This window comes from Chryseobacterium sp. CCNWLW53, from assembly GCF_037083525.1.
In the GTDB taxonomy this organism is placed as follows: Bacteria; Bacteroidota; Bacteroidia; order Flavobacteriales; family Weeksellaceae; genus Chryseobacterium; species Chryseobacterium lathyri.
The window spans coordinates 57,672-173,014 of record NZ_JBAOJR010000005.1; the positions used below are offsets into that span (position 1 = coordinate 57,672).

At 37.6% G+C, this 115,343-nt stretch carries 91 protein-coding genes and 1 pseudogene (2 of these 92 cut by a window edge); 27 read left to right on the forward strand and 65 right to left on the reverse strand.

Going from position 1 to position 115,343, the window contains the following annotated elements; all coding sequences use genetic code 11:
• From V6R96_RS16355 to V6R96_RS16405, 11 genes are all read right to left on the reverse strand, one after another.
• Nucleotides 1–66: the 5' end (the start) of an alpha/beta hydrolase gene (locus tag V6R96_RS16355; protein WP_336379577.1), read on the reverse strand. 864 nt of this gene lie to the left of the window's left edge; only the first 66 of its 930 coding nucleotides appear in the window; it begins with the start codon at nt 64–66; its stop codon lies beyond the left edge, outside the window.
• Nucleotides 67–157: 91 nt separating this feature from the next.
• Nucleotides 158–544, reverse strand: a complete 387-nt coding sequence (locus V6R96_RS16360) for a helix-turn-helix domain-containing protein (RefSeq protein ID WP_336379578.1) — start codon at nt 542–544, stop codon at nt 158–160.
• 62 nt (nt 545–606) lie between these two features.
• Nucleotides 607–1,044 carry a hypothetical protein gene (locus V6R96_RS16365; protein ID WP_336379579.1) on the reverse strand — a complete coding sequence of 146 codons (438 nt, stop codon included), beginning with the start codon at nt 1,042–1,044 and terminating at the stop codon, nt 607–609.
• A gap of 151 nt (nt 1,045–1,195) precedes the next feature.
• Entirely contained in the window at nt 1,196–1,558 is a 363-nt protein-coding gene (locus V6R96_RS16370; RefSeq protein WP_336379580.1) for a helix-turn-helix domain-containing protein, read from the reverse strand.
• 80 nt (nt 1,559–1,638) lie between these two features.
• Nucleotides 1,639–2,085: a transposase gene (locus tag V6R96_RS16375; RefSeq protein ID WP_336379581.1), complete on the reverse strand. Its 447-nt coding sequence runs from the start codon at nt 2,083–2,085 to the stop codon at nt 1,639–1,641.
• Nucleotides 2,086–2,096: 11 nt separating this feature from the next.
• Nucleotides 2,097–2,330 carry a hypothetical protein gene (locus V6R96_RS16380; RefSeq protein ID WP_336379582.1) on the reverse strand — a complete coding sequence of 78 codons (234 nt, stop codon included), beginning with the start codon at nt 2,328–2,330 and terminating at the stop codon, nt 2,097–2,099.
• A gap of 152 nt (nt 2,331–2,482) precedes the next feature.
• Nucleotides 2,483–3,001 carry a hypothetical protein gene (locus V6R96_RS16385; protein WP_336379583.1) on the reverse strand — a complete coding sequence of 173 codons (519 nt, stop codon included), beginning with the start codon at nt 2,999–3,001 and terminating at the stop codon, nt 2,483–2,485.
• 41 nt (nt 3,002–3,042) lie between these two features.
• The gene (locus tag V6R96_RS16390) at nt 3,043–3,540 is read right to left on the reverse strand and encodes a hypothetical protein (RefSeq protein ID WP_336379584.1); all 498 of its coding nucleotides are present in this window, start codon (nt 3,538–3,540) and stop codon (nt 3,043–3,045) included.
• A 77-nt stretch (nt 3,541–3,617) separates the two neighbouring features.
• Nucleotides 3,618–10,280 (reverse strand): GEVED domain-containing protein, encoded by a 6,663-nt coding sequence (locus V6R96_RS16395; RefSeq protein WP_336379585.1) that lies wholly within the window; start codon nt 10,278–10,280, stop codon nt 3,618–3,620.
• A 195-nt stretch (nt 10,281–10,475) separates the two neighbouring features.
• Nucleotides 10,476–11,858: a hypothetical protein gene (locus V6R96_RS16400; RefSeq protein ID WP_336379586.1), complete on the reverse strand. Its 1,383-nt coding sequence runs from the start codon at nt 11,856–11,858 to the stop codon at nt 10,476–10,478.
• Between the two features lie 272 nt (nt 11,859–12,130).
• Nucleotides 12,131–12,733 carry a hypothetical protein gene (locus V6R96_RS16405; RefSeq protein WP_336379587.1) on the reverse strand — a complete coding sequence of 201 codons (603 nt, stop codon included), beginning with the start codon at nt 12,731–12,733 and terminating at the stop codon, nt 12,131–12,133.
• A gap of 473 nt (nt 12,734–13,206) precedes the next feature.
• Between V6R96_RS16405 and V6R96_RS16410 the strand changes: the two genes are divergently transcribed.
• Both V6R96_RS16410 and V6R96_RS16415 read left to right on the forward strand, forming a co-directional pair.
• The gene (locus V6R96_RS16410; protein ID WP_336379588.1) at nt 13,207–14,430 is read left to right on the forward strand and encodes a tyrosine-type recombinase/integrase; all 1,224 of its coding nucleotides are present in this window, start codon (nt 13,207–13,209) and stop codon (nt 14,428–14,430) included.
• Nucleotides 14,431–14,559: 129 nt separating this feature from the next.
• Nucleotides 14,560–14,868 (forward strand): hypothetical protein, encoded by a 309-nt coding sequence (locus tag V6R96_RS16415; RefSeq protein ID WP_336379589.1) that lies wholly within the window; start codon nt 14,560–14,562, stop codon nt 14,866–14,868.
• A gap of 271 nt (nt 14,869–15,139) precedes the next feature.
• Here the strand turns inward: V6R96_RS16415 and V6R96_RS16420 are convergent, their stop codons facing one another.
• Both V6R96_RS16420 and V6R96_RS16425 read right to left on the reverse strand, forming a co-directional pair.
• The gene (locus V6R96_RS16420) at nt 15,140–15,964 is read right to left on the reverse strand and encodes a tyrosine-protein phosphatase (RefSeq protein WP_336379590.1); all 825 of its coding nucleotides are present in this window, start codon (nt 15,962–15,964) and stop codon (nt 15,140–15,142) included.
• 11 nt (nt 15,965–15,975) lie between these two features.
• Nucleotides 15,976–18,867 carry a TonB-dependent receptor gene (locus V6R96_RS16425; protein WP_336379591.1) on the reverse strand — a complete coding sequence of 964 codons (2,892 nt, stop codon included), beginning with the start codon at nt 18,865–18,867 and terminating at the stop codon, nt 15,976–15,978.
• Nucleotides 18,868–19,126: 259 nt separating this feature from the next.
• Between V6R96_RS16425 and V6R96_RS16430 the strand changes: the two genes are divergently transcribed.
• A complete protein-coding gene (locus V6R96_RS16430; RefSeq protein ID WP_336379592.1) occupies nt 19,127–20,248 on the forward strand; it encodes an AraC family transcriptional regulator in 1,122 nt (373 codons plus the stop codon).
• 132 nt (nt 20,249–20,380) lie between these two features.
• On the opposite strand, the gene V6R96_RS16435 is transcribed toward V6R96_RS16430, so the two are convergent.
• The gene (locus V6R96_RS16435; RefSeq protein WP_336379593.1) at nt 20,381–21,292 is read right to left on the reverse strand and encodes a helix-turn-helix domain-containing protein; all 912 of its coding nucleotides are present in this window, start codon (nt 21,290–21,292) and stop codon (nt 20,381–20,383) included.
• A 120-nt stretch (nt 21,293–21,412) separates the two neighbouring features.
• On the opposite strand from V6R96_RS16435, the gene V6R96_RS16440 reads away from it, so the two are divergent.
• The 5 genes and pseudogenes from V6R96_RS16440 to V6R96_RS16460 all read left to right on the forward strand — a co-directional run bounded on the left by V6R96_RS16440 (nt 21,413) and on the right by V6R96_RS16460 (nt 28,784).
• Nucleotides 21,413–22,459, forward strand: coding sequence for an efflux RND transporter periplasmic adaptor subunit (locus V6R96_RS16440; RefSeq protein ID WP_336379594.1), 1,047 nt, complete (start codon nt 21,413–21,415; stop codon nt 22,457–22,459).
• A 6-nt stretch (nt 22,460–22,465) separates the two neighbouring features.
• Entirely contained in the window at nt 22,466–25,576 is a 3,111-nt protein-coding gene (locus V6R96_RS16445) for an efflux RND transporter permease subunit (RefSeq protein ID WP_336379595.1), read from the forward strand.
• Nucleotides 25,577–25,608: 32 nt separating this feature from the next.
• On the forward strand, nt 25,609–26,949 hold the full coding sequence (locus V6R96_RS16450; protein ID WP_336379596.1) for a TolC family protein: 1,341 nt from the start codon (nt 25,609–25,611) through the stop codon (nt 26,947–26,949).
• Between the two features lie 104 nt (nt 26,950–27,053).
• A pseudogene (locus tag V6R96_RS16455) lies at nt 27,054–27,238 on the forward strand (hypothetical protein); the annotation flags it as partial.
• Nucleotides 27,239–27,485: 247 nt separating this feature from the next.
• Entirely contained in the window at nt 27,486–28,784 is a 1,299-nt protein-coding gene (locus tag V6R96_RS16460) for a T9SS type A sorting domain-containing protein (RefSeq protein ID WP_336379598.1), read from the forward strand.
• Nucleotides 28,785–28,930: 146 nt separating this feature from the next.
• On the opposite strand, the gene V6R96_RS16465 is transcribed toward V6R96_RS16460, so the two are convergent.
• The 15 genes from V6R96_RS16465 to V6R96_RS16535 all read right to left on the reverse strand — a co-directional run bounded on the left by V6R96_RS16465 (nt 28,931) and on the right by V6R96_RS16535 (nt 47,540).
• Nucleotides 28,931–29,458, reverse strand: coding sequence for a hypothetical protein (locus tag V6R96_RS16465; RefSeq protein WP_336379599.1), 528 nt, complete (start codon nt 29,456–29,458; stop codon nt 28,931–28,933).
• 74 nt (nt 29,459–29,532) lie between these two features.
• On the reverse strand, nt 29,533–33,357 hold the full coding sequence (locus V6R96_RS16470) for a hypothetical protein (protein WP_336379600.1): 3,825 nt from the start codon (nt 33,355–33,357) through the stop codon (nt 29,533–29,535).
• Nucleotides 33,358–33,844: 487 nt separating this feature from the next.
• Nucleotides 33,845–34,582: a hypothetical protein gene (locus tag V6R96_RS16475; protein WP_336379601.1), complete on the reverse strand. Its 738-nt coding sequence runs from the start codon at nt 34,580–34,582 to the stop codon at nt 33,845–33,847.
• A 19-nt stretch (nt 34,583–34,601) separates the two neighbouring features.
• On the reverse strand, nt 34,602–35,552 hold the full coding sequence (locus tag V6R96_RS16480; protein ID WP_336379602.1) for a bestrophin family ion channel: 951 nt from the start codon (nt 35,550–35,552) through the stop codon (nt 34,602–34,604).
• A gap of 72 nt (nt 35,553–35,624) precedes the next feature.
• A complete protein-coding gene (locus tag V6R96_RS16485; RefSeq protein WP_336379603.1) occupies nt 35,625–36,299 on the reverse strand; it encodes a potassium channel family protein in 675 nt (224 codons plus the stop codon).
• 65 nt (nt 36,300–36,364) lie between these two features.
• Complete coding sequence (locus V6R96_RS16490) at nt 36,365–36,685, reverse strand: hypothetical protein (protein ID WP_336379604.1); 321 nt, start codon at nt 36,683–36,685, stop codon at nt 36,365–36,367.
• 122 nt (nt 36,686–36,807) lie between these two features.
• Entirely contained in the window at nt 36,808–37,164 is a 357-nt protein-coding gene (locus V6R96_RS16495) for a DoxX family protein (RefSeq protein ID WP_336379605.1), read from the reverse strand.
• 10 nt (nt 37,165–37,174) lie between these two features.
• The gene (locus V6R96_RS16500) at nt 37,175–37,702 is read right to left on the reverse strand and encodes a class I SAM-dependent methyltransferase (RefSeq protein ID WP_336379606.1); all 528 of its coding nucleotides are present in this window, start codon (nt 37,700–37,702) and stop codon (nt 37,175–37,177) included.
• A gap of 2 nt (nt 37,703–37,704) precedes the next feature.
• Nucleotides 37,705–39,078: an aldehyde dehydrogenase family protein gene (locus V6R96_RS16505; protein ID WP_336379607.1), complete on the reverse strand. Its 1,374-nt coding sequence runs from the start codon at nt 39,076–39,078 to the stop codon at nt 37,705–37,707.
• Nucleotides 39,079–39,946: 868 nt separating this feature from the next.
• Entirely contained in the window at nt 39,947–40,243 is a 297-nt protein-coding gene (locus tag V6R96_RS16510) for a hypothetical protein (RefSeq protein WP_336379608.1), read from the reverse strand.
• A gap of 1,024 nt (nt 40,244–41,267) precedes the next feature.
• Complete coding sequence (locus tag V6R96_RS16515) at nt 41,268–41,996, reverse strand: hypothetical protein (RefSeq protein ID WP_336379609.1); 729 nt, start codon at nt 41,994–41,996, stop codon at nt 41,268–41,270.
• 15 nt (nt 41,997–42,011) lie between these two features.
• The gene (locus tag V6R96_RS16520) at nt 42,012–42,743 is read right to left on the reverse strand and encodes a hypothetical protein (RefSeq protein ID WP_336379610.1); all 732 of its coding nucleotides are present in this window, start codon (nt 42,741–42,743) and stop codon (nt 42,012–42,014) included.
• A gap of 19 nt (nt 42,744–42,762) precedes the next feature.
• Nucleotides 42,763–43,518, reverse strand: a complete 756-nt coding sequence (locus V6R96_RS16525) for a hypothetical protein (RefSeq protein ID WP_336379611.1) — start codon at nt 43,516–43,518, stop codon at nt 42,763–42,765.
• 415 nt (nt 43,519–43,933) lie between these two features.
• Nucleotides 43,934–44,548, reverse strand: coding sequence for a response regulator transcription factor (locus V6R96_RS16530; RefSeq protein ID WP_336379612.1), 615 nt, complete (start codon nt 44,546–44,548; stop codon nt 43,934–43,936).
• Nucleotides 44,523–47,540, reverse strand: a complete 3,018-nt coding sequence (locus V6R96_RS16535) for an ATP-binding protein (RefSeq protein ID WP_336379613.1) — start codon at nt 47,538–47,540, stop codon at nt 44,523–44,525. The genes V6R96_RS16530 and V6R96_RS16535 overlap by 26 nt, the downstream gene beginning before the upstream one ends.
• A 268-nt stretch (nt 47,541–47,808) precedes the next feature.
• Between V6R96_RS16535 and V6R96_RS16540 the strand changes: the two genes are divergently transcribed.
• Together V6R96_RS16540 and V6R96_RS16545 are read left to right on the forward strand one after the other, a co-directional pair.
• Entirely contained in the window at nt 47,809–48,246 is a 438-nt protein-coding gene (locus V6R96_RS16540; RefSeq protein WP_111956229.1) for a transposase, read from the forward strand.
• Nucleotides 48,247–48,252: 6 nt separating this feature from the next.
• Nucleotides 48,253–48,567, forward strand: a complete 315-nt coding sequence (locus V6R96_RS16545) for a helix-turn-helix domain-containing protein (protein ID WP_336379614.1) — start codon at nt 48,253–48,255, stop codon at nt 48,565–48,567.
• A gap of 112 nt (nt 48,568–48,679) precedes the next feature.
• On the opposite strand, the gene V6R96_RS16550 is transcribed toward V6R96_RS16545, so the two are convergent.
• Both V6R96_RS16550 and V6R96_RS16555 read right to left on the reverse strand, forming a co-directional pair.
• Nucleotides 48,680–49,747, reverse strand: a complete 1,068-nt coding sequence (locus tag V6R96_RS16550; RefSeq protein WP_336379615.1) for a hypothetical protein — start codon at nt 49,745–49,747, stop codon at nt 48,680–48,682.
• A 652-nt stretch (nt 49,748–50,399) separates the two neighbouring features.
• On the reverse strand, nt 50,400–51,242 hold the full coding sequence (locus tag V6R96_RS16555) for a helix-turn-helix domain-containing protein (RefSeq protein WP_336379616.1): 843 nt from the start codon (nt 51,240–51,242) through the stop codon (nt 50,400–50,402).
• A 155-nt stretch (nt 51,243–51,397) separates the two neighbouring features.
• Between V6R96_RS16555 and moaA the strand changes: the two genes are divergently transcribed.
• From moaA to V6R96_RS16580, 5 genes are read left to right on the forward strand one after another with little or no spacing between them, the layout of a single operon-like run.
• Complete coding sequence (gene moaA, locus V6R96_RS16560) at nt 51,398–52,384, forward strand: GTP 3',8-cyclase MoaA (protein ID WP_336379617.1); 987 nt, start codon at nt 51,398–51,400, stop codon at nt 52,382–52,384.
• A gap of 2 nt (nt 52,385–52,386) precedes the next feature.
• Nucleotides 52,387–53,586, forward strand: coding sequence for a molybdopterin molybdotransferase MoeA (locus tag V6R96_RS16565; RefSeq protein ID WP_336379618.1), 1,200 nt, complete (start codon nt 52,387–52,389; stop codon nt 53,584–53,586).
• A gap of 7 nt (nt 53,587–53,593) precedes the next feature.
• Nucleotides 53,594–54,070, forward strand: a complete 477-nt coding sequence (gene moaC / locus V6R96_RS16570) for a cyclic pyranopterin monophosphate synthase MoaC (RefSeq protein ID WP_223558550.1) — start codon at nt 53,594–53,596, stop codon at nt 54,068–54,070.
• Entirely contained in the window at nt 54,051–54,653 is a 603-nt protein-coding gene (locus tag V6R96_RS16575) for an NTP transferase domain-containing protein (protein WP_336379619.1), read from the forward strand. The genes moaC and V6R96_RS16575 overlap by 20 nt, the downstream gene beginning before the upstream one ends.
• Nucleotides 54,654–54,676: 23 nt before the next feature.
• Entirely contained in the window at nt 54,677–55,711 is a 1,035-nt protein-coding gene (locus V6R96_RS16580; protein WP_336379620.1) for a HesA/MoeB/ThiF family protein, read from the forward strand.
• 57 nt (nt 55,712–55,768) lie between these two features.
• Here V6R96_RS16580 and V6R96_RS16585 read toward each other — a convergent pair whose 3' ends face one another.
• The 7 genes from V6R96_RS16585 to V6R96_RS16615 form a co-directional block, all read right to left on the reverse strand.
• Nucleotides 55,769–56,686: a bestrophin family ion channel gene (locus V6R96_RS16585; RefSeq protein ID WP_336379621.1), complete on the reverse strand. Its 918-nt coding sequence runs from the start codon at nt 56,684–56,686 to the stop codon at nt 55,769–55,771.
• A 32-nt stretch (nt 56,687–56,718) separates the two neighbouring features.
• Entirely contained in the window at nt 56,719–59,121 is a 2,403-nt protein-coding gene (locus tag V6R96_RS16590) for an FdhF/YdeP family oxidoreductase (RefSeq protein WP_336379622.1), read from the reverse strand.
• A 28-nt stretch (nt 59,122–59,149) separates the two neighbouring features.
• Nucleotides 59,150–59,500 carry a DUF7009 family protein gene (locus V6R96_RS16595; protein ID WP_111955893.1) on the reverse strand — a complete coding sequence of 117 codons (351 nt, stop codon included), beginning with the start codon at nt 59,498–59,500 and terminating at the stop codon, nt 59,150–59,152.
• Complete coding sequence (gene fdhD / locus V6R96_RS16600; protein WP_336379623.1) at nt 59,497–60,342, reverse strand: formate dehydrogenase accessory sulfurtransferase FdhD; 846 nt, start codon at nt 60,340–60,342, stop codon at nt 59,497–59,499. The genes V6R96_RS16595 and fdhD overlap by 4 nt, the downstream gene beginning before the upstream one ends.
• A 76-nt stretch (nt 60,343–60,418) precedes the next feature.
• The gene (locus tag V6R96_RS16605; RefSeq protein WP_336379624.1) at nt 60,419–60,835 is read right to left on the reverse strand and encodes a molybdenum cofactor biosynthesis protein MoaE; all 417 of its coding nucleotides are present in this window, start codon (nt 60,833–60,835) and stop codon (nt 60,419–60,421) included.
• A gap of 5 nt (nt 60,836–60,840) precedes the next feature.
• Nucleotides 60,841–61,083, reverse strand: a complete 243-nt coding sequence (locus tag V6R96_RS16610) for a MoaD/ThiS family protein (RefSeq protein ID WP_336379625.1) — start codon at nt 61,081–61,083, stop codon at nt 60,841–60,843.
• Between the two features lie 16 nt (nt 61,084–61,099).
• On the reverse strand, nt 61,100–61,849 hold the full coding sequence (locus V6R96_RS16615; RefSeq protein WP_336379626.1) for a sulfite exporter TauE/SafE family protein: 750 nt from the start codon (nt 61,847–61,849) through the stop codon (nt 61,100–61,102).
• Nucleotides 61,850–62,034: 185 nt separating this feature from the next.
• Here V6R96_RS16615 and V6R96_RS16620 point away from each other — a divergent pair, with 185 nt between their 5' ends.
• Nucleotides 62,035–62,985, forward strand: a complete 951-nt coding sequence (locus V6R96_RS16620) for a Dyp-type peroxidase (protein WP_336379627.1) — start codon at nt 62,035–62,037, stop codon at nt 62,983–62,985.
• A 175-nt stretch (nt 62,986–63,160) separates the two neighbouring features.
• On the opposite strand, the gene V6R96_RS16625 is transcribed toward V6R96_RS16620, so the two are convergent.
• The 9 genes from V6R96_RS16625 to V6R96_RS16665 all read right to left on the reverse strand — a co-directional run bounded on the left by V6R96_RS16625 (nt 63,161) and on the right by V6R96_RS16665 (nt 77,939).
• The gene (locus V6R96_RS16625) at nt 63,161–64,249 is read right to left on the reverse strand and encodes an acyl-CoA desaturase (protein WP_116012115.1); all 1,089 of its coding nucleotides are present in this window, start codon (nt 64,247–64,249) and stop codon (nt 63,161–63,163) included.
• Nucleotides 64,250–64,629: 380 nt separating this feature from the next.
• On the reverse strand, nt 64,630–65,490 hold the full coding sequence (locus V6R96_RS16630) for an SH3 domain-containing protein (RefSeq protein WP_336379628.1): 861 nt from the start codon (nt 65,488–65,490) through the stop codon (nt 64,630–64,632).
• Nucleotides 65,490–66,317 (reverse strand): 50S ribosomal protein L11 methyltransferase, encoded by an 828-nt coding sequence (gene prmA / locus V6R96_RS16635; RefSeq protein ID WP_223558538.1) that lies wholly within the window; start codon nt 66,315–66,317, stop codon nt 65,490–65,492. Before prmA ends, V6R96_RS16630 begins: the two co-directional genes overlap by 1 nt.
• A gap of 256 nt (nt 66,318–66,573) precedes the next feature.
• Nucleotides 66,574–67,287 carry a 3-ketoacyl-ACP reductase gene (locus V6R96_RS16640; RefSeq protein ID WP_111955875.1) on the reverse strand — a complete coding sequence of 238 codons (714 nt, stop codon included), beginning with the start codon at nt 67,285–67,287 and terminating at the stop codon, nt 66,574–66,576.
• 369 nt (nt 67,288–67,656) lie between these two features.
• Nucleotides 67,657–69,222: a calcineurin-like phosphoesterase C-terminal domain-containing protein gene (locus tag V6R96_RS16645; RefSeq protein ID WP_336379847.1), complete on the reverse strand. Its 1,566-nt coding sequence runs from the start codon at nt 69,220–69,222 to the stop codon at nt 67,657–67,659.
• A 63-nt stretch (nt 69,223–69,285) separates the two neighbouring features.
• Nucleotides 69,286–70,731: a SusD/RagB family nutrient-binding outer membrane lipoprotein gene (locus tag V6R96_RS16650; protein ID WP_336379629.1), complete on the reverse strand. Its 1,446-nt coding sequence runs from the start codon at nt 70,729–70,731 to the stop codon at nt 69,286–69,288.
• A gap of 11 nt (nt 70,732–70,742) precedes the next feature.
• Nucleotides 70,743–73,715, reverse strand: coding sequence for a SusC/RagA family TonB-linked outer membrane protein (locus V6R96_RS16655; protein ID WP_111955869.1), 2,973 nt, complete (start codon nt 73,713–73,715; stop codon nt 70,743–70,745).
• 330 nt (nt 73,716–74,045) lie between these two features.
• Nucleotides 74,046–74,792, reverse strand: a complete 747-nt coding sequence (locus V6R96_RS16660; RefSeq protein ID WP_223558535.1) for a glycerophosphodiester phosphodiesterase family protein — start codon at nt 74,790–74,792, stop codon at nt 74,046–74,048.
• A gap of 60 nt (nt 74,793–74,852) precedes the next feature.
• The gene (locus V6R96_RS16665) at nt 74,853–77,939 is read right to left on the reverse strand and encodes a carboxypeptidase regulatory-like domain-containing protein (RefSeq protein WP_336379630.1); all 3,087 of its coding nucleotides are present in this window, start codon (nt 77,937–77,939) and stop codon (nt 74,853–74,855) included.
• Nucleotides 77,940–78,177: 238 nt separating this feature from the next.
• Between V6R96_RS16665 and ligA the strand changes: the two genes are divergently transcribed.
• On the forward strand, nt 78,178–80,184 hold the full coding sequence (gene ligA / locus V6R96_RS16670) for an NAD-dependent DNA ligase LigA (protein WP_336379631.1): 2,007 nt from the start codon (nt 78,178–78,180) through the stop codon (nt 80,182–80,184).
• A gap of 452 nt (nt 80,185–80,636) precedes the next feature.
• Nucleotides 80,637–83,102 (forward strand): T9SS type A sorting domain-containing protein, encoded by a 2,466-nt coding sequence (locus V6R96_RS16675; protein ID WP_336379632.1) that lies wholly within the window; start codon nt 80,637–80,639, stop codon nt 83,100–83,102.
• Nucleotides 83,103–83,202: 100 nt separating this feature from the next.
• On the opposite strand, the gene V6R96_RS16680 is transcribed toward V6R96_RS16675, so the two are convergent.
• The 10 genes from V6R96_RS16680 to V6R96_RS16725 all read right to left on the reverse strand — a co-directional run bounded on the left by V6R96_RS16680 (nt 83,203) and on the right by V6R96_RS16725 (nt 96,201).
• The gene (locus V6R96_RS16680) at nt 83,203–83,667 is read right to left on the reverse strand and encodes a hypothetical protein (protein ID WP_336379633.1); all 465 of its coding nucleotides are present in this window, start codon (nt 83,665–83,667) and stop codon (nt 83,203–83,205) included.
• Nucleotides 83,668–84,234: 567 nt separating this feature from the next.
• Complete coding sequence (locus V6R96_RS16685) at nt 84,235–84,714, reverse strand: STM3941 family protein (RefSeq protein ID WP_336379634.1); 480 nt, start codon at nt 84,712–84,714, stop codon at nt 84,235–84,237.
• A 58-nt stretch (nt 84,715–84,772) separates the two neighbouring features.
• Nucleotides 84,773–86,488, reverse strand: coding sequence for an ATP-binding protein (locus tag V6R96_RS16690; RefSeq protein WP_336379635.1), 1,716 nt, complete (start codon nt 86,486–86,488; stop codon nt 84,773–84,775).
• A gap of 5 nt (nt 86,489–86,493) precedes the next feature.
• Nucleotides 86,494–87,603 (reverse strand): sensor protein KdpD, encoded by a 1,110-nt coding sequence (locus V6R96_RS16695; protein ID WP_336379636.1) that lies wholly within the window; start codon nt 87,601–87,603, stop codon nt 86,494–86,496.
• A 346-nt stretch (nt 87,604–87,949) separates the two neighbouring features.
• Complete coding sequence (locus tag V6R96_RS16700) at nt 87,950–89,038, reverse strand: porin (protein WP_336379637.1); 1,089 nt, start codon at nt 89,036–89,038, stop codon at nt 87,950–87,952.
• 13 nt (nt 89,039–89,051) lie between these two features.
• Nucleotides 89,052–89,609: a K(+)-transporting ATPase subunit C gene (locus V6R96_RS16705; protein ID WP_336379638.1), complete on the reverse strand. Its 558-nt coding sequence runs from the start codon at nt 89,607–89,609 to the stop codon at nt 89,052–89,054.
• 11 nt (nt 89,610–89,620) lie between these two features.
• Nucleotides 89,621–91,660, reverse strand: a complete 2,040-nt coding sequence (gene kdpB, locus V6R96_RS16710; protein WP_336379639.1) for a potassium-transporting ATPase subunit KdpB — start codon at nt 91,658–91,660, stop codon at nt 89,621–89,623.
• A 170-nt stretch (nt 91,661–91,830) separates the two neighbouring features.
• Nucleotides 91,831–93,525, reverse strand: coding sequence for a potassium-transporting ATPase subunit KdpA (gene kdpA, locus V6R96_RS16715; RefSeq protein ID WP_336379640.1), 1,695 nt, complete (start codon nt 93,523–93,525; stop codon nt 91,831–91,833).
• 775 nt (nt 93,526–94,300) lie between these two features.
• On the reverse strand, nt 94,301–95,626 hold the full coding sequence (locus V6R96_RS16720) for a sigma-54 dependent transcriptional regulator (protein WP_336379641.1): 1,326 nt from the start codon (nt 95,624–95,626) through the stop codon (nt 94,301–94,303).
• A 92-nt stretch (nt 95,627–95,718) separates the two neighbouring features.
• On the reverse strand, nt 95,719–96,201 hold the full coding sequence (locus tag V6R96_RS16725) for a GNAT family N-acetyltransferase (RefSeq protein WP_336379642.1): 483 nt from the start codon (nt 96,199–96,201) through the stop codon (nt 95,719–95,721).
• 183 nt (nt 96,202–96,384) lie between these two features.
• Between V6R96_RS16725 and V6R96_RS16730 the strand changes: the two genes are divergently transcribed.
• Entirely contained in the window at nt 96,385–99,252 is a 2,868-nt protein-coding gene (locus V6R96_RS16730; RefSeq protein WP_336379643.1) for an insulinase family protein, read from the forward strand.
• 117 nt (nt 99,253–99,369) lie between these two features.
• On the opposite strand, the gene V6R96_RS16735 is transcribed toward V6R96_RS16730, so the two are convergent.
• The 3 genes from V6R96_RS16735 to V6R96_RS16745 all read right to left on the reverse strand — a co-directional run bounded on the left by V6R96_RS16735 (nt 99,370) and on the right by V6R96_RS16745 (nt 103,655).
• On the reverse strand, nt 99,370–100,452 hold the full coding sequence (locus V6R96_RS16735) for a GNAT family N-acetyltransferase (RefSeq protein ID WP_336379644.1): 1,083 nt from the start codon (nt 100,450–100,452) through the stop codon (nt 99,370–99,372).
• On the reverse strand, nt 100,449–101,447 hold the full coding sequence (locus V6R96_RS16740; RefSeq protein WP_336379645.1) for a polysaccharide deacetylase family protein: 999 nt from the start codon (nt 101,445–101,447) through the stop codon (nt 100,449–100,451). The genes V6R96_RS16735 and V6R96_RS16740 overlap by 4 nt, the downstream gene beginning before the upstream one ends.
• 69 nt (nt 101,448–101,516) lie before the next feature.
• Nucleotides 101,517–103,655: a S46 family peptidase gene (locus tag V6R96_RS16745; RefSeq protein ID WP_336379646.1), complete on the reverse strand. Its 2,139-nt coding sequence runs from the start codon at nt 103,653–103,655 to the stop codon at nt 101,517–101,519.
• 416 nt (nt 103,656–104,071) lie between these two features.
• Here V6R96_RS16745 and V6R96_RS16750 point away from each other — a divergent pair, with 416 nt between their 5' ends.
• Nucleotides 104,072–104,560: a copper resistance protein NlpE gene (locus tag V6R96_RS16750; protein WP_336379647.1), complete on the forward strand. Its 489-nt coding sequence runs from the start codon at nt 104,072–104,074 to the stop codon at nt 104,558–104,560.
• Nucleotides 104,561–104,590: 30 nt separating this feature from the next.
• Here the strand turns inward: V6R96_RS16750 and V6R96_RS16755 are convergent, their stop codons facing one another.
• A complete protein-coding gene (locus V6R96_RS16755; RefSeq protein ID WP_336379648.1) occupies nt 104,591–105,238 on the reverse strand; it encodes an MgtC/SapB family protein in 648 nt (215 codons plus the stop codon).
• A gap of 130 nt (nt 105,239–105,368) precedes the next feature.
• Between V6R96_RS16755 and V6R96_RS16760 the strand changes: the two genes are divergently transcribed.
• From V6R96_RS16760 to V6R96_RS16790, 7 genes are all read left to right on the forward strand, one after another.
• Nucleotides 105,369–105,926, forward strand: coding sequence for a YdeI/OmpD-associated family protein (locus V6R96_RS16760; RefSeq protein WP_336379649.1), 558 nt, complete (start codon nt 105,369–105,371; stop codon nt 105,924–105,926).
• 27 nt (nt 105,927–105,953) lie between these two features.
• Nucleotides 105,954–106,352 carry an immunity 22 family protein gene (locus tag V6R96_RS16765; RefSeq protein ID WP_336379650.1) on the forward strand — a complete coding sequence of 133 codons (399 nt, stop codon included), beginning with the start codon at nt 105,954–105,956 and terminating at the stop codon, nt 106,350–106,352.
• Nucleotides 106,353–106,562: 210 nt separating this feature from the next.
• A complete protein-coding gene (locus V6R96_RS16770; RefSeq protein ID WP_223558514.1) occupies nt 106,563–107,015 on the forward strand; it encodes a hypothetical protein in 453 nt (150 codons plus the stop codon).
• A gap of 101 nt (nt 107,016–107,116) precedes the next feature.
• Nucleotides 107,117–107,470 (forward strand): hypothetical protein, encoded by a 354-nt coding sequence (locus V6R96_RS16775; protein ID WP_336379651.1) that lies wholly within the window; start codon nt 107,117–107,119, stop codon nt 107,468–107,470.
• A 57-nt stretch (nt 107,471–107,527) separates the two neighbouring features.
• Entirely contained in the window at nt 107,528–108,262 is a 735-nt protein-coding gene (locus tag V6R96_RS16780; protein ID WP_336379652.1) for a hypothetical protein, read from the forward strand.
• A gap of 99 nt (nt 108,263–108,361) precedes the next feature.
• Nucleotides 108,362–108,940 (forward strand): hypothetical protein, encoded by a 579-nt coding sequence (locus tag V6R96_RS16785; protein ID WP_111955821.1) that lies wholly within the window; start codon nt 108,362–108,364, stop codon nt 108,938–108,940.
• Nucleotides 108,941–109,266: 326 nt separating this feature from the next.
• Nucleotides 109,267–109,860 (forward strand): zinc-ribbon domain-containing protein, encoded by a 594-nt coding sequence (locus tag V6R96_RS16790; protein WP_336379653.1) that lies wholly within the window; start codon nt 109,267–109,269, stop codon nt 109,858–109,860.
• Nucleotides 109,861–109,921: 61 nt separating this feature from the next.
• On the opposite strand, the gene polA is transcribed toward V6R96_RS16790, so the two are convergent.
• The 4 genes from polA to V6R96_RS16810 form a co-directional block, all read right to left on the reverse strand.
• Entirely contained in the window at nt 109,922–112,756 is a 2,835-nt protein-coding gene (gene polA / locus V6R96_RS16795) for a DNA polymerase I (RefSeq protein ID WP_336379654.1), read from the reverse strand.
• Between the two features lie 183 nt (nt 112,757–112,939).
• Nucleotides 112,940–113,350, reverse strand: coding sequence for a type VI secretion system tube protein TssD (gene tssD / locus V6R96_RS16800; RefSeq protein ID WP_174772298.1), 411 nt, complete (start codon nt 113,348–113,350; stop codon nt 112,940–112,942).
• 308 nt (nt 113,351–113,658) lie between these two features.
• Nucleotides 113,659–114,573, reverse strand: a complete 915-nt coding sequence (locus tag V6R96_RS16805) for an ankyrin repeat domain-containing protein (protein ID WP_336379655.1) — start codon at nt 114,571–114,573, stop codon at nt 113,659–113,661.
• Nucleotide 114,574: 1 nt separating this feature from the next.
• Nucleotides 114,575–115,343 carry the 3' portion of a PAAR-like protein gene (locus V6R96_RS16810; protein WP_111955810.1) on the reverse strand. Its footprint extends 494 nt past the window's final position, so 769 of the gene's 1,263 nt are visible here — the last part of the coding sequence; its start codon lies beyond the right edge, outside the window; its stop codon occupies nt 114,575–114,577.

The following is a 115,343-nucleotide window of genomic DNA, read 5'->3' on the forward strand; positions in this document are numbered from 1 at the left end:
GTCTTTTGGGAACTGTAAAATACCAGCTACCTCCCAATTCCTGTTTTTGAATTTTACTGCTTTCATTCTCTTATCTTTAAAAGTTATTTAAACTATACAAAGATATTTTGAACTGTAGCCTTGATCCTTAAAATAATTACGGGAAGACTTTAACTATTTACTGATTTCGGAAAACACTGGGAGAAATACCCGTTTCCTTTTTGAAAAACGTAGCGAAATAGGACGGATATTCGAATCCCAAACTATAAGCGATCTCGCTGATACTTAATGAGGTTGTTCTTAATTTATTCTTTGCTATCTGAATGAGTAGTTGATGGATATGCTCCTGAGGGGAACGTCCCGTATAATGCTTAATAAGATCGCCAAAATAATTGGGTGATAGATTTGCCATATCCGAGAAATAAGAGACAGACGGCATCTTTAGGGAGTTCTGTTCATCATCATAATACACTTCAAGGTTTTTGTAAAAATCAGCTACGGTAGTATTATACAGATCTTGTCTTGTATCAAACTGCCTGCTGTAAAATTTTTGGATGTATGACAAGATAAGCGAAGCATATGAAAGAACAATATCTTGGGAAAAATTATCGTTGCCATCAAACTCCTTTAATGCCTTTTGAAAAAGGTCAGTAATGATTTTCTCTTCCTCTTTGGTAATAAAAAGAGCCTCGTGATTACCGTAATAAGTAAACTGTATTCTTTGGCTATTTTTCTGAAAATTCCTGCATCAATCAGAATTTGATACCCTGAAATTTGGTGTTCTACGTCCCATTGTAGCAAATCTCCTGGCTGATCGAGATAGACAAAGGCATCCGACTGGTCAAATATGGTCTGACCATAATCCTGTGTCTTGTCAAAATTCTGCTTTATAGCCAAAAGATAAAAATCAAGCTCAATAGGAGCAGATTTTCTACGCATATCATTTTGCCTACCATATTCTACCATATGAATATGGCTATTCTTAAAGCCGCTTATATTCGTGTATTCAAGAAATTCCTTTATGCTGTATTTTTTTTTCAATGCTTTATCTCCTGTAGTGCACAAATTTAAAAATTAATGGTTTTGCTTGCTTTAAGTTTTTACTGGAATACGTTTGATTTTTACGTTTTTTATATTCGTGTTATTAACTACCGGTTGTAGAAATGATCTGTATGAATCACACATATTAGAAATTCTACTTTCAAACGTGTTACAGCTAAAACCGTTTATTTTTTTCAGCATTATGATTAGGTGTAACCCAAAATAATCTCCTCCATTTGGCTATAGTATTCCTGCTCAGTTTAAAATGTTGGGCAAGCTGTAGATTATTCAACCTGTTTTTTTCCTGATAATCCAAAATCTCAAGTATAGAAGATTTATTGTAAGATCGGTGGTTTTGGTTAAATACTTCTGTCGGTTGATCAGATTTACCGAAGATCTTACGGTTAAGCTCTATGATATCTAATACTGATAGTTTTTGTTTATTTAACAAAACTTTACATTCTTCTTTTCTGTCAGGATATTTCTTATTTATTATATCGTTATAGATGCGGTGATAATCCGGAGTTGATTTTTCCATAATGTTTTTTTTAGAATGAATGTTTTTTAGAATCGGGGCTTTCCCAATATGAATTCAATTATTTCCGTAGAACTTGCTATTTATATCTTATTTCTTAAAGCATATTTGCTTATCCATTTGTATAGAGTTGTTTTGGGAATTTTATATTCATCAATAATCTGCTGCCTCGTTTTTTCCTCACTTTCCACTAATTCCAAAATAAAATCTATTACTTCTTTGGTATATATATTTTTCCTGAACTGCGGAAGCTTAGATCCTTTTTCGTTTGACGAACTATTGTGATTAGTACTTCTTTGTGGAGCATATAATATCAGGTGCTGAGAATAGACCCTGAAAAAATCATATTCAAGCAATTTGCTCCATTTTAACAGAATGCCGGTGGTTAGTTCCTTTTGTAAAAACATTTCTTCTATTTCTTTATTGTTACATTTGAAAAAATTACAAATACGTGATGTTTCAACTTCAAGTTCCAGGACTCTTTGTCTGACTAATGAGCCTATGTGGATATTTTTAAAATGGCTACTCATTTTTCAACTTTTTATTCTCGTTTACCTACATTGATGCTTCCAAATACATTTTTGGTATATTTAGAACTTACTATATTGTTTTCAAATTCAAGAAACATAATGGTTTTCAGTCCCCACCATGTTTTATTCAGCTCATATTGCCAAATATCATCAGGATAGAAGTTAAAACTGTCTCCCAATTCTTTCAGCACTTCTTTTTTGGTCATCCCAAGAAAAGACTGGCCGTATGCAACTTTCTTTATCATATAAATAGCGGGTATTCTGTTTTAGACTAAAACTCCTTAATCAGAAGAACTAAATAAATCTTCAACCATAGTAAACTATTACAACTAGAACTTATGAAAAACTAGTAAACTGGTTACCTGGTTGAAGATATTATCATTTCAAATAGTAAAATCTATGGCTTCCAGAAAGACCATACAGTACCATTGTATACAGCCAGCTGACGTGCTGTAGTGTCATACACCATCATCCCTGCACTTGGACTAATGATATTGAGGTGCGGACTGGCAACTTTAGGCAGAATCATTGCTTTATCAGGATCTGTTAATACAAGAATACCTTGTGTAGTATCCGTAGCAGCGCTGGCTCCTATTGCGGTTTTGGCAGTAAGCTTCTCTGTCTTGTCAGCCCCCTGAATAGAAAGATCCGCGTTACCAGTAGTATCTACACTTAAATCAAACCAGCTTCCACTTTTAAGATATTTTACTTTATTATCTACCGTATCGAATATAATAGATCCATTTTGGGAAATCCCGCTTTTGTTTTCCACATAAGGCAGAACCAATCCTTTATTTTCGGTATCCGAAAATTCTAGAGAGACAGAAGTATTAGTGATATTCTCTTTTCCTATTGCCACTTGAGATTTTATGCCAATGACAGAAAAAATTATTATTGCTGTTATTATTTTTTTCATTGCTCTTTTATTTTCATTGTTATAAATAGAATAAACAAGAATTAATTTTGCAGTAAACGAATGGTGAGAATATTGGTTCCTGTACTCTTCTTTAGCTGCTCGTTATTCATAGTAGTTCCGATACTCAGCACATCACCTTTTTTTAGCTCTTTCTCGAATGAGAAAATACCAGTGGGTGACCCGTCTACTTCATAACCTCTGAGTGATTCAGTCCCATTTATATAAATGACATATTCTTCTTTTTGCTCAAATTGATCATTTTCATGAATATTACCGGAAATATTTACTTGATATAATCCATTTTTACCAATCGTAATCTCATTGTCCTTAAGGGAACTTTCATTGTGTGTACTTTTTGACAAGGAATTTGAAAAGTTCATTAACTTTTTTGTTCCCGCATTAAAACCATTTCCTTCAAAATTTAAAACAAGATCTTTAGAGGTCCCTATTTGAGAATTGGTCTGCCCAAATGTCTGGGATATAAAACCTGTTAAAAACATAGCTGCTAAAAGCACTGGATATTTGTATGTGTTTTTCATTTCTTATTTTTTGTTATTTAAAATCCATTCCTGAAGGCTGTTTAATGAAAAACAGCCTTGGAATGAATAATTATAGTTTAATCGGGACAAGTTTGTGTACTCATGCATTGCCAGCTAAAATTGATTCCGCCATCAATTGAAGTATAAACTTTCAGGCAATTATTTGTTGTGTCATATACCATCATTCCTTCTACAAAATCTGCCGGAGCAATTCCTACAGGATTTCCTGAACCGTCAAATGGTACTCTGTTTATTACAAACCCTTTAGTTTTAGATTCCAAAACCAACCATGCTCCTTTACGAACCATCGGCCAGTTGTCAGGATCATTTGCCCCAGCTCTGCTTAGAGATGTAATTCCCGCCTTGCTGTCCAGAGCTGCACCGGAAGTAATTCCAGGTTTATAACAATATGATGTACTACAGTCGTTAACAACAACGCTGACAGGAGGAGATGTTCTGCTTCCGTTACTGTCTGTTACAATCACATAATAATAATTGGTTACCGGAACAGAAGATGCCGGCGGCGTATAACTTTCAGATGTGGCTCCAGCAATCATTGTCCCTCCAACATTACTGTTAGTTGCATTACTGTACCATTGGTAAGTAAGTGTACCTGTACCTGTTGCTGAAACTGCAATGGCTGCAGGTGCTGCATTTGTACATACCGTTTGGCTATCAGGAGTGAGATATTTAATAACAGGCGGCTGAGGAGTAATACTTGCCGTACACATCGCTATTAAGGTACCGTTATATCCACCCGCTCCATTTATAGTTAAGGTCGTAAAAGCGTTCGGTGCACTTATTTTAAAGATTCCTCCACCGCCTCCTGCTTCAACAGGAGCCGCAGACCCAGAGTTTATTGTATTACCCGTAATAGTAGAATAACAAGAGTTATCAGAAAAAACCGATACCGCTCCGCCATTGGAATTGAAAATAAAGTTTTCATTCCCCAGTCCACCTGTAGCAGATAATACCAAAATCAAATCATTAACAGGTTTATTAAAAGTAAAGGTTACAGACCATGCCGAAGCTGCTGTAGCAGCACCATATGAGCCGCTACCAACCCATAAAGATCCGGCATTAACATTGATGGCTCCATAACAGCTGCTATAACTAGGGCCATAGGTTGTTACTGAACCAGAAGATACTGTAGTTACCTGCACTCCGTTTACAGTTATCACTCCATTAGGAGGTATATTGGCAGTACCTGAACATGTAATTGGAAAAGTAACATGAAGCCTGTAATCTTCAATCTCACCACGATATGCATTTACTGCATAGGCACCTGTAGTCAGGCCGTCTCCAACAGCTCTTTCATCATAAGCAGTGGTAACTGTATTGTCAGCAAGAATACCATCTGATAACCTCAGGCGTAAATATACATCTGAAGCTGCTATATTAGCAGTATTAGTTCCTGCCCATGTAAGGATAGCAGTTCCATTTACAGTATTAGTAGGAACTGAAACAGATGCAACTTCCTTGCTTTCAAACACACCATTATTATTGATATCGATCCAGCCATATAATACTTTTGCTGTTCCTATAACGTTCGTTACTTTTACTGGTAAAGAAAATGCTGTTCCTCTTATTACTTCATGTGCACTAGGATCTATTCCATCTTCGTCCAGTCCGTCACCGTTAGTTGTGTTGTTATCAGTATCTGCCGTTACACTTTGTGCAGAAGGTTCTATGTCCGGAGTTGTTCCTATCTGCAGTGCTATACTTGAAATTTGTCTTGCAGGGATCAAAACCGCACCCGGTTTTTCATAACTCACAGGAACATCCCCATAATCCAAATCGGTAGTTACCGAAATGGTATAGTCCTCAATCTCACCATTATATATCACAGGACTGGCTGCATATTCTCCTGTAATAAGGCCATCAGCAAGTGCTCTTTCATCTACCAATAGACCGGGAGCACCTGTAACAAAATCGGTAAGAGTTCCTTCTGATATACGTAAACGCATATATAATTGGCTTGGATTTCCAACAATATTAGTAGCTGTTGTTACCCAGTTCAAAACTACACTTCCCTGATTGGTTCCAGCAGGAACAGATACTGTAGCAGCTTCTGAGGCTTCAAAGCTTCCATTGTTGTTAAAATCTATCCAGCCAAATAAAGTTTTTGCAGCGCTTGTACTGTTTGTTGCTGCAATATTTAAACTATAACCGCCACCAGATACTATAGGTCCCGGTACAGTTCCGTCTTCATCGTCCTGTCCATTGGTGTCATCTCCCAAAGCATTACCTGCCTGTATTTCTTTTACAGACTCATAATCTGCAGGATTATTACCAAGATACAGTCCCTGGCTGGAAGCCTGTCTTGCAGGAGCCACAACACTGGTTCGGCTTGTTTCATAAGAAACCGGAGCAGCATCTCCATAATCTAAATCAGTAATTACTGGTAAAAGATAATCTTCCACCTCACCACCATAGGCTATACCATAAAGGCCTGTACTTAAGCCATCTCCTATAGAACGTTCATCTACCAATGCACCTGGTACCCCTGTAATGAAATCACTCATAGAAAGATTTTCAGATACACGCAGACGCATATATACCTTAGTAACTCCCACAGGAATAGTATTGGTATTAGTTCCTGTCCATAAAAGTGTTGCTGTTTGTTGAGACGCAGAAGTTGGCATTGAAACTGAAGCTAACTCAGAAGATTCAAATCTTCCATTATTATTAATATCAATCCATCCATATAGCGTTTTGGCAGCACCTGTATTATTCAGTATACTCACTTTGGAATAGTAGTTAATTCCCTTATAAACAGGCATTACTGAAGCAATACCATCTTCATCCGTACCGTCACCGTTGGTTCCGTTATTATCAGCATAAGCTGCTACAGAGTTTGGAACAGATTCAATATCTACTGTATTACCCAATCTTAAGGTAGAAGACGAAGCCTGACGTGCGGGCTGGTATACAGGTACTGCATCCCTTGTATATTCGTACAAACTAGCAGGTACATCACCATAATCATATAAGTTACTCACCAGAAACTGATAATCTTCAATTTCTCCTTCATCAACACCCTGTCCAAAACTTCGTGTATCTATCAATACAGCATTAGCACTGTTACTATTTGTAAGAGCAGTACCCGAAAGACGTAATCTTACATAAGTTTTTCCTGCTGATACTACAGAAGCAGATGCATTAGTGGAATTCCAGGTCAGAGTAAAGTTACTTGTTGTACCCGCTGTTACAGATGCAGAAACTGTTGCTGCTTCATTTCCGTTAAATATACCGTCTCCGTTAATGTCAATCCATGCATATAGGTTCTTCGTACCAGTAACTGTGGTATTGATAGGTACGGTTAATGTAAAAGGAGCACCGCTTGTAATAGTTTGAGGGGTAACTATCCCATCTTCATCTGCACCGTCTCCATTAGTCCCGTTATTATCAGCTCCCGGAGCTACTGCATTATTAGTAAGCTCATAGTCAATTGTCGAACCAATAGTAAGCTCAGGTATTATGCTGTTGGTGTGAGATGCAGGAATTCCATTTTCATAACTTCCCGGTACATCACCATAATCTCTTGTTATTGTCAATTGATAATCTTCTGTTTCTCCTAAAGATGCAGAAGCATATACCCCTGTGCTCAATCCGTCTGCAATAGCTCTTTCATCCACTACAGCTGCATTAGTGCCTGTGGTAAGATCTGAAATCGTTACTTCTGCATTTGGTTGTATCAATCTCAATCTCATATACACTTTTCCAGTCGAAGCCGCAATGGTGTTAACTTGAGCCGCCGTAAAGCTTATATTCGCTGATACAGCATTATTGGCAACTGATGCTGTAGCAAACTCACTTCCTTCAAATCTCTCATTGTTATTGAAATCAATCCAGGCGTATAAAGTAGCTGCAGCACCTGTTGTATTATTTACTCCTACGGTGTATGTATTTACAGCATTTGTGCGGATACGCAACTGATCCTGAGAAAGGCCATCGTCAGAAGCTCCATCACCATTTGGGGCATTGTTATCTGTTCCAGAAGCTACAGAAGCTGGGCCTTGTTCCAGCGTGTAAAACATTCCTAAAAACAATGCATCTGTTGCAGAATTTCTTGCAGGTTTAAAATTAGCAGGATTTCCCAACCCATCTTTATCCATTTCATAGCTTTCCTGAGCGTCTCCAAAATCCAAATCTCTAATTACCGCAAAACGATAGTCTTCTACTTCTCCATTGGCTGGAGTAGTATAAATACCTGTATTAGCAGCGTCAGCAATTGAACGTTCATCTACAGCTGTTGTAGCAGTATTATCTGTACCTGCAGTCTGCGTCAGCCTGATCCTTACATACAGATTATTGATCCCGTTCGGAACTGTATTCGTCTGTGTTCCTCTAAACCAAAATGTTTTTATAGAAGTACCTACAGCGACAGACTGATAACCTGTAACCGTACCTGTTGCCAGTGTATAAGCAACTTCATTGGCTTCAAATTTTCCGTTGTTGTTAAAATCGATCCATGCAATAACAGACGAAGCAGTCTGAGCTGTAACCGGTACTGAAAAACTAAATGGAGCCGCCTTTGTAATGACAGGAAGGGCTCCGGAAAGGCCATCTTCATCAATGCCATCTCCATTGGTTCCATTATTATCATTACCAGCTGTAACACTCTGCGCAGTCTGCTCGTTATCTATAACAGAACCAATCGTATATTGAGAGGTAGTAATCTGTCTTGCAGGATATGCCACCCCCGCATTATTGATCTCATAAGAAGCCGGAGCATCTCCAAAATCATACAGATCTACCGGGAGTTGATAATCTTCAACCTCTCCAAATGCTATTAATGAGGAATTAGTAGATACAGTAGCTGATGTTGCTCCATTCCCAACACTTCTTTCATCAATCAATGCCCCTCCACTTGCAGCTGTAGTAAAATCTAATAAATTTAAATTAGAAAGCCTCAACCTTAAATAGATCTTCGTAGCTCCTGATGCAGCGGCTGCAGTTTGAGCAGCGCTCCATGTAAGGGTTACATTAGTTGCACTTACTGCTGTTATGCTTGTCGGAGTTGCAGATGCAATCTCATTTAACTGGAAATGTCCGTCTCCGTTAAGATCCAGCCAGCCATATAAATATTTAGTCCCTGTTAAGGTAGAAGGAATGCTTACGGGTACTGTAATACTGTATGCCACCCCACGGCTTACACTTGTTAAAGTTGTAATACCATCTTCATCTGTACCATCTCCATTTGTTCCGTTGTTGTCTGCTCCTGCAGCAATGCTGTTCGGAGCATTTTCTATATCCCAAATTGTTCCTATGCTAAATCCTGAAAGTGGAGCATGCATTGCTGGCAAAGGATTTCCGTCTTTGTCATTTTCATAAGTGGATGGCGCATCTCCGTAATCAAAAGTGTCAACTACTTCAATCTGATAATCTTCAACTTCGCCATTTGCTACGGTAGGATAATCAGCTGCATTCACTGTGCTTGCAGCCCCATTTCCGATACTTCTTTCATCAACGAGCGCTCCTCCAGAAGCTGCTGTAGTAAAATCAGCCAGCGAGCGGTCTGAAAGTCTCAGTCTCATATACAGCTTTGTTACGCCGGTTACCAAGGTTGCTGTTTTAGCAGCAGACCATGTAAGTGTTTGTGTCGTAGAGCCTGTAGCCGTGAATGTTATAAATGCATCAGATAATTCACCTGCCTGAAAAAGACCATCATTATTGAAATCGATCCAGCCATATAAATATTTTGTTCCGGACGGATTGGTTACCGGAACACTTAAAGTATATGGTACTCCCTTTCTGATTTGGTTTGCTGAAACAGTAATTGCATCTTCATCAGAACCGTCTCCATTGCTTCCGTTGTTATCGGCTCCCGAAGAAACACTGCTGGGAGCAAGTTCCAGATCAGGAACAATACTTCCCAGGGCTAAACCCGATAATAGTGTGTGTGTAGCAGGTACATATACCCCATCTTTTGTATTGTCATAACTTATCGGTACATCCCCATAGTCATAGATTGCTGAAGCAAGGCCCGACCAGCTTGTGGCAACCGTAATTCCATCAATATCTAAAGCAGGTGCATTGGCCGCAATACCCTGATAAAGCTGCACTGCTGAGAATGAAGCGGTATCTGCCAGGGTTCCGGTATGCAAAATATCTGCACTTCCCGGTTCTGAAGCTGTAGATGGGTTTACATACAGTTTAACAATATCGTTGGTAGTTCCTGTTACCTGTTCGTATTTCAGAACAATTCTGATATTGGTATTGAAAGGTCTTTCAGTAGATTCATATTCTACGGTCCCAGTTCCTGCGGAAGTAGTTCTCAATACTCCAAAGCTAAATCCGGCCCCGTTGCTACGGATATAAAGTCTTGCTATAGAAGTCGTAGTATTTCCGAGTGAAAGGAAAAAATCTCCTGTACTTTGTGCTGCCGTAACATTAACAACAGCACTGGTATAAATCGCAGGAGTAGTTGCATTTAATACCGCACTTGTAAATGTACGGTAAACATCTTGTCCTGTTGCTGTTAAAGATACCTTATTCCCAAAATTATTGGCAATGGTTCCCGGATAAGCCAAATTCCCGGCAGATACGGTAGCACTGGGTGAGCCAGCTGCCAATTGAATCCAGTTGGCCGTTGTAAGTATTGTCCCGGAAGTATAATTAAAACTCTCGGTCAGCAGATTTTGTGACTTTATGGTGGTAAAACCACCTAATGTCATCAAAACAAACCATGCCAACCTGAGATTATGCTTCTGGAAAAAATTGATTTTTGGTTTCATAAAAATTAGTATTAATAGATAATATTTTAAAGCTTAAATTGCTTTTAATGAAAGAGTTACGCTAATATTAACAACTCTTGACATTGTAAGTTGCCCAACTAGATTTCATTTTTCTTCATTCTTTAATGTGCTTTTAATTGTTAGTATTAATAATTTATTGTTTCACAGGGATCTTAAGCTTATGAAGCTCATTTTTTAATATTTAATCATCAGTACTCCCCTTCCCGAGATACGGTATAGGCCTCCTTCCGGTAATGTCTTGTCTGTCTGTGCCAGTAATTCACTGTCATACACAGGACAGCCTTCTATAATGGCAGGGGTAATATCAGCAGCCTTTTTAATTATATGAAGCTCTGCAGAAGCTGGTTTACCGGTGAGCTCCGAGCGGTCTATGGTTTTCAACACACCATTGGCATCCGCAACCACAACCCTATCATTTGGATTGGTACTGATATAGTCCGGGCGCTGGGAAGCCTGCAGAGTTTGCCATGCTGCGAGTGGACCATACCCTAATGCATCTATACGGACCCCTCCTAATATCAGATCTAATCTTTGGGTGGGATTCCTGTAAAATGAATCTCCATTAGGATCTGCACCAAGAGCCCAGTTCCCTTTTTCATCCATAATAGCACGGTAAGCATTTCCTGCATTTGAAGCTGCACTGCCATCACTGTTGGCTCCTGAAGTTCCCAGCCATATCTCTCCTCCTACAGAGGTATACTTTCCTGTTCTTAGAACTATCCCGGCACGTTGTTGGGTAATTAAGCTTCCACCACCATAAGCACTGCTTGACGTTGAAGTATGTCCTTCAAAGGCAGTGATTGAAGTTCCGTTTGGTCTTGCCGTCCTGGCTCCGATACTCCCGCCAGAGATGATATTGCGGTGCACAATTGCCTGTGCATTGTTGGTCGTGGCTAAACTATAGTTAACATCCAGATCGGTGTTAGCCTGAAAAGTGATCTTATCATCAAGCTGATTCGCACCAATCACTATATCACTGGGAGAATATCCGATCCCGATTCTACCTTTTGGAGTGATAATGAGATCATCCAATACCTGAACTGCATTTGGAGCAGCTCCCACGGGATTATCTTTTACAGCATCAATGTGAAAGGTCCCGATGCCCTGATTGGTTCCTACGGCCACATTTCCTTTCTGGTAAATATCTTGGGTGTTGAGTGTGGCCTCGGTACTGCTTGCCCGAACCATCCAGGGTTCTGTTGTACTTCCACTACCTGCTCCTTTGACTTTCTGCCATAATGTACCATCGAAGTAATAATAACCCGGGGAGTCAATATAGGTTCTGGGAGTATTGGTATCTCCACCCGCAATATCAGTAATATAGATAAGAGCAGCTGTCTGGTCTGTTCCGTATACTGCTGTACTGGCTGTAAGTTCCGCTCTCGTAAGGCGTGGAGCCTGTAAACCTATTGATTGGGTATTGTCTGTGATATTCCCGGAGCTATCTCTCTTGGCACTTACATCCAGTGTTGTTTTCGGATTCTCAGTATGGATACCCACTTGACCTGAGACCATACCAAAAGCCATATAAGCAATGGATAGGTATATTTTTTTCATTTTTTTATGTTTTTGTTATTTTGTTGAGTATTTATTTCTATAATCTTTTACTTAGTACCAGCAGCCATAGTGCTTGCTTGCTATTACTGTTGCAAGCCATTTCTAGCTAAAACCTTTTTACAGGTCTGAGCTTATTTCCGGTTCTATTTCAGAGAAATGACCGCTTTCAAGATTTTAAAAGACATAGATGCCAAATTCTCAGCTACAATTAAGAATAATGCACCTGATGTTCTTATTTGTTTTTTGAGAATCCTGTGAAAATGGTAAGGCAATCAAGACTTCTGCATGCCTGAAATATGGCTCGATGGAGGTGGCCGTATTACAGAAAAAGAATATAATATCCTGTTCTTGTATTGTTCCGATAGTTTTTCGGGTGATAATTTGCAGGAAAAAGTAAAATCTTTATCCTGTTGAACTCCTGTTTGGAAGTAAACCAACAAAGTAGGATTGTGAACAGGAACCGAAATAAGGCAACTCCCCTTTTTGAAAGATGTAAAATGCTGATCCGGCCCGGTAGAAAAATTACATGAAGGAACTTCGGCTATTTTATTTTTTTTAACTTCCGGTTCAGGAGAATGTTTTTTCTCTGTTTTAATATTTGAGCTAGTGGATTTGGGTGCAGGCACTTCAATTTGTGCTGCCAGATGTAATGTGTCATTTGCAGTGAGAACTTCTGAAAAATTCTCAGCTGTCCTGGCTTCTGCCTTTTGACAAATGAAAGTTCTATTTTCTACAATGATTGTTGTTCCCTCTCCTATGTAGATCTGTCCAAAAATATTATTGCAACACAAAAACCACAGTAAAACTGTAAACAATTTTCTCTCTATAAGGAGCTTTTGGTATTTACTCCATTTTATTTGTGTTGCTTTCATCATTTGGTTAGTGGAAAAAGGAGTCTTATCTAGACTACTTTTCTCATCAACTCATTTAAAATAGGACACCTTATAAAAAAGATCAATAAAATGAATATCTAAAAGATCATTTTCACATTTCAGGGTTTCGAGATCTTTTAATCAATTCTATTGATAAGGAATTTGAACATAAGTAAAATGAATTCAGCTTGATCAAATTTCAATTTAATGGTGTAATTAATTAGGAATTAATATCATTTAATTAATTAATAAACAATGTTTTATGTAAATATTTATTGATCAAATTATTAGGAATAAAGGATTATTATTTCTGAATTCATTACAACTAATAATGCTTCCGCACTAAATACGTACGTAGATTTGCTGACATTAAAACATGCTTTATTAACACAAAATTCATGTTCAATAAGTAGTCTAGATAAGACTCCTTTTTATCGTAATTTCGTTGAACATTAACATTAAATTTATTTTCAACGATGGATTATTACTACTTTCTTTCTCCTTGTACAACATCTCAATTTTGTGGTATAGACCTTAGGCTCACAGATGAAACCCTGAAAATCAATTATCTCTTTCATCTTTCTTTACGAATTGGCAGTGAAGAATGGGATATAGAAAAGCAGCGCCCTAAAAATATCTATCTGAAAAAATATAAGTTATTGAATGCTAAGCTAGACAGGATAAAAATTCTTATAACTGAAAGCATTAAGGAAAGAATAAAGAAAAAGAAGATCCTTACCCAAAAGATCCTGGCATCACAGATCAAAAAGTACTGCTATCAAAAAGAAACAGAGCATCAGGAAAACAATTTATTGTTCTATGTGAAAGAATATATCGGGAAAAAGAACGGACTGATCTGCCATTCTACCATGAAGCGGTATAAGGTTTTTCTGCGTCTTCTGGAACGCTTTGAAGGCTACACCACTCAAAGAATCCTGATTGAGAATGTGAATTCTGAGTTTGTAAAAGATTTTCTACAATTCGGAAAAAAAGAAGAGTATTGCGAAAGTACACTTCACAGGACCGTATACTTTGTCAGAACGATTCTCAACTTCGCGGCAAGAAAAGGTATACGAACATATACCGAAGAATTAGTAGTGAAAAAATTTGCCCCACAGGGAACGATAATGACTCTTTCTGAACAGGAACTTAATAAAATAGAGGAAATGGAAGTACCAAAGGAACTCCAGGATGCCAAAGGATGGCTAATTATCAGCTGCTATACCGGACAAAGAATTTCAGATTTCATGAATTTTTCCAGGGAACAACTTCAGTTTATCGATGGAAAGCTATGCTTATCATTTTTTCAAAAAAAAACAAAAAAGCATATACTACTCCCACTTCATCCGAATATCAGAAAAGTGATGGAACAATATCAGGACAATTTTCCCAAATATTTGTCACCTCACCTTTATAATAGCCAGATAAAGGAAATTGCAAAACTTTCCGGTCTCAATGAGGTTCTGAGAACAAGAAAAAGACGGGGATTTAGAAGTCAGATTGAAAATGTAGAAAAATGGGAGGTTTTGACGAGCCATATTGGAAGAAGAAGCTTTGCGACCAATTTTTATGGAAAGATTCCAACTCCCTTATTAATGCGCGCAACAGGCCATGCAACAGAACAAATGTTTCTCAATTATATCAATTACCAACAACAGGTGATTTCGCTAAGTGAGCACTTTGAAAGGTTAGCAGGATAATCTTATCATACATTATGGAAATTTTTTAGGTGATGATATTGAAATTAATATGATTCGGATCCTTTTATAGATGTTATTACTTCTTATCATCTTGGATACTATTGATATTGTATGGTTTTATAGGCATCAATGATTTATATAAAAAGACCAATGCATGATGATAATGAAGCGATAGCAGGTCTGGCAAAGAATGTGGGCATGGTCTTCTTCTTCCTTACGAGGTTTGGTGCGGGCGCCACGATGTATGCAAGGAGACAGGTGACCAACGTGGCCTATAAAGTTATGAACGATGCCAATTTTCATACCCTGCCAAGTGAGATAAGGACCGTTATCACCCATCTTACCAGCGAGGCGGAGATTGCCGTAGCAACCTTTAAATCCAAGTTAAGAGACCTTGACCTTGAGAAGAAGAATCTTTTCAACGGTTTTGTAACTTGAACTCTGACCTGCAAAAGGCTTTCCACGCAGGATTTTCTAAGATGAGCACCGTCAATCTCACATTGCTTAACAATGAGACCAATGCCGTAGCCCGTTGGAGCAGTATGTACAACAGATAGGAAGATCTTGGATATATTGATAAAGCAGGATAGAGTAGATTCAATTGTGAAATATTATACCGGAGCTACACAAATAAGCCGTGAGAAAAAATTCTGCACGGCATATTTTATGAATCTAACTAAGTTTTTTGGGGGGATAAATTGTCTATTTATTATTTCAAATATTTTTCTTTCAAAACTGTAATCTCTCTTGGTCCGATTCCCATTTCGACCTGAAAAAAATTTTCGACACTTCCGTATTTTTTGTTAATAGCTGCGAAAAAGTTTCTTATTAATTCAGGTCTCAGTTCCATTTGCTGTTTGATTTCTGTTTCTGTCATTCCCGACATTTTGGATAGTCCGGAATACATGGTTTTCATGGTCGGATTTTTGGCTAAATAAAAATTAGAAGCGACGTAATCGTTTTCAATTATATCTTGCGGAACACCCAGAATTTTCAAAAATAACGCTGAAGCCATTCCTGTTCTATCTCGACCGCCTGTACAATGAAAAAGCAATGCTTCATCTGGTTTTAATGTTAATAATTGAACAAATAAAGCTCTGTATCTTTCCCCGAAATATGGAATGCCGCCATCGCCATACATATCAAAAAGGAAATTTTTATCTTTCAGGAATTTTGCCATATCCTGAGCAGTCGGAAGATTATTACTACCTGCCGGACAAAGAATATAACTTGTATTTTCAGGAAGCCTGTCCTGTGCTTTTTTAGCTTCTTCAACACCCCTGAAATCTACAACAGTAACTATTTTTTTAGCCTTAAAAGTTTTTAAATCTTTATCGGTAAGTTTGTCGATGGCATCACTTCTGAAAACTTTCCCCAAAACTACTTCTTTTCCATCGGTTGTTTTGTAACCTCCTGTATCTCTGAAATTATATGCTCTCTCCATCTTTACCACTCTGCGAAGACTGTCTTTAATTTGTGCGTTTGCTGTTGCTCCAAAAGTTGCAATCGCCAATGTTAATACTATTTTTTTCATAAATAAAATTTTTAAAATATTTGCCAGCGAACTCCCAATTGTCCTCTGCTTCCGTACCATTCGTTTGATGTTACTCTTTTTTTGTTGTCGCCCATGTAAAGCCTTAAGCTTTCGTTGCTCAGATTATTTAATTCAATGAATAACTTCACTTTTTTACTGATGTCATAACTCGCGGAAAAATCAATGGTAAAATTTTTATCAGACCAGATATAATAATTAGGACCTAAATTTTGATTGATCGTTTCAACGGATTTTCCTCTGTAATTTCCTGCAAGCCGAACCATTATTTTATTGCTTTCATAATAAAGAATTGCATTGAAAAGGTTTTTAGACTGATTCGGAAGCGTGGTTTTATCAAAATACTGAACTCCATTTGCCGTTCTCGGAACATCAACGCTTGAATCGATGAATGTATAATTAAATTCAACTCCAAAACCGCTCCAGAATCCCGGTAAAAAATCAAGACGTTTATTGATTCCCATCTCAAATCCTAACAAATTGGAATCCTGAAGATTTTTTGCCTGAGTGACCATATAATCAGTTCCGTTAAGATTTATAATAGAGGTGTCTGAAAATACAATGTCTGAGATTTTTTTGTAAAAGACACCTCCTGAAAGAATACCTATATTGTTGAAATAATATTCACCCATCAAGTCAAAATTATGACTGAAAGTCGGCTGCAGATCTGGATTTCCTCTTGTAATTCTGTTCGGGCTTGAAGTATTGTCAATGCTCGATCCCGGAGACATATCTCCGAAATTTGGTCTGATAAATGATCTGGTATAAGCAAACCTCAGACTTGCCTTTGGTGAAAAATTATAACGTAAATGAAGCATCGGAAGAAAAGCATTATAGTTACTTTCCACAATTGATTCACTGATTACCGTTGTGACAGGACTACCTTCTTTAGTTGCCTTTGCTCCGTTTAGAGTTAATCTTGTGGCTTCATTTCTGAAACCTCCGATGATTTTGAACTTATCACTTGCTTTGATTTCAGCCATTGCGTACGCTGCAAAGACATTTTCTTCTCCTGTGTAAACACTTGTTGCATTGGCTTCTGCATTTGAAAAATCTTTAAAACCATTCTGCTGCAAAAATTCTGGAGAATACATCTGGAAAAGCTGATCTTTTGTCGGCGGATTCATGATGTACTGGCTGTAATCTCCGTTCATTCCGTTGAGAAAAGCGGTTCCTTTTGGAGCATCGGTCGTGGTAAGCTGAGAAAGAGTAAGAAGAGATGTCGTTGTCGGTACAAAGACAGCATTATATCCATAGCTGCTATTTCTGTCCTTTTCACGATATTTTGCACCAATTTTTAATGAGATATTCGGATTTATATCATATTTTAAATTAACTCTGGCGATTTTATCTCTTTCATTATTATCCAGTTTTGAAATAACCAATTGAGAAAGCAATAATTTATCAGGGCGCATTACTTCATTCGGATTGGCTGCGTCAGAGCTGTAATCCAGATACTCCCCTCCTATTCCGTTGGGTGAATCGAAGCTCCAATACCGTTTTCCGTCGCTAGAAAGATTGGTAAATCCTCCCGTTATTTTTTGTCTGAATGTCGCAATCGGAAGTCCTTTAATATCATTTGTCGGCGGAGTATCAAGAAAATATTTTGCCTGATAATCGCTTAGCATCCAGTCGATATTTAATTTTGAAGAAATGCTGTGCTCACCGCCCAACTCCATTCCGTATAATTCTGTCTGATAATGAGAATATCTGAAATTGTACTGATAACGGCTGTTGGTATAATCTACATAAGATTCGTAAACCGGACGAATATCATCAAACTTATTGAACATTCCACGGAAATAAATTTTATTATTGGCATTAAATTTATATTCCAGTCCACCATTCAGACCGATCGTTCTTCTCGTTCCCATGTATCGTTTCATCATAATCGTGCTGATGGATTTTTTCTGAACATCATTTGCTAAGCCCGTATTGTAAGTCACATCAAATGAATCTGCTCCCCATTGTCTGTCCCAAATAGCACCCGATAAAATAACTCCCAATTTATTTTTGAAAAAACGGTCTCCGTAAACAATTGAGCCATTATACGTTGCATTTTGAGAGAAAGTATTATACCCTCCCGCGCCACTTATACTTAATGTTTTCTTTGCAGGAGCAGTTCTTGTAATAAAATTGATACTTCCACCGATCGCATCACCGTCCATATCAGGTGTAACGGCTTTTGAAACCTGCACAAACTGAATCAGTTCGGAAGGAATAACATCCAGAACGAAAGATCTGTTTCCTAAAACATTCGCACTTGGAAGACGATTTCCGTTGAACAATGCAGAAGTCCACGCAAAAGGAGTCCCGCGAACGGTCGCCTGATCTGCTTCACCGTGATACCTTGCAACAGCCACTCCCTGAACTCTTTGTACAGCTTCCGCTGCATTTCTATCCGGAAGTTTTCCAATCGCATCGGCAGCAATAACTTCCATGATGGCATTGTTATTTTTCTTGATTTCATAAGCTTTTGCCTGGGTCAAAGCGTTTGGTCTTGAAATTACGACCTGCTCAATATCTTTTACTTCATCCTTGTTTTTCTTTTCTTCGGGAGCAATGGTAATATAACCGATATCGTTTGTTCCTTCTTTTATCGTAACCGGGAAGATTTTTGTTTCATAGCCGATATACTCAACTTTAATATTTATTTCTCCTAATTTGGGTGAAAGAAGATTAAAATCTCCGTCTAATGACGAAACAGCTTTAGCCTCGGCATCTACAATCGAAATGTTAGCTCCCGGAAGCGCTCCGTTTGTTTTGCCGACCACAGTACCTTTAATAGTCTGTGCATGAATGGTTCCCAAAGAAGCCATCAGGAAAAATGCAGAAATCTGTATGATCCGAGATTTTTGTTTTGAAAAACCAATAGAATTATTCATAGGAATTTTTTTGTGACAAAATTGGGCGAATCGAAACCCACATTCGTCCAGAAGAAAAAACCATATTCAGACAACGTGTCACTCGTTAGATCGGTACTATTAAACCATTAATTTTCAGCAACTTAAAATAATTAAATTATTTGTTATTTATTTATGAACCCAATATTAAATCGGAAATTCAATTTTTAATAGATAAATAATAGACTCCTGAATGATACAATGAAGATTTTGCATTTATTTTGTGGAAACATAAGGAAGGATGCAATATATAGTTATCATTGGGGCTTTTCAGGCGTTGGTGGCGCTTTGGCTTTTACAGTTCAGAGAGAGAAAATCACCTTCAAATTACTTGTTTATCTGCCTGCTTTCTGCGATTGCCGTTCATCTCATTATCAAGTTTGTTATTTTTAATTTTATTCCTGACAAAAGTATCAGACAGCAGATGAATACTTTTATTGGTGCGTCTTACGGCCCGTTGATCTATCTGTATGCTTTAAGTAAAACAAAAAAAAAATTTTCCGTTACGAGTAAATGGTATGCTTTTATTCCACTATTTATTTTGATGATCGGTTATTTGACGGTTTCCTGTGTATTTTTTGTCCTCAATCATGTTGATCAGAAACTGCTTGACCTTTACAATGATTTCAGTTTGATCGTTCTTTTTACGGTTAATTTATACTATCCTTTAAAAAGCATTATCATCATTAATAAAAATCAATTTAAAACCACTGAAAAGACTGAATACAATGTAATTACACGAATTTCTCACTGTATTCTTTTTATGGAATGCGGAGTGATAATTTCAAAAACATTGCTTTATCTTTATCCTGAAGAATCTCAGCTTATTAATATTTCGATAAGAACAGTAGCTTACTTTCTATTGCTGGTGATCTGTCTTATAATTGTGAGAAAAAGCCTTACAACTGAAATTAGCCATTTTCAGGAAATCAGTTTTCAACATAATTTTAAAATCCCTGTTAATCAACATTCTGATGAAGAAAAGCCATCATTAAATACAGTTGATTATGAAATAAAATTCAGTGAACTTTGGCAGAAAATGGATCAGTCTGTGAGGCAAAAACAGTTGTACAGAGACTGTGACCTGAATCTGGATCAATTGGCGTTAAAAACCGAGATCAACAAGTACCAAATAAGCGAAATGCTGAATGGGTACAAGCACAAGCCTTTTTATCGCTACATCAACGAATACCGAATTGAATATTTTAAAAATATGATTGAAAAAGCCATCCAAGAAAATAAAAATATAAATTTTTTATCGTTTGCTTATGAAGCTGGATTTAAATCAAAATCTTCATTTAACCGTTATTTTAAGGACATAATCGGTAAAACCCCTTCTGAATATTATAAAAACTTAAGGTGATGATATACTTGAATGTACTAAATAATAACAAAGAGCAAGATCTTATTCGATTCTTAATTCAGCTTATGATTTATGAACAGTAATTGCTTGAAAATATAATATGATACATTCAAGTATATCATCACCATTATTTTAATCCTTATTTTTCAATTTAAGACCTCGGTATTCCAATGGCGTTTGTCTTGTTCTGGCTTTAAAGTAGCTCCCGAAAAAAGAGGCATTGGAAAAATTAAACTCATCAGCAATTTGCGCAACAGTTAGACTTGAGCTTTTCAGCATACCTTTAACAGCCATTATTACGATTTCATCAATCCATTCTCCTGCAGTTTTTCCGCTTGTGTCCTTTATTATTTTTGAAAAATATTTAGGCGTCAAAGAGAGCATATCTGCATAAAAACTTACATTCCTATCATTTTTATAATGTTGAAAAAGTAAAGACATAAAAGTTCTGTAGATATCCTTTTGTCTGGATTTTTTTGGAACATTATCTAAAACCTGAAGTTCTGAATAACATTGTAATAATAAAAAAATCAATGAATGAAGCAGATTTTTTACAATCTCTAGGCTATATGTTGTACTTTTTTCATATTGCATTACAATGAATCCGTGGAGCGCAAGCAGTTCTTTAAATATAATTTCGTCTACAGAAAAAACAGGCAATTGCTGTACCTCGTTTCCTATTACTCCGAATTCTTTTGTCAGCTGAATATCAGAGATAAAATCGAAAGAGCATATAATAAATTCGATCTCAAAATCTTCACTTTGCTCCTCGATCTGAACAAGCGAACTGGGAAGAATAACCCCAACCATATTCGCCTCCACCACATACCGTGTAAGATTTACAGTAATGACAGCTCGTCCTTTTGTACAGAATGTAAAACCAATACCTTCCAAAATATGAGGGTATTTCCAGTCAAAACTAAAACTTCGGATCGCTGAGGATTTTTGAGAAACGATTAGATCCTCTATTTTAGAAAATACATTATTTTCTGCATTCAGCTCTTCAAAACTGATACGTCTAAAATAATCAAGATTTTCCATCATTATTTTTTTGATGGTGTAAAATTACAAAAAAACGACTTTTTGAACATTACTACCTACTAAAACATCAGCAAACAAAACCTTTATATTCTGAATTTTGCTGATCAAATGAATTACAGAATTATGTTACAACTAAAAAATAATGGCATATTGACTATTCTGACGGTCAGTGCATTCCTTTTTTCCTGCGAAAAAAAAACTGAGCAATCTTCCATCTCGCCAGCGAAAGTTAAAACAAAGATTATCCATTACGATAATTTATCTACCCAACAGGAATATATCGGAACCGTTGAAAGTGAAAATACGCTTGAGGTCAGTTTTCTGGTCTTAGGGACAGTAGAATACATGTATCTCAATGAAGGGCAGAGAGTAAGCAAAGGACAATTGCTTGCGAGCCTTAATACATCTTCATTGAAAAGTGCACACAATCTGACATTGGCAAGCCTAAGACAGGCGGAAGATGCATACAGAAGACTTTCAACAATGTATAAATCCGAAAGCTTACCCGAAATTAAATTGATAGAAATAAAAACACAATTAGAGCAAGCAAAAGCTAATGAAGCAATAGCCCGTAAAAATCTAAATGACGGAAACCTTTATGCTCCGCAATCCGGAGTCATCAGCAGACGCTTGGTAGAACCGGGAAGCAATGTAATTCCGGGATCAGCGGTCTATCAGATAATGGATATCAGTTCAATAAAGGTAAAAGCGGCCATTCCGGAAAATGAGATCTCAAAAATCAACAGGGGCACATCATGTAATGTAAAAATTGCCGCACTGAATGATGAAAGTTTTCAGGGAACTGTTATCGAAAAAGGCGTTTCCGCAAACCCAATATCACATACTTATGATGTTAAAATAAAAATTGATAATTCCTCAGGAAAAATAATGCCTGGAATGGTTTCTAAAGTCTATCTAAACTCTTCTGGAAATAACGAAAAACATATTGTTGTTCCGTTAAAATCTATACAGGTAGACCATACCGGAAAACGTTTTGTATGGGTAAGATCAAAAGAAAACAAAGCCCAATATAAAGCAGTAATAATGGGTAAACTTTACGGAAATAATGTTGAGATCGTCTATGGATTAAACGAAGGAACAGAAATCATCACCGAAGGTTACCAAAATATAAGCAACGGTGCACAAGTGATCACAAAGAACAAAGATTAATCGGCTATGGAAAACAAAAAACAAAAAGGATTGATCGCTTTGGCAATGGAATACAACAAAATTGTACTATTGCTGGTATCTACCCTTATCATATTCGGAGTTTATGCACTCTTTAAAATGCCTAAACAGGAGTTTCCCGCATTCACTATACGTCAGGGTGTTGTCGTGGGAGTTTATCCTGGAGCTACATCTGCAGAGGTGGAAGAGCAATTGGCAAAACCTCTTGAAAAATTTCTTTTTACCTACAAGGAAGTTAAAAAATCAAAGACATACTCCATGTCGAGGGATGGCATCGTATATATTTTTGTGGAGCTGAATGATGAAGTGAGCAATAAAGACGAAGTCTGGTCTAAAATAAAACACGGGCTCAGCACTTTTAAACCACAGCTTCCATCCGGAGTGTTAGCAGTTATTGCCAATGACGATTTTGGAGATACTTCTGCATTATTGATTGCCTTAGAATCTGACACAAAAACTTACCGACAGCTCAATGACTATCTCGAAAACCTTGAAGGGCGACTAAGGGGAATTGAATCTGTTTCCAATCTCAGACGCTTTGGTGAACAAAAAGAACAGCTAAGCATTTACATAGACAAGGAAAAGGTGGCAAGCTATGGCATCAATCTTTTTTCCCTTTATCAAACACTTCTCACCAAAGGGATCACAGGAACTTCAGGTGTTGTGGATAATAATGAACTCGTGGTCCCTATCCATATGGAGCGACCATTCTCTTCTGAAAAGGATCTTGAGGAGCAAATCGTATATTCAGATCCGCAAGGCAATAATATCAGGCTCAAAAATGTTGCTACCGTGGTGAGAGAATATCCAAAACCCACAAGCTACACCGTCAGTAACAATAAAAAAGCGCTCATCCTCTCCACTGAAATGCGCTCAGGCTATAATATTGTGGATTATGGAAAAGATGTTGATGCGGTGCTGAAACAATTTGAAAAAACGCTTCCAGACGATGTAAAAGTATATCGCATTGCCGACCAGCCTAAAGTCGTACAGACTTCTATTTCTTCATTTTTAGAAGAATTGCTGATTGCTATTATTGCCGTGGTATTGGTCGTAGTTGCTCTATTACCTTTGAGGGTTGCAGGCGTTGCAGGTTCTACGATTCCGATCTCTATTTTCATTTCTTTGGCATTGATGTTCGCCTTTGGAATAGAACTCAATACAGTGACATTGGCAGGATTGATCGTTGTATTGGGAATGATCGTAGACAATTCTATTGTTATTATCGACAGTTATCTCGAAAAAATTGATGAAGGGATACCAAGAAAAGAGGCCGCCATTGAAAGCGCCCAGGAATATTTCAAAGCTATCTTTTCGGCAACATTAGCGATAGGATTAACGTTCTTTCCTTTTCTTATCACGTTTACCGGACAGCTTTATGATTTTTTAATAATGTTCCCCTGGACCATACTTATCACGCTTTCGGTTTCATTGGCGGCAGCTGTATTGTTAGTCCCTTTCCTCCAATATACATTTGTGACCAAAGGTTTGCACAGTGCTGAAAATAAAAGCCGCAAAAAAGGAAAATCATTTTTAGACAGACTTCAATCTGTTTATGACAGCATTTTGGGAGCAGTCTTCCGTTTTCCAAAGATCACCTTCATTCTGGGAATAGTATCGGTCGTTTTAGGGATCTTCCTTTTCACAAAAATTCCTTTAAAATTAATGCCTATTGCTGAAAGAGACCAGTTTGCAGTAGAAATCTATCTCCCCCAGGCAAGTTCTCTGGCTCAAACTGAAATGGTTGCAAAAGACCTGAACCGTATTCTTGAAAAAGATAAAAGAGTAAAATCTATTACCTCATTCATCGGCACAAGCTCTCCCCGGTTCCATACGACCTATGCACCAAAAATTGGAGGACCTAATTATGCACAATTCATTGTAAATACAACATCCAGTAAAGAAACGGTTGCGATGCTGGACGAATACAGCACCAAATACGCAAAATACTATCCTAATGCTTATATAAAATTCAAACAGATGGATTATCAGGCAGGTGTAGATGCTGATGTGGAAATAAGACTGAGTGGTGATCATATAGCAGACTTAAAAGCAACGGCAGATCAATTAGAAAGTAAGATCAAAAAACTGAACGATCCTATAAGAGTCCATACCAATTATGAGGAAATCCTTCCGGACATCCAGGTGGCTCTTGACCCTGTAGAATCTAACAGGCTGGGAATCAATGAAGCTGTTTTAGGTCTTGGATTGACATCCAGATTTGGAGGGCTTCCTATAACATCCGTTTGGGAGAAAGATTATAATCTTCCTGTAGTTTTAAAATCCAGATGGGAGAATAAAGACCCACAGATCTCTGATGTAGAGAATGAATATGTTACAGGACTATTTTCTCCGGCAGTTCCCTTACGCCAGGTTGCCAAAGTTACCTCTGGATGGCATGAAGGGCAGATCGTACGTCGAAACGGTATTCGGACACTTTCTGTGTATGTTGATATGAAACGGGGTCGCCGACCGGATTCCACGCAAAAAGAAGTAGAGCAATTTGTCAATGAGCTAACACCAGAATTACAGTCTAAAAATATAACGGTAAGCTATGGTGGCCTTAAAGAAAACACAGCCGAAACGTTACCCAAGATCTTATCCGCGCTGATCATCTCTATTATTATTATCTATTTTATTCTGGTTTTCCATTTTAAAAAGATAAAATTGGCTACTCTGGTCTTTGTATCAACATTATTCAGCTTATTGGGTGCCGCAGCAGGATTATTAATGATGGACATGGAATTTTCTTTAACATCTGTATTGGGTCTTGTGAGCCTCATCGGAATCATCGTAAGAAACGGGATCATTATGTATGATTACATCGAAGAATTAAGGCATAAGCAATCGATGTCTGTTTACGAAGCCTGCATAGAAGCCGGAAAAAGAAGAATGCGCCCTATTCTACTCACTTCTCTGGCGGCATCTATGGGAGTCATTCCCATGATCATCAGCAAAAGTCCGCTTTGGGCACCAATGGGAACTGTGATCTGTTTCGGAACGCTGATATCTATGATCTTTATCCTCATCATGCTTCCTTTGATCTATTGGTTCGCCTATAAGAATGAAGATAAGAAAACTACTTATCAGATTGCTTAAAATATAAGTTCAATCAATTAATAATTAAAAAAATGAATAAGATCATCATATCAACACTGGCGTTATTTTCAACGTCAGTGTTTGCCCAAACGCTCACCATCGAGAAAAGTAAGGAACTGGCACTTCAAAACAGCAGATCCGTAAAGAATAGCATCCTTGAAACGTCAGCCGCCAGAGAAACAAAAAAAGAAGCCTATACCAAATACTTCCCAAGTGCATCTGCATCGGTATTTGCTATGAAGGCTATCAATCCTTTATTGGAAGTCAATATGACAGGAGGAAATCTTCCGGTGTATGATGGAAACCCGGCTAACCTGGCAGCAGCAACACAATTTGCTTATTTTCCGGGCGCAAACATCAGTCTTTTCAATCAAATGGGACTCGGTGCCGTCAATATCCTTCAGCCGGTGTATGCAGGAAATAAAATTAAAACAGCCAATCAACTGGCATCCCTGAACGTTGATGTAAAGCAACATCAGCAAAAAATTAACGAAAATGAAGTGCTTATAAAAACAGAACAGCAATACTGGCAGGTCATTTCTATTTTAGAAAAACAAAAAACATTGCAGAATTATGAGAAATTTCTGGAATCAATGTACAAACAGATAAATAATGCTTTTAAAGCCGGTATGATCATTAAAAATGATCTTCTCAAAGTACAGATCAGCCAAAGCGAACTGAAGGTCAGTAAAAATAAATTGGAAAATGGTAAGAAATTAGCACTGATGCAGTTCTCACAGACCATTGGAATTCCTTATTCCGCAGACATTCATTTAAATAGTGATCTATTGGAGCCCCAACCTCCTGTGGCTTTTTATGTGATTCCCTCTGACGCGGTGAAACGTCGTTCGGAATATGTTCTACTCGAAAAATCTGTGCAGGCATCCGAATTACAACAGAAATTAACAAAAGGAGATTACCTTCCCCAGCTGGGTATTGGTGCCACAGGATATTATCTGGATCCTTTTTTAAAGGGACAAAAAGGAGACTTTAACGGATTACTTTATGCATCATTATCTATACCTATAACAGATTGGTGGGGGGCAAAACACAAAATGAAAGAGCAGGAATACAGAACTCAGATTACTGAAAATAATCGTATGGAGAATATTGAGCTTCTCGGCTTACAGATAGAAAAATCCTGGACCGACCTTAATGAATCCTACGACAAGATCATTCTCTTAAAAGAAACTTTGCAACAGGCAGAAGAAAATGTACGGGTGAATAAAAACTCATACGATAATGGTCTGATTCAGCTTTCTGATCTTTTGGAAGCACAAGCCATAAAAGTTGAAACTGAAGATAAACTTACAGAAGCTAAGACTCAGTATAAGATTAATGTTACCAACTACCTGCAAGTAACAGGAAGATAAATATTAAAGTTGCAGTTGGTTTTCTTTCAAAAATCAGTTTTAAATATGAGTACTGACTGCAATATTTTTAAATAAAAAAATGCTCAAAAACAAAAAACAGGCTATTGAAGGTGGATTATCATTTTCCAACGGTGACTGGACCATTACAAGGATGGCGAAGATGCCGCTTATTGCTGATCCAAGGTATTCAATGGACGAGGATAAATCCAGAGAAATGGAAAGAAATCTTCGAGAAAATGTAAGTATGACCAATCGAGAGCCGTATCCGCAGGAACATGAGATTGGGTAGTCTAGAAAAAAAGCAATAGAATCCAATTAAAAGAAGGTTAATAAAATTGTGGATACAAAACTAAAATTTAAAAGGTAGTGATGTACTTAAATGTACACTTTGTTTTATTGTAAACTTAGCAACGAAAAAGATGAAACAGATTTCTAAATTTAGCTAAATTCGAAAAAGAAATTCTTAATTTCTCACACCTTAAGTTTCATAAAACGATGTAAACTAAGCAATTTTGAGTTAATAAAATTTTCTTACTATGAAAAAAATTTACATGCTTTCAGCCTTCTTGTTTTTAAGCAGTCTGAATGCTCAAACTAATCTGAGGGTTCTCACCGGTTGGGGAACAAGGCTTTATGATATCAACAACAATGGAAACGCTGTGCATTCCGGAGGCTATTACAGCTACTCTACAGGTACAAGTACCCCTATAGAGCCTGTTGCCGATGCAACAAACCGGCTGAATAATACAGAAAACATAGCTGGGAGTATGCCTTTTACAGCTGCGGATGGTTCCGATTTGAGCCAGGCTGCTTACCGTAAAAACGGAAGCTGGACAGCTATTGGCTATTTCTCCGGAGACACACCGGGAAACAGCTGGTTTGGAGAAGCAAAAGGAATTTCAGCAAACAGCGTGTATGTAACCGGACAAATGACTTCAGGTAATGCGGGGAACAGTTATCCATTTATTTATAATACCGAAACTAATATACTTACCAAACTTACGGGTGACCTACTGTACACTAACGGCCGCGGGGCTGATGTCAATGATAACGGAGTCGTAGCCGGCTGGATAGACCGGGAAGACCTTTTCGGCGCCGGAACTTTTCGGGTGCCTGCTTATTTTGATCAGAATGGAGGTGCACATTATATAGATTTCAGCAATCCGGAATACGGAGAAGCCAATGATGTGAATAATGCCGGACAAGTAGTTGGTTACAAAGGGAGTAAAGCTTTTATTTATAATATTAACGACAATGTATATCAAGCCTTTGATGCTCCGGCAGGATATACTGATGCTGTGTTTGTATCAGTATCCGAAAATGGTACCGCTGTAGGATATTGCGGAATGATCGGAGACAGAGAAGTAATTATTTATCACCCTTCTTTAGGAGCAAGTCCTATATTACTTACTGATTTTTTAACTTCTCAAAATGTTCCTATTACTACGTTCGATACAAAGCTTGGCACCGGAATGGGAATATCGCCGGACGGTAAGTACATTTGCGGATTTGATAATACTATCCCTCCTATATTTGCTGCAGGATGGATCGTTAAATTAGACAATTCGATACTTTCTGCAAGTGATATAAAGAATAATAGTCTCAAATTTAATATTTATCCAAATCCCGTACAGGATATTCTCAATATTTCAAGCGAAAAAATAATAAAAACAATATCTATATACGATGTAAACGGCAAAATGCTGATAAAAGACCAGGCAATTAATAAAATAAATGCTAAAATTGATGTATCTATACTGATTACGGGTGTATATCTTGGTAGTGCAACCTTGAATGATGGTACTATTAAAACTTTTAAGATTATAAAAAAATAGATATACAACTTCGGAAACAGTAAGCAAATGCTTTCCATTTAACTGTAGTAATTATTCTTTATTACAAAAAACAGCTTATCTCTTTATGGGATAAGCTGTTTTTATTTATTATCAACTACTTTGTTGAGGATATAATCTCGTCCACTCTAAGGCTTCCAAAAACTCCAGACAGTACCATTATAAACAGCCAATTGTTTTTTTATGGTATCATATACTATCATTCCAGCAGAAGGACTGATAATATTCAAATGCGGATTGGCAACTTTAGGCAAAACCATGGCTTTGTTATCATCGGCCAAAACCAATATTCCTTGCGTAGTATCTGTTCCTCCTAAGGTCGGACTGATACAAACCTTTGCTCCCGGTTGCTCTACTCTATCAATTGCTTGAATACTCAAATCTGCAATCCCTGTTGTATCAACGCTCAGATCAAACCATGTATTTACATCTTTTAAATATTTTACTTTATTATCTGAAGTGTCAAAAAGTATAGTCCCGTTCTCAGTAATCCCTGTTTTATCTGTTACATAAGGGAGAAGAAGTCCCTTATTTTCGTTATCTCCGAACTGCAATGAAACAGAGCCATTGGTTACGCTTTCTCTACTTATTCCTATTTGTGCTTGTAAAAATGCACCCGTTAGAAACCCAGCTATTATTATTATATTTTTAAACATTTTAATTTTAATTTTAGTGAAAATTAAGAACCTGAAAATCAAAATATTGCTATTCAGGTTCTCAAAAAGTATTATTAATCAGGACATGCTTGTGTGCTGATACAGAACCATGCAAATGTACTTCCCCCATTTTGAGTAGTATATATCTTTAAACATTTGTTAGTCGTATCATAAACAATCATTCCTTCAACAAAATCAGCAACCGGAATTCCAACAGGATTTCCAGAGGAATTAAACGCCATTCTATTAACAACAAAACCTTTTGTTCTTGCCTCTAAAACTAACCAGGCGCCAGTACGAGCTGCCGGCCAATTGTCTGAATTTTGTGTTCCGACTCTTAGTAATGAAGTCATTCCTACCTTACTGATCAGAGCAGGATTTCCAGCTGTAGCAATAGCTCCGGGTTTATAGCAGGCACCATTGCTACAAACAATAGGAGTGTAACCGTCACCAGGTATCGTTACTACTGATGTTCTTGTATCAATATAGGCAGAATATACCCTCAATGTCTGGTCTCCTAATGAAGCGACACTTCCAATAGAAATCTTCACTTCATCAAACGATAATGTTGTTTGGAAGCCCGGTGTATATATGTTTGGATTGGTACCAAACCATTGTGTGAAGAAAGAAAAATCTATCAAAGCTCCACCACTTCTCTGCTCTCTGAGTACACCATTTAAATATGTACTTACCATAACATTGGGTAAAAAACCACCGGAAAAAGGAAAGTTCTGTTTGTCCACCGTAAACCCTGCAAATGTGCCCGGCGGCAAAGTCACTTTAGGTATCGCTACAGAGATAGAGCCTGTAACACCAGCGGATGCAGGTAAATGTATCGTTGCATAATCCAATGGATCCTGGCTTACAGCATTCCAAACATTGTCAATACCATATCCTGCTGTTGCTAAACCTTCATATCCTGTATTAGCATATTCTATTACCGCAGGAATTGTTGGAGAAGTAATAGTCGTAGGTCCGTTGGTAAGCACATACGTGCCATCACATTGTAAAACCAACGGACACGTTGTGCTAGAAGTTGGACTGAAGTCTCTTGCTACTACATTGAAGATTCTGATCTCACCAGCGGAAGCACCGGCAAAACGGGTTATCACATAACGTACTTCATCAAATGGAACATGAGCTACTGTTCCTATTATCAAACGCTGAAATCCTCCTGAAACCGCTGCTGTACTTAATCCGCCGGCAAGCTGGGTACCCGTACTGGTTTGTACCAGAATACCATCCTTGTACAATTCTATATTATTTGTTTCAAAAGCACTAGCCTGCGCTATATCTAATGTTGCAATGTCAAATCCAATATATGTATCTTTAGGGAAATCACCAAAACCATTAGCTACACTGAAACCTAATCCTGAGCCTGCACCCGCACCAAGTTGCATTGTTGCATAACTGTTTGGATCCGCATCTATGGCATTCTGAGAAAGACTGATAGAACTATTTCCATCCACAAAAGCAGTTACTCCTGTTCTTGCGCCGTTAACATACAACGGATACTTAGGAACGCTTATGTTTTCAATTTCATCACATTTGATGACAGGTGTAGTACAGAATCTCTGAATTACTGCCGAATAAATTTCTAAAACACCTGCATTAGCACTTAAAGCTTTGTTTACGGTAAGTTTAACCCCGGTGAATGGTTGGCTGGAAGCAAAACCCAATATCTGACGATTACTGGTCCCATTAAGAATAGAAGTATGCAAACCAAAGAAACTGGAATTCATTACCGCAGAGTCCGCAACACTTCCATCTGCTTTTAATGTCATAATCGTAATCGTGCTTCCCGCCAATTCTGCTGCTGCAAGTGTAGGAAATGCTACATCAAAACCAGCAAAAGTGCCGGCAGGATACAGTTCATAAGTGGCATCTCCCGGAACTCCAATACCTTTACTACCGTCTTGTACAGCTACAGAAGCGTTGGTTACAGCTCCTGCCGCAGTATATAATTTAGCTGGCTGGCTAGTGTTGGCAACAATATTGTTTAAATCTTCAAAATAAGTATTTCCTGTTGCAAGACCTTCAACGCCAGTGTTTGCTGCATCTATAAATACAGGATAAGCTGGTCTTTTGAGATCTGTAGACACATTACAAACCTGGGCTGCTGAAGGACAAAACTTTTCTATCACCGCACGGTAGACTTTTGTGCTGGAGCCTGCCGAAGCACCTGCCAGTAATTCTACTGTAATTCTTATCTCATCAAAATCTTTAGTGGTTCTCATCCCAATAATGTACTTCCCATTATTGGGGGTGAATAGGCTTCCCGATGCTACATTAAGAGTATTGTAAGTATCCTGAATGACTCCTTCTTTATAAGTACTGATGATAAAATTTTTAGCTGCACTTGCTGTCGCAAAGCTATCGTCCTGAATCTCAAAACCAGCAAAAGTACCTTTAGGATAACCATATTTAATATGCCCAGGATCACTGGCATCCAACACCTGTCGCGAAATAACTGAGATACCATAATTGGAATATAACGACGCTCCTGTGGCAGCACCTATTTCTGCATAATTATTCAAATCAGTATCTAACACATTTTGTACGTTATTGATGCCTGGATTTCCGAGAGAAGCTGTAAGTATACTAGTACCAATTGCTTTTGCATAGACAGGGTGGTTTTGTGCACCCCCCGGGGTAAGCTCTCCTGAAATAAGACTTACCGGCGCACCACAGGTAATGTTTGCATCACAAAAACGCTGCACTATTGGATAATAGATTTCGAGCAGGCCTAAAGCTGCAGATAAGTTCAAAGAGATTTCAAATTCAATGGAATCGAAAGGAAGCGAAGATACAGCACCCACAGTCAAGAGACTTCCGCTGGCCGAGGCACTTAGAAACTCTTGACTCACCACATCCGGCCCTTGTTGGGAACCATTCAAATAAAACCTGAGTGTTTTTGTTACATTCAACCCTCCGGATATGGCATTCAACTGGTAAACACCACCGCCAAAAGTACCTGCAGGATATACCACACCTTCATCTTTTAATCTACCGGAATACACAGCCAGACCCGCACTAATAAAAGGAATTGTACCATGTGTATTGGGTTTCTCATCTTCCAGAGCAGGGGCTAACCCCGGCCAGAGAGTTGCCGGAACAACAATAGGAACAGGAGAAGGCGGTACAAATACAACAGCCGCCCCAGAACCCGTTACCCCTTTACCTGTAAGCGGTATCTGGGCATTACAAGTGACAACTTTTTCTCCTGTTGTATCAAAACCACCACCTGTACGGGTGTAACGCTGCAAATACACATAATTAACACCAAGAGTTGCCGTGGCGGTACCACCTACATTGGTTACCCGCCCATTTTGTATTATACGCACTTCATCAAAAGGTTTATGTACATAAAAACCAGCATCCATAGAAGAAGCTCCCAGTGTCCAATTCTGAGCAGGAGAAGTTTCTTGCACAACACCTCCAAGGTATGTTGTAATAATGACATTGTTGGTACCAGTAAGACCAATTGTCGGGGTAAAACCTCCTGTAATAGCTCTGTTTGCCACTACACCAATTCTATACCCTGTAAATGGACTTGTTCCATAAGTTTTACCATCGCTTAGTTTTACTGTTGACGTTATGTCTGTACCCAAAGTTGAAGCAACAGAATGTGATGAAAAGCCAGAATTGCTTGTGTTTGAATCAGTAATTTGAGAAAGCGTAGTCCCCCAATTACCAACAACTGCCACAGCAGTTACTGTCCCAAAAATAGTGGTTCCACCGCCACCGCCTGTACGCCAGGCAACTTTGGTGTCATCATTAGTAGGAGTTACCGCAGCATCTTGAGAAAATACGGTTATACTTCCTGCTAAAGCTATCAGCATCATAAGATGCTTGCAAAAGGTATTTCCTTTTTGCTTTAATTGATTAAGATTCAGCATATTTTTAGTTTTTAGTTTTTATCCTTTATCCAACATTCTTAATTGATTATTATTTATGATTTGGAGATGAGCTACGCTGAACCACTATGAGAGTTTTTCTTTCGTATACTCTGTTCTGAAAGACCAATCCATTTTTTATTAAATAATCTTTTTTTTTGGGGAGAGAATACATTTGTAAGTCCACAAAATATTGTAAAATTTATAGCTTAAAATTTGGAAAAGAAAAGAAGGTAAGTGAGAATTACGGAAAAAGACACAATAATATTATCAAAAAAATCTATGGGCAATTTTAAAAGAATAACTGATTATCAATTAATTAATAAAAAATAATTTAAAGGATATTTTAAGTACCTTAAATAATAACTAAAAACTAGTATCCACATCGTAATGGTATACTTTACAAACAGAGAATCCCAGCTTATGCCAGGATTATTTATACATATTTGAGATAAAAGGGCTGATTTAAAAAATTAAATTCTTCCTTTATTTATTGATAATACTCTTCCATAAGGCTGTTCCGTTCCTGTGTTTCCAGATCAATATAATCGAATTTCTTATACTGACAGAAAGATCCCATATCCTTATCTCCATTGATAAAAACAGCACCCACCAAAACAACATATTTACAAGGATAATTGGTTTCTTTCACCAACACCTCTATTCTTTCATCAATAGCTTCATACATAACCTCCGTAGCCTCAAATATTTGATTTTCTGCATTCAGGATCCGGTCTTTCTGATGAAGGAAAATCTGCTCAATGGTATTCATCTGAAAGTCCAGTGAAGTAACATTTCCTTCAATGATCCGTCCCGCAGAGAGTTTTCCCAATGCTCCTTTAGCAGCTCCACAACACGCCGAGTTACCACTCTGCCCTATTCTGCCTATTTCCCCTATAGTACCATCTTTTGTAACGCCGATATGTGGTGCATAAAATATAATTACCGCACCATCTTCCGGAACATGATGTGCAAAGGCATTCATTCCGGTAATTCCGGCAAAAGGAAAACCGTCAAGCCCTCCCAAATGGAACGGTCCCAGCATTTCATAAGCTCTTGGTGGATATTGTATAGCATTTACATCGTCACAGCACATACTGTCTGCGTGCATTAATTGGTTTGGTTTTAAGCCAATATGCTTTTCAATTGTGTCTAATAGCCGGTTAACAGTATCAATAGAAGTTAACGCCTTGGGATACCATTTTCTAACGGTTTCTAAATGTTCCATAATTTGCTTGTATTTTTATTTACATTAAAATATTATTCTGTGCGACAATTGCCGGTGGCAAATCTTTTTCGCCCAACATTTCACGAAGGTCAATTTCTATATTCCTGCTTATCTGTGTTATAGGAATATCGTTGGCATTTCCTTCAAATGGGTTTTCCGTACTTTCTCCGATCTGCTCCAGAACTAAAAATACCCATCCCAGCAATACACTAAAGGGAATAACAAGCCAAATGATGTTTTCCCCGAATTTTTCCGTCAACTTGGAGAATTCGCCTATGAAACCTAAAGGCATTAACAGGCATAAGGCATTGGTAAAATACAAATTGATGCTCGAAAACTGCCTTGGATAGGGAAAGTTTTTAATACGCTCACATTTCCCCTGTTGGTCATAAAGTTCTTTTAGCTGATTTTCCAGAGCAACATAATTGTAGGCCGATATTTTATCTTCTTCATTCAGTTTTTTTAACTGAGAAGATTGTAAGGCTACAATTTGCGTTGCCCGGTTTTTTGTTGATAAAATGTGTTGGCGCTCTTCTTCACTGAGAAGTCCCGTCAGTTCTTCATCCAGACTACTTTCCCATTCCGGGACTTTGTAATATTGAAGATATTCACGGTTGTAGCTTTTTATTTTTATGTTTTCCCAGCTTTTAATTTCTCTAAGCTGAAAACGTAATGCTGTAAGCCACGCAAAATGACGGTAAATAATCTCCTGATGCAGTTGTTTTTCAAGAACTTTGTCCTCTGAACGGATAAAATCTTTTATCATAATCCCAAAAGCACGGCTGTTATTGATAATAGCACCATAAATCTGTCGCGCTTCCCAGGTACGGTTATAGGTCTGGGTATTTTTGAATCCGGAAATGAATGCTGTCGCTGTTCCCAACAAAGCCACCGGAACCCACGGAATCGCCAGCCACTTCCAATCAAGAAAATAAAACAGTATCGTCGGAATTATACTTAATATTAACATTTTATAAATTTTGACCCTTGTCCAGGGAATAAAATGCCTGAGTTTGTAATGCGAACTTATATTCATATTGATTTAATTTTTTGAGGAAAATTTGCTGATAAGAATACCAACCAGAACTACTGTATAAAACTGTCCTAGAATGCCAATAAAAGCAGCAATTAATTTGGTAGTATGTGTACCTGGTGTAATATCGCCAAAGCCGATGCTGGTAAAGGTTATAGAGCAAAAATATACCAGATCAATAAAAATACTTGCTGATGATGAAGTATCTACACCCTTAAAAGACAATGGGTTATAATCCTCAAACGATTGTAATAAAAAAACTGAGATTTCAATTAATAAAAAATAGCCGCACACCGATGCTGAAATAATATCGCTATTAATGTACCCTGGTTTTATTAAGAACTTTAGCAATTCTGAAAACAGGAACGCAAAGAAAATCACATAATTGATATTGAGAAAAGTGAAATACCAGGATATATCTTTGCAAAACGGAATCCCAATGGGCAACAGTAAAACAACTACGAAATGGATATTTCTAAACCAATGCCTCCAACTATGTTTGCCTGTAAACATAAAAATACTTCCTACTCCCAGTATCAGCATATTTAGCGGCCAGACAACCCGAGTATAAAAATCAAGGTCGGTTAAAAAAATGCCTATAAACAGGTGCTGTGCAAGTGCAAAGAGCAAAAACTCGTACTTGTATTTTTGCAAAGCAGCAATGGTTTTATTTACTTCATCCATTAGTTTTTAAGAGCTTTTTCATCAATGCAACAGATATTTTTTATTGTGAATGTGGCAATAACGTTTTACTTTTCCTGTCCGATGTCCAGCCTGTCAAACTTTCCTTCAATATTCTGATGGAATTTAAAAAACACAGGAAAAGTACCCCAATTCCCTGCTTTAAAATTTCCTTTGATATTTTTCCCTTCATTTTCAACGGTATCAATTGTCAGAAAAATTTCTTTTCCGCAAGCCTCTTTTACAAAGCTTTGGAAATTCCGTGGATTTCCATCATCGGTCATCGTGGCATCAGGAGTGAAAAAAGAAAGAAAGGTTTTGGTGTCGCCGGTTTGCCAGGCATCAAAAGCTGTTCTTACAGTTTCATTTGTAAGTTTGTTTGTGTCCATTTTTTGTGCTTTTTTAATTGTTGTTTCTATCTTCTGAGTTTTTGACTGTCCACACGCTGTGAGTGAAAAGCAAACCGCAAAGGTTGTAATAACTAATGCTTTCATTATTGAAAATTGACTGTTTATAATAACCCGTCTTTCAGTGGGTGTTGAAAATAGATAATGGCCAGGTTCAGCAATAGAAAAGGTAATTCTATTGCCACGCCTTTCAAATCTCGATCAAGCAAATGAAAGCTGATGATCAATAAAATGCCGGCTGCCATCAAGAAGTTTCCCCAAACAAAAGTTTTCGGAAAAATAATGAGCAAAGCACTTAGCATCGTTATTACTCCAATAATCATTAAACCTGTTTTACTGATATTCCATTTGCTAAACATTGCTATCATCTCCTGTTTGCCCGAAAGCATTGCCCATCCTTGTTTCAGGCCCATAAATATGGCGACAAGCATTAATACGGAATTAATAATTTTTAGGATCATATTTCATTTTTTAATGGTTTATACCGACGGTCGCAGAATACAGGTTGCCTTGTCCGAATATTGATTGCTGTTCACCTAATTTAATAATTTTTAAATACCCCAGGTTAGTAAACAGTTCTTTCAGTTTTAAAAAATGAATTGGATAAGGAACCCATTGATTGGCAATGGCGGTATCATATTCTATGATAACAAATTTTTTATCTGCTGACAGATATTTCTCCAAACGATTAATTAGCAGCACTTTATCTTTTATATAATGCAGTGAGTTTGCCATTAAAATCCCATTGAGATTTGAAAAGTTAAAATCAGAGTCTCCAAAATCAGCTTTTATAAAATCAACAGAAACATTATTGCCTAATGATTTGGGAAAGTTCTGCGATTGATTATCCACTGCGTAAATATGGCTTCCATTTGGTAACAAATGAGCCAAGGCGCTGGTAAAAGTACCACTGCCACAACCTAAATCTGCCCAAACCTGAGGTTTATTAGAATTTAGAATTGACTTTTCAATCAAATGGATAGCTTCCTTTTGTTTCATTTTTACTCAAATATGCTTAAATTTTTTGCAATATCTTTCCCTTCATACGGTGGAAAAACATCCAGTTCCAAATCAGGATTTCCTATCAGCATGGCTTTTGTATTGCTCAATGCATCGAAACCTGCTTTGCCATAATACTTGCCCATCCCGGCATAACCAACGCCACCGAAAGGCAGACTGTCTATCCAGCAATGCAAATTGGTCTGGTTGATACAGCCACCGCCGAAAGAAACCGAATTTAAGAAATAATCTATGTTCTGTTGATTTTTACTAAAGAAATAAGCTGCCAGAGATTTTGGTTTGCGTTTGATGATTTCTACAATTTCCTTTAAATCCTTATATACTAAAATAGGGAATACAGGCCCGAAAATCTCCTGCTGCATTGCAGGATCTTCCCAGGTGCTCGGGTATAAAATGGTCGGTTCTACATATCTTGATTTTACATCAAATCTTCCCCCTAAAATTACTTTTTCGGGGATGATATAAGAGGCTACCCTTTCGGTATCATGTTCACTTATCATTCTTGCAAAGTCGGGGCTTAAACTTGGGTCTTCACCATACATTTTTACAACAGAGGCTTTCAGCTTATCAAGAAATTCATCGGCAATACTCTCATGAACATATACATAACCGGGGGCAATGCACCACTGTCCGGAAATCGCCATATGTCCCCAAACAATACGGTCAACCGCAATGTCAAGATTTGCAGTTTCATCTACCACAGTCGGATTTTGACCACCCAATTCCAAAACTATGGGTGTAAGGTTTTCAGCAGCAGCTCTCATAACGACTTTTCCTACCGCAGAACTTCCTGTAAAGAAAATAAAGTCGAAAGGCAGCTCCAATAACGCCGTAATTTCTTCTCGTCCCCCGGTAACAATATTTACAGCTTCAGGTTCAAAATATTTTGGGATAAGCTCCTGAAAGAGTGCAGCAACTGTAGGTGTTGTATTAGCGGGTTTCAGAATAACGGGATTCCCGGCTGCCAAAGCTGCAATGGCAGGATCAAGGAGTAATAAGATAGGAGCATTAAACGGGCCTATAACCAAGGTTACGCCAAAAGGTTCTTTGTAAATAATGCCTTTGTTTCCGGTTTCCTCCAATCCTTTTGGTATGGCAACAGCCTCGGGAACCATTAATTGTTTAAGGTTTTCTTTATAATATTTGATATTTCCCAATGGCACTGTAATTTCAAACAACTGTTCAAAAGGCGGTTTGTTGAAATCCGTTTTTAGAGCCTGGCAAAATGTTTCCTGATTTTCAAGAAGCATTTTCTCCAACCTGTTGAGCTGATCCATCCGCCATTGGTAGGTTTTGGAAACATCGGTGTAGAAGAATTCTTTTTGTGTGTCGAAAAGTGATTGGTATTTGTTCATAAGTGTGTTGTTTTGTATTTACTATAAGTTTCTCTCATAAAATTCAGAATTCAGTATAAATAATTTTGCGCTATGAATAAAATATCAAAAGCAAACAAAATAAAGAAAAGACCGGTTTGTACTTTTTCATTTGATGATTTGATTCCGAGACAGCAAAGAGCAATATGCAGTATATTTCTCACCGGATAGGTCCAGTGAAGTGATTGAAAATAGGCCTTACCTTTTAAAAGAGAATCCCCGAAATCTATCACAAAAAGAAGTATCTGAAATAAGAAAAACCAATTTTTTCTGGAAAAAAAGTAGTCCTTATAGCCTTTGTATTCATCTATATTATCCGGGAAAATCAGTACACATAGTATATAGTATAATGTGGTATAGATAATTAAAAACAAATAGCTCAAAAAATTCCAATGTTGAACAGTTTCAAGCCGATGTTCCCACCACCAAAAAAGAACAATCAGAATAAAAATATAAAATACCCAGCATAAATGTAACCAATAAATAGATTTTCTTTTCCTGGGATGATCTATCAATTTTACTACATTTTTCAATAATTGAGCTACTCCAAAGCCCAAAATCATACTTATAATAACTCTAATATGAGAAAATGCATCCATAATCATTTTTTAGAATCTGAAATAAAATATATCCCGGAATTTATTTAAGTTCAAATTATCAATATTTTACTGATTATTCATATATACTTATTCCTTGTTATTCTGCCTATTACCTTATCATCATCTCATCTGTGGTGCAAATCATTTCAAGAGTTTAATATCGTTGTCCAAAATTATCCTCTTACGGGTGAATTGTATTTTGAAAATGAAAAAACCAGCTGTTATTTTTTGAATAGCTGGTTTTTAATCAATTATCTGGTTGTATAACCGCCGTTGGTAAAAATAGTTTGTCCCGTGATCCACCACCCCTCAGTTAACCTGCTTACATTTTTAACTTTTGTCAGATCGCTCTGATACAAAAATGCTTCGACACCTAAGGCTTGAACTTCTGCCAACGTTTTTTCGCTTTCCGCCTTTGAGCTTTCGCTATTGTAATGCACTACCAGTTTTGCTCTTCTGCTTAATAATCGACCAAGGTTTTTACCCCCATCAACGATCAAAATAACTTTACCTTTTACATCATGTACCGCCATTCTATATTTATCCAAATGTTATTATACAAAAATCAACATTGGAATTGATATTTATATGGTGAATTTTTCGGAAGTTGTTAGGTATTCAGAATTTCTTTTATCCAATTCTGTAGTTTTTTGCAATGGCTACCGGTCTGCTTTTATTGTTCCTTTAGTCACAGAAATTTTACTGATAAATTAGCCTTACAAAATACAGAAGTACTCTTCTTACTTTCTTCAGCAGAGAACGTGGGATTCAACACCTTCACACCAAACCCATTTAATGTTGTTTTTCAGATATTTATAAAATTTACTGCAATATATAGCAATAAATTCGAAACTGTGTTTTCTATGCCTTCATTTGATTTTAAAAAAGGGTTCGAGGGTTCGAATCCCTTCCTATTACAAATATTTCAAACAAATTCAATAAAACAAAATAGAGTTGGTTAATTGCCAACTCTATTTTATTCAAAAATTGTAACTTTTATGAAGTGATTAGGAAGCTAATGCTTATGGTTACAGGATTCGAACTGGATCACCTGTTACCTAAATAGCTAATTATCAACGAGATATCTTCTAAAAAAAATAATATTAAAATGAAAAGGTTCGAAAACTCATACCTTTCACCTTATCTCAACAGGATTCGAACTGTTTTTAAAATTTTGTAAAATATTGTATTTCAAGTAAATATACGCAAAATCCAGTTTAAATCAACTAACAACCGGTTCGATGATAGTCCTGCCAAGCTCACTTAAGGAGACACTATTTAATAGTTGTCTCCTTTTTTTATGCCCATAAAAATTTGTGACCCGAACTTTTACATTCTTTATGAATCAGAAAATCAAGGCACAGAATACAAAAAAATGGAGACGTTAATAAATAAACGTCTCCTTAAACTATTTGGAAAGAGTCATAGTGAACCTCGATGCCCTTTCAACATTACTATTATTGCATTTACTACCACTAGTAATAATTTTAACCTGGCAATCGCAATAACCTTATTCAATATTAACTCCACGGGCTTTTGTAGGCTATAGAAACTGCCTGTTTTCTATATACATTATAAATCTCCCAGATAGGTCCAGATAACCCCTTGTTCCCTGATTCTGTGAGTACTGTTGCATACAAAAGTTCCACCTAATACCCAGGTAAAACCTGCACTCGCCTGTCCTTTTTGTAAATATATTACTCCGGAAGTCGCGATTTCTCTGTCTTGATATCCCGCAGCTCCCCGAAAAGCATAGCTGAATAAATTAGAAGGGGTAATCAATAAGGGTAAGAATTCCAATTGAAAGTATTGAACAATATGTGCTGTAAATTTATAAAATCCATCCCTGTCCGCTACGATGCTTCCGTTTGCATTCAAATTATCATCTCTAAAATCAAGATCAAATAGTCCTGATGACAATCCTGTACAAGAAGTATTGAGAGTTGTTTTCTGACCTCTTGAATATAACACTGGTAAATTGATTGTACTCGTTGCCAACTTATAATCCATTAATGCCTGCCATGAAACCCCATCATATAAATAAATTAAATCCTTGTATACCATACCCGTTCCTGTACCTGAGGTGGAAAGGTTATACACCAACAATCCTTTAACCGGATTGGTTATCGTGGTAATATCTGTAGTCGAGGTAAGCGATATCCTGGGAAGCAACAATGCCTTATCGGATGATGATAATTCCAATATTGAAGAGGGAGCAGGTGTAGCCGTTCCTATTCCCATTTGCCCATCAATCGTTATGGTAAAAAAAACTATTAGTAAACAAAATATCTGTTTTTTCATTGTAATCTATATTATCTATTGTCCTATATATTGCCAAGTAACTAATTGTGCTCCTATCTGATCCAGTGCTACGCAGGTTCCTCCCAAATTCCATTGGAAAGGTTTTGATTCTTGCCCCAACTGTAAATAAACCGACCCTGTAAACACGGTAGTCTGCCAGGCTCTTGTTGTTGCCGTACCATCCTTGAATGAATAATTGAGCATTCCCGGAAGCAGGAAAGGGCTGTAAGCCGATTGCAGCATGAATTGCCTAAGACTGACACTCCATATGTAATACCCCGTTTTATAAGCTGTTATCGAACCGTCGGCTTTGATCGTCGTTTTAATATTCGTAAGAGCTGTTAACTGGAAGTTACCGCTAGAGGCATTTGTACAACTCGTATTGGTCGTTTTCTTTCCTACTGCTACCAGTTCTGGGTATAAACTTCCCGAAGCGATTTCTCCCTCTTCCACCATTTCATCCCAACCGGTTCCATTGAATTTATACAATCGCCCTTCATAAATCGCGTTTTCACCAACCCCTGAGCTTTGCGATGCTAGAACCAGCATTCCCATAGATGGATTGGCAACTGTAGTGATATCAGTTTTTGATATCAAGGGTATCCTGGTAAGTAAAAAACCTTTATTTGCAGAAGACATCTCCAGGATCGATGATTGTGCGGGAGCGGCAGTACCTATACCAATCTGGCTTATTAACTGTTCAGTAGAAAGAAAAAGACAGAGTATTAAAAAATATACTTTTCTCATGTTTTTAATTAAATTATAGTTATAAAGGATTACCCAAATATTCCCAGATCACTTCCTGTCCCTGAATTCTACCATCAGCAGGACAGGTATTAGTTCCGAAAAACCATTTGAAACCTTGAGTAGGTACTCCTTGTGTTAAATAAACAACTCCTAAAACAGATGCACGCTGACTCCGAGCTCCACCTGCCGTCCCTCTATACGTATAAGAATAAGTAGCTAAGTTTGGAGCCTGTATGTATGGACTTATATTGAAATTCTGACTGGGGTTAGAATTCATTAACTGAACTAACCCTACCGAAAACATATAGTATCCAGTCTGGGGAGGAGTAAAAGCTCCTGTTGCAGTTATTAAAGTACTGCTCCTTTCGTTTAGGTTAAATGATCCATTAGTATCGCCAACACATCCCTCTTCCGTAGTTTTTCGTCCTACAGCAACAATTTTGGGAATCTCATTGGAAATAAATTTTTCTCTGGTAGTAAGGGCTCTCCACCTGGTGCCATCAAACCTATACAATGTATCTCTTTGTATTGCCGTAATGCCGGTTCCTGAATTTTGAGTGGCATACACAAGCAGTCCCTTTGCAGGATTGGGGACCGTTGTAATATCTGACGTTGACGTTAAAGCTACTCTTGGTAACAGCAATCCTTTGTTAGAAGCATTTAAATCTAATATGGAAGATGGGTGGGGAGTAGCTGTGCCAACTCCTACCTGACCCTGCGCGGCAATTCCTGTTATGAGAGCAAAGACATAACAATAGTGCTTAATTTTTTTCATCGTTCATGGGATTAGTTAATACTTTTATCATTATTTCGTTTTAGTGTCTAAATATTTATTTTCTTAATTATATTTGCTCTTAGATTATAGGAATCATCATAGTAAATCCCCTCTCCATCAGTAGAAAGTACTTCATTTTAAAGCTGTAAAGATTTGTTTTTTTTTAAGAGACTTCGTACTGTAAAGATTCCGATTACAATTTTTATATCGTAAAGGTATTTGATTTATATGGCGTGTTGAAATATAACACATACAGCTTGTTCTGCTTATTTATAGAACTAAATCTACAAACAGGCAGAACTTTATGTACCCGGGCACAAGCCGGAAAAACAAAAATCTATAACATAAATTATAGATTTTATTTTGACAGATAATATGGGTTTTAAATTGTTGCGAAATAACAAATAGGCTGCATCTAATGTAAATTTTTATATAATTCTATGAGTTCTGCTATATTGTTAATTTTTAATTTTTGAAAAATTCTCTTTTTAAAGGTACTTATTGTATTTATTCGTAGACCCAAATGGTTCGAAATTTCTAAATTTCCATTTCCCTTAGCTAATAGTTCAAACACCTGATATTCACGGGAAGAAAGTTCTTTTATCCTATTCCCTCCATCCAAATTCTTTATGATAAAAGGAATAAGCTCAGGCGGGTAGAAATATCCGGTTTCTAAAATAATTTTTATAGCGTTTTTTATATCCTCTTCTGTTCCCAACTTATTTAAATAGCCATCTGCTCCTTTGCGAATATACTGTATGGCAATGTTTTGATCGTAGGCGGAAAATATTAAAATCTTCAGGTCTTTCTGAATATTTTTTAGCTCAGAAATCATTTCGGTATATTTTGTTCCCGGCATATCAATATCTAAAAGGAGAAGATTATAATGATTAGTTTTGAGAAATTCTTTTACACGTCCATAATTTTCTGCTGAATCTATTGTAAGCCCGGGATATGCCGATCTTAAAATCAGGGCTGTTCCGGCCCTTACTACAAAATGGTCATCAGCTATTAAAATTCGTTTTTCCATTCATTTTATTTTTATAAATATTGACTTCAACAGCAGTTCCACCAGGATAATTTTCGTAAAATGATATATCTGCATACATTTTTTTTACAAGGTAAATAACCATATGTAGACCAAGACCGTAATTTCTAAATTTTATAACATCATCATTCATTGACATTTGGTACAATCCATTGTAATAAGTCAATTGCTCCTGCGACATCCCTTTGCCGGTATCCGCTATTTTCAGAGTGATCTTCTCCTGATTATCTTCAGGAATAATATAAATGATGCCCTCAGATGTATTTTTCACAGCATTATCAACCAGATTATGGACAATACACGATAGGATACTTTTATTAAACTGACAATAAATGTTGCCCTTTTCAATAATTTCAATTCTGCTATTTTGTGATTTACTAACTTCATTAAATAGTTTTTGTTTGGCCATCAATATCTCACTAATAGGATATTCATCCTTTTCGTATACATCGTAAGTTCCAAATAAATCACTGTATTCCTTAAGATGCATGGTAAAATTATACAGCTCTTCCGAAGATTGATGAATGCTGTCGAAATATTCTTTCTGAAGATCAACTTCACGGACATCAATTAATTTTTGTGACATCATAGCAATAAATTTAACAGGGGTACTAATGTCATGGCTGATAGCCTCTATCAGCTTTTTCTGATACTCCGATTCTTTCTGCATATCATTTTTTACGGCTTCAAGATGTTGTGCACTTTCTTTAAGCGCTATTTTAATATTAGATACTTTTTTTTTGAGCAATCGATTTCTTATCTGTAAAAATTTAGTTCTTGTGTAGATGATTACTATAAATATGAATAAAAATAAAATAGTAACTGCTAATTTAAAAGCTGTAGTTTGGTAAAAAAGTGGTTTGATTTTAATTTTTACGGTTCTGTATTCATAACTGCCCTCCGGAGAAACCTGAACTCTTAAATGTAGTATATAATTACCTGGCTTTAGATTGCTTATCGTATATTTTCTATCATTTTTAATTTCAATTTGTTTCCAGTCAGTATCATGCCCTTCTATCTTTGCTTCAATTCTTAAGTTATAGGAACTTGAATAGTAAGGAATATCAATAAAAACATCTGCATTCTTATAATTATTCTCTAAAATAAGATCCTTTGAAAAATAAGTAATATCTGAATCATTAATTCTCACTCTTTCAACATATATGCTTTTCTTATCCGGATAATACGCTTTGATATCCTTCGGATCAAAAAATACAAACCCTTCCATTGAGGGAAATACAAATTCACCATTTTTCAAGGAATAGGCATCAGGCATAGAGCCGCCGTTAAATTCAGCGGTTAATAAGCCATCATTTTTCGTAAAACGGTAATAAAACACAGGAGTCTTATTGTTTTCAGAATATTTTAAAAGCTGTTTTTTAGCCACCCTGAACAACCCGTTATTGGAAGATATCCAGTAATATCCATGCGTATCCCCCAAAATATAGTGTGCAGAATTTAAATATGAATTCTGGTCTAAAGGCATTTTGAAAAGCTTCTTATCTCTAAACAAGAAGAAACCATCTTTGTTGGTGGTTATCCATATCTGTCCGTCCGAGGTTCTGATAATATTTTTCACATTTATCTCTTTGGCTACTTGGGCAGCAATTTTCTGTTTTAGCCGTCCTAAGTACAAACCATCGCTACATCCAATCAAAAATTCGTCGTTGTTATATTGCAGAAATGAATTCACAAATCCAGTAAACTCCAACGTAGTATTTATAGTCTTTAATTGTTCGTCTTCAAATAGATGTAGGTAGGAATGGGTAAGATCTGTTGTAGAAACAGCAAACTGGTCTGCACTTTTAAAAAAACCTATTAAGCCCGGAAAATGAATGCTATGAGTGGTAGTATATTGGGTGGATTTATATCTTCTAACCACATCGTCGTCATTCTTGTACAAAATATTCCCTGAATCATCGTAAAACATAAAATGCTTGTCATTAACACCGAAATGATGATTCTTTACAAGCCCATGTTTATTCACTTCATATCCATAGGGGTCTATAATTGTATTTTTATTAAATGGTATGGAAGAACTGCTTACTTCATCCACAAAATGAATTTTTTTCTGAGCTGTGAAAAATTGGGTTAGCTGTACAATATTTAATCCTTTGGTTACGCTTCCCAGATATAATCTTTCAAAATCTTTATCATAAAACATAGAATTAAAGAATTGGTTTCCAAAATTCTTATAGGTTATCAAAAATTTTAATTGCAAATCATCATTCTTATAGCCCTGCAAAAGATAGATGTTATCATTATTGATGATGAAAGTCTGACCGATAATCTGCTGCCAGTATATTTTCGTTTCAGGATCATTAAGAAGAGTTGCCTTTGTAAGAGTTGTTAACTTTCCCTTATCAACTCGGTAAGTTTTTCTGTTTTTCGGATCGGTGAAAAAAAGAGTGTCTTCTTCATTAAGAAATATATTGGATAAATTGGTGGTGACGACCGGAACTTTGGTCTGCCTATTTTTTCCATCGGTATATATCATCCTGTTATTATAAAAACTATATCTTCCGGAGCTGGTCTTTATATAGTATTTGGTATTAGAACCGTATTTGGATTCCGGAGAATTTTTCGATATCCTTTTTAAAAAATTAAACTTCTCTTTTGTAAATGTTTTTGTTGAAGTTCTTTTTGTAATAGACTGGACTTTTCTTTTTCTTATAAGAATTTTATTCTCGTCATTATTGTTATAAATTATAATACTGTCATTCAATACATTTCCATAGAAATTTTCAAAATGTAAGTTGGTAACTGCTAATTTATTATGTATTGTAAATACCGAACCATCATATTGCACTATTCCATTGTCTGTAGACAGCCATATAAAACCATACTTATCTTTTACAATAGCTTTGACACTATTCTGTGGAAGGCCATTCTCTGTATTATACCATGAAGAAACATATTGACCATATGATTGCTGAAAGTGAAATAAAAAAATAATCAATATAGATATTCTCATAGTACAATTGGTAATTCTGCAAAATTAGTCTATTATACAGTACAATTTTGTAGAATATGTTCTACATACAATAAGACAAAGTCGCAGGATAAATTTTCAGGAAAGTGCTACACAACAAATATCTTTGTAAAAGACAAAAACTGGTTCATGGCAGGCAGCTGGACGGTAATACAAGTAATCATTAATTTACTCTTTGCAACGACCTCCATCTGTTTAAAGATAATTATCTAGTGTATCTAAAATGTCAGTTCTTAAATTCCAGAAATTTATGGAGACAATAACAAATAACTTCAAGCAACTTAACATTGGGGCATTAGTCCAACAAAAAGTGAGAGAAACAAACATAGAAATCTCTCGAATATGCAGTTTTCTAAAATGTACAGAAGAAGAGGTAGAAAATATGTACCTCAGTAAATCCTTAGATTCAGAAATTCTCCTGAGGTGGTCAAAGCTCTTAAAATATGATTTCTTTAGAGTTTATTCCCAACATTTAATTTTATATTCTCCTTCCAAAGCTTTATATAAAGTAACAGAAAATAAAAAAACGGCAATGCCTCAGTTCAGAAAAAATATTTACACAAAAGAAATCATTGACTTCGTCCTGGAACTGACTGAAAAGGGAGAAAAAACAAAACAGCAGATAATGGATGATTATGATATCCCGAAAGCCACCTTCTATACCTGGATTAAAAAATATAAAAGATAAAACCTTATGCCTAACTATAAGAAACTATATACGGATATTATTAGCCATAAAAATCCTGAAAAATGGGAAGAATGCTCATTTATTTTAGCTAAGGAAGAACTTACAACTCTGGATATTATTAATCTTAATGAAATCATTTTCAATGATACAGATAAAGAGGTAACAAGATTTAACCAACAACATAAATCATACGATAAAAATGCTATCATCGATATGCTCGTGCATCAACAAGTTAATAAACTGAATAATACTCAGCTGGCTACTCACTTTAAATTAAGCAGAAATTCTGTTGCTAAGTGGAAAAAAGAGTATACACTTTAAGCTGGGCGAAAAATACAATACTAAATGCCTACAAATGCCTACAATTAAGAATAAAAAATAAGTCTGCTATTGTATATGGCAGACTTATTTTAAAGCGTTATTAAGTTTAGATTTAATACCTCGTAAGAATTATCCTATACCCTCTTGCGACGTTTCCATTATTAGTAATATTTATTGTTCCTGCCGCCGGCATGGTTAGCGTATAGTTTAAAGCACTCGGATTTCCACCATCCGCACAACCAACCACATCTGTCCAGGCAGTTGAAATGCTGTATCTACTGATCTCATTAAAGATAGGTGACTTTGCTGTATTTCCACTCCCTTGATTTCCCCCTAATCCATTGATCGAATATAAGCTGCTTGCAGTGCTATTTATTACGTAATATTCTGCAATTGCTACATTACCACACCCATCTCCAACTATGACCACAGCTTTATAAAAACCACCATCAGATAAACCCGTAATCAATTGTCCGGTAGCTCCGCTTGCGAGATTGTTGAGAGCAGATGAGAGAACGGCCCCAAAAGTTGTAGAAGGAGAAGCTTTAACCAATACTCCATTAGAATCCGCATAAACAGGAGTTACAGCATTAGTTCCTGCTACAATATCCATCGTTCTAATTCTCGTATGACCTGCTACATCCAATAATTCTGTCGGTGCAGAGGTTCCGATTCCTACATTTCCAGCAGAGGTGATCCTAAGACGTTCCAGATAACCTCCACCAAGAGAATTTCCCATATAAAAGTCTTCATCTGTACTGGTACGTATACTTCCAATTCCCCAATTTGCACCTCCCGATGTAGGTCCACTGTTTGTAAAACCTAGAAGTGAAAAATTTCCGGCAGCCAATGGAGACGTATTTCTCAATGCTAAAATAGACAGATTATTACCACCAGCTGGAGCATCAATTAAGGTATACCTGTTCAAATTAGCTGCGGTGGTAACTATATGCATCTTAGTCGTAGGAACAGTAATACCTACACCTAAGGATCCGGTGTTGGTTACAACCATATCATTAGCCTGTTGGGTAACTGAAGGGGCTCCCACAGCAGGGTTATCCTTAGCTCCATCAATATGGAAGGTACCCTGAGGGTTTGAAGTACTTACGCCAACCTGAGCATTGCCAAATGATAAGAAACCTGACAGTACAAGTATCAGTGGCGAAACATTTTTTTTCATAATCTTTTGATTTTTTTATTATTTTATTGTGTTTAATCATTAAAATCGCCTATACATTAAAAGCTATCTTTTGATTTTCACCCTTCAAATGGCTGCTTAGTCTGTGACTCGTTCTCTTCTTCTGTTGAGAAGAAGAGCCCAAAGTCAAGGAAACTAATCAAAATTTTGTGCTTTTAGAAGCGATATAAAAATTCTATTATCGTGGGGAATCCGAGAATAAAACTCTAAGACAAAGATATTTTATTCATGTAACTAACTGATAGATAAGGCGTACGATTTACTCTTGCCCGTTGTAGAAGTAATTCTATACTTCTGCTATTATATATTATTCTACTTTAAAAAGTCATTGACCACCTTAAAGAATACTTGAATATTCCCAAAAAAATAAAACATTATAAATCAACAAAATACCCGTGGAATCCAATTAAGATCAGCAGCCAAAGAGTTCGGGGGATAATCCTGTCAAGTCACTTAAGGAGACACTATTTGATAGTTGTCCCCTTTTTTATGCCCATAAGAATGTGTGACCCAACCTTTTCAATTGGGATATGTAGAATTCAATTTTAAAGTTAGAATTGACAAAATTTCAATCTGCACATCAACTTTTCTGCCGTATCTACCTTTAATATCTTTATTTCTATGTTGATTAAATTTAACTTTTTCCCATAGTCATTCTGTAACTCTTGGGAGTCCAGCCTGTTTGTTTTCTGAAAAAATAGGAAAAATGAGAGAAATTATTAAACCCAAGCTCAAAAGCTATTTCTTTAATTGATTTATTTGAACTGTGTAATAATTTCTTTGCTTCCAATAATATCCTTTGTCTTATAAATTCCAATGGAGATATTTTATATTGTTTCCTGCACAGAACTCCTAGATAATTGGGAGTAATGCATAGCTCTTCAGCATAAAAGGCGACACCTTTTTGCGTTTTGTAATAGGTTTCGACAAGTTCATGGAACCGGAAAGCAGGATTATTGTAATCATTCAATGCAGATTTTCCATGCATCTGCTCTATCCAAAGATTAATCATCAGCGCTAAAAGTCTTACCCTTGCATTAATAAGTTCCGGAAATACAACTTCCGAATGTATTTCTTTACGAATCGCATCAAACTCCATACTGAATTTCTCATAAGCTTCTTCGTTAGACTGGATCATTTCGTATGTACTGTGAGGCGAAAAAGTATGCTTTAATGTAGGAGAAAATGTTTCAAGAATAGAATCATTAATGATCAGCCTTCTGCCACTCGCATGCAAAGGCAGATTCCATATATATTTCCTTTTAGGGAGATGAACAAATAGTTGCCGGGAATTTAGTGTATATGTATCAATATCCGTAATACAATTACCTTCAATGCATTCATCTAAAATAATGATTGTGAAAGAATTGTCAGGAAAACGGTTAAGCTCGGAAGAACTTATTTCGCCCTGATAAATAACATCAATATCTTTTTTACCCTCTTTTTTCAATACAGCTGAATTATTCTTTTGTTGCATCCCTTACTTAATGTCCGATAAAGTTACTTAAATTCGATAATACTCATTAATATCCGGAATTGTGAAATAAATATTGTCTATTATCTGCAAGTATAGAATTACCGTTTTCGAAGAAAAACATTCAGTATATTTGTAATAAGACTTATTATATTTAAATGTTGACAGATCAATTTGGAAGGAGCATAAACTATCTTCGGCTTGCTATCGTAGACCGGTGTAATCTCCGCTGCACCTACTGTATGCCGGAAAACGGTCTTACCTGGATTAAGCAAAAGGAATTAATGACTGACGAAGAAATGCTCAGAATCTGTTCGGTATTTACAGAATTGGGAGTAGATAAAATCAGGATAACAGGAGGAGAGCCTTTTGTCAGAAAAAACAGTATTGAACTCATCCAAAATATATCGCAATTAGATGGACTTACCGATCTCAGTATAACAACCAACGGTCTTCTTACTGAACAGTATATTCCGCAACTTAAAAAATTCGGGATCAAATCTGTCAACTTAAGCCTTGATACACTCGATAAAGAACGCTTTTTCCGGATCACCAGAAGAAATAGTTTTGATCAGGTGATGAAAACTTTAGACAGCTTATTACAACATCATATAAAAGTAAAAATCAACACGGTAGTCATGGAAGGGGAAAATACTGAGGATATCATTCCATTGGTCATGCTCGCAAAAGAGCTTCCGGTAGATGTCCGCTTTATTGAAGAAATGCCTTTTAACGGAAGTGATACTGATATTTCCCTGAAATGGAATTTTACACAAATTTACAGCTATATTAAAGATCATTTCCCAGAAATCCAAAAGACAGATGATCCTAAAAGCTCAACGTCTTACAGCTATAAGATCCCAGGCTTTGCAGGAAATATTGGAATCATTGCAGCTTATACCCGTTCATTTTGCGGAGACTGCAACAGAATAAGGATCACCCCTTCCGGTATTCTCAGAACCTGTTTATATGAAGGAACCGGTGTCAACCTAAAAGATGAAATCCGTATGGGAAAAACAGATGAAGAGTTGAAAAACATCATTATCAGCAGCATACACAAAAAACCGAAAGACGGCTGGGAAGCTCAGAAACTGAGTTTAACCACCTCACAAATCCATCAATCAATGGCAACAATAGGAGGATAATTATGGAAATGATCAGCGTACAGCAGGCAGAAGAGATTATACTTTCCCAAATCAGAGACTTCGGAACCGAGGAGATTTTCTATGAAAATGCCTTAGGAAAAATTTTAGCAGAAAATATTTTGGCAGATCGCGATTTGCCGCCATTTGACAGGTCAACAGTAGATGGAATTGCCATCAGCTTTAATTCGTTTGAAAAAGGAATTCGCACCTTTACCATCAAAGCTGTACAGGCAGCGGGAGAAGTTCCAGTTTCTATTGATGACGAAAACGAATGCATAGAAATTATGACCGGAGCAGCTTTGGATTCTTCAATGGACACTGTCATACGCTATGAAGATATTTTGATAAATAACAATTTTGCAAGCATTACTATCGATGTTAAAAAAGGACAGAATATCCATCTGAAAGGAAGAGATAAAAAGGCAGGAGAAATATTGGTAAAAGCCAATCAAGTGATAACTCCATCTATTCTCGGGATTGCTGCGTCAGTGGGAAAAACATTTCTAACAGTGAAAAGACTTCCCAAAGTAGCCATTATTTCTACAGGGGACGAAATGGTACCACCTGAAACGATCCCTACTCCATTTCAGTTAAGACGCTCCAACGGAATTACCATAAAATCCGTTTTGGAAAAATACAGAATAAATGCTGACTGGCTGCATTGGAATGATGATTTTGAATTCATAAAAAAGGAACTTTCCCAATGTATCGAAAATTGTGATATTTTGCTGATGAGCGGCGGGGTTTCTATGGGAAAATTCGATTATCTGCCCAAAGCCTGTGAAGAACTGGGAGTAGAAAAGCTTTTTCACAAAATAAAACAAAGACCAGGAAAACCGTTCTGGTTTGGAAAAAGCCAAAACGAAAAATTGATTTTTGCATTTCCGGGAAACCCGGTTTCCGTATTTATGTGTCTCCACCGGTATTTTATTCCCTGGTTGGAAAAATCTTTGGAGATCCTGGAAACAGCACAATATGCCGTTTTACAAAATGATATAGATTTTCCATCTCCACTTCAGTATTTTGCGCAGGTAAAACTCAGTGTGAACCCATCGGGACAATTAATCGCCGAATCAGTAAATACCAATGGTTCCGGAGACTTTTCCCATCTCGCAGAGACTCATGCATTCATAGAACTTCCCCTGGAAAAAACTGAGTTTAAGAAAGGCGAAGTGTATAGAATCTGGAAATATAATTTTTAATGTATTTATGACAAACTTTTCACATCTTAATAAAAAAGAACAGCCGGGCATGGTAAATGTTGGCAGTAAAAAAGTCACGCACCGAAAAGCCGTTGCCAAAGCTGTTGTGATACTTCCCGAAAATATTCTGGAAGCACTTCAAAAGGATGATTTTAAAACTAAAAAAGGTTCTGTTTTCCAGACTGCCATCATTGCAGGAATAATGGCAGCAAAAAAAACCGGTGATCTGATTCCTCTCTGCCATCCGATCGGTATGGATAACTGTGAAATAGATATTGAAATCAACTCTCAAAATGAAATTGAAATCTATTGTACTGCAGAGATTGAAGCAAAAACAGGTATCGAAATGGAAGCACTGACAGGAGCTTCTGTTGCCGCACTTACCATTTACGATATGTGCAAAGCAATGAGCCATGACATTGTGATAAAAGAAATACAACTCATCGAAAAAACAGGAGGAAAAAATGATTTCAAAAGAGACTGATTTCCCCAAATTAAACGGACTGATACTGGCAGGAGGAAAAAGCCAGCGAATGGGAAATCCTAAAGATAAAATCAATTGGCATGGCAAAGAGCAGCGGTATTTTGCGGCTGATCTTTTAGCTCCATTTTGTGAAGAGGTTTTTATTTCCTGCAGACAAGACCAACTGGAAAATTTTGATACGGATTACAAGGCTCTTACCGATACTTTTCTGAACATGGGACCTTTCGGCGGTATACTTTCGGCGTTGCGCTCTCAAAGAGATAAAGCATGGCTAGTCGTTGCCTGCGACTTACCTTTATTGGATAAAAAATCTTTAGAATTTTTAATTGAAAACAGAAATACCGAAAAAGCAGCAACCACTTATGAAAGCCCATTTGATGGGCTTCCAGAACCGTTGATTACCATTTGGGAACCTAAAAGTTATCCTCTGCTCCTCAATTTTTTAGGATCAGGAAATACCTGTCCAAGAAAAGTTCTGATCAACAGTGATACATTAATCCTGAAACCTGGTAACCCAGAAGCTTTAATGAATGTGAACACACCCGAAGATATGGCAAAGGCAAAGGAAATTTTAAAAAAATAGATTTAACCGAAGATAAAAAACATATGAGTGACCCGCTTGAACGTTATCATTGCCAGATGGCTTTACCCGGATTTGGTGTTTCTTCCCAGGAATTGCTTAAAAATGCTAAAATTCTGATAGTAGGCATGGGCGGATTGGGCTGTCCTTCGGCACAATATCTGGCTTCTTCAGGTATAAGGACGATTGGTCTTGCGGATGATGATACAGTCTCCGAAAGCAATCTGCACCGCCAGATTTTATATGCTCCGGAAGATATTGGAAAATCAAAAGTTGACATTGCCGCTACAAAATTACAGCAACAAAATCCATCGGTAAAAATCATTCCTTTCAATTTTCGGGTAACTTCCGAAAATGTAATGGATTTGATTTCAGACTTTGATTTAATCATTGAAGGAACTGATAATTTTGAAACAAAATGTTTGCTGAATGACGCTTGTGTATTGACAGGAAAACCTTTAGTATATGGCGCTATTTACCAATACGAAGGCCAGGTAAGTATCTGGAATGTTATACAGAAAGACGGTACTTACTCTCCCAATTACCGTGATGTTTTTCCGAACGCGGAAGAATCACAGGTTCCGAACTGCAGAGAAGGCGGCGTACTTCCTACACTGGCAGGAATTGTAGGATGTATGCAGGCTAATGAAGCCATAAAATATTTTACAAATCCCGAGGATTTATTGGCAGGAAAACTCTGGATGATGAATGTTCTGAATGGCAAAACACAGATTATTAAATTAAGAAAAACTTCTGTGCAGATTACAGCTTTACCTCAGGCTGTTGATACCATTACGTTTGAGCAGCTGATGCAGAAGAAAGATCATTTTGAAATCATAGATGTCCGTACATCGCAAGAGCATAAACAGTTTAATATAGGAGGAATCAATCTTCCTGCAGAAGAATTACAGAATCATTCAGATTATATTTCAAGTTGTTCAAAACCTATTTTGGTTTATTGTCAATCCGGGAAGCGAAGTACAGAAGCGGTAAGAAAAATAAAAAAGAGCTTTCCTGAAAAGGAAGTATTTTCTTTAAAAGACGGCATCCAAAAAATATAATAAATACTTCTTAATTTAAAATCATTCAGAAGTAATAATCATCTTCTTTTTTAAGCATCAATCAATAATATTCTGAGTCATTTTCTGAGAAACAGCAATATGTTCTCCTACCATCTCATGAATGGTCTCATCAATCATGATACACATACTGTTCAAGGCTAAATCATTCGCATCCGTTCCAAAAGGCTCCTCAATTTCATCTGCAATCGCTTCAAATGCAACAAATGTATAAGCTACAAATACGACAATAAGAGGCGTAAACCATCCCAGCGAATCTACAAGACCGAAAGGCAGCAAAAAACAATAAATATACACCGTTCGATGCAACAGAACACGGTAACTGTAAGGAATCGGGGTAGAGACCAATCTTTCACAACCTCCTAAAATATCAGAAAGTTTATCAAAATTCTCATCAAAACGCGCCTGTTGGATAGAATCTAAGTAACCTTGATCTTTCGCTTTCTGAACCCATTCTGCAAGCAACCGCATAATAACTGCCGGCTTATATTTTGATCCTGCAACAATTTTCAGTTGGTCTTCATTAAGCCTTGATTTTAAATCTTCATAAGCATCTGTTCCTCTAAGTTGATGTTTCAGCGCAAAAACAAAGGAACTAAGTAAATTAACAAAGCTATGAACAGAAATTATATCGTTCTTTATATTGCTTAGAGTCATTGCTTGCCGGGTCAATGCACGTGTAGTATTCAACAAGGCACCCCATAATTTTCTTCCTTCCCAAAATCTGTCATAACTGGCATTATTTCTAAACCCGAGGAATAAGGCCAGTACAAAGCCAAACAGCGTCAGTGGCGCAGGATTTAACGGAACTTTAAATGAGAGAATTGTTCCATGAAAATAGGTCACCAATAAAGAAAGGATTAAAAGCAATCCCAAACGGGGAAGCAAGGCAGGCAAAACAGAACCGTGCCACACAAAAAGCATTCTGAACCAGTGTTCTTTTTTTCTTATGATCATTACTAAATGATAATTTACTTAAGTAATATATTTTATGGTTGTTCGAGGCTTGTTCCGGCTGCAGCAATGACGTGATCATCAATCCTTTTAAAAATTTCGGGACTATGCTTTCGGATTTTGATACGGACATATTTGGAAGCAGGCATATTAGCTCCATTAACTACATTATTGATGGATACCAATACATTGGTTTCCGGGAAATAGGTCATTGTACTTTTCTGCGGGATGGGATATTTTACAACAATAAAAAGAGGAGCAATTCTTTCAATTCCGTCATCATAATTGAAAAGGTCTACATGGTCACCTTCTTTGAGACCGGCTTTCTCTATATCTTTTTCATTCATCATGACAACTCTTCTTTCATTGAAAATCCCACGGTAACGGTCATTCAGACCATACACAACTGTATTAAACTGATCATGTGTTCTGGTGGTTCCCATCAGGTATTCGTCATCTGCAAGCGAATTATCTGGTACGGCGGTTATATTGAATGCAGCTTTTCCCGGTGAAAATTCACTGTTGAAAATACCATCCCTTGGTCCGTTCGGAAGATAAAAACCGCCTTTCTGAACAACCCTTTCGTTATAGTTTTCAAATCCGGGAATACATTGTTCGATATCATTACGAACGGCATCATAGCTGTTGATAAATTTGTCCCAATCTACAACAGAACGTTCACCTAAAACTGCTTTTGCCATTCTGCAGGCGACGTGTGTTTCATTGATCAGATTTTCAGAAATCGGCTCCAGAACACCTCTTGACCATTCCACAACACCCATTGAGTTTTCTGTACTTACGTGCTGAAGTTCTCCATTGACCATATCTTTCTCACTCCTGGAAATTACCGGCAAAATAAGAGCTTCTTTCCCATGGATAAGATGATTTCTGTTTAATTTTATAGAAACGATTACAGACATTTCCAGCTTCCGCATTGCTTCTGCCGTAAAGGTTGTATCCGGTGCTGCAGAAAGGAAATTACCTCCCATGCAGAACATAAATTTTACCTTTTCTTCGTGCATCGCTTTCAGTGCATTCACAACATCATAGCCGCCTTCTCTCGGAACTTTAAAGCCATAATATTCCTGTAATCTGTCCAATTGCTCGGTCGTAGGATGATGGTTAATAAGTAGCGTTCTGTTTCCCTGTACATTACTGTGACCTCGAACAGGGCAGACTCCTCCTCCCTGAATTCCTATGCTTCCTTTCATCAGCAGGAGGTTCACGATATTATAAATCATTTCCACTCCGTTGTGCTGCTGCGTAATTCCCATTCCCCAACAAATGATAATGCGTTTTTTTGAGGCAATCATTTGTGCGGCTTCCCTTAGATTTTCAATCGGAATTCCACATTCCTCGGATAAAAAATTGAGGTCATACAATTTTAATTCTTCAACCAATTCATTGAAGCCCGCAGTTTTATTAATGATAAAATCGTGGTCAAGAACTTTTCCCGGATTTTTAGCCTCTTCTTCCAATACCAGAATTTGAAGTGCCTTTAAAAGTGCCATATCCCCGTTAATTTTTACAGGAAGATATAAATCCGACAATTCATAAGGCTTATTGAGCAAAGCACGGACTTCCTGAGGATTTCTGAAACCTTTTAATCCGGCTTCAGGAAGCGGATTGATTGCCATAATTTTTGCTCCGTTTTTCTTTCCTTTAGTTAATGCGGAAAGCATTCTCGGCGAATTGGTTCCCGGATTCTGACCAATGATAATGATGAGGTCTGTATCATAAAAGTCTTCCAGCTTTACGGTTCCTTTTCCGATACCTATGCTTCTTGAAAGCGCATAACCGGAAGTCTCGTGGCACATATTGGAGCAGTCCGGGAAATTGTTGGTTCCGAATTCACGGGCGAACAACTGATATACCCAGGTTGCTTCGTTGCTGGTTCTTCCTGAAGTATAAAATATGGCTTCGTTAGGCGAATTCAAAGCGTTTAATTTTTCGGAAATTTTTGTAAAGGCATTATCCCAACTTATCGGCTGATAATGGGTTCCTCCTTTCGGTAAATACATAGGCTCCACGATTCTTCCTAACTGGCTGATTTCAAAATCCGTCAGTTTTGCTAAATCATAAACCGAATTTTCTCTGAAAAACTCTGCACCGATCTTTTTTGAGGTAGCTTCTTCCGCCAGAGCTTTTGCTCCGTTTTCACAGTATTCACCCAATCTGGAACGTTCATCATCCGGGTCGGGCCATGCACAGCTTGGGCAATCGAAACCATCAAACTGATTCATACTGAAAAGAGCCCTTCCTCCACGAAGAACCGAGGCATTGAGAACCAACTGGTCCAATGAATGGATAACAGCAGGAACACCAGCTGCCCAAGCTTTTGGAGGTTTCAATTTCAAATCCAGCAACTTATATGGAGGTTCTGCAGAAGGTAATCTACTACCCTTTTTTATTTTATCGAATGAATCTTTGTTTTCCATGATTTCTAAATTTTAAAAAATGAAAAAATTAGCATTTTATATTCGGGTTGGGATAATTGTCGCTTTGGTCTTCCAGCGTATTATCAATGCATACAAAATCCTTTTCTATTAAAATCTTCACCAATCCGGCTTGTCCGTCAAAGCCCACTCTGTCTGTGGAAATCCACTCATTTATCATATCCTTCGGCATTTTCAGTACAATTCTGTTTTCGATGAAAGCGGCTGAAAGTTCTTCGTCCTCCGTTCTTTCAATAGCATAAATAAACGGACGGTCTACAAATTCCGTAAAGCTTGAGATGACTCCGTTTTGTCCTAATTCTGCAACTTCAGACTGGGTCAAACGGAATCGTATTGAATTGTCTTTAATTCTTATTTTCATAACAAATTTTCAATTTTAAAATAGCTGCCTGAATGGTAAATATTAAACCTATTATCCCGGAGAAAGCCTAATAAAGTGATATCAAATTCTTTTGCCAGATCTACTGCAAGGCTGGATGGCGCTCCTATTGCTGCAACAATTGTAATTCCTGCCATTGCTGCTTTCTGGATGAGCTCGAAACTGGCTCTTCCGCTTAGAACCAAAATTTTATTGTCGAGAGGAAGTAAATCTGCTGATAATGCATATCCTATGAGTTTGTCCAGTGCGTTATGCCTTCCTACATCTTCCCGCAGTGCCAAAAGATTGCCTTCCAGGTCAAAGATACCGGAAGCGTGTATACCGCCTGTAGCACTGAAATTATTCTGAAACGACTGCAGCTTTTCAGATAGTTGATACAGAGTATCCAGAGAAACTTCTGTGTTTTGTTTTGTATGATTATGGAAAGTGCTTACTGTTCTTATGGATTCTATGGAACCTTTTCCACATACACCGCAGCTCGAAGTTGTATAAAAATTTCTGTCGGCTTTCATAAGCTCAGGAATACAACCTTCTGTAAGCTCAACAATGACAATATTTTCACTATTTCTGGAACATTCTGCTTCCGGAAAATAGGTGCTTTTCACCTGTTGACGGCTGGAAATAATTCCTTCCGTAAACAGAAAACCGATTGCCAGTTCTGCATCATTTCCGGGAGTCCGCATCGTTACAGATATATTTCTGGACTCTTTTTTATCTGCTAAATGATAAACAACCCTGATTTCCAAAGGTTCTTCTACAGAAACATCATCCGTATAAGGAAAACTGCTGTTGTCCTTAACTTTGACGATTTCTATCTGTTTCACTGACTTATTTGATAGCAGATGGGCTTTCATAATTTAATAACTGGTTTAATAAAGGTACAAAATTTTGTTCCTCAAATTACGGATGTGCGGAAACCCATTCTTCTCCATCTTCAAAAATTTCTTTTTTCCAGATGGGAACGGTTTTTTTAATATTCTCGATCATATAGCTGCACGCATCAAAAACAGCATTTCTATGCCCGTCACTCACCACGATGATCACAGCAGCATCGCCTGGAAATAAAATTCCGGTACGGTGATGAACTACAATATTTTTTACCGAAAATAAAGAAATGGCTTTACCCACTATTTTTTGTATTTCCTTAACTGCCATAGATTCGTAGCACTCATATTCCAAACGAGTGACAGATTTACCTTTGGTCTGATTTCGTACTGTTCCTACGAATGATGCCATTCCTCCGCATGCAGGATCGGATGCAAGGCTAAAGCAATCCGTAAGATCCAGTATATTTTCTGTTATTTTTATATCAACCATATCTTTTATCCGCCGCTTACCGGAGGAATTATTGCTATTTCATTAGAGACTGTTACGATCTGATCGTCTTCCGCATATTCATCGTCAACGGCAATAAAATAGGATTTTAATCTCTTCAGTTCCGGAAAATCTTTTTCCAGAAGCTCTTTTAGCGCATTAACATTTGCACCTTCATTTATTTCTATTTCTTTTTCTGATGCTCCGAAAATATCTTTCGTTATTCCGAATGCTAATATTTTAAGTATCATTTTTAAATTTAGCTTATTACCAATATTTTATTAAAACATTTATCCCGGCTACCAAAACCAGGACAGCTGTCATTCTTTTGATGACCAAGGGATTCCATTTCAGGGACATCCTGGAACCTATCTGTCCGCCAATGAATACGGCAAAACACAAACTCAGAATTCTGAAATAATCCATGCCTGCAGATAATTTGGACAACTGTCCGAAAATCCCTGATACTGAATTTACCAATATGAAAACACTTGATGCTGCTGCAACTTTTCGTGGGGTATCCCATTTCATGAGGTTTAATAGAGGGGAAAGAAAAATTCCGCCGCCAATTCCCACCAATCCTGACAAAAATCCGATTCCCCCTCCTAAAAATCCGTTTTTGAACAGAGAGGCTTCTGTATATTCTGAGGGGTTTTCGCCATTTTTTGTCTCTGTCTTGATCCAAAGCAACAATGCAGCAATGATTAAAGTAATGCCTAAGATCAGGAAAAAAGTTTCCTGGCTTATTTTTAAAACAGCTCCCAGATACGCCATAGGAACACTTATAATCGCAAGCGGAAGTATTTTCTTCCAGTCAGTCTGCTTATTTTTGATATAAATAAATACGCCTCCTATTACCACAATAACATTACAGATAAGCGCTGTTAACCGTATTTCCTGATAAGGAAGACTATACATTGCCAGAACAGCAAGGTAACTGGATCCTCCACCAAATCCTACGGAAGAATAAATGAAAGCGATGATTAAAAAAAACAAAAAGATTTCCCAATGCCCCATATATTTTGAGAATTAATTTTCTTACAATAATACTCATTTTTAGGGCGTCATACGAAGGTATAATAAAAAGTTTCTACCGTAATTTGTGAGAAGAATATTCTGAATTGTTTATTTTATAAAACCAACCTTATTATCCCAACAGCATTTATTAAATTTGATAAATAAAAACCGATATACCCATCTCAATGAATAATACTTTTTCTACTGATTATAATGCTCAGAATGTTACAGATTATCCGAATAATAACACCTATTTTTTAATATGGAATTTTAAGGACAACGTTGATCCCGATAAGATCAAATCAGTTTTCCAAAGAGTTTGTGCTTTGGTAATTAATTTGAATAATTCGGCACTTGACCGTTTTCCGGATTCCAAAGCCAGCTGTGTAATGGGGATTGGATATGAAGCATGGCAACAACTTGAATTGCCTCAACCACTGCCTAAAGAATTTAAGAAATTCCAGGAAATAAAAGGCAGTAAACATACGGCAGTAAGTACAAAAGGAGATTTGCATTTTCACATCCGGGCCGATGAAAAAAGCTTTGCTTATGATATGGCCTCTATAATTTCCGGATATATGAAGGAAATAGCAGATTGTGTAGTTGAGGTACAAGGATTCCGTTATTGGGATAGCAGATCTATTTTAGGATTTGTTGACGGTACTGAAAACCCACACGGCAAAGACCGGGATCATTTTGCCATCATTGGTGATTCTGATTTACAATATGAAGGAGGAAGCTATCTTTTTGTACAGAAATACATCCACAATCTTAATGCCTGGAAATCGCTTTCTGTGGAAGAACAGGAAAAAGTAATAGGCAGATCCAAAGACCTTGATATTGAAATGGATGATGATGTAAAACCTAAAAATTCACATATTGCATTGGCTAATATTGGTGATGACTTTAAAGTTGTGCGTGATAACATGCCTTTCGGAAACGTAGCAACTAATGAAATGGGAACTTATTTTATCTGCTATGCAAGTACATTCAGCACGGTTGAAAAAATGTTGACCAATATGTTCATCGGTAACCCGCCGGGAAATTATGACCGAATTCTTGATTTCAGTACTGCACAAACAGGGACATTATTTTTTGTTCCAAGTTTAGACATGCTTGATGAATTTTCAGGATAAATTTATAAAACCATAATATTAGAATATAATGAAGGTATGTATAAATATAAGTTTAACAATCAAAAATACATTTAATAAATTATAAAATATTATAAATCAACAAAATACCCGTAAAATCCGATTAAGATCAGTAGCCAAAGAGTTCGGGGACACAAAGGCTAGCTACCCTATTTGGTTAATTAACGGCCGCCTCTTTGCCAAATTTTTTCAGTGTTAGAAAATGCGAGTACAGTGCCGATAAAAAGCTCTTATTTTCAATGTAAGGCAAGTTGAACTCCATCGCTGTCTTCTTCACAATAACAGAGATCTTCCCATAATGTATGTGGCAGACTTTAGGAAACAGATGGTGCTCTATCTGCCTGTTTAGTCCGCCAAGGAAAAATGCCGCGAGCTTATTGTGCGTTGCAAAATTCGCTGTTGTACGCATCTGGTGCTCCGCCCAGGCTTCTTCTATCTGCCCGGTTTCGTTAGGCACAGGGAAATTGGTCCCCTCAACAACGTGGGCCAGCTGAAATACCAGTCCCATCGTCAAGCCTTCGGCAATATGTAAGAACAGAAAACCGATCAGAAACTGCCACCAGCTCACATCCAGTACCAATAGCGGCAATATGATAAAAAGGAAGTAATAAAGCGCTTTATAGAAAAACAAATTGAAATATTCCAGCTTAGGGTGCTTATTCTGATGTGCCCCAATTTTTTTCTGGAAAAACTTTACAAAATCCTTACGGAACACCCATGACAGGGAAGCTAAGCTGTAAAGCGGAAAGGCATACCAATGCTGGTACCGTTGAATGCGATTCACTTCGTCTTCCTCAGCAATCCGGATCAATCCCGGCGCGACTTCAATGTCCTCATCATGTCCGGGGATATTGGTATAGGTGTGGTGAACCACATTGTGAGTGATACTCCAAACGTATGGATTAGCGCCGATCAGATTAAAAATAAACCCGAACAGTTTATTCACTTTTTTATTACCGGAAAGTGCACCATGTATAGCATCGTGGCATACATTGAAGCCTACAAAGGCACTAAACATACCCAGAACCACTGCAAGTGGCAAGAGCATCCAGGTCGGAAGCAGACCTGAAATAATTACAAGGTAAATTCCAATAAAGCCTGTAAGGAAAAATACAGTCTTGCCCCACATATGGCCATTGGCATGTTGACTTAATTGATGCTGACTGAAAAATTGATCTACTCTGCTCCTAAGAGTTGCATAAAAATGAGAACCAGAAACTGATGAGAATTTTACTTTTTGTGACATAAGATATCTTGTTTGATCTACCTAACGCGAACAAACAGATGTGCTAAATCGGGTGTTGGAATGAGGAGCGTATTAAGCTTTCCGGCACGTTACCGGATTGTTTACATATATAACGTATTAATTGTTAATTTATTATATTTTAATTAAAGGTACATTTATTTGTCCATGCCTCATCCATCTGAATGATTTAGAAAGATTTCTAACTTAAATCATTAAAGCCAACACAATGCAATTTAAAATGATTCAGGCTCACTGAGAAAGACCCTGCAAAAAATGTTAAGTCTTTTGTATTTTAATAAAACAGATTCTATTATTCGCTAAAGGATATACAAAAGCCACCGTAATTTATACGGCAGCTGCTTTATTTTTAGTTTTGAATTTTATTTAAGTTTATAAGAATTTCCGTTCCAGAGATACGTTTTGGAAGAATGTTTTTTCTTTTCTCTGTCTTTGTCATCTCTTTCCATTTCCTCTGTTTTAAAGATAAATGCATTGGGAATTCCGCCTTTATCATTGGGAAATACAAATTCTTCGGAATGGTAGTATACATCGGCATCCCCTACATTCATCAGTTGTGGCAGTGGAACCTGCTTTTTGTCTTTAAAAAGAACATACTGAGTATAGCTTGCAATTCCGCAGGCTTCACCGGAAACCATAGCTTTAAGGGTGAGTTCCACATTCTGCAGCTTATGTCCGCTTTCAATGGTAAATGTAGCATAGCTTAGTTCCTCTCCTCTTCCGGTGTCGAAGTACACCTCATCAACTAAATTGGTTCCTTCGATGACTTTTATCCCGGCAATGTTTTGCTTTACAGTTTCATTATATTCTTTATTTTTCCGGTCTACCGTTTTTGAAAGTCCAAAAAGGAAATCGTAGCCGTTCTTATTGCGGTAACCAACGGAAAGATTACCTCCCCAGACATACCCTTCCGAAATCAAATCTCCTTTCTGATAAGCAACTTTGTACCAATTAGCCCCTCTTTCGCCTAACTTAAGTATTGCTTCTTCTTTTTTAAGGATCAGCACCTGCTGATTGGTTTGCAGAGAATCTGTTACTTCAGCTTTTACATCCGGTTCTTTTCTTACTCTGGTCCAGTCTGTAAAAATTTTCTGGGGTTTGTTTTCTTCAAAGCTGAAAACTCCGTCAGGATAAACGCCATTTTCTTCCTGTGCAGAAAAAAACTGCAGGAACAGCAGGCATAAAACCGTCAATAAAGATTTCATATGACTATTGTGTTTCATTATTTTTCCAGCAAAAGGCTTACCCATTCTTCACGCTGAAGTTTCTTTTTAAGTTCCAGTCCGCTTTCTTTGCATACTTCCAGGATATCATCCACATCAAAGAAGCACAGTCCGGAAAGCAGAAGTTTTCCCCCTTCATTCATAACAGAAACATAGGTAGGAATATCGGAGATCAGAATATTTCTATTGATATTAGCCAGAATGATATCAAAGTTTTCTTTTCCTAAATTTTCTGCGGTTCCCAGTTCAATATCAAGTTCAACCCCGTTTCTGGCAGCATTTTCTTTTGAGTTTTCCACAGACCATTCGTCTATATCAATCGCTTTTGTATCCCCTGCACCTATCTGCTTTGCATAAATTGCCAAAACCGAGGTTCCACATCCCATATCAAGCACTTTTTTACCATTGAAATCAATATCCATCATCTGCTGAATCATCAGATGCGTTGTAGGATGATGCCCTGTTCCGAAAGACATTTTTGGCTGAATGATGATTTCATGCATTCCCGGGACAGATTCATGGAATTCTGCTCTGATGAGCACTTTATCATCAATATTGATCGGCGAAAAATTCTTTTCCCATTCTTCATTCCAGTTGATATTGGGCATTTCTTCGAAAGAATAAGTGATCTGTACATTTTCATTTTCAAAAAGCGGAAGTGCTTTAAGATCTTCTTCTTTAAACTGTTCTTTCTGGATATATCCTAAAATTCCGTCGATTTCTTCCGTAAAGCTGTCAAAACCTATTTCGATAAGCTCCGCCATTAATATCTCGTTCCATGGCTGCAATGGAGAAATCCTGAAATTGAATTCTAAATAATTTTGCATGTGAGTGAATAATTTAGTGCAAAAATAAGGATGTTATTATTGTTAAAAAAATTGAAGTGCCATGAGTCTTGTATATTTTGAGAATAATGTCTTTGTTTTATGGAAAAGGCTAGTAAGAGTTTTTTTATTTTGGCTAAAGCCGGATGAGATTATTAAAAAGAGAAAGCGGGCTAAAGCCCGCTCCTATTGAATATTTTATACATGAGTTAGTTCCTGATACATCACACAAACCCAAATTCCATAACTCATAATCAATCTATGGATTTGTAGAAAAAATAGAACCGTTAGCAATCAATGCTCTTCTGTTCATTTTCAAAATATCTCTTACCCATTCTGCAAAGTCTTCCGGCTGAAGTACTTTATCAGGATTTCCGTCTGTTAGTCCCCCCTGAATACTCATATCGGAAGCAATAGTGCTCGGCGTTAAAGTGATCACACGAATGTTCTGCTTTCTCCATTCTGCCATCATCGATTGTGACAAGGAAACTACCGCTGCTTTGGATGCTGCATAAGCTGACATATTCGGACCGCCTTTCAAACCTGCTGTAGAAGCCACATTGACAATATCTCCCTCACCATTTGCTTTTAAGAACGGATACACCGCCTTGGCAGCATAGTACACTCCAAACAGATTGGTTTTAATGACCTGTTCCCATGTTTCGGAAGGCATATCTTCAATGCTTCCAAAATCCCCGATTCCGGCATTATTAATCAGAATATCTACGCTTCCCAGCTGTTTTGCAAGGGATTCGATTCCGGTTTTCACTTCAGATTCGTTATCAATACTGAAAACAGCATAGGCCGAGTTTACACCAAGCGCTTTAATTTCTTCAGCCGTACTTTTAAGATTTTCTGCATTTCTACCGGTAACAGCAACATTCACTCCTTCCTTAGCCAAAGCCAAAGCAACCGCTTTTCCCAATCCTCTTCCACCACCAGTTACGATGGCATTTTTTCCGCTTATATTCATAATATTATTGTTTCGTCAGACAAATTTACGAAAGAACATTTTTAAAGGACCGATAGAATCCGGATTTAACCGAATTTTAATAGTAACCTCTGATTTTTATACAAAGGGACAAAGATTTTGAATGCTTAAGTTATTTTAAAGTTTAATGCTTTAAAGATAAAAGTTCACTTAAGTTCTAAGAAACCGGAGGTCTTTACCAACAAAAAATTCATCGGATCAAAATTTTCCTCTCATGGAGGGGTGGTGAAAATTCAAAGAATTTTTGACGGGGGTGGTTCACACCATAATCATTACAAATTACCTCCAAAAAAACAAAACCGGCTTAATCATAAACCGGTTTCTGTTGAAAGTATAGTAAAAAATGAAAAACTATGGAATAAGAACAGGGTTCTGTACCTCGAATTCTTCGGAAGCGGTAAACTGATTTCCGTACATATCTGCAGCTTTCACTTCAAGTTTATGTTTTCCTAATGCAAGCTTCTTAGGAAAACCTGCAGTCCAGATATGTTTTGACATTTCAGGGTTGGATGGTCTTCTTCCGGGGAATAAATTCTGTGTAGAATCCCATTTAAATACGGAAAGGGCAAAATTCGGATCTACTGTTTCGTCATAATCCATTTCTTCCCAGGCTCCATTGTCTATCCTGTATTCTACTTTGTCCTTTTTGCTTCCCATGAAAAAGTTGGCAAGGATCTTTGCTGAGGTTTTTGACGGGTAAGGAATCACTTTCGGAACATACAATTTGATCTGATAGTCCTCCGGTTTTCCGGCTGTTTTATATTTAACTTTATACTGATTATCATTAAAGCTGATGAACGAATATCCTTTTGCAGTTCCGTCTCTCATGGTTGAAGTAGGCAATCCTATCTCATCAGACGTTCCTGACCACCAATCGCCACAGGTAGTTCCCACATTGTATTCATGCAGGTCTTTTGAACCGTTCCAGCCGGCTTGTTTTCCATAGAAAATCTGTTGCTGAATGTGTGTGTGAGCCGATAAAATCAAAGCATTTTGAAAAGGAGTCAGGTAATCAAATAATTTCTGGCGGTCTGAGTTTCTGAAATTATCTTCGTTTTTATGCTCTAAGGGAATATGGAAAGAAACAACGATCAGTTTGTTTTTATCAACCAGTTTCAGATCGTTTTCAATAAATTTCAGCTGGTCCTCACGGAATCCGCCCCAATAGCCTTTTCCGTCCCTCGGATCGGGATATAGAATATCATCTAAAATAATAAAGTGTACATTTCCGTAATTGAAAGAATAATTAGCCGGACCAAAGTTATTTTCAAAGGTTTCATCTGAAAATTGATCTTCTTTGGCGTCGTAGTTCATATCATGATTTCCCATCACATTGTACCATGGAAGGCCAATCTCTTTCATTACATCCGCGTAAGGTTTCTGAAGGCTCAGATTATCACCCACCAAATCTCCTAAACTGATTCCCAATACTGCATTTTTCTTAGTACCTTTCACTTCATTCACGATAGCTCTTTTAAAATAATCAAGCTCTTTTTCTGTGTAAGGCTGAGGATCTCCGAAAACAAGAATATCAAAATTTTTGCTTTCGTCTTTTTTATAAAGCGGGAAGTTCAGCTCTTTCGGAAGATCTCCTGTTGGCGCTGTTCCTTTATATTTAAAATCAGCCGGTGAGCCTTTTGGCTTGTGATGGTAATAAAACTGCGGTAGATTATTGCTGTTCAGAGCCGTCTGATATCCTGAAGGTTTGATCACAAAGATGGTTTGGTTTTCCTGAACAGGTAAGCTGTACCTACCGTTTTTATCAGTAAGCACAACCTGAACTCCATTGGATACCGAAACGCCTTCAATTCCTTTTTCCCTGTTTTCTTTCTTCTGGTTCTTATTACTATCTTCAAACACATATCCTGAAACGGAATCCTGTGAAAATGCCATTGCCGAAACCAATACGCAAGGCATTAAAAATTTTATATTAATACTCATTTCTTTATTCTTTATTCTTTATTCTTTATTCTTTTTAACTTATTTATTCCACCACATTTTTACATTGATATCATCTCCACCCATCTGCTGAATCGCAGCTTGGTAATTGGCAGTGTTCAAAACTTTAGGGTTTGGCGGATACATTAACCTACTAGGCATGGCACCACCGTTCAGAAGACCTCCATTATTGGGAAGTACAGGAAAGCCCGTTCTTCTTTTTTCAAACCACTGCTGCTGGTCTACAAAGAAAAGCGCTACATATTTCTGAAGCATGATTCTTTCCATTTCAGGCTTATAAGCCACATTGGGATTGCTGAAGTAGTTGGCAGGCATTACTGCTCCCCACTGTTCTATCGCTGCTTTTACTCCATTCTCATAATAAGTTTGAGCACTCCCCTGAACAATTCCTTTAAAGGCAAGCTCGGACAATATGAACTGCAGCTCAGCATAAGGATACATAAGGATTTTCAGAGGGGCTTTGGCTAGGTTCTGATTAAGATTTGAAGGCTGATAATCGAATGTGGTTCCAAAGGCATACCCGGAAGGTGCTCCTTTGTACCCTATACTAACATTGTTCAGATCTTTGGCCTGGGAGAAGAACATCGCCAAACGCGGATCATTATTTGTTTTCAACGTTGTAACAAAAAATTCGGAAGCAGCTCTTCCGGTAGTAAAATCCTGGGGTCTGGCAATAGGCGGCATCAGAGGGGAAACTCCCGTGATATCAAGTTTCGCTCCATCGGCATTGCTTTGAAAAATTGGGTATACAGAAGGATTACCGATGATCTCCTGGATTCTTGCATGAACATTCACTTCACCATTCTTGCTTAGAATTCTTGTCAGCAATCTTAAAGAAAGTGAATTACAGAACTTTTTCCAGTTGGTGATTCCGTTTGCATCTGATTCAGCTTTGTAAAAAAGGTCATTTCCTGCAAGCACTTTATTGGTGATAAAAAGGGAATTGGCTGTTTTCAGATCATCCAGCAGTTTTACATAAATATCTTTCTGTCTGTCGAATTTGGGCTGTAAAATTCCTTCATCCAGCTTGGAAGCTTCAGAGAAAGGAATATCACCATACGTATCGGTAAGGTTGGAATAGATCCATGCATTCAATACCAAAGCAATGGCTTCATAGTTTTTATCCCCTTCTTCAACAGCAGCTCTTTTCAGGTCATCTACCTGCTTCAGCCACCGGTAGGAATTATTCCAGAACCCGGCTCCGGTATTTTCAGTGATGTAGTAACGGCTCAGCGAGTTTCCTTCATTTGGGAAGTCCAGAGATACCTGCATAAGGTCGAAAGTAAAGTCATTAGCCCTGTTATAGCCTATTGCAGCCATATTATACTGGATAGGAACCAGCAGTGAGCTGGCCACTGGTTTATTGATCCGGCTCTGGTCTTTATTGATCTCATCAAGGCTTCTGTCACATGACACAGCAGTTCCCAAAAGCATGATAAATGAAGATATATAGATAAGTTTTTTCATTGTTCTGATTTTTAAAATTTAACGTTTAACTGTATACCGACTGTTCTTGAAGAAGGCAGCTGCCCCATTTCTATCCCCGGAGTAATGGTAGAATCATCAAGGGTTGCAGCTTCGGGATCAAACAATGGGAATTTTGTCCACATCCACAGGTTTCTTCCAAATAAGGCAAGGGTAATATCCGTAACCTTCAAAGGATCAACGATTGATTTAGGGAATGAATAAGAAATCCTGGCATCTCTAAGCTTGATGAACGAGGTATCGAATGAATTCGTTTCCACATTGGCTCTCCTGTAATAATCACCGTAATAGGTAGGAACAGGAACTCCTTTCGTGTTCGGTGAGAAGCTGCCATCCGGGTTCTGAACTACCCCCTGCCCTACGATCAGGCCATTCGGATTATCTCTTCCCCAAAGCGTATGCTCAAGTTTTCCCTGCTCGGACATTTTGTGATGGGACTGGGAATAGGCAATTCCTTTATACTGACCGTCAAATGAGAAGCTTAATGTAATATTTTTATATTTAAATTCATTTTGAAGACCTGCTCTCCATTTTGGATAGGCATTTCCTATCTTTTTCATTTCCGTTGGCTTTGCCGTCAATCCGTCGCTTCCGTAAATTACCTGCCCGTCCGGAGAATACATCAGGCCATAACCGTACATATCTCCCAACGAACCGCCTACTACAGCATTGTAATACACCACGCCGCCTACACTTCCAATGGTGTAAGGTTCGCCGTGAAATTCTTCAGGAAGGGAAAGGATTTTATTTCTGTTCATAGACCAGTTGGCGCTTACATTCCAGGAGAAGTTTTTATTCTTGACCGGATAAGCATTTAAGGTCATTTCAATTCCTCTGTTTCTGATCTCACCGGCATTAATAATCCTTTTGTTATAGCCTACCTCATACAGTACCGGGATTACAATAGTCTGATTATTGGAATTGTTCTGATAAGCTGTGATATTATAGCTTAATCTGTTTTTAAGGATTGTAAAATCCATCCCGCCTTCAATATTGGTGATCATTTCAGGTTTCAGATCAGGATTGGGATACAGCAAGGGAGATTCCACGGAACCAGTAAACGAACTATTTTCATAGTATTTATCAAGCATATAATTGTAGGTATCGTTTCCTACTTTTGACCATGAAAGTCTCAGTTTCCAGAAATTAAACTGGTCTGATTTCATTTTAAAAATATCAGACAGGATAAAGGATGATGACACCGACGGGTAGAAATAAGATCTGTTGTGTTTAGGAAGCGTACTGCTCCAGTCATTCCTGGCCGTAACATCCACAAAAACAAGATCTTTATAGCTGAAATTCGCCAGTGCATACATACTGTTCACCTGGTTGTCATTAGGCTTCGGAAGCTTATTATCCAGTGCGATGGCGTTGGTCAGCTGGTATACCCCTGCTTTATTAAGCCCTATCGCCCTGTAATCACTCATGCTCTGCTCATAATACCTTATGTTTCCTCCGGCAGAAGCAGTTACACCAAAGTCTCCGAATTTATTTTTATAGGTAAATAGAATGTCGTTATTCAGATCTAAATATCTGATGTACTGCTCCCTGTAATAGCCTTTCAGGTAATTGGCAGAGCTCCACGGTCTTCTCTGTGTCCGGAACTCATTGCTCCATTCCAGTCCGGATTTGAAGGCCACATCAAAATTTTTCGCAAACTGATAGTTTACGTTAATATTTCCGGTAATGATCTTTTTATCTGTAGAATTCAGGTTTTCATAAGCAATAACATATGGGTTATCAATATATGAGCTGAAAGGATGAATCTGATCTACCTGCTCCTGACCGCTCTTCCAGATAGGTCTGTACCACGCCAGATCTACGTTTGGATTCTGAAAGATCATAAAGTATGAAATCGACTGGTTGTTATATCCTGTAGCCGGAAGATTATCACTTTTGGTCTGGCTGAAATTCAACTTGGTTCCTACCCTTAGTTTACTGCTCATTTTATGGTCAACAGATACTGCTGCGTTCAGTCTGTTAAAGCCTGTATTCGGCATCATCCATTCATTTTTAAGGTAAGAAAGAGATGATCTGAAGGCAGTCGTTTCGTTGGAATGTTCTAATGATAAACTGTTTGAATAGGTGGTTCCTGTCTGCCAGAAATCTTTGATGTTATTTTTATAGGGTCTCCAGAGCTGTCTTTCCTTACTCTGTCCCTCTACTGAAGGATCATACTGGAAATAATACTGCCCGTCAAATTTCGGTCCGAAAGCACTGCTGGTAGATCCGGTATTCACTCCGTCTGCGGAAGCTCCGTAAGAGTAGTAATAATTTCCGCCTTTGTCTTTCTGCATGGTTCCCTGTCCATATTCATACTGATAATCCGGCCATTTAAGGACGCTGTCAAAACTGGTATAGGAGTTCAGTGTGATCTGAATTTTTCCTTTTTTCGTTTTACCGGATTTGGTGGTGATCATAATAGCTCCCCTGGAACCTCTGGAACCGTACAATGCAGATGCACTTGGTCCTTTTAGAACGGTAACAGATTCGATATCTTCCGGGTTGATGCTGTTGAAACTGTCCCCGTAATCAATAGGTAAGTCACCTCCCGAACCGGCGCCGTATGCCGAAGTTCCGGTTCCTGTTTTCCTGTCACTTAAAGGAACACCATCTACAACGATTAGTGCCCCGTTATTTCCCATGTTCATAGAAACGTCTCCACGGAGTGTGATACGGCTGGTTCCCAATGGCCCTGCCCCTGCAGTCTGAACTTTCAGTCCGGCTACTTTACCTTCCAGTGACTGGGCCCAGTTGTTATTCTGGGTTTTGAGGATTTCTTCTGATTTAATAGTTTGGGTAGAGTATCCTAAAGACTTATCCTGCCTTTTGATCCCCAAAGCAGTTACCACCACCTCATCAATGCCTTTAACAGTATCTTTTTTCGCTTTCTGCTGAGCCGCCAGATTGACGCTGACTAATCCTAACAGCGACAAAACCAGCAGTTTTTGTGTCTCTTTACGCATATCCTTTTTGTTTGCGCAAAATTAAAACGACATTATGGCTATGCTTTTAACGTCACTTTAACATTTATTAAAATATTATTAAACAAATCATGAACTTAAGTTTAACACATCATTTATATATTTGATATTCAATTGTTTAAATAATTAATAATTTTTAATACTGTTTTATATCTTCATTAGTATACCTTTATTGTCTTTCTCTAAAAAAATAAACATACCATACTGCTTTCAATCAATAAATCATTCAAACACAGACATAAAACAGCCTGTTTCTAAAATGAAACAGGCTGTAAAATTTACTATCGGCTTTATTCTTTAAGCCAAAATCTGTTATTTATTCTTTAACTGATCGGGAATATTAGTGGTTACAAAACCTATTCCCTGATTTTTTAGATCCTGATAAATTGCCGGATCATTTACTGTCCAGGAGTTTGTGATCAATCCCAATGCTTTCGCCTCAGAAATCCATGTTGGATTTTTCTGGAAAACGCTGTAATGGTAATCCATTCCGTCAAGACCTTCTTTTTTGATCTGCTCCGGAGAAAGCTCTCCGTTCAGATACTGAACCTTGAATTTTGGTTCCAGCTTTTTGATCTGTTTGCAGATGTTCAGGCTGAAAGAAATATATTCACTCTGCCCTTCCAGTTTCATATCCCTGATCATTTTAAGGGTTTTCTGAGTGATCTCATTTTCTATTTCCGGAGTTTTTGCAGGCTTGATCTCAACGATCAGCTTTAAAGAGGGATCTTTTTTGCCCTGCTTCAGATAATCTTTTAGTGTTGGAAACTTTTCGCCATTCGACAGCTTCAATGCTTCCAGCTCTTTGAAATTGGTTTCAGAAATCTCCATTTCACCATGATGTTCGTCATGATTGATCACAAGAACTCCATCTTTGGTCATTCTTACATCGAATTCCGATCCGTATATCTTTAATTTCTGGGCATTTTCTAAAGATTTAATAGAATTTTCCGTTGTAGGCGGCTGAGCCTGGAAATAGCCTCTGTGTGCAATAATCTGGGTTTGTGCCTTCATTACGACTGTGCTTAAAACTGCTAACCCTAAGATAAATTTTTTCATAATACAATTGGATAATTAAATAAAAAACTTAAAATGTTTGATAAAGGTACTATTTAAATGTTAAAAGCTGTATTTGGCTCCGATCTGGATCTGGTAAGGATTCCCGGAAAGAGGCGCCAAACCGCTGGTATTTTTAACGTATTCAAACTGCCTTGTAGTCTGGTTGAATTTGGTTACCCTGTACAACGACATATTACCATAAGATTTATTCACACCCCATTCTTTATTAAGAAGGTTCGCCAGGTTGAAGATATCTACAGAAAGCTCAAATGCACCGATCTTTTCAAATTTAAATTTCTTCGCAACACGAACATCCCATACCCCGTAGAAACCGTTTTTACCTCCGTTACGTTCTGCAATGGCATTGTTGTATTTTTCAACATAATCTTTCAATGCCTGTCCTACTTCCGGATCATTAAGAAGCGGCTGGGTAATAATTTCCGGGAAAATATAGGCAAGATCATTGGAATCCACGAAATCTCCATTAATGTTTCCTCCTGCAGTCACCGAGAAACGCGTTCCTCCGATTCCTGAATACCTTACTCCCAAAGTAAAGCCTGCAATGGTAGGTGAGTTACCGTAAACCACGATCTTGTTTCTGAACTGGTTGTCAGAATAGCCCATTCTTAAATCTCTCGGATCACCCTGAACCGGAGTAGATAATGTTGCAGAATTCGCCACATTTCCGTTATATGAGGTATTATCTTTGATGTCGGACCATGTATAACTTGCAGTGATCTCCCCATCTTTCCAGTAACGGTAGCTGGTATCTACCACGAACGAGAACTGGTTTACTTTTCCATCGCTTACAAGCTCAAGCACTCTTCCGAATTTTTTATTGATTCTTCCTTCTTTCCAGTCGATACTCACACTTTTATTATCATTATTGATGATAGTAGATGCAGGCACATATACTCCTCTTCCCCCTTCATTGGCTAAAGTGAAGAATGGATTGCCCATCATGTTTCTGTCATAATAGAAGTAATTGTTTCTTCCCAGCGCCATATATCCGGCAATTCCTGCTCTGAATCTTTCATTAAAGAAGTGTGTATAGGAAATATTCGCTTTATAAACGATTGGAATTTTTGCGTCTTCTCCTGTATAATTGATTGTTGGGATCTGATACTGTGAAAGTGAAGGAACCGTTCCGTAGTCATTTCTATATCCTGGAAAATCAGGAGTCAGGCCAACAGTTCCTGGATTCACATCTACTGTTGCCAAATGTTTTCCGTCAAAAACAAGGTTATTGATCACCATATAGTTGTTGATATCGGAAGAGAAGATTCCCGCACCAAATTTTAAGAAATCCTTATTCTCTTCGTTGATATTCCAGTCAAACTGAAATCTTGGCTGAATAACAAAAGACTTGATCTGGTTATCCGTTCTGATTCCCATTTCGTCAAAAAGCTTTTGATTGAATTCAGCTTTCGGGTATCCTCCGTAATCGAATCTTAATCCGGCCATAAAATCAAGACCTGTTGCTATTTTGGTCTGGATCTGTCCGTATATTCCTGCATTCCAGATACTGGATTTTACAGAAGGATCGTCCATCAACGGTACTTCTCTGTAGAACCTGTAAGGAGTAAGATTGGCAAAATTTGTCATTCCCTGGAACTGGAATCTTCCGTTCACTTCACTTCCGTAGATCGATTTTGATCTGGTAAACATCAGATCTGCTCCAAAAGTATATTTAATCTTATCCGTGTTGTAGTATAAGTTATCCACAATCTGGAATACATTATTCCGGAAACCTTCCTGGGCAAAACGATGTCCTCCAATCTGGATATTGGTAGATCCAACACTGGAGGCAACTCCTTCTACAACGGCTCTTGGAACCGGATGTCCCAACTCATTGTTCTGGTAGCTGTCCTGAAAGGTATATAAATACTGTGCTTTTAGTTCATTCGTGATATTCGGTTTAACGTTAGTTCTTAAAGTCAAAAGTAAGCTGTTATCCAGGTTTTTATCATTCCCGTAAGATTCAAAGAAGTTGATTGCGGTATTATCCCCCAATCCGTTTTTATTAAGATCGTAGGTGAAATTATTTCTTAACGTCAATAGGTTTTTTTCATTGATCTGCCAATCCAAACGAAGGAATCCTGCGTCAGAATTTCTTACTTTATCAAAGCTTCCGAACTGCGGAGTATTTCCAACTCCATATTTTTTCCTTGCAATATCAAGGAACTGGTTCAGCGTCTCAGTTGTTGTATTAAATCTCTTCTCGTCGTCTTTAGATTTGATATCCGCAATGATTAACGGTCTTGAATCCAGCTGATGATCCCATGCCACGAAGAAGTGTAGTTTATTTTTAATAATCGGTCCGCCCAATGAAAATCCGAACTGGGAAGTAGAGAAATCATTTTCTCTTTTGTTTCCCCTGATGTCATACGGACTGGATAACCAGTTTGTCCTTAAATATTCCCAGGCACTTCCAGAAAATTTATTCGTTCCGGATTTGGTAACGGCGCTTACAGTTCCACCACCACTTCTTCCCAGTGTTACATCGTACTGGTTGGTGGTAATTTTAAACTCACGGACAGCCTCAATAGAAATAGAAAACGGGGCACCACTTCTGCTGGTTGTGGATCCTGCTGAGGTTGGGTTTTTAGCCGTCATTCCATCAATCGTAAAGTTGGTTGAAGATCCCAGCTGGCCGGAAAGATTCCCTCCTTTTCCGCTTAACGGGGACAGTTCGGTAAGATTAGTGAAATTCCTTCCGTTTACCGGCAGCATGCTGATATTCTTTGCTGAAATAGCTGTAGCTGCTCCAAGGTTTCCGATCTTATTTTTCAGGTTTCCGGTAACAACCACCTCTTCTATCTGCTTTTCGCTGCCGCCCAGGCTCATATTGACGGTCACCTGATCTCCAAAGTTGACGTTATATCCTTCTTTTTTCTCCTCGTTCACAATAACCGTATAAGGCCCGCCCAAAGGAATTTCTTTGAAAATATATTCCCCTTTTGAATTGGTCTCCGTTTCCGTCCTGAACCCTGTAGACTCGTTCACGATCGTTACTTTCACTTTTTCCTGAGCAGTACTGCCCAGCCCGGTTACTTTTCCCACAATAGAAGCCTGCGTAGTCTGCGCATAAGCCAGTGTTCCAAATCCCAAAAACAATAATCCTAGTACAATCTTTACTTTTCTCATCTCTTCAAATTAGATGTGCAAAGGTATTTTGACATTCCGGACCATCTGTTTAAGGGAGCTTTAACAAATTTTCAACTAAATCATAACATTATGTTAAATTAATTTAAACAAACGTTTTAAAATAATGATTATTAACACTTTAAATGATATTACAGCTTTTTAATATTTCTATAATATTTAATTATGGTATTTTTTAATGAAATTAGTTTAGCTATTTTTGCTCAAAAGATAGAATGCAATGCCTGAAAACATAGAGCAAAAAATAGAACAGCTCCGCAAGGAACTTCACCAACATAATGAAAATTACTACCTCCTGGATGCCGCTACCATCTCTGATTTTGAGTTTGATATGCTTCTGGAAGAGCTTCGGGACCTGGAGGCAAAGCATCCGGAATTTTATGATGAAAATTCGCCTACCGTTCGTGTAGGAGGCGGTATTACTAAAGTTTTTCCAACGATTCAGCATAAATTCAGAATGTATTCCCTGGATAATTCTTATGATTTTGATGATCTTGAAGACTGGGAGAAAAGAATTATCAAAACGATCAATGATCCGGTGGAATTCGTTGCGGAACTGAAGTATGACGGCGCTTCTATTTCTATCCTGTATGAAAACGGAAAACTGGCTCAGGCTGTAACGCGCGGTGATGGCTTCCAGGGAGACGAAATTACGGCAAACGTCCGAACTATTTCAGATATTCCTCTTACTTTAAAGGGTGATTTTCCTGCCCATTTTTTTATGAGAGGTGAAATTTATCTGACCCGTAAAAATTTTGACAAGATCAATAAACTGCGTGAAGAAGAAGGACTGGATCCTTTCATGAATCCGAGGAATACTGCCAGCGGAAGTTTAAAAATGCAGGACAGCGGCGAGGTAAGAAAACGCGGTCTGTCATCGGTACTTTACCAGTTTATTTCTGAGGATGTCCCTGCACAGAGTCACTGGGAACTGCTTCAGAAGGCTCAAAGCTGGGGTTTTAAGACTTCACAGCAGGCAAAGCTCTGTAAAACAATGGATGAGGTGAAGGAGTTTATCAGTTTCTGGGATACGGAAAGGCATAATCTTCCTTTTGAGATTGACGGAATTGTTTTAAAAGTCAATTCTTTGCAGCAGCAGAGACAGCTTGGTTACACGGCAAAATCACCAAGATGGGCTATGGCTTATAAGTTTAAAGCCGAAAAGGTAGAAACCCAACTTCAGAGCGTATCTTATCAAGTGGGAAGAACCGGTGCGATTACGCCTGTGGCTAATCTGAAACCTGTTTTACTGGCTGGAACGATCGTAAAAAGAGCTTCTCTCCACAATGAGGATATTATTAAAAAACTTGACCTGCACGAACATGATTTTGTTTATGTGGAAAAAGGCGGCGAAATTATCCCCAAGATTGTAGGCGTCAATACTGAAAAAAGGACTGAAGAAAGCAAAGAAATAGAATACATCAAGCACTGCCCTGAATGTGGTACCGAGCTTGTAAAAATAGAAGACCAGGCCATCCATTTCTGCCCGAATGATCTTCACTGTCCGCCTCAGGTAGTGGGAAGAATGATCCATTACGTTTCCAGAAAGGCTTTGAATATCGAAAACCTGGGAAGCGAAACTATCGAACAGCTTTACAGAGAACTCTTAATCGAAAATCCGGCTGACTTTTATGCTTTAACGAAAGAACAAATCCTTCCGCTGGAAAGAATGGCAGAAAAATCTGCACAGAATATTATTTCAGGGATTGAAAAGTCGAAAGAAATTGCATTTGAAAAGGTTTTGTACGGAATCGGGATCAAGCATGTGGGTGAAACGGTTGCCAAAAAACTGGTGAAAAATTTCGCTACTATTGATGAGCTGAAAGCCGCTACCATAGAAGAACTTTGCCAGGTGGAAGACATTGGTGCCAAGATTGCAGTAAGCATCGTTGAATTCTTCAGCAACCCGGAAAACATCCTGATGATCGAACGTCTGAAATCTTATGGAGTACAGCTTGAAAAGGGAGAAAGTACGAATGAGGTTCTGTCTAATGTTCTGGAAGGGAAAACTTTCCTTTTTACCGGAAAATTATCTTTGTTCACTAGAGAACAGGCTGAAGAAATGGTGGAAAAACACGGCGGAAAGAATATTTCTGCAGTTTCTAAAAACCTCAATTTCCTTGTGGTAGGCGAAAAGGCCGGAAGCAAGCTGAAAAAAGCGCAGGACATTGGTACCATCACCATTCTGGATGAACAGGAATTTCTGGATCTGGTAGAGAAACAGTAATACCTTTAATAAATAATAAATAAGCCATTGAGATTGTATTTCAATGGCTTATTTTTTTTGTAAAGTCCAAGCCTAATAGCATTGAATTGTGATTATAGACTAAACAGATGACACAGATTCATAAAACATGGAAAATATTTCTCGCAGATGGCTCGGATAACGCAGATTTTTATAGTGGTAGCAAATATATTCAATGGGAACGGGCTTTAGCTAAAATTTAAATTATTCGGAAAGCCATAACTGTTTATTAAATAACCATATTTTTCCTCATATTTCTACAATTCCATAATATTTATACAGAATAAAAAATTAACACAAAAACAATATTTAAATAAATTATTTAAACAAAAACAAACAAAACAAACATTATATGAAATAATAAAAATTAAAAAGTAATTATTTTTCGTAATACAATTTTTCATATATTTATCAAAACAAATAATCACTCGACCATGAAAAAACTCTATTTTTTTGTGCTTTTTCTGGCACACTTATCTGTCATCGCACAGATTGTCAACATTCCGGATCTGCAATTTAAAGCCAAACTCCTTTCCGGAACTGCCACCAACCACATTACTCAAAATCTTGCAGGCAACTGGATACCTATGGATCTCAATAATGATGGTGAAATACAGGTTTCCGAAGCCGCTAATATCAGAAATATAAACATCTACAGCTCCAATGGCAATTCATTCCAGATTTCCTCAATAGAAGGGATAAAGTCTTTCACCAACCTGGAATATCTGGATGTATCCGACTGTCCAACCGTTCTTTCCGTAGATGTCAGCGGTATGCAAACGTTGAAACTGGTAAGTTTTACGAATAACGTGAATATGACTTCTGCCAATTTTACAGGATGTCCTTTACTGGAAAATATTAATGTATCCAATTCCGCAATTGTCAACCTGGATATTTCCAATCTTCCAAAAATGAATATCCTTACGTGTAACGGAGGAAAACTGCAAACGATCAACTATACCGGAAGTACGACTATGAAATATCTTCTGTGCAGTGACAATGAAATCTCCAGCATTGATGTAAGCTCACTGACTGATCTATACAGATTTCATATTTCCGGAAATTTGCTGACAAGTCTTGATCTGAGTAACTTAACAAAACTTGAAGACGTAGTATGCTCCGCTAACCAGCTTACCTCTCTCATTCTTCAGAATACACCCAAATTAAAATCACTTGAGGCCAGTTATAATAATCTGTCAACCCTTAATTTAAGTCAGAGTCCGATCTTAAATTATCTGAGGATCATCAACAACCAGTTCACCAGCATCGATCTTTCCGGAGTTCCTTTGTTGCAGACGCTTTTCCTCAATAACAACCAGCTTACTTCTCTTAACATTACCCATAACACCATTTTGAACTCATTTAATGCTCCCAATAACAATTTGCAGAGTATATTCATGAAAAACGGCAGGCTTAACTCTGGACTCTATCAAAACAATCCTAATTTAAGCTATATCTGCTGTGACGAATCTGAAATTAATCAGACAATTGCCTACAATACTTCGTTCGGCTATAATAATGTAACGGTAAATTCTTACTGTTCATTCACTCCCGGCGGAACTTTCTATACCATCAAAGGAAATACAAAATATGATCTTAACGGAAACGGCTGCGATCCGGCGGATCAGAATAAGGCATTCCAGAAATTCAATATCGCAGGTAGCGGTACTACAGGAAGCGTTATCAGTAATAATTCTGGCGACTATTCCTTTCCGGTGCCGGCAGGCTCACACACAATAACTCCGGTTCTTGAAAACCCAGCCTATTTCAGTATTTCACCTTCCACTTTCACGGCTAATTTCCCGATGATGACAAGCCCGCTGATGCAGAATTTCTGTATCACAGCCAACGGATCCCATCCGGACCTTGAAATTGTGATTATTCCATTGGATTCTGCAGTACCGGGATTCAATTCGGATTATAAAATTGTTTTCAAAAACAAGGGAACGACCATGCAGTCCGGAACTGTTGGATTCAGCTATAACGACAGTATTATGGATTTCGTAAGCTCTACTGTAACTCCTGATGCTCAATCTACCGGAAACCTTACCTGGAATTTCACAGGTCTTTTTCCTTTTGAAACAAGAGAAGTTAAAGTTAAATTCGAACTGAATACACCAACCGATACTCCACCGGTAAACGATGGTGATATCCTGCATTATACAGCACAGATCAACGGAGCCCCTGACGATACGCCAACAGACAATACATTTACCCTGAACCAAACGGTTGTGAATTCTCTGGATCCGAATGACAAAACCTGTCTTGAAGGAACGATGATTGCACAGACCCAGGTAGGCGATTACGTTCATTACCTGATCCGGTTTGAAAATCAAGGAACTGCCAACGCAAGGAATATTGTGGTGAAAGATGTAATTGATGCTTCAAAATTTGATATCTCTACTCTCACCCCTTTACATGCAAGCCATAGTTTTGTAACGAGAATGACCGGAAATACGGCCGAATTTATTTTTGAAAATATACAGCTTCCGTTTGACGATGCCAATAATGATGGATACATTTCTTTCAAGATCAAAACAAAATCTACTTTGACCATGGGAGATGCATTCAGCAATACGGCAAATATTTATTTTGATTATAATGCCCCGATCATTACCAACACTTACACGACTACGGTAAGAAATGTGCTGGCAGTTTCTGAAACTAAAACAGGCAAGGAAAATATAAGCATTTATCCGAAGCCGGTACAGGATATTCTTTACATCAAATCCAGTGAGGAGATCATCAAAGCTGAAATTTATGATGCTTCCGGAAGAATCCTGAATACTACAGGTGTAAAAACCAATTCTGTAAATGTAGCCGAACTGGCTAAAGGAAACTACATCATCAAGTTGTTTACAAAAGACAAAACGATGATCCTGAAGTTCATTAAAAAATAAACTAATAACCTTATCTATATTTGAAGGGCTGTAAAAAAAATTTACAGCCCTTATTTTTTATCGTACAAAATCCAGTGATACCAAAGTATATAAAATCATTTTATTTGAAAACTATAATCGTGTAATTATCCTTTGCAGTCTTAGGATGAACCATTCTGATCTGTGCTTTATCTTTAAGGTAATCTACATAATTTTCACCGGTAAGTATTTTCCCTTTTTCAGTTTGTTTGTAACCTGCTGCGAGAATTGCTTTTATGTAGGCATCATGCTCTTTTTTGTCTTTGAACTGAAACTCTATATTGTCCTGAGATTTATCATCAGTATAATCAAATTTTCCAATTTTATAGATATATCCCGGGCTGTCATACTCGAACAGAATAAATGCAGGACTTTCTGTTTTGTCATAGAAAGTATATTTATGCTGCTCTTTAATTTCTGTTTTAAATGAAGCCATATCAAGCCTGTTGAATCCGGCGAGCTCTTCCAGTTTGAAAGCCTGACCTGACATCTTTGAGTGAAACATGATTAAAAACAAAAGTAATAGTAAACTAATAGAAGTTTTCATACGTTGGTTTTGTGATTGTGACTTTGTAAATTTAAAAGAATTTTGCTAAATCTATTACTTTAAAATTACAGGCATTCTATTCTTTAAAGCTTCCTGGAAAAATTTGATTTGTTCGGGATTAAGGTCCTGTAAATAGATGATCCGCTTCCCGTTAACTAAAAAATCAGGATAAGATATCAAAACAACAATATCCTTATTAATACTAAACTCTCTCAGTACCGTCGGACTTTTAGTGTTTCTCTTATCAGAATTAAAGGTCAGATTGATGAAACGGGCCTGAATAAAATAAAAATCCTTTGGAAATAAAAAAACGGAGTTTTGGTTAAGAAGTATATCAAAACTGTACCAGCGAATATTTCTACGCAAGAAACCTTTTTCACAAACAATTTTTCCACTGATATTTTTTAATACTTTGGAATCTGAATTTCTGCACCTGTCAATGATCTTTTTCTTTTGAACAGAAAAAAAGATTCCGGAAATTAATTTTAGTAAGATACCTGCCAGAAAAAGGTAAAAGAATAAATTATCGAACATTTAGTATTACTTGAATTGTTAATAAAAATTCTTTTATTTATCTAAAGATTTAAGTTTTGTATTTAAAATTCTAAGCAGAACCTTCGTCTTGACATTTAAGATATCAACTTGTATGGCTTGATGGAAATAAAATGAAAATTTACTTGATTTTTTATTTTTATCTGGTTTTAAAACAATGCAAATACTTTCGGTCGTTTTAATTCCACGATAGGCTGAATTTGATATATAAAATGATTTAATATCTTCAAAATCTACTATCGTCTGTTTTCCAAACATATTATAAATAATAATTTGCCGATCAGTAATCGTAAGTAATGGTTTTCTACGAAACAATAAAATCAAAGAATAAATAAGACCAAAAAGAAACAAAACAAATCCCAGTTTAAGTATAATTATTTTAAAAAGACTATAGCGGTCTATATCCATAAATATAAAACCACAAGTAAAAATAGCTGAGAAAACAAACATGACAAAACTTACAATTTTACTTGAATAAAAATGAGTTTCTTTCATATCTGTATAAGTTGGAATGTTTCAAGGTTCAAATATATAAAATATCCTGTTTTGAAAATTACAAAACAGGCAGCCTGAAATAAAAAGTGCTTCCCTGGTTCGGAGCGCTTTTTACGCCTATATCCCCATTTTGTTTTTCAATGAAGTTTTTAGAAATAGCCAGGCCCAACCCTGTCCCGTTCTGATGCTCTCCCGGAACCTGAAAATAGCGGTCGAAGATCTGGCGGTGGTATTTCTCATCGATCCCGCTTCCGGTATCGGTAATGCTGAACTGAATCATTGAATCCAACCTTTCTACCCTGATCGCAATATTTTCATCCTGGAAGGAATGTTTTACTGCATTGGTCAGAAAATTATTAATCACCCAGACCGTCTTGTCAAAATCTGCGTTCACCCAGTCATTGTCGCTTACAAGATATTCGATATTGATTGGAATATTTTTTTGTTCCGCCAGCTTTTCAACATTCTTTACAGCAGCCTGTACCATCTCTTTCGGTGAGCATTTTTCAATGGTCAGTCTGATATTTCCGGTTTCTACCTGTGAAAGGTTCAGAAGTTCTCCGGTGATATTCAATAGCCTTTGGCCATCATCATTGATACCTTTGAGCAATTCTTGCTGCTGGTCATTCAGCGCTCCGAATTTTTGGTTTCCGAGTAGCTGTACTCCCATTTTTATCGCAGAAATCGGAGTTTTAAGCTCGTGAGAGATTGTAGCTATAAAATTGGTTTTAGCAAAATCCAGTTCTTTGAAAGGGGTAATGTTGCGGAGAAGAATTACTTTCCCGATATATCTGGTTTCTTTTTCACCCGTTTTTACAATATTGATGGGAATGATATCCTGCTCAAAATAGTTTTCCTTATTATCACGAACAATCTTGATCGGTTCTTTCACCGGATGATCGATATTTTTAAGCAGTTCCCGCATCAGATCATTATTGACAGCCACTTCATGGGCGGTCTTGCCAATGATTTCTTCCTTACGTAGATTGGTGATCTTTAATGCCTCATCGTTAATCATGTAGATAAAGTGATTTTCATCCAGCCCGATCACTGCATCATGCATATTATTCACCAGTGTTTCAATACGTTTTTTATCCATCAGCTGTTTGGAAAGGCTGCTGCTTTCGTATTCCTGAAGCTTTTCCGCCATGGTATTAAAAGAATCCGCAAGGCTGTTAAATTCTTCACTTCCTTTGAAATGTACCCTTTCATTATAATTTTTAGCTGCAATCTGCCGGATACTGAACGTCAGCTGATTGATAGGCTCTGCAATGGTCTGAGGCAGGTTAAAAAGCAGGATAAAAGCAATCAGGAAACATACGGTTCCCAGACTGACGATCCAGAAAGTGGCGTTTTCAGCGGTGATGATGGCGATATCACTTTTTCTTTCGATCCCTTTCATATTCAGGGACATGATTTTCGCGAGGTCTTCACGGATCAGTTTTTCTTTTTCCGGAGAAGATTGTTTCAGATAACTATTGAAATGAAGATTCAGGCTTTGGGTAGCTTCTTTTTCGCCAAACTCAGTAAGGTTTTTCTCCTGCAGCTTATTGTTTTTCTGAAAATCATTGACGGCAATAGCGCTGTCCGTGCTTATTTTATCCAGTGCCAGCAACATATTTTTAGAAAATTCCAGACTGTTGTAATTGGCCGTAAGGATCTTTTCCGTATCCGATTTCAGTTTATTGATATAGACGGATCCAATTACTGACATGAGTACAATCAGTAAAAATAAAAGACCTACGCCTAGGGTGAGTTTTGTTTTAAGTTTCATTACTTCTAAGATAAAATAATAATATCTATCTGCCTCTCATTCAGCCTGTTCATCAGCGTATAAATCCAGCTGTAGCCGGAAAGACGCTGCCAGAGCTCTGCGTGGGGTTTTCCTATGCAGACTGTCGTGATATTATGGGCAATCACGTAATCCAGAATTCCTTTGTGGACACTGTTTTCTTTTACCCTGACGACCTTCGCTCCCAATTCCTGTGCTAAATTAAAATTATTAATCAAATACCGCTGTTTATCGAGGGCAATTTTTTCGGGATTCTCCGATGGCTTCTGTACATACAGAACCGTCCACTGGCTGTTGTAATAACTCGCCAGACGGGCAGTTTTCCTGATGATATTTTTAGCGATCTTTTCATTACTGCTGATGCATGCGAGAAATTTTATCGGTTTAAAATTCTCTGTTTTTATTTCCGTTTCCACCTTTCTTTCCACGTGGGCGGCCACCTCTTTCAAAGCAAGCTCCCGAAGCTGCAGGATATGTCCGCTCTGAAAAAAATTGGTAAGCGCAGTCTGGATCTTCTCTTTTTTATAAATTTTCCCTTCTTTCAGGCGGGTCAGCAGTTCATCAGCAGTAAGGTCTATATTCACTACCTCATCGGCAAGACCCAGAATTTTATCAGGAACACGTTCAGCGACTTCTATTCCTGTAATGTTCTTCACTTCTTCATTCAGACTTTCGATATGCTGAATATTCATGGCACTGATGACATTAATTCCGTTATCAAGGATCTCCAGCACATCCTGCCATCTTTTCTTATTTTTTGAACCTTCTACGTTGGTATGCGCCAATTCATCCACGAGAACCACCTCAGGATGTTCATTGATAATGGTCTGAAGATCCATTTCTTCAAGGTTTTTACCTTTATAGAAAACCGATCTTCTCGGTATTTCGGGTATCCCGTCGGTAAGAGCTACAGTTTCCTCACGGTCGTGGGTTTCTACATAGCCGATTTTCACATCAATGCCGTTACGCAGCAGAGACTGTGCCTCCTGAAGCATACGGAAAGTTTTTCCCACCCCTGCGCTCATCCCGATATAGATCTTGAATTTTCCTTTGCGGGATTTCTGAATGAGTTCTAAAAAATGTTTTGCTGATGACATTGATTTTTTTTGCTTTATTTTTTTTAATACAAAAGGCACAAAAGGTTTATTTTCCAACACTTTAGACGATATAAGTAAGTTACGATTATTTTGGACATTTTTTCTTGAACTACTCTCCGAACCACCCCGTCAAAAATTCTTTGAATTTTCTCCACCCCTCCCGTGGAAGGGAATTTCCCCGGTTCTATAAGTGGTATACATCAGTATAAAAATATTTGATTTTTATACTGATGTGAACTTCTTTTCACAATGCGTTTAAACTTCAAATAACTTAAGTTTTAAAAACTTTTGTGACTTTTGTGGCTGATTAATTATTTTTCACTCTTCATTATTCACTTTTCTCTTTCTAAAACCATGCAGCCAGACTTGTTGTGATAAAGAAATTTCCCTGCTTCATCTCATCATTTTTCATAAAAATGGCGTCTTTAGATGTAAAACCTCTCGCTTCTGTACGGAAAACTACGTTCTTCAGAATAGCATAATCCACATTCAGGGAATAGCCGAAGGTCTGGAAACCGTTGGGTGTTTTGGTGCTGATGATCACCCCATTTTTATCATTGTAATATTCAACTCTTCCCGCCAGGGCCCATTTGTTGTCTAGCTGGTATTTCATTAAGACATTTGGAGTGTACCAGATGTTATAACTGTTGCTTCCTTTCTCTTTCTGTTCTGCCCCGATATCAAACCCAAGCAACGCTGAGAATCGTTCTGTCAACTGAAAATTCCCGTAAAGATCATGAAAATACCGCATTCTTTTTTCAGCTTTTGATTTATCGTTTCCAATGAATGAACTGCTGTTCAGGGTAATTTTTTCTGTCGGTTTATAGGTTACCTGGTGCCCGAAAGAAATCGTCTGGTTACCTTCCGGTTTTGCGATACGCTGCCAGCCATTAAGCACTAATCCGCTTAAAAACCATTTTCCATTGTCTGAAGTATAAGAAACCTTTGCTCCGGTTTCAAAATACGGTGAATTTTCAGCAGCAAAACTTCTTGTCAGATTAACATTATCTTTTCCTATGGCACTTTCCCAGCCGATGTGGGAAGGCATAATCCCTGCATCAATCCAAAGGTTTTTGGTCTTTGAAATTTTAATTCCCACGTTTGCTTCATTTACATAGCGCAATGCTTCCTGTTCTGCAGCCATATTGTCCTGCGCATAGGTTCCGGCCATTAAAGCTACATTGGCGCGGAGATTTTCACTCTGATAATTCGCTTTTACCAATCCTAAATTCAGATTGAGCTCGTTATGTCTGTTGTAGGAGTATAAAAAATTCTGACGGAGATGATTGGCTGGTTCATTAAAATCATACGTGTAGAAAAGTTCTGCATAGGCAGAAAAAGTCACTTTATTTTCTGTTTTTAATGAATCTGATGATTGTGCTTTCGGGAAAAAGATCCCGAATAATACAGCACTGGTAATGATATATTTTTTCACGGTGATAGCTAGATTATTTTAACTGATCCAAAGCGATATTAAGCTTCAGTACATTTACTTTTGAAGGTCCTAAAAGTCCTAAAAACGGTTTCTCTGTCTGATTTTTAATCAAATTTCTTACTTTTTCTTCAGAAAGGTTTCGCACTTCTGCAATTTTCTTTACCTGATACAGAGCCCCTTCTTCAGAAATATCAGGATCCAGTCCGCTTCCACAGGCTGTAACCAGCTCTACAGGAACTTTTGCATTTTCCATTCCCGGATGCGTCATCTTTAAGGTATCTATTCTTTTCTGTACGGTTTGCAGGTATTCTTCATTACTCGGTCCTTTATTACTTCCGGCACTTCCCGCTGCGTTATAATCAACAGCTGAAGGACGTCCGTGGAAATATTTTTCTGATTTAAATTCCTGCCCGATATTGGCGTAGAATTTCTGTCCGTTTTGAGTGATAATCTCTGCATTTCCTTTTGTAGGCAATATTTTGGAGCCTCCATACACGATAAGCAGATAAATTCCTACGATAGCCAACATTACAATAGTCAGTCTGAATGCTGTAACAATATGATTTTTCATTTTTTTTAATTTTAATAGAATAAACTGATCACTAAATCGATGATTTTAATCCCGATAAACGGAACAATAACACCACCCAAGCCATAGATTAAAAGATTTCTTCTTAAGAGTGCACTGGCCCCAATCGGTTTATAAGCAACTCCTTTTAACGCTAACGGAATAAGGAAAGGAATGATCACGGCATTGAAAATAACGGCTGATAATATGGCTGTTTCCGGGCTGTGAAGATTCATAATATTCAATTTCTGAAGGGAAGGAATGAAAGTAATCAACAGTGCAGGAATGATGGCAAAATATTTAGCAACGTCATTAGCAATGCTGAAAGTCGTCAGTGTTCCACGGGTCATCAGCAGCTGTTTCCCAATCTCTACGATCTCAATCAGTTTCGTAGGGTCATTGTCAAGATCTACCATGTTTCCGGCTTCTTTTGCAGCCTGTGTTCCGCTGTTCATTGCTACCCCCACATCGGCCTGAGCCAGTGCCGGAGCATCATTCGTTCCGTCTCCCATCATGGCGACCAGCTTTCCTTCCTGCTGTTCTTTTTTGATGTAGTTCATTTTGTCTTCAGGCTTGGCTTCGGCAATGAAATCATCTACGCCTGCCTTTTCTGCAATGAATTTTGCCGTCAGAGGATTATCTCCGGTTACCATCACCGTTTTTACCCCCATTTTTCTCAGTCTCTGGAAACGTTCCTGAATTCCTGTTTTAATGATATCCTGAAGTTCGATGACGCCCCATACTTTCTCATTAACGCTGACAACAAGAGGAGTTCCTCCGTTTTCAGAAATTTTGGTAACAGCATCCTGGGTTTCTTTCGGGAAGATATTCCCGGCTTTTTCAGTCAGTTTTTTTATCGTGTCATAAGCCCCTTTTCTGATCCTTGTGTCTTCAAAATCAATTCCTGAGGTTCTGGTTTCCGCGGAGAAATCAATGTAGACCGGGTTGGGAACAAGAAGGTCTTCTGATTTCAGCTGGCTTAATTCTATAATGGATTTTCCTTCCGGCGTTTCATCCGCTACTGAGCTTAACGCAGAAGCTTTAATAAAGTCCGGCAGCCTGATTCCGTCTGCAGGGTGAAATTCCGTCGCTTTACGGTTTCCGATGGTGATGGTTCCTGTTTTATCAAGAAGCAGTACGTCAATATCTCCGGCAGTTTCCACTGCTTTACCGCTTTTCGTAATCACATTCGCTCTCAGGGCTCTGTCCATTCCGGCGATCCCGATTGCAGAAAGCAGACCTCCAATGGTTGTGGGAATCAAGCAAACGAAAAGTGATATAAAGGCCGCAATGGTAATGGGAGTCTGCGCGTAGTCTGCAAAAGGTTTCAAAGTGAGTGTTACGATAATAAAGGTCAGGGTAAATCCTGCCAAAAGTATGGTTAATGCAATTTCATTAGGTGTTTTCTGTCTGGATGCTCCTTCTACAAGGGCAATCATTTTATCTAAAAAGGACTCTCCCGGTTTGGTGGTCACTTTTACTTTTATTCTGTCGGAAAGAACCTTTGTCCCTCCGGTTACAGAACTTTTGTCCCCTCCGGATTCACGGATAACGGGGGCACTTTCTCCGGTGATTGCAGATTCATCAATGGTAGCAAGTCCTTCGATAATTTCTCCGTCCATCGGGATCTGATCTCCGGTTTCGCAAAGGAAAATATCACCCAGTTTCATTTCGGCGGACATTCTCAGAATGGTTTCTACCTGAAATCCCGGTTTGTTCTCCAAAATTACTTTGGCGGGAGTTTCTTCACGTGTTTTTCTGAGGGTATCTGCCTGTGCTTTTCCTCTGGCTTCGGCTATTGCTTCTGCAAAATTGGCAAAAAGAACGGTGAAAAATAAGATAATGAATACGGTAAAGTTATAAGCAAAGCTTCCCTGCGATTGGTCTCCTGTAAGACTGAAAAGACTTACGATGAACATCACAACAGTTCCTACCTCTACCAGGAACATCACGGGATTTTTAAACATGATTTTAGGATTCAGCTTCACGAAGGACTGTTTGATCGCTTCGTTCACCAAATCTTTTTGAAACAATGTCTGTGATTGATTTTTCATTTTTTTGAAAGAGTTATATCATTGTAAATCAATGGTAACCATTAAGACAGATTAAAACAAGAGGAGTGGAAATGGATAATATATTCAGGTGAATGTTTCGATGAGTTTAGACTAGTTTCCTGATATTTCAATCTTCCTAATGGTTGACTATTGATTTTAATTTTTAATATTTATTTAGAGAAATACTGGATCTGTTCTGCGATAGGTCCCAATGTAAGGGCCGGGAAGAAAGACAGGGCTGCAATAAGAAGGATCACCGCCAGCGTCATAAAGCCGAAAGTAGCTGTATCCGTTTTCAGAGTTCCTGAACTTTCAGGGATGAATTTTTTCTGTGCCAATAATCCTGCAATCGCTATCGGTCCGATGATCGGAATAAATCTGGATAAGAGTAATACAATTCCTGTTGAGATATTCCACCATGGGGTATTGTCTCCAAGGCCTTCGAACCCGGAACCGTTGTTCGCAGAAGAAGAAGTGAACTCGTACAGCATTTCACTGAACCCGTGGAAACCAGGATTATTCAATGTTTTGGCTCCAAATTCCGGCAGATAGGCGGTTAACGCTGTTCCTACAAGTATTAAAAACGGGTGGAACAGAGCCACGATCATAGCAATCTTCATCTCCTTGGCTTCGATCTTCTTACCCATGAATTCCGGCGTTCTTCCTACCATCAGGCCACTGATGAATACTGCGAGAATAATGAAGATGAAATAATTAAGGATTCCAACACCGCAGCCTCCGTAGAAGCAGTTGATCATCATGGCCAGCAGCTCATTCATTCCTGAAAGCGGCATCGTACTGTCATGCATTGAATTCACAGAGCCTGTTGAAATCACAGTTGTTGCAATGCTCCAATATCCTGAAGATGCGCTTCCGAAACGGATTTCCTTACCTTCCATAGCTCCAAGGCTGTTGTCAGTCCCCATTTCTGTGATAAGAGGATTGCCACTTGTTTCATTCACAATATTCGGAACGGCAAGTGCCAGGAAGCCGACAGTCATTACGGTAAAGATCACCCATGATAGCTTTCTCTTTTTCAGATAAAATCCTAATGCAAAAACCAATGCAAACGGAATGATCATCTGAGTGACCATTTCGGTCATATTCGTTACATAGTTCGGATTTTCAAGTGGGTGTGCTGAGTTGGCTCCGAAGAAACCTCCCCCATTGGTTCCCAAATGCTTGATCGCCACAAAAGCGGCTACAGGCCCTCTGGAAACATCAACTTTCTGTCCTTCCAGCGTTGTGACATGGTCTTTTCCTTCAAAAGTCATCGGACTTCCGTTGGCAGAAAGGATCAGAGCAACAAGGATACTGATCGGAACAAGTATTCTGACCACAGATTTAGTAAAGAAATCGTAGAAATTCCCTAGTTCTGTAGTTGTTTTATCTTTAAAAGCTTTGAAAAGAACTGCCATAGCCGCCATTCCGGTAGCTGCGGTTACAAACTGCAGGAACATCAGGTAAAGCTGACTTAAATAGCTCACTCCCGTCTCTCCTGAATAATGCTGAAGGTTACAGTTCACCAAAAAGGAAATAGCTGTATTAAAAGCAAGATCTGGTGACATATTCGGGTTTCCGTCAGGATTCAGAGGAAGCCACGCCTGGGTCAGCAGGATCAGGAATCCTATCATGAACCAGACCAGATTGATCGTCAGCATGGCATACATATTCTGCTTCCAGGTCATCTGGCGGACCGGGTTGATTCCGGATATTTTATAAATTAATTTTTCAACAGGTTCAAAAACAGGATCTAAAAAGGTCTTTTTGTACCCGTACACATTAGCAATGTATTTCCCAAGAAATATTCCAATGACTAATGTGATCACAAACATGGCAATAACGCCTAAAATTTCTGTATTCATGACCGGTTAAAATTTTTCAGGTTTCAGCAAAACGTAGCAGATGTACACAAAGGCCAGAATTGAAAGGAAAAATAAACTCCACATAGTTTTATATTTTATCAAAAAATTCAACGGATTTATAGAGAAGCCAGAACATCACTGCAAAAAGCAGGATCAAACTTATCAGCATCATATCGTTATTATTAAAGTTAATAGGGTCAGCAGTACGTACGATACCATCAGCAGACTGAAGCCTGCGTGCTCACGTTTTTTGAACGTTTTTCTTGAAATTGTCATTTTTAAAATATTTTATTCAGGTCCTATAGGCCAAATAAAGGCCCACTCTGATACAAAAACATTCAAATAACTAATAATCAATAAATTAAATCAAATAACTCAACCGTACCAAAACACAAAAGCCTATCATTTTGATAGGCTCGTTTATTGAAATGATAGGAGTCAGGTGTTAGGTTGTAGAGATTAGGGAATAGGGAATAAGGTTGGTCGAAGTTGTAATGGTGGTTGTGAGTAGTGAATGGTGAATTTTGCTTCGTAAGTGAAAAGCGAATGGGAGATTCAAGAAACACGATTTTAGATGCCAGACGTCAGACATTACCGCTGGTGGCTTCGGGAACCTCAGACACCAGATATTTGTCGTTTATTCAACGACACTCACACTCCGAAACTCTAAAACACTCACACTCTCCGACGCACAAACCCCGAAACACGCATCCCGAAACTAATAACTCATAACTCTCCGACTCTCGGACTCGCAAACCCGATACTCGCAACTCATTTACCTCCATCCATACTCCTCCAGCTTGCGGTACAGTGTAGCAATGCCGATTTCCAGCAGCCTGGCGGCTTCGGCTTTATTACCTTTGGTGTACTGCAGGACTTTTTGGATGTGTATTTTTTCGAGGGATCTTATACTTAAAGAATCACTTTCAGGAACGATTTTATCTGAATAATGGGGCAAACTTTCAGCATCCAGAATATTATCCTCCATTAGAATAAGGCTTCTCTCCACAGCATTTCTAAGCTCGCGGATATTTCCTTTCCAGTCGTTTTTTTCAAGGGTTTTATAGTAATCAGGATTAACCTGAAGGTTTGAAAGGTGAAGTTTGCGGGAGAAAATATCAATGAAGTTTTTGGCCAGCATTTTCAGATCTTCTTTTCTTTCACGTAATGGCGGAAGATGAATTTCGAAAACATTCAGTCGGAAGTAGAGATCTTCGCGGAAGTTGCCCTGTTTAATTTCGTCCTCCAGATCCCTGTTGGTCGCAGCAATCAGTCTGAAATCTGAACGGGAAACTTTGGTCTCTCCCATTTTGATGAATTCTCCGGTTTCGAGAACACGCAGCAGTTTTGCCTGAAGTTCTATCGGCATCTCTCCTATTTCGTCTAAAAATAAGGTTCCTCCGTTGGCTTCTTCTATGAGACCTTTCTTATCTTTTACAGCACCCGTAAAAGCACCCTGTTTATGTCCAAAAAGTTCGCTTTCCAGTATTTCTTTGCTGAATGCTGAACAGTTGATGGCCACAAAATTATTTTTCTTTCTTTCGCTTCCGTCATGGATGGCATTGGCAAAAACTTCTTTTCCGGTTCCGGTTTCTCCTGTCAGAAGAACAGCCGCATCCGTCAAAGCTACTTTTTCAGCCAGTTTTTTAGACTGAAGAATCAGAGGAGAAGTTCCGATGATCTGTCCGAAACCTTTTGATACAGTAATTTTTTGACCAATTTTAGAACGATTGTCTTTAACTTTTTCCAAAGCTTTATATACCAGCGGAATGATCTTCTCATTGTCGTCACCCTTCACTAAGTAATCATAAGCGCCGTTTCTCATCGCCTGAACGGCATCGGTAATATTTCCGAAGGCGGTCATCAGAATAATTTCGAGATGAGGATATTTGGTTTTGATGGATCTTACCAGCTCTACCCCGAAAGCATCGGGAAGCCGGACATCGCATAGAACAACATCAAATTCATGCTGCTCGAGCATAGTCATGGCAGAACGTGCTGTTGAGGCTTCTTTTACGTTAAAATCTTCTTGGGAAAGAATCATTCCTAATAATTTCAGGAGCTTGATCTCGTCATCGATGATCAGAATGTTTCCGTGCATGGTGTGTGTTTTTGGAAAACTACTGCAAACTTATAGAATTTCTTTTGGAAAGAAGCAAAGAAAATAAAGATGTCTGATTAATATTATTTTATTTAACGAGAATATTTCATCAGTACACTCGGATTAATTTCCTTTTGTTGCGCATCAGAAATTTCTACAAAACCAATCTTTTTGTAAAGATTAAATGCTTTAGCATTATTATGTTTAACTTCAAGATAGATTTCAATGCTCTTAAAATGGCTACAAACCTCCTCTATAACCTTTTGAATCAGATGTAAACCTATATTTCTACCCTGATATTCTTCTTTAACATACATCTGGTAAATATTTCCTCTGTCATTTTCATCTTTAACAAAAGTACAGATTCCAATTAATTGATCTTCATTGAAAGCTCCCAATACAAACCTTTCTGCCAATTGATTTTCAATATCATATTCTATTCTGAATTTTTCAGTTTTTAACGCTTCCTCATAGTCCGCGCAAAAAGATTCCGGGAATTCCTTTAAGCTTTCAAGCCTGATTGTTCTGTAAACGGCACTTTCTTCGGGTAAAAGTTTTCGGTACTGAATATTCATTATGATTTTAATTTGTGAAATGATAATTACAGGATAGTTTTGACCTCTGATAATGTGAATAATGTTTTTATCTGATATAAATTAAAACTATAGATGCAATAATACGGAAATTCCGGTTTGTTCTTTTCTGAATCCTTACATTTGTAATGCATTCTGATTTTTAGGAATGAAATGAGTTAGCTTATGATTGACAAAAGATACAAAGAAACAGTTCATACAGATAAAAACAACTACGAATATATCACCATTCCCAATGACGAAAACAAGGTAAGAATTTACACTTTAAAAAATGGTTTAAAGGTTTTTCTTGCTCAAAATTTTGATGCTCCGAGAATTCAGACGTACATTCCCGTGAGAACAGGAAGTAATAATGATCCGTCTGACAATACGGGTTTGGCGCATTACCTTGAACATATGATGTTTAAAGGGACCTCAAAAATAGGTACCCAGAACTGGGAAAAAGAAAAGGAACTCCTTGACCGGATTTCTGCGCTATATGAAGAACATAAAGCAGAACAGGATCCTGATAAAAAAAAGGAAATCTATAAAAAAATAGATGAAGTTTCCCAGGAAGCCAGCCAATATGCCATTGCCAATGAGTATGATAAAGCCATCTCATCCCTGGGAGCCAGCGGAACCAATGCCCACACGTGGTTTGATGAGACGGTTTATAAAAATAATGTTCCGAATAATGAGCTGGAAAAATGGCTTAAAATAGAGAAGGAAAGGTTTTCAGAGATTGTGCTTCGTCTTTTCCATACGGAACTGGAATCGGTCTATGAGGAATTTAACAGGGCTCAGGATAATGATTCAAGACTTGTGAGCTATGAGCTGATGGCTGCTCTTTTTCCAACCCATCCGAACGGACAGCAAACAACACTAGGAAAACCTGAACATCTGAAGAATCCTTCAATGAAGGCTATTCATAAGTATTTCGATGAATATTATGTCCCGAATAACTATGCTATGATTTTAGTCGGTGATCTGGATTTTGAAGAAACCATTCAGCTTGTCGATCGGTATTTTGGAACAATTCCTTACAGGGAGCTTCCTAAAAAAACTCCTGTTACCGAGCAGCCATTAACAGAAATTGTAAAAAGGACGGTAAAAAGCCCTACCACTCCGAGGGTTCAATTAGCTTGGAGAACGGACAGTTTTGGTTCAAAGGAGGCTATGCTTGCAGATATCACTGCCAATATTCTCAGCAACAGAGGGGAAGCCGGACTTCTTGATCTGAACATCAACCAAACGCAAAAAATGCTTTGGGCACAGGCTTTTTCTGTGGGATTAAAACAATACGGATATTTTTCTATCGTGGCTGTTCCGAAGGAAACGCAGACCTTGGATGAGGCAAAAGATATGGTTCTGGAACAGCTTGAGCTGATCAAAAAAGGAGATTTCCCGGATTGGATTCTTCCTGCTATCATCAATGATTTTAAAATTCAACGTCTGAAAGGCCTGGAAACAGCAGATGGACTGGCTACAAACCTTTATGACACCTATATCAAGGGAAGATCGTGGGAACAGGAACTGAATGAAATGGATGAGTATGAAAGTTTTACCAAAGAAGATGTGGTCAATTTTGCCAATGCATTTTTTAAAGAGAACTATGCGATTGTTTACAAGGAAAAAGGTGTTAATGACCAATTGGTAAGAGTTGAAAATCCCGGAATTACCCCGATTAAAATCAACCGTGATGCGCAGTCTGACTTTTTAAAGGAAATTACTGCTGAAAAAACAGAAGATATACAGCCGGAATTTATTGATTATGAGAAAGAAATCCTTACAGATAAGGTAAAGGATAAAAAGCTGAGCTTCGTTCGCAATAAATATAATGATATTGCCCAGGTGCACTTTATTTTTCCTTTTGGAAGTGATAACGACAGGGATCTTGGAATGTCTACCCAGCTTTTACAATATCTTGGAACGGAAGATCTTTCACCTGAGGATTTAAAAAAGGAATTCTTTAAGATCGGAATCAGCAATGATTTTAAAACAACAAATGACCAGCTTCTGATCTCACTGAGCGGGCTGGAAGAAAATATTGAAAAAGGGATTTCTCTTCTTCAGCACTGGATATATGGTGTAAAACCGGATCAGGAGATTTACAGGCAATTCGTAGAAACGGTTCTGGAAAACCGCCAGGCTACAAAAAAAGATAAAACCCGTATTATGACTGCCCTGACCAATTATACAAAACTGGGGAGCTTCTCACGTTACACGGATATTATTTCCAAAGAGGAGCTTGAAGGCAGCAATGCAGAGGTATTTACAGACAGAATGAAAAATCTTTTCAAATATCCTTATGAGATATTTTTCTATGGAAAGAATGTGGAAAATTTCAAACAGTATATTGGAAGGTATGTGGAAAATGAAAGTTTCCGGATTCCTGAGCCTAAACAATATCCTGAACCTGAAACCAACGGAAATGTCTATTTTACAGATTATGATATGGTTCAGATGGAAATGAGTAAAGTGGGAAGAGGACATCAGGTAGATACTTCAAACTTCGGAAAGATTAACGTTTTCAATGAATATTTCGGAAGAGGGCTTTCATCTATCGTTTTCCAGGAGATCCGCGAAAGTAAGAGTTTAGCCTATTCTGCGTATGTTTCTTACGCAGCCAATTCTGAGCTGGGGCATCCTGATTATATTACCACGTATATCGGAACGCAGCCGGATAAACTCCAGACTGCCGTAAGCACAATGAGCGAGTTGATGAATGAGCTTCCCGAAGTTCCTATCCAGTTTGAAAATGCCAAAAATGCCGCTCTGAAACAGATCGCTTCAACCAGAATTACCCGAAACAATATATTTTTCAATACGTTACGACTGAAAAAACTCGGGATTCACCATGATTTCAGAAAAGACATTTACAGACAGATCGAAAACCTGAAGTTTGAAGATCTGAAGGATTTTTACCAAACGAAGATCAGGCCAATACATTTTAATACAGCGATTATTGGGAAGAAAGAAAATCTGGATATGGATGCCGTAAACCAGATGGGAACCTTTAAAGAGCTAACACTGAAAGAGATTTTCGGACATTAAAAAAATTTAAACCGCTTCATAATTGAAGCGGTTTTTTATATTAATTGAATCCGAGTATAAGGACCTAAAAATAAATGCACTGAAAAAAACAGAATTTATATTGATTTTAAGCTACATCTAGGTCATCATACAATCTCCGTCTCCGTCCTGATATTCAGGATCGAATCCTTCTGGCAGATGCTGTATGAGCTGTTTGTGGAATAAGTATCTTCTTTCAAAATTACGTTCGTAGATCTTTGGAAATATTTTCGACTGCTCTATTCGTGAATTGAGTTCTTTCTGATAGCTGGTTAGGTTTTTTACTTTATTGCTGACAATATAATAGCTTAGGAAATCAATGAAGCGATCCAGATCAGAGGCTTCTGAAAACAGATAGGGAATTTTAAGATTCCCATCCCTGAGCTGAAGCAGTGAACAGGCTGCTAAATTACTGTTGTCATCATATATTTTCACCCAAACATATTTAAAAACCTCAGCATAACTTGAAAACAGGTATTGATCATCTTTCTTCTTACCTTCCAATACCCACGGATTTTTTATAAATACATTGATTTCATCGGCATTTCGTCTGCTACGGAATTCTGACATGAATTCTAAGCTTTCGGTATCAATATGATCAAGGATTTCAAATCTGAATCCGGGCTTTTTGATGGCAGAGTTTTTTAAGGCAATTAAAGAATTGGCAACAGCATCAGTTATTTGAAAAAGTGGTTTTGCAGCTTTAGTTTCAGGCTTTTTCTCAGGAATAATATGCGCTGCATCTGAACGGAAATAATATCTTTTTCCTGCCTTTGGGTAAACATATTCAAAAACGCCCAACATGTTATAAAGAGCTTCTGCTTCTTTGGTAAATTCTGTTGCGATGATATTGCCGTCATATTCTTCAAACATCTTATTCAGTAATGCTTTTGCAATCCTTTTCCCACGAAATTCTTCACTTACAAACAGGGTACTTAACCACGCATAGTGGAATATTTCTCCGTCAATTAAATAATTATCAGGGAAACATCCTACATACCCGGCCAGTTTTCCGTCATAAAAAGCCAAAACCAAAAGTGTCTGATTATCTAAAGCTTTCAGGTTTTTGATCTGGGATTTTGCCCGATGTTCTGAAATAGGAAGAAAATCAAAGTTTCTGAAATCTCCTGATGACACGAAATCCTCAAGTTCTTTTTTGTTAAATGTCTTCAGCTCCGTCATCTTCTCACTATTTTATTTTTGTTGATTATTTTTTTCAATCTGAAATAAGCGGTTTCTTTTTTTAATATGTTTTCTCCGCTCTCTCCCATTTCCATCGGAATTCTGTGAAAAAGCCGCTCTATACTATCCAATTTTGCGCCTGCACTTCCAAAACAACAGAATAGATCTTTATTTTTAAACAGCTCATCAAAGAAATCTTTTTTTACTCCAAAGTCCGTGAATGGAAATGCAAAGCTTTCGTATAGAAAACCATTTTCTTTCAAATAATGAAAAGTCCGGTTGGTACTTTCCATCTGTTCCTTCAATGACAGTTCGCCATACTTGGGATGATCCCAGCTGTGGGAGGAAATTCCATAGCCCTTTTGCGTCAGTACTTTTAACTGCTCTGTTGTAAGATAAGGAGTGTGCTCTTTAAGGTAAGCATAGCAGTCAATTTCCAGTTTTTCAGTAATCCTGTCCAGCAGTTCTCTTTTATGATAATTGATCTTTAAAACCTGTTGTTTTAAACCTTCTGTTGACGTATTTTCCAGGGAAAGCATTTGAAAGATCTCCGGATCTGCTGTCTTTGTTTTTTCCACAGCATCAATAATTAAACTTGCCTTACATCTGAACATCAGCTCCTGATTATCAATAAAAGCCGGATTTATAAAATTGCAGGCATATATTCCTTTTCTTTCCAGAACAGGAAGTACAATATCGTAAAACTCCCTGAAACCGTCATCAAAAGTCAGAAGAGCAATCTTTTTTTTAGGTTTAAAGTTACCATTGATAAAGTCCTTGAATTCTGACCAGCTGACGAACTGAAAATGCTTTGAAAGACAGTCTATATCTGCTTCGAACTGTTTTGTATTCTTATATTGAATAATGTGCCTGATATGTGGCAGATTTTCATCAGAAACACAGTGATAGACGGGCAAACAGTAATCCATCGGAAAAGAATTCCCGATATCTCCTTTTTCAAAGGCGGCGAGTATATTGATGATCTTATCTTTCATCTCTATTAAATAAAAAGAATCTATTCAAATTGGATTTAAATAGATTCTTAAAGGTATCACTTTTATGTATTATTTAATCACCTTCATTTCGTCGATAAGCCATTTGGAATCGGCAAATTTATCGATAATGAAAAGGATGTATTTGGTATCTACCATAATGTTTCGGCTGAAACGCGGATCGTAATTGATGTCGCTCATTGTTCCCTCCCACTGTCTGTCGAAGTTAAGGCCTACAAGGTTTCCGTTGGCATCAAGAGCAGGACTTCCTGAGTTTCCTCCCGTTGTATGGTTGGTCGCAGTGAATCCTACAGGAACATCTCCTGTTTTGTCTTTATAGATGCTGTAGTCTTTTTTGTTGTAAAGATCGATCAGTTTTTTAGGAACATCAAATTCATAATCTCCCGGAATATATTTTTCCATTACTCCTGCCAAATGCGTCTGATAACCATAAGAAACAGCATCTCTAGGGGTAGAACCCTTTACTTTTCCGTAGGTTACACGAAGGGTAGAATTCGCATCCGGGAAGAATTTTCTGTCTTTATCCGTTGCCATCTGCTGCGCCATGAATTTCTTCTGAAGGTCGTCAATTTTCCCCTGAAGAGAAGTAAACTGAGGATCAGCATTTTTCATATAGGTCTCTTTCATAGAGGCGTACAGCTGATAAATTGGATCTTTTTTCAAAGTTTTGATTAGCTTGTCCTGATTGGAAAATACTTTCTCAATATCTCCGGTGAGAGACGCTCCGTTTACCTGCTCTCTTCCTGTAATGATTGAGTTTTTAGACATCTCTTCCACTACCGGAATGTTCTGGTTCTCGTCTTTATATTTACTGAATCCGACAGGCAGGAACTGAGGAGCGGTTTTATTGGCATACAAAGCCAGTAATTTTGCTGTCACTTTAGCATCCAGCTCTGCGCTGTAGTCTTTGTAGAAAGAGGTTACTTTTGTTTTTAATTTGGCAAGCTCTTTTTCATCCATTTTTCCTGCTTCCACAGAGGCAATATAGTCGTAGTAATCGCCTGCAAGCTTCAGCGTTTCGGCATTTCTTACCACTTCTGTATAATAAGCATTGTTTAATGCATAAGGAGCCTGATCATTGTACAGTTTATTCAATTGGTCCAAAGTAGTTTTGATCTCATGATTTTTAGCGACCAAAGAACCTTCGTACATGACTTTTTTCTCAACTGCATTAGATTTTTTCAGGCCTTCTACTTCGCCTATCCATTTTTTCCAGTAATTGGCCACTGAAGCATATTTTGAAGCATATTTGATGCGCGTTTCGCTGTCTGTACGCATTTTCTCGTCCAATGTTTTCAGCGCCACCTCACGTACGGCAATTCTTGCAGGATCTATATCGGTTATGATCTTCTCTACAGCTACTGCAGGAAGATATTCTGTTGTTTTCCCCGGAAACCCGAATACGAATGTAAAATCGTTTTCAGTTTTATCTTTTATGGAAACAGGAAGATAGTGTTTCGGCACGTAAGGAACGTTGTCTTTTGAATATTCTGCAGGCTTGTTGTCTTTTCCTGCATAGATTCTGAACATGGAGAAATCTCCGGTATGCCTTGGCCAAACCCAGTTATCCGTATCGCTCCCGAATTTCCCTATGCTTTGAGGCGGTGCCCCAACCAGACGGATATCCTTATATGTTTCCGTGGTAAAAGCATAATATTTGTTACCGTAGTACATTGATTTTACAATGATCGACTGGTAAGATTCTATTTTCTGAGAGTTTTTGTAAACCTCAATATTTTTATTAACTTTTTTAGTCAGCTCAGGCTCTACAAGGTTGTCTGTCCCTTCCAGGATCTGATCTGTCACTTCTTTGATGTCTACAATGAAGTCTACTTTTACACCCGGATTCGGAAGTTCCCCGTCTGGATTTTTAGCCCAGAAACCATTCGAAAGAAGATCATTCTGAACTGTAGAATGGGCCTGGATCTGCCCATATCCACAGTGATGGTTGGTCAATAACAGACCTTTCGGTGAAATGATTTCAGCAGTACATCCGCCGTTAAACTGTACTACCGCATCCTTTATGCTCGGCTTTTGAGTATTGAAAATGTCTTTGGCAGAGATTTTCATTCCCAAATCCTTCATTTCCTTTTCATTCAGTTCTGTAGGAATCCACATTCCTCCATATTGTTGTGCAAATGCCATTGCAGCCGGCAAAAGAAATACGGATAAAAGTATCTTTTTTGTCATAATCAAAATTTTGTCCCAATTTACAAAGAATATTATACATATGCCTTACATGGGCGAGGAAATATAGCGGCAGGGATGAAGAGCCGAGAATCAAGATTTCAGATGTGAGATTTCAGACACGAGATATAAGACTAAGGTTAAGTTGGAATATGTCAATGGTGAATTTTGCTTCATAAGTGAGTGGTGAATTTTGGAGTGCCAGAATGAAGAGCCAGGAATCAAGATTTCAGATGTGAGATTTCAGATTTCAAAGTGTTTCCTCAATAATTTAACTGTCAACTAACAACATAAATCAAGCTCCCAAACCCTAAAACTCTCAAACTCTCAAACTCTACAGCCCTCCAACTCCCCTCTATGGCTTAGTTTTTGTTTCAAATAAAGCACTTAAATTATTAATATATCTAAATTATTCCATCATGGTAAATAGCAAAATGTTCATTCTGGGGATTGCATCTGCTGCATTTTTAACATCGTGTAACCCTAAAGAAAAAACTCCTGAAACTGTTGATACGACAACAGATTCTGCAACGGTACAAACACCTTCTTCTGACAGTATTGCAAAAGTAACTCCTTCTGCTCCAGGCGATACTTCGGAAAACGCTCTTGACTGGCCGGGAACGTATGAGGCTGTAGTTCCTTGTGCAGATTGTCCGGGAATTAAAACATCGCTTACCATTAACAATGATAAAACGTTCAGCATCACTGAGGAATATATTGAGAGAAATTCCAAAAACCAGGATAAAGGAACTTTTGAATGGGATGCCTCAGGAAGTGTCATTACCTTAAAAGGAAAAAGTGCCGGCTATAAATACAAAGTAGGTGAAAATGTTCTTATACAGCTGGATATGGACGGAAAAGAAATAACCGGACCTAACAAGGATCTGTATGTTTTCAAGAAAAAATAAGGGCTTAAGCCTTTATTTTTTTGCTTGTATCTAAAACTGATAAGCTGTAATTTTAGGATCATTAATAAGGCTTTTTACGACTTCATCATGTTTTGTATGTTTTCCCGTGAGCCTCCATGTGATAGAAAGGTTTCCCTGTGTATACTGCATTTTCAGCATAAAATGTTTCAGATGATGTTCTTCAAATATTTTTTCACAGTGCTCAATATCTTCTGATCTGGTGACCGTTATTCTATATTCTCTTATTTTATGACTACTGTCTATATAATTCTGAAGGAAGATCAGTGCACTCAGGATCAAAAGCACCAAAACTGTTCCTAAAAATGAAAGGTAAACATAGCCCGAGCCTACAGCCATTCCTATTGAAGCGGTAGCCCAGATAGTGGTTGCCGTAGTAATTCCATCGATCTTATTATCCCCTTTAAAAATGACGCCTGCTCCCAGAAAACCGATTCCGGTAATGATATTGGCTGCCAAGCGATCTGGATTTTCAACGCCTATTTTTATGGAAAGAATGGTAAAAAGACAGGAGCCGAAACATACCAGAATAAAAGTCCGAAGACCTGCCGATTTGTTACGATATTCTCGTTCTGCGCCAATCAAAAGTCCCAGAAGAACAGAGATCAGTATCAGCAGCAGTTCATTTTGTATGACATAATGATCCTGAAGGAATTCCATTGTACTGAGTTTTACCTGAATAAAATTACAATAAAAAAGTGTATTTTAATGTCTTTTGATCAATCAGTATTGTACTGTTTAAAAGAAAAGTTTTGTAATATTACACTTTAATTCAATAACAAGATTCACGATGACGCCTACTTTTTTTGCAACCAAGGAAGAATTCAGAAAGTGGCTGGAGGAGCATCATACAAAAGAAAAAGAGATTCTGGTGGGCTTCTATAAAAAAGACAGTGGAAAACCTTCTATGAACTGGTCTGAAGCTGTGGACCAGGCTTTGTGCTTCGGATGGATAGACAGTGTGAGAAGATCTTTGGACGCAGAAAGCTATTCTAACCGTTTTACACCAAGAAAACCGAATAGCATCTGGAGTATCATCAATATAAAAAAAGTGGAAGAGCTGACGAAAGCCGGGCTTATGACCTTAGAAGGGCAAAAAGCATTTGAAGCAAGAAAAGAAGATAAAACGGGAGTCTACTCGCATGAGAAAGAGGAAATCATTCTTGATCCGACATATGAAAAGCAATTTAAAACCCATAAAAATGCCTGGGCTTTTTTTGAAAAACAGGCTCCTTCTTATAAAAGGATGGTCATTCACTGGCTGATGAGCGCCAAACAGGAAAAAACAAGGCTTTCCAGACTGGAAAAGGCTATTGGTGAAAGTGAACAATTAAAGAGATTAAAATAAACATACAGTATACTTAAAAAATAATTTATGGAGAAAGAAATTTCACACTTTTGGTTGGGATATTTTAAAAATGAGGACGCCTTTAATGATTTTGCGGAAGAAGATGAGAAATATTACACAGAAGAGGAAACGGAGGATCTTTACGTTTCAAAATTTGCAGAATCACAACATATCCAATGGTTTGATTATGATTTTCTGGAATATGGTTTTGAAGAGGAAAGTTTAGGCATCTACGAAAAGTTTACCGATTATTCTTATGCTGATCAATGGCTTCCCGTTGTGGAACAGAAGATCAACGAGCTCGGCCTGGAAACTCCGGTAAATGCTATTATTTTCGCTAACAAACATGCTATTCCCAATCCGGTTTCGGTGAATGATGAGGAATATGCATTATATTATATCGGTGAAATTGAATACAATATCTAGCTTTCTGTGAGAAGGGTTTCAATAAAGGATCATGAGAATCTGCTGAAGATTTTTGTGATCCTTCTGAAATATGACATAATTAGTAAAGATATTATTGCAGTATCGTGAAGCGGTAAAAAGAACTACCCTTATTGAAAATTAAGACCATACAGCAAAATTACTTTATCGGCAATTTAAAATTTTAATTATCTTAGGCTTAATAAATTACTGATGAAACAGATTCTATTTATTTTGCTGATATTTTATACATCAACTGTATTTGGACAGAATAAATGTACGTTAAAACTTGAATCCGGCACCACTCATCTGCAGGAAAAAGGAATCGTAGAGCTGTCTGTAATGAATACAGGAAACAAAAAAATTAAGATCAACAAAATTTTTTCTCCTTACAGACTACAACTTGTAAAAATCAGGGAAAAGGAAAATAAAATAGACTATACAGCTGATGTGGACTGCTTCACGGACTGTATAAAAAAAACAGTAAAGCTAAAACCGGGAGAAAGTTACAGGTATACAATTCCGATCAAAGAAACAATCCAATATGCCAAGCTTATGAATGGCAGAACGTATAGTTTCCATCTGTTTTTCGACCTTATTGACCTTACTCCTGAAAACTGTAATATCTATGGTTTGACGGATAACGAAGTTGTTTATACAAAATAAGCCTCGAATAAAATTCAATTGATATCCTACGTTTCTCATTCATTAAGTTTAAATTGTTATTAAATATTGAATGGGAATGTACTCAGATATATTTAAAAAAGATGAACGAAAATTTACAGAACGAAATTAATTTACATTCAGCAGGCGCCACAATACGACATCAGTCTGCTTTTGACCATCTAAAAAGTCATCAAAATGATTTTCAGCTGGATCAAGAATTTATTGATAAATGGGTTTTACCATTTTACATGAAAATATGGAATACCTCAGGCTTATGGATTACCGATATAAAGAATATACAAACGGCAAAATTTATTGAACAGCATGAGGGAGAAGCTAAAGCTAAAGAATTTCTAGCTTCTGTAAGTAATTTAAAATTTAATTATAATTTAGATACAGAATGGATTACAGCTCCTCTTCAGCTTTTGAAAGAGCTTAGAGAATATTGTAAATAATAAAAGCTTTGAAGAAAATACGAAGGCTTAACTAATACACTCACAAAACAAAAACCATTGAAAAAAATCATCCTTCTAATCGTTTTATTCCTTCTCCTGCTCTATTCCTGCAAAAAAGAGAAAAGGCCGGTTACCGATCAGAAAAAAAATGCTGTAGAAAAAGTGATTAAATCAGATACAGCAAGTCATCGGGTTTCTGAAGAACAAACTGCCTTTTTTAAAAGTAACAAACCGGCTGATCTTGTTCCTGCAGGATATGAAATCCAGTATGATGCGGAAGGAGACCTTAATCTGGACGGACTTTCTGATATGGCTCTTGTCATCAGGAAAAAAGAAGATACGCTGGCTGCCAGAAAAATGATGATCCTGATAAAAAATACTGATAAAACATATAGAATTGATAAAATCTCAGATACTGTTCTCCCCGATGAATATAATGAAGCCGGCTATAAAATGCATGATCCGGAGGATATTTCCATTGAAAAAAGAGAGCTGAATATTAACCTTTATGATATCGGGCCCTATGGAAATCAGTTCAGCAGATTTAAATACCTGAACGGAGACCTCATCCTCACCTACATTGAGACTTACAATATGGGAGCCGGCTCTCACTCTGCCCTTTATTATGAGCCTATGAAAGGAAAACTGATCCTTGAAACCGTAAATACCATGAAAGAGGAAATGCCATCAGAATCTAAAACTCTTCACCTTAAAAAAGAAAGGTACATATTTGAAAAATCTTCTCCCGAAGATATTGTGCAAAAAGTTTACGGATCTGTAAATAATGAATAACATCCTCCATTAGAAAAATAGCGAAAAAGGGTAATTGATAAGTGCCTGTAATAATTCGAAATTTGTAGATACAACAACAGAATTAAAAACAGCAATATCATGAAAACTCTACATTTCGGACTTTTAGGAAAGGAAAATACAAGTCCTTTTATCGTTACTGCTATCCTGTACAGTATTCTCTTATGTCTGCCTTTCATTTATTTTTTATATCTGAAAGGCCAGCCTCATTCCTCTAATTTTGAAAATATGGATGAAGAGGGAAAAACCATCGTTGTAAAAGACTGGACAGACAATGCGGAGTCCAGACAGTTTAAACTGCTTACAAGAGTCGCAATTTTCAGCGCTGCTTTCTCTTTTGGGGCTTTGGGTGCAGCAGTAAGCCTTATCACAAGAGCAAGAAGATCAGGTTCTTTTGATCATAAAATAACCATCAAGGAATTAATTTCTATACAAACCATAGGGGCGGTTTTTGCCTTTATTCTTTCCCTGATTTTTATGGGTGAAATGATCGGCGGCACATTGTTTCCCAATGCTGATAAATTTTATTATATCGTTTACATTCCCGCAGCTCTTGCAAAACTTCTTGTCTGGTCATTTCTGGCTGGTTTTGCTGAAAGATTCGTCCCTAATATTCTTGAAAACCTGACCAAAATGAAAGATGTAAATGAAGAATCCTAAAATAATCAATACTTTCTTAAATTAATACAAAAGTAGTATTTCACAGGAAGTGAAAACTTCTTATCTTTATCTGGTATTGAATTGAATGAAACGTCATTCTTTTGACATACAGACCTTAAAAAAAACCGAGACGAAGGTAAAATCAATGAGGTGAAAAATGATTACACAAAATTTTCCGCACATGCAGAAAGTTTTAGAAGACTAAATTTTTTAGTCTTCTTTTATTTTAATGGCATTACAGTTTGTACTGATTATTTGATACTACGGAAACCCGTAAATTATTTTACGTAATTCAAAATAGTTTTGTATATCAAAAAATAATAATTATGTCACTAACTAAATGTCCAAACTGCCAAACCAACATTAATAATACTGCAAGTTTTTGCCCCGAATGTGGTTATTCGATAAAAAACAGTTCGGGTGCACCCGTGAATAAAAGTTCACCAAATTCTCCTATGCCTAAGAAGCAAAATAATGGATGTGCAATTATTTTATTAATATTTTTCGGACTTCTGTTTATTGGGTTTTTATCTCGACAATGCTCAAAAACACAGGTAGAGGAAAAGCATACCTCAGGCCTTGATACTAAACTTTCAAAAGAGGACAGTATTAAAAACCATGCAAAAATTGATAGTATTAATAAGGAAATAAAAATTGAAGAAGAAAAATTTTTAAAATCAAAAGCTGGAAAAATCTACAAAAAACATCCTGAATGGTCGAAAGAAGATTGTATCAATATTTCTGAAAATAAGATATGGATTGGAATGCATTATGATATGTTAATCTATGAACGTGGACGACCTGATAATATAAATACATCAAACTATGGAGATGGCACTCAGTATCAGGCATGTTGGCATGATTATAATGCATCATGTTTTTACTTTGGAGAGAGCCAAATTATTACCTCTTATAATTAATTTAAAAAAAATAAGGTGAGTACTGGCTCACCTTATTTTTTTAATTATCTCTTTATTTTTATTAATGTGCTTCCAGCCAGTTATTCCCGACTCCCACTTCTACCAGCAAAGGTACCTGTGTTTCCAAAGCACTTTCCATCTCGGTTCTGATCAGTTTTGAAGCTGCTTCAATCTCGTCTACCGGAGCTTCAAATATAAGTTCGTCATGCACCTGGAGAAGCATTTTAGTCTGCAGCTGCTGTGCTTTAAGTTCCTTATCTATTTTGATCATGGCTAGCTTTACAACATCTGCTGCACTTCCCTGTACCGGTGCATTGACAGCATTTCTTTCCGCATGGCCTCTCACCACGAAATTATTGGAATTAATATCTTTTAAATGACGTTTTCTTCCTAATATTGTTTCTACATATCCTATCTGACGGGCTTTGCTGACTTGCTCTGCCATATATTCTTTTAGTTTCGGATAGGTTTCAAAGTAGGCTTCGATCATCTGTTTGGCTTCGGTTCTTGAAAGGCCAGTTTGCTCTGCCAATGCAAAAGCTCCCTGCCCGTAAATAATTCCGAAATTCACGGTCTTCGCCTGGCTTCTCTGGGTTTTGGAAACTTCTTCCAGAGGAATTTTGAACAGTTTTGCCGCTGTTGAAGCGTGAATATCTTCTCCGTCCTGGAAAGCTTTGATCATATTTTCTTCTCCTGATATCTCGGCAATCAAACGAAGTTCGATCTGAGAGTAATCGGCAGAAATGATTTTTTTCCCTTCTCCTGAAACAAAAGCTCCTCTGATCTGCTGTCCGCGCAGTGTCCTGATCGGGATATTCTGAAGATTGGGATTTACACTTGCCAGACGTCCTGTAGCAGCCGTAGTCTGGGAAAAATTAGTATGTACCCTGCTGTCGTGTTTATCGATCTGGGAAGGCAAAGCATCTACATAGGTAGATTTTAATTTCTGATAGGTCCTGTATTCCAGGATATGCTTAATGATCTCATGTTTTGAGCTCAGCTTTTGAAGAACATCTTCTGAAGTTGCATACTGTCCTGTTTTTGTTTTCTTTGCTTTGGGGTCCAGCTGCATTTTTTCAAAGAGGATTTCTCCAAGCTGTTTGGGTGAATTCATATTGAATTCTTCTCCGGAAAGTTCAAAAATCTTAGTTTCCAGCTGTCTCAGGTCATTTTCAAGATCGATACTTTCCTGGGCCAGCCATTTTTCGTCGAGTGAAATACCGGCAAGCTCCATTTTGGCAAGGACTTCCATCAGAGGCATTTCTATTTTAAAGAAAAGGTCTTCCAGGTTTTCTTTTTTCAGTTGCGGGGCAAAAAGCTCGTACAGCTGGAACGTTACGTCAGCATCTTCTGCTGCATAATCGGTTTGCGTTCTCAGGTCCGCATCTCTGAAAGTTCCTTGATTTTTGCCTTTTTTCCCAATAATGGTTTCAATGGAAACCGGTTTATAGTTGAGATAGACTTCGGAAAGGTAATCCATTCCGTGTCTTCCGTCCGGATTCAACAGGTAATGGGCAATCATAGTATCAAACATGGCCCCTTTTACTGTAATATCGTACTGCTTTAATATTTTATAATCGAATTTTAAATTGTGAGCAATTTTCAACAGGTCTTCTTTCTCAAAGAACGGTCTGAAAATTTCCAGTGTCTGAAGCACTTCTCCTTTATCTTCGGATAACGGGATGTAGTATGCAAGACCTTTTTTATAGGAAAAACTCATTCCTACAAGCTCTGCCTCCAATTCGTTCAGTGAAGTGGTTTCTGTATCAAAACAGACTGCTTTCTGCTTTAACAGGTTACTGACCAATACCTTTTGTGCTTTTGGATTATTCACAAACTGGTATAGATGGTCGTTCTTGTCGATGGAAGTTTTGGTAGAAGTCGCCTGATCCAATTCTTCAAAATTGGCAAACAGGTCAAGCTGCATCACCTGTCCTTTTATTTCAGTGCCGGCAGGAGTCTTTGTTACTTCAACCTCACTTACGATCACAGTTTCTGCAGGTGCAGAAGCAAATGCCCGGTAAAGATTTTCGTATAATCTCCTGAATTCTATTTCGTCAAAAACTTCTTTTACTTTTTCGAAATCCGGGGTATCAAGATCATATTGTTCCTGATGGAATTCTATAGGTGCATCGCAGATGATGGTTGCCAGCTTTTTGGATAAAATTCCGCGTTCTGCTGAAGCTTCCACTTTTTCTTTCAGCTTTCCTTTCAGCTTATCTGTATTGGCCAGCAGGGTTTCGATATTACCGAATTCTTTAAGGAATTTCATCGCAGTTTTTTCTCCTACTCCATCCAGTCCGGGGATATTATCCACGGCATCTCCCATCATTGCCAGGAAATCAATAACCTGCTTAGGGTCTTCAATCTCGTATTTTGCTTTTACTTCTTCTACTCCAAGGATTTCTATATCCCCTCCTTTTAAACCGGGTTTATAGATTTTAATTTTATCTGTAACCAGCTGGGCAAAATCTTTATCCGGTGTTACCATGAAAGTGGTATACCCTTCTTTTTCTGCCTTGCAGGCAATGGTGCCTATCACATCATCTGCTTCATAACCTTCTACCCCTAAGATGGGAATATGCATCGCCTCTAATATCCGGTGAATGTATGGAACAGCTATTTTGATCGCTTCAGGAGTCTCGCTTCTGTTGGCTTTGTAATCTGAATAATCATCCGTTCTTACACTTGCCTGCCCTACATCAAAAACAACGGCCAGATGGGTCGGCTTTTCTCTTCTGATCAGTTCGATCAGGGAATTGGTAAACCCAAAAATAGCAGAGGTGTCCACACCTTTGCTTGTGAGCCTGGGATTCCTGATCAATGCGTAATATCCTCTGAATATCATCGCATAAGCATCGATGAGAAAGAGTCTTTTATCTTGTGTTGCGTCCATAATGTCTATAATGAACAAATATAAGAAAATAGGAATATTTTTTTGAGTTATAAGCGATGAATTATGAGTTATAAGTTTTTATGATATATACTCAAAGTGTTCTATAGAGATCATAAAAAAACAGAACAGCATTTCTGCTATTCTGTCCTGATGTTATTTTTTTACTAAAAGACTTGGGTCTTATTAATGACCTGATGAAGGCCACATTCCGCGGTACTCGGAGTTACCAAGAGTGATAACTTCTGCGCTCACTACGAAGCTGATCAGCATGCTGTTGCTATCAACCGCATCAAAATCTACTTCATGCTGGATCACATATCCGTTTTCCCACTTCAAAGTAGTCAGTGTACCTTCTTCATGAGATTTATTGAAAGTAACTTCTCCTGTTGTCGGCTTATATTTCCCGTTCAATAAACTTTCTAAGATATCAGATTTTTCAGTAGCTTCTACTGTCACTTTGATCAATGCATTTGACGGATCTGAAGCTACACGTCCTGAAACATCTGTAGATCTCGATACGCTGTAGTTAAGCTTTAATAATTTCTGACCTTCTCCTCCGTTGAATTTTAAGATTCCTCTTGAATTTGCTGCCATGATTGGTGAATTTTAATTTGTTATATATAATGTGAATAGTGATTGATTACAGAGCAAAGATAAAATCGATACAGGGAAAGAAAAAGTTTTTGAGTGCCAATCTGAAATATTGTAGTAATTCTACGATTTGATGTAGTAATTCTACGACTTTTGACTTAGCATAACGCTGAAAATGTCTGTTTAAAGTAGAAATGATGCTTTTAAGAAGATTTAATTTCTTTATATTTCACACTATTATGGGAAATATAAATATAAAATCAGACCTCGCTGGATCTGATTTTTATATTTTATTAAATATGTTGTTGTCTTTATTTTCCTTTTACAATAGCCAAATCTTCCTGATAGCGGTTTTCACCGTAATTCTTTTTAAAATTGACTGATATTTTATCTTTAGGGCTCAGATTTTCATAAAGCTTGATCCTGAGTTTTGCTTCTTCTATTGTATCTTTTTGGTAAGGAAACTGAACATTGTATTTTTCAGTCAGCTGTTTTTTAAGCGCTAATAATTTTTGATAATATGGAGAATCCGGTAAACTACGTTCATTTTTCTGCTTTTCCTTATATTGAATATAATTGGCCATTGGAGAAAGATTTGTTCCGGCGATAACCGGCTGCCCTCCTTTTTCCAGAAAATAGCTGGCCAAATCCAAATCATCTCTTGTAGCATCTTCCATAATATTGCCTCCATTGTAAGATACATGGTTAATATCTGCCCCATGTTCAAGCAAATAGTTGATCATTTTTCTTTCAACATTTTCATCTCCCAGCACCATCGCGTCACTAAGCGGATTCACGCCAACTGCAGGATTAAGTGTTGCATGGTATTTTAATAATAAGTCCAGCATATTATAATCATTAAGGGCTACGGCATGCTTAACCGGCAAACCTTGAGGCATAATAATATTAGGATCAGCACCATTTTGCAGTAAGGATTCCATTGCTTTCATATTTTCAAGTAATGCAGCATAATGCAATAAGGTGTACCCATTATCTTCTTCTTTATCACTCAACTGGTTAATTATTTCCGGATGAGCCTTAATGACATTTGTAAGTTCAACATTGTTTTCATCAAAAATACTTTGTGCGGCTTTAAGCTGTGGGCCCTCAAATAGTTTTCCAGGCGGAAGATTTCTTCTATTTACATTTTTACGGGATCTAAGAACAGAATCTGAACAATTGTTAAGTGTCATAATGGATAGAAGTATTAAAATAATTGCTTTCATATTATATATTATTTGCTACAACGTCTGTATTGATTGTGCTCATCATAGCCTGAAATGCATCATTATAAGCACTGTGGCCACTTCCAATGGTCTTTATACCAAGCCCTTCATTGTCTTCAATATATCCGTAAATTTCATGTTGTTCATTTAAAGCACGGGGAACACCTCCGGTAAGGCCTCCGGCTCCTGCAAGTAAATTCAATCCGGGAATTCCTGAAAACGCTAATGTGGAGAGTAGGCCTTCTCTATTGTTTTGCAATCCATTAAGAATGTCATTACTTGTACTATAATTAATAATATTTGAGGTTGACTTTACAGCTCCTTTTTCATCAAGATAATTTAAGGTATTTTGATGAACACCTCTTGTATTAAAGGTATACCCCGGAAGCCCTGTATAGTACGAGGCCATTGCACTGTTTCCTCCTCCTAAGGAATGTCCTGTAAATTTCACATTTCCATTGGTTGCATAATCCATTTTCTCAGCAAGGCTTCTGGTTTTTTCTATTTGAGGAGTAGCAAAGCCAAAGGCCTGTCCTCCATCTTCAATAAACCAGTCATGATAGAATTGCATCCCTTTCGGCTCTGAACCTCTAAACGCTACAAAAAAATCTCCTGTTTCTTTGTTATGGTATAAGGATGCATAAAAACCATTGTCATTATTTGTATTAAAATCTTCTTTCTTCAATACTCCCGGTCCAAACAATTCGTCTAATTTACCCTGATCATCTGTATTAATGCGGGTATATCCATCTATTGTTGTATTATTTCCG

Bases quoted from the DNA above. Each gene is read 5' to 3' on its own strand.
- V6R96_RS16370 (WP_336379580.1), bottom strand. From the start codon at position 1,558: ATGGAAAAATCAACTCCGGATTATCACCGCATCTATAACGATATAATA.
- V6R96_RS16375 (WP_336379581.1), bottom strand. From the start codon at position 2,085: ATGAGTAGCCATTTTAAAAATATCCACATAGGCTCATTAGTCAGACAA.
- V6R96_RS16380 (WP_336379582.1), bottom strand. From the start codon at position 2,330: ATGATAAAGAAAGTTGCATACGGCCAGTCTTTTCTTGGGATGACCAAA.
- V6R96_RS16385 (WP_336379583.1), bottom strand. From the start codon at position 3,001: ATGAAAAAAATAATAACAGCAATAATAATTTTTTCTGTCATTGGCATA.
- V6R96_RS16390 (WP_336379584.1), bottom strand. From the start codon at position 3,540: ATGAAAAACACATACAAATATCCAGTGCTTTTAGCAGCTATGTTTTTA.
- V6R96_RS16395 (WP_336379585.1), bottom strand. From the start codon at position 10,280: ATGAAACCAAAAATCAATTTTTTCCAGAAGCATAATCTCAGGTTGGCA.
- V6R96_RS16400 (WP_336379586.1), bottom strand. From the start codon at position 11,858: ATGAAAAAAATATACCTATCCATTGCTTATATGGCTTTTGGTATGGTC.
- V6R96_RS16405 (WP_336379587.1), bottom strand. From the start codon at position 12,733: ATGATGAAAGCAACACAAATAAAATGGAGTAAATACCAAAAGCTCCTT.
- V6R96_RS16410 (WP_336379588.1), top strand. From the start codon at position 13,207: ATGGATTATTACTACTTTCTTTCTCCTTGTACAACATCTCAATTTTGT.
- V6R96_RS16415 (WP_336379589.1), top strand. From the start codon at position 14,560: ATGATTTATATAAAAAGACCAATGCATGATGATAATGAAGCGATAGCA.
- V6R96_RS16420 (WP_336379590.1), bottom strand. From the start codon at position 15,964: ATGAAAAAAATAGTATTAACATTGGCGATTGCAACTTTTGGAGCAACA.
- V6R96_RS16425 (WP_336379591.1), bottom strand. From the start codon at position 18,867: ATGAATAATTCTATTGGTTTTTCAAAACAAAAATCTCGGATCATACAG.
- V6R96_RS16430 (WP_336379592.1), top strand. From the start codon at position 19,127: ATGCAATATATAGTTATCATTGGGGCTTTTCAGGCGTTGGTGGCGCTT.
- V6R96_RS16435 (WP_336379593.1), bottom strand. From the start codon at position 21,292: ATGATGGAAAATCTTGATTATTTTAGACGTATCAGTTTTGAAGAGCTG.
- V6R96_RS16440 (WP_336379594.1), top strand. From the start codon at position 21,413: ATGTTACAACTAAAAAATAATGGCATATTGACTATTCTGACGGTCAGT.
- V6R96_RS16445 (WP_336379595.1), top strand. From the start codon at position 22,466: ATGGAAAACAAAAAACAAAAAGGATTGATCGCTTTGGCAATGGAATAC.
- V6R96_RS16450 (WP_336379596.1), top strand. From the start codon at position 25,609: ATGAATAAGATCATCATATCAACACTGGCGTTATTTTCAACGTCAGTG.
- V6R96_RS16460 (WP_336379598.1), top strand. From the start codon at position 27,486: ATGAAAAAAATTTACATGCTTTCAGCCTTCTTGTTTTTAAGCAGTCTG.
- V6R96_RS16465 (WP_336379599.1), bottom strand. From the start codon at position 29,458: ATGTTTAAAAATATAATAATAATAGCTGGGTTTCTAACGGGTGCATTT.
- V6R96_RS16470 (WP_336379600.1), bottom strand. From the start codon at position 33,357: ATGCTGAATCTTAATCAATTAAAGCAAAAAGGAAATACCTTTTGCAAG.
- V6R96_RS16475 (WP_336379601.1), bottom strand. From the start codon at position 34,582: ATGGAACATTTAGAAACCGTTAGAAAATGGTATCCCAAGGCGTTAACT.
- V6R96_RS16480 (WP_336379602.1), bottom strand. From the start codon at position 35,552: ATGTTAATATTAAGTATAATTCCGACGATACTGTTTTATTTTCTTGAT.
- V6R96_RS16485 (WP_336379603.1), bottom strand. From the start codon at position 36,299: ATGGATGAAGTAAATAAAACCATTGCTGCTTTGCAAAAATACAAGTAC.
- V6R96_RS16490 (WP_336379604.1), bottom strand. From the start codon at position 36,685: ATGGACACAAACAAACTTACAAATGAAACTGTAAGAACAGCTTTTGAT.
- V6R96_RS16495 (WP_336379605.1), bottom strand. From the start codon at position 37,164: ATGATCCTAAAAATTATTAATTCCGTATTAATGCTTGTCGCCATATTT.
- V6R96_RS16500 (WP_336379606.1), bottom strand. From the start codon at position 37,702: ATGAAACAAAAGGAAGCTATCCATTTGATTGAAAAGTCAATTCTAAAT.
- V6R96_RS16505 (WP_336379607.1), bottom strand. From the start codon at position 39,078: ATGAACAAATACCAATCACTTTTCGACACACAAAAAGAATTCTTCTAC.
- V6R96_RS16515 (WP_336379609.1), bottom strand. From the start codon at position 41,996: ATGAAAAAACAGATATTTTGTTTACTAATAGTTTTTTTTACCATAACG.
- V6R96_RS16520 (WP_336379610.1), bottom strand. From the start codon at position 42,743: ATGAGAAAAGTATATTTTTTAATACTCTGTCTTTTTCTTTCTACTGAA.
- V6R96_RS16525 (WP_336379611.1), bottom strand. From the start codon at position 43,518: ATGAAAAAAATTAAGCACTATTGTTATGTCTTTGCTCTCATAACAGGA.
- V6R96_RS16530 (WP_336379612.1), bottom strand. From the start codon at position 44,548: ATGGAAAAACGAATTTTAATAGCTGATGACCATTTTGTAGTAAGGGCC.
- V6R96_RS16535 (WP_336379613.1), bottom strand. From the start codon at position 47,540: ATGAGAATATCTATATTGATTATTTTTTTATTTCACTTTCAGCAATCA.
- V6R96_RS16540 (WP_111956229.1), top strand. From the start codon at position 47,809: ATGGAGACAATAACAAATAACTTCAAGCAACTTAACATTGGGGCATTA.
- V6R96_RS16545 (WP_336379614.1), top strand. From the start codon at position 48,253: ATGCCTAACTATAAGAAACTATATACGGATATTATTAGCCATAAAAAT.
- V6R96_RS16550 (WP_336379615.1), bottom strand. From the start codon at position 49,747: ATGAAAAAAAATGTTTCGCCACTGATACTTGTACTGTCAGGTTTCTTA.
- V6R96_RS16555 (WP_336379616.1), bottom strand. From the start codon at position 51,242: ATGCAACAAAAGAATAATTCAGCTGTATTGAAAAAAGAGGGTAAAAAA.
- moaA (WP_336379617.1), top strand. From the start codon at position 51,398: ATGTTGACAGATCAATTTGGAAGGAGCATAAACTATCTTCGGCTTGCT.
- V6R96_RS16565 (WP_336379618.1), top strand. From the start codon at position 52,387: ATGGAAATGATCAGCGTACAGCAGGCAGAAGAGATTATACTTTCCCAA.
- moaC (WP_223558550.1), top strand. From the start codon at position 53,594: ATGACAAACTTTTCACATCTTAATAAAAAAGAACAGCCGGGCATGGTA.
- V6R96_RS16575 (WP_336379619.1), top strand. From the start codon at position 54,051: ATGATTTCAAAAGAGACTGATTTCCCCAAATTAAACGGACTGATACTG.
- V6R96_RS16580 (WP_336379620.1), top strand. From the start codon at position 54,677: ATGAGTGACCCGCTTGAACGTTATCATTGCCAGATGGCTTTACCCGGA.
- V6R96_RS16585 (WP_336379621.1), bottom strand. From the start codon at position 56,686: ATGATCATAAGAAAAAAAGAACACTGGTTCAGAATGCTTTTTGTGTGG.
- V6R96_RS16590 (WP_336379622.1), bottom strand. From the start codon at position 59,121: ATGGAAAACAAAGATTCATTCGATAAAATAAAAAAGGGTAGTAGATTA.
- V6R96_RS16595 (WP_111955893.1), bottom strand. From the start codon at position 59,500: ATGAAAATAAGAATTAAAGACAATTCAATACGATTCCGTTTGACCCAG.
- V6R96_RS16605 (WP_336379624.1), bottom strand. From the start codon at position 60,835: ATGGTTGATATAAAAATAACAGAAAATATACTGGATCTTACGGATTGC.
- V6R96_RS16610 (WP_336379625.1), bottom strand. From the start codon at position 61,083: ATGATACTTAAAATATTAGCATTCGGAATAACGAAAGATATTTTCGGA.
- V6R96_RS16615 (WP_336379626.1), bottom strand. From the start codon at position 61,849: ATGGGGCATTGGGAAATCTTTTTGTTTTTTTTAATCATCGCTTTCATT.
- V6R96_RS16620 (WP_336379627.1), top strand. From the start codon at position 62,035: ATGAATAATACTTTTTCTACTGATTATAATGCTCAGAATGTTACAGAT.
- V6R96_RS16625 (WP_116012115.1), bottom strand. From the start codon at position 64,249: ATGTCACAAAAAGTAAAATTCTCATCAGTTTCTGGTTCTCATTTTTAT.
- V6R96_RS16630 (WP_336379628.1), bottom strand. From the start codon at position 65,490: ATGAAACACAATAGTCATATGAAATCTTTATTGACGGTTTTATGCCTG.
- prmA (WP_223558538.1), bottom strand. From the start codon at position 66,317: ATGCAAAATTATTTAGAATTCAATTTCAGGATTTCTCCATTGCAGCCA.
- V6R96_RS16640 (WP_111955875.1), bottom strand. From the start codon at position 67,287: ATGAATATAAGCGGAAAAAATGCCATCGTAACTGGTGGTGGAAGAGGA.
- V6R96_RS16645 (WP_336379847.1), bottom strand. From the start codon at position 69,222: ATGCCTTGCGTATTGGTTTCGGCAATGGCATTTTCACAGGATTCCGTT.
- V6R96_RS16650 (WP_336379629.1), bottom strand. From the start codon at position 70,731: ATGAAAAAACTTATCTATATATCTTCATTTATCATGCTTTTGGGAACT.
- V6R96_RS16655 (WP_111955869.1), bottom strand. From the start codon at position 73,715: ATGCGTAAAGAGACACAAAAACTGCTGGTTTTGTCGCTGTTAGGATTA.
- V6R96_RS16660 (WP_223558535.1), bottom strand. From the start codon at position 74,792: ATGAAAAAATTTATCTTAGGGTTAGCAGTTTTAAGCACAGTCGTAATG.
- V6R96_RS16665 (WP_336379630.1), bottom strand. From the start codon at position 77,939: ATGAGAAAAGTAAAGATTGTACTAGGATTATTGTTTTTGGGATTTGGA.
- ligA (WP_336379631.1), top strand. From the start codon at position 78,178: ATGCCTGAAAACATAGAGCAAAAAATAGAACAGCTCCGCAAGGAACTT.
- V6R96_RS16675 (WP_336379632.1), top strand. From the start codon at position 80,637: ATGAAAAAACTCTATTTTTTTGTGCTTTTTCTGGCACACTTATCTGTC.
- V6R96_RS16680 (WP_336379633.1), bottom strand. From the start codon at position 83,667: ATGAAAACTTCTATTAGTTTACTATTACTTTTGTTTTTAATCATGTTT.
- V6R96_RS16685 (WP_336379634.1), bottom strand. From the start codon at position 84,714: ATGAAAGAAACTCATTTTTATTCAAGTAAAATTGTAAGTTTTGTCATG.
- V6R96_RS16690 (WP_336379635.1), bottom strand. From the start codon at position 86,488: ATGAAACTTAAAACAAAACTCACCCTAGGCGTAGGTCTTTTATTTTTA.
- V6R96_RS16695 (WP_336379636.1), bottom strand. From the start codon at position 87,603: ATGTCATCAGCAAAACATTTTTTAGAACTCATTCAGAAATCCCGCAAA.
- V6R96_RS16705 (WP_336379638.1), bottom strand. From the start codon at position 89,609: ATGAAAAATCATATTGTTACAGCATTCAGACTGACTATTGTAATGTTG.
- kdpB (WP_336379639.1), bottom strand. From the start codon at position 91,660: ATGAAAAATCAATCACAGACATTGTTTCAAAAAGATTTGGTGAACGAA.
- kdpA (WP_336379640.1), bottom strand. From the start codon at position 93,525: ATGAATACAGAAATTTTAGGCGTTATTGCCATGTTTGTGATCACATTA.
- V6R96_RS16720 (WP_336379641.1), bottom strand. From the start codon at position 95,626: ATGCACGGAAACATTCTGATCATCGATGACGAGATCAAGCTCCTGAAA.
- V6R96_RS16725 (WP_336379642.1), bottom strand. From the start codon at position 96,201: ATGAATATTCAGTACCGAAAACTTTTACCCGAAGAAAGTGCCGTTTAC.
- V6R96_RS16730 (WP_336379643.1), top strand. From the start codon at position 96,385: ATGATTGACAAAAGATACAAAGAAACAGTTCATACAGATAAAAACAAC.
- V6R96_RS16735 (WP_336379644.1), bottom strand. From the start codon at position 100,452: ATGACGGAGCTGAAGACATTTAACAAAAAAGAACTTGAGGATTTCGTG.
- V6R96_RS16740 (WP_336379645.1), bottom strand. From the start codon at position 101,447: ATGAAAGATAAGATCATCAATATACTCGCCGCCTTTGAAAAAGGAGAT.
- V6R96_RS16745 (WP_336379646.1), bottom strand. From the start codon at position 103,655: ATGACAAAAAAGATACTTTTATCCGTATTTCTTTTGCCGGCTGCAATG.
- V6R96_RS16750 (WP_336379647.1), top strand. From the start codon at position 104,072: ATGGTAAATAGCAAAATGTTCATTCTGGGGATTGCATCTGCTGCATTT.
- V6R96_RS16755 (WP_336379648.1), bottom strand. From the start codon at position 105,238: ATGGAATTCCTTCAGGATCATTATGTCATACAAAATGAACTGCTGCTG.
- V6R96_RS16760 (WP_336379649.1), top strand. From the start codon at position 105,369: ATGACGCCTACTTTTTTTGCAACCAAGGAAGAATTCAGAAAGTGGCTG.
- V6R96_RS16765 (WP_336379650.1), top strand. From the start codon at position 105,954: ATGGAGAAAGAAATTTCACACTTTTGGTTGGGATATTTTAAAAATGAG.
- V6R96_RS16770 (WP_223558514.1), top strand. From the start codon at position 106,563: ATGAAACAGATTCTATTTATTTTGCTGATATTTTATACATCAACTGTA.
- V6R96_RS16775 (WP_336379651.1), top strand. From the start codon at position 107,117: ATGAACGAAAATTTACAGAACGAAATTAATTTACATTCAGCAGGCGCC.
- V6R96_RS16785 (WP_111955821.1), top strand. From the start codon at position 108,362: ATGAAAACTCTACATTTCGGACTTTTAGGAAAGGAAAATACAAGTCCT.
- V6R96_RS16790 (WP_336379653.1), top strand. From the start codon at position 109,267: ATGTCACTAACTAAATGTCCAAACTGCCAAACCAACATTAATAATACT.
- polA (WP_336379654.1), bottom strand. From the start codon at position 112,756: ATGGACGCAACACAAGATAAAAGACTCTTTCTCATCGATGCTTATGCG.
- tssD (WP_174772298.1), bottom strand. From the start codon at position 113,350: ATGGCAGCAAATTCAAGAGGAATCTTAAAATTCAACGGAGGAGAAGGT.
- V6R96_RS16805 (WP_336379655.1), bottom strand. From the start codon at position 114,573: ATGAAAGCAATTATTTTAATACTTCTATCCATTATGACACTTAACAAT.